This is a genomic window from Halococcus salifodinae DSM 8989, from assembly GCF_000336935.1.
Classification (GTDB): domain Archaea; phylum Halobacteriota; class Halobacteria; order Halobacteriales; family Halococcaceae; genus Halococcus; species Halococcus salifodinae.
Genome location: NZ_AOME01000070.1, coordinates 216218 through 329512 on the forward strand (window position 1 = coordinate 216218; position 113295 = coordinate 329512).

Consider the following 113295-nt stretch of genomic DNA (forward strand, 5'->3'; position numbering starts at 1 on the left):
GGTTTCGAGCACGCTTTCGAGTTCGGTTGCCGCTTGCTTGGCCTCGTCCTCGTCGGACATCGGGGACTGGACGCCGAACCGGCCCGCATCGCCTTCGGGAAAGAGAGGGTCGAGATCGTCGTCGATCCGCCGGGCGAGTTGGGTGCCGACGCCCTGGACCTCGAACGGATTTTTCGCGTAGGTCTTGAGCTGAAAAACGCCCGCCGAGGGGTGGCCGAGATACATGTCCTCGCCGATCCCCTGGTCACGATCGCCTGCGACCGCCCGCCAGCCGCCGGGGTCGGCCCCGGAATCGACCACGTCCTCCAAGATGTCCTGCCAGTCGCGAACGCGCATACCACTCCTACCGGCGTGGTGCGTATCAACCCACCGCTCGCGTTTCGGTACCGGAGTCTCGGCCACCGCGGCGGTGCGGTGACGGCGGCGGTGCTGTGGCGGTGCGGGCCTCGGTGGATCGAGGGCGAAGCCGTGAGCGCAGCGAACGGCTGAGGGCTCGGGCGGTGCTGTGCGGTTGCGGGAAGCGCCAGCAGTTGTACCGGGAGCGAACGAAGTGAGCGAGCGGGTGTTTTTGACCCAGGTTTTTGCAAGGGGGGTCGCGTGAGCGAAGCGAGCGCGATCCCCCCGCAGTAAAAAAGTGGGTTCTAGTAACTGCGGACCTTCGGCTCGTACTCCTTGTCCTCGCCTTCGAGGATGACCGGTTTGTAGTAGAGGTCTGTCGCACCGCCGTCCCACGCGAGCATCGAGTGCTTGATCCACTCCTCGTCGTTGCGGTCCTGATACCCCTCGCGCCAGTGTGCGCCCCGGAATTCGGTGCGGGCGAGCGCCGAGAGGGTGATGGCCTCGGCGAGGTCGATCAGGTTTCTGGTCTCGATGGTGTGCTGGAGATCGGTGTTGAACGTGCGCGAGGGGTCGTCGACGTAGACATCGTCGTAGGCCTCCCGCGCCGCGCGGATGTCTCGGAGGGCCTGTTTCAGGCCTTCTTCGTTCCGGAAGACGTTGACGTTCTCGGTCATCGCCTCCTGGAGATCGGCACGGATCGCGGCGTGCTGGCGACCCTCGTCTTTCTCCATCAGGTGCTCGATGCGTGCTTGCTCGGCTTCCAGCGCACGCTCGACGGTCTCGTCGACTCCGACCAGCGCTGCGCCCCCATCGGTCGCGGTCGACTCTCCGTCGTCCGACGCTCGACCGCCGTCGGCAGCGACGTCGTCGGGTGAATCGAGCGCACCGGGCGACACCGGGCTGTCGTACTCGGCGTGCTCGATGCTTGCGGAGGGGCCGGTCTCGATCTCGGCGGGCTCCATCTCCTTGCCCGCGGCGTGGCGACCCGCGCGTGCCCCGAAGATGATGAGTTCGGGGAGTGCGTTCCCGCCCAGCCGGTTCGAGCCGTGGACCGAGACGCAGGCGCACTCGCCGGCGGCGTAGAGTCCCGAAATACAGGTTTCGCCGTTCTCGGAGACCTCGATCCCGCCCATCTCGTAGTGCTGGCCCGGTTTGACCGGCATCGGCTCTTCGAGCGGGTTGACGCCCTCGAAATCCTCCGCGAGGTGGATGATGTTTTCGAGCCGGTCGGTGATGCGCTCCTCGCCGAGGTGGCGCATGTCGAGCATCACGTGATCGTCGTCGAACCCGCGGCCCTCGTTGATCTCGGTGAGTTCGGCACGGGCCACGACATCTCGCGAGGCGAGCTCCCCGTCGTTGTTCGCGTACCCACTCTCGAACATGAACCGCTCGCCCTCTTCGTTGTAGAGGATGCCACCCTCGCCACGGACGCCCTCGGTGATCAGGACCCCGGTGGAGGGCAGCGTGGTGGGGTGGAACTGGACGAACTCCATGTCTTCGAGGGGGACGCCCGCTCGGTAGGCCATCGCCTGGCCGTCGCCGGTGTTCGCGACCGCGTTGGTGGTGTGGTCGTAGACCTGGCCCGGCCCGCCGGTCGCGAGGATCACGCCGTTCCGAGCTTTGAACCCCTCGACTTCCCCAGTTTGAACGTCGTAGGCGATCGCGCCGTGGCAGTTTCGGTCCTCGGGGTCGTCGTGGTCGGTGACGGCGAGCTGGGTGACGTACCACTCGTCGTAGACCTGAATGCCTCGTTTGACGACCTGCTCGTACATCGTGTGCAGCAGGTGATGGCCCGTCTCCGCGCCGGCGTAGGTCGTCCGCGGGAACGAAAGCCCGCCGAACGGACGCTGGCTCATCCGGCCGTCGTCCTCGCGTGAGAATGCCATTCCCCAGTGTTCGAGCTGGATGACCTCGCTCGGGCTCTGTTGACAGAGGGTCTCGATCGCCGGGGCGTCCCCGAGGTAGTCCGAGCCCTTCATCGTGTCGTAGGCGTGGTCTTCCCACGAGTCGCCGTCCCGAAGCGCAGCATTGATCCCGCCTTCGGCGGCCCCGGTGTGGCTCCGCACGGGGTGGAGTTTCGAGACGAGCGCGACGTCCGCGCCCTCCTCGTGTGCCGCGATCGCCGCGCGAAGGCCGGCACCGCCCGCGCCGACCACGATGACGTCGTGTTCGTGCATCTCTTGGTCGCGGTTCGACCTACCGAGACTTGAGGCTGTTCATGCCCGGCGTAGGGTTCCGGGTTTTCGACGGACGCCTTCAGGCCGAATACGGATTTGTGTTAGTGTTCAGCCGTTGCACGCCATCGATGCTATCGAATCCATCGTCAAACGAGTAGATGTACGAAATGTCGGTTTCACGTGCGTACGCGACGAGTATCGCATCCACGAGTGAGAGATGAGCGTACCCTTCATACACGCCGAGACCTGTGGTCCAGACCTCGTTGGTCGATCGTCGGATCTCGAATCCGGTGCTCTCACGAACCATCGAGAGGGCCTCGGTCGTCTCCTCGTGAGCGAGTTCCTGCGTGAGCGCGTTCATCGTCTCCGCGAGCACGAAATCGAGCACGACGCAAACCGGGAGATCGCGAGCGTCCGCTGCTGTCACGATCGAGAGGCCCTCTCGCCGAGGAACTGGTCGCGTTGCTGAAACGTACCATAGAGCACGTTAGTATCCACGAGCGCGTGCTGGGCCACGCTACGCCTCGTCGCCGGCGTTGTACTCGCCAGCGGAATCGAGGCCTGTGCGGTCGTGATCGAGCGTTTCGCTTTCGCCGTCGAAGCCCTCGAACTCCGCGAACACGCCCGCCCGCTGCCGGACGACTTCGACCGAAAGTTCGCCGTCGCGCCACCGCCAGCGGACCCTGTCACCGTCCTCGATGTCGGCCCGATCGCGGATCGCCGCCGGGATCGACGCCTGATTGCCGGAGATCGCGCTTTCGCCGATCGTCTCAGTTGTCTCGTCTGATTCGTTCATGACTGAGCGACGGTTTGAAACCTTATAAGGCCACACTAAATCTAACACTAAGATAGGCTCCCTTCTGGTGCTGGCGAAGTACGGCGAACTGGCTGGTTGCGGTGCGGAGCGGTAGTAGCAGTTTCACTTACACCGTGGTATCATGTGACTTATACCGGCAAATGTTGTATCTATATTCGTGTCCGTAAGATGGTGTAACCGAGAGCTTGCACATCGACAAGGGGGCGGGAGGTGAGTTCGAGATGGCATCAATCAAATCACAGATGCGACGGGAAATGAAGAAACAGGAGCGGCGACAAATCCGAGAGTACAAGAAGCAACTCCGGAAGCAAGGCGTTCCATCCAAAGAACGGAGTCGCCTCGTTCGGGAGTTCAAGAAAGAGCTCCGAAAGCAACGGCGCAACGTACTCAGGAACGTCTGAGTGGCTTTCTCGTTCAGACTGAGGTAACCGTAACGACTGAAATAGTACCGGAGGGTAGGTGCCAGCAGTCCTACCGCGAGCGAACCCCGAGGGGGTGAGCGAGCGGCCGTTTTTAGTTCAGCTTTTTGCGAGGACACCGGACGAAGTATTCAAGTGGGTTACCAGAACTTCAGGTTATCCTTGACCGCTTCGCGCTTCATCTCCTGGATGTGCTCCGTGAGGGGGATGTCCTTCGGGCAGACATCGGTACACGAGAACTGGGTCTGACACCGCCAGACGCCGTGCTCCTGTTCGAGGATGTCCATCCGGTGTTGTTTCATCTCTTCTTCCTCGCGCTCGTCCATCGCGAAGCGGTAGGCCTTGTTGATCGCTGCCGGGCCGAGATACTGGTTGTCGCCCGCCGCGATGTTACACGAGGACTGACACGCGCCACACCAGATACACCGCGTGCTCATCTTGATCTTCTCGCGGTTCTCCCGACTCTGGCGCTGTTCCTCGCCATCCGGGGTGTCGCCCTGGAAGTACGGCTCAACCGCCTCCATCTGGTCGTAGAAGTGCTCCATGTCGACCACGAGGTCCTTTTCGACTTCCTGGTGGGGCAATGGCTCGACCCGCACCGGAGTGTCGAGGTCCCCGACCTGGGTCTGACATCCCAGTCGCTGTGAGCCGTTGATGAACAGGGCGTCCGAACCACAGACTGCCTGGCGACACGAGTGCCGGAAGGTGAGCGAGGAGTCGTAGTGATCGCGCGCGTACATCAGCGCGTCGAGCACCGTCATCCCCTGCTCGAAGGGGATCTGGAAGTCGTCGAACCGCGGCTCTCGCTTGGCCTCGACCTCCGGATCGTACCGGAACACCTTGAGGGTTATTCGATCCTCGTCTTCGCCCGCGGCCGCCTCGGCACGCTCCTGACGCTCGGCCTCGTCGGCGCGTTTGCGTTCGAGCCGCCGATCCTGGGCGGTCTCCTCGGTGGGTTCGGTTTCGGGCTCGGTCTCGCTTTCGGTCTCTTGTTGCGGGATTTGCGTGCTCATTGTGGGTTAGAAACTCACGTCCATGCCGGTCATCGCCAGCGCGACACGGATGCCTTGGACGACGAGGAGGACGCTCGCGGTGACGAGCACCGCCGCCACGGCTTTTTTCTGGGTGCCGCCGAGGCCCTGGTTCACGAGGGCGTTGTAGACGCCGTTGACGCCGTGGAACGTTGCGGTCACGAGGAAGAGCACCATCGTGGCGAAGTAGCCGACCTGGCTCATCCGCGCGGTCGTCCCGGCGAGGGTGATCTCGTAGGCGTGGTTCACGAAGTGCAGCAGCATGAAGTGGAAGGCGAGCACCACGATCAGGAACGCCGCGGTCACGCGCTGGGCGAACCACCGCCAGCCGCGCCGGTCGAACGAGGAGTAGCGTTCGGCCATCTAAAAGGCCCCCGTGAGGAACGTCGGAACGCTTGCGATGGCGATCGCGCCAGTGATGACGAGCGATGCGTAGAAGCTCTTGTCCTGGGATTCGAGGCCCACACCGAGATCCACGAACAGCAGCCGGATCCCGTTGAGGATGTGAAAGACCGCGACCGCGAGCAGGCCGACTTCGAGAATGCGAACGAGCAGGAGTGCTTCGAGTCCCCCGAGCGTCTGGTTGTACACCGATGCGCCCGAAATCGCCGTGCTCAGGACTGCGATGTGGGTGAACAGGTAGCCGATCAGCACCCAGCCGGTGAACTTGTGAAATATCCACGCCCACATCCCGGCCGAGAACTCCCGCCACCGACCGAAGTCCTCGACGAGACCCCGCTCGTACGACTGACTCATGTATCGGAGCGTAGGACCGATCCGGTATAGTCGTTACGTACCCGGACGCACGTGCCGTCGTCGGATCGACGCTTCTCTCTGCTGGGTGGACTGTTCGGGCCGTCAGCCGGCGCGGTTCTCCTGACTCGACTGCTCGCGCTCCAGCGCGCGCCGGGTCGAGGCGTCGAGTTCGACGAGATGACACACCGGGTTGCCTGGATACACGAGCGGGTTCTCGAGCACGCCGACCAGCAGTCCCGTGAACGGCGCTGTCACGGTTTCGCTTGCGGTCTTGAACGGATCGGTGATCGTACAGACCGATTCGCCCTCCCGGACGAGGTCGCCGCCGTCGTAGTGCATATCGACGAGTCCCCCGACGTCGGCCCGGAGCCACGTCTTTTCGGACGCGCCGTCGATGACGGTGCGCCAACCGGGCCACCGGACCGCGTCCGTCCGCCGCAGCCCGAACTCCGCGAACACACTCTCGACGCCCGCGAGCGCGCGGTCAATCAGCTCGCGCTGGAACCGGTGGGCCTCGCCCATCTCGATCGTGACCGTGGACGTCCCCCGCTCGGACGCCTCGCGTCGCAGGGTCCCTTCCGGACCAGCCCCGTCGATCACGACGTTCGAACCGAACGCCTTCGCCACCCGCTCGACGCCCTCCGTTTCGGTGTCGGCTCGGACGTGGAGCATGTTGGTCCGGCCCCGGGTCGAGGTGTGGAAATCCAGCCCGAAATCGCCCGGTTCGACGAAGTTCCCGAAGATCCGATTCGCCATCCGGCGGGCGCTGGTTCCGGTCTCGTTTCCGGGAAAGGATCGATTGAGGTCGCGGTCGTAGATCGGGAGATACCGCTGCTGGGCGAGGAAGCCAGGGACGTTCAACACCGGGAGACAGATCAACGTCCCGTGGAGATCGGTGTGATCCCACTCGTGGGCCACGGTTCTGACGACCTCGATGCCGTTGAGCTCGTCGCCGTGGGCCGCCGCAGTGAGGACCGCGGTCGGTCCCGGCTCCGCCCCGTTGACCACGGTGACCGGAATCCGGACCGGATCGCCCATGTAGGTCTCGCTGATACCGTATCTGACGTTCTGGGTTTCGCCAGGCGCGACCTTCCCGCCGTCGTACGTGAAGGCCCCCTCGTGACTCATCACCCCCGTTCGGCAAGCCGAGAATAAAACCCTCGCGTCCCCGCCGGGGATTCGCGAGTCGTTCGTCATATACAAGCGCCACAGCTTTGTCCCGAGCCATCGACCGAACGCCATGACGAACGCCGACGACCCAGTCCGGGTGGGAGTGTTGAGCCTCCACAACAGCAAGGAGACGAAGGCCATCCTGAACGCGGTCGAGGACCTCGGACACACGCCGGTGTGGCTCCGGCGGGAGAACACCGCGGTTTCGATCCGCGACAGTGAGGTCGGCGTCGAGCCCGAAGTCGACGTGGTCGCGAACCGACTCCTGCTCTCGAACACCGAGGAGCCCGCCGAGGGCTTAGGATTGGCGGCGACGTTCGAACGCATCCGCCCGATGCTCAACCGTCCGGGACCGACCCTCACCGCGATCCACAAGTTCGCGACCGCCGCACGACTCGCCGACTGGAACGTGAGAGTGCCGGACGCGCTGCTCGCGCTCTCGAACGATCGGCTAAATCGTGGCCGCGAGCAGTTCGGCGACGTCGGGGTGTACAAGACCGCGATCGGCACCCACGGCGGCGGGACGTGGAAAGTCGATCTCGACGAGCCCGTGAACCCCAAAGTCGGTAATCGTCAGGCGTTCCTTCAGGAACTCATCGAGCGCGACGCGACCGAACACCGCGACCTCCGGGTGTACGTCGTCGACGACCGGATGGTCGGCGCGATGCACCGGTACGCACCCGAGGGCGACTGGCGAACCAACGTCGCGCTCGGTGGGGCAGTCGAGAACGTCACCGACGAAATTCCCGACGAGGCCAGAGAAACCGCGCTCTACGCCGCCGACGTGATGGATCTCGATTACGTGGGCGTCGATCTCATCGAAGGAACGGATGGCTGGCACGTCCTCGAAATGAACCCGACGGCGGGATTCAAGGGGCTCTACGAGGCCACGGGGAAGAGTCCCGCACCCTACATCGCGAAGCTCGCTATCGAGCGGGTCGGCGGAGAGGTCGACGACGACCGTGTGGCGGAGATCTCGACGACGCTCGACGACTCCACACCGTCCAGTATGCCCCGTCCCGAGCGGCCCGCACCCGGCCAGACCCCGCTGATCGGCTACATCGAGGACGTGGTAGTGAGCGGCACCAGCGGCTCGCGGTCGACGCTCGCCAAATCCGACACCGGTGCGACCCGGACCAGTATCGATACCTCGCTCGCGGCCGAGATCGGTGCTGGCCCGATCAAGAGCATGACCCGCGTCAGGTCGGGAAGTTCGAAATCCGGGAAGGCACGGCCGGTCGTCGACCTCGTGGTAGGAATCGGCGGCACCCAGCACACCGTGACCGCAAGCGTCGAGGACCGGAGCCACATGAGCTACCCGCTCCTGCTGGGTCGGGACATCCTCCAACACTACCAGGTCGACGTCAGGCGGCGCGCCGACAGCGACGATGACCCAAGAGAGGAGGCGGAGCGTCTCGAAGAGTAGTGCCACCGCTCCTTCCGATGAAGCTGACGTCAGCAACTGGCGAGACTGTGTCGAAGCAATGGGATCGTCGAGGGTCGCTGCACCGCAGAAAGCGACGCAAACGCAGGAGGGGACGGACAGACGATCATCGCACCTCCCACGTCCCGACTGGGTGGTGGCGGGTCAGCCGGGATGTGTTCGTTTGATTGTCGGAGTAAAAAACCTATCGGCCGATCAGGATTCGTAGTGTGCCCAGAGGTAGCGAGTGGCGATCGATCGGTACGGTCGCCACCGTTCGGCGAGTTCGTGCATCTCCTCGCGGGTCATCTCACCGTACAGGGATTCGATTCCGCGGCGCACCGCGAGATCGCCGATCGGGAACACGTCCTCTCGGCCGAGGACGAAGATCAGATACATCCGGCCGGTCCACGCCCCGATACCACGGATTTCGGTGAGGTGGTCGATCACCGCCTCGTCGCTCTCGTCCGCGAGGCCCGCTCGGGTGAGATCGCGTTCCTGAAACGCCCGCGCCGCGTTTCTGACGTACTCGGTCTTCGCCTCGCCGAGACCGGCGTCTCGGAGGGCTTCTTCGTCGGCTTCCAGCACCGTTTCGGGGGTGACCTCCTCCAGCAGATCGAACACGCGCTCGCGTACGGCGGCCGCCGAGGCCGTCGAAATCGATTGGTTGATGATGGTGACCACGAGTCGCCGGAATTCGTTGTCGGCGGGTTCGAGTTCGAGCGGTCCGTGCTCGTCGATCAACTCGGCCATCACCGGATCCTCCCTGAGTTCGTCCATACCGATCCCTCGTCCGCGGTGCGTTTGACGATGGCGTTGTTCGTCGATCTGGGTCTGTCCCGAGCGGCGTCGGCCAACGAAACAGCGCCGGGCGCACTCGTGTGCGCCTCGCTCACCGTCGCAGTTTTCCGTTCGTCACCTCACAGCAGTCCGGCAACGACGAGCAGCGCGAGCGAGACGACGCTCGCGACGAGAAACCACGGCCGCGCCGCCGTCGCCGCGGTCGCGGCCGACGACCCGGAGGACGGATTGAGCCGACGAAATCCGACGACCAGTACGATCGCGAGGACGAGCCACAGCCCCACCATCGACAGGACGAGATGGCCACGCCCTGTCGACGTGAGCGACTCGGCGGTGTACAGCGTGCCGGCGAGGTGCCCACCCGAGAACAGCAAGAGGAGCACCGAGGCGATCGTGAGATACCCGAATCGCCGGGTGATGAGCGAGACTGCCTTCTCGCCGAGCAGCTCCCGGCGCGCTGCGGGGACCACCATCCCGGCGATCACGAGCGTACCACCGGTCCAGAGGGCAGCAAAGACGGTGTGGACGGTCATGACTGCATCGAGCACCGTCGTCATCGGTGATCGCCCGTCTCGGACTGTACTTTCGTCATATCACCGCCGGTCGCCCGACGTGACGTCGTGGCATCGGTTCCGACGGCGGTCACGGCCCGTTCTCGTGGTTCGTCCCGAGCACCTCCGTGTCTCATCGCCGGTGGGTTGGAGGCTGGCACGTAAACACCGATCGAGTAGCGACGAGCACACCCGCGACGAGGAACGGTGGGGTTAGAACCCTTTGCCGAGGAGTTCGCGCGCGATCACGTTCTTCTGGATCTCGCTCGTACCCTCGTAGATCTGGGTGATCTTGGCGTCCCGGTAGAACCGTTCGACATCGAAGTCGTCGACGTAGCCCGACCCACCGTGAATCTGGACGGCCTCGTCGGCGACGTCGACCGCGACCTTCGAGGCGAACTCCTTCGCCATCGAGGCGAGCGTGGTGAGCTGCTCGTCGGTGTTTTCGACGCTCCACGCCGACTTGTAGGTGAGCTGGCGGGCGGCCTCGGTCGTGGTGTGCATGTCGGCGAGCTTGTGCTGAATCGCCTGGAAATCGCCGATCGGCCGACCGAACTGCTCGCGCTCCTGGGCATAATCGAGTGCCCGCTCCAGTGCGCCCTTGGCGATGCCGACGCCCTGGGCGGCCACCCCAGTCCGGGTCTCGTCGAAGAACTGCATCTGCTGGAGGAAGCCCGCGCCGCGAGTACCCAGAAGGTTCTCTTCGGGGACGCGAACCCCGTCGAGGAGGAGTTCGGCGGTGTCCGATGCCCGAATCCCGAGCTTGCCGGTGATCTTCTCGGCGGTGAACCCGTCCCGATCAGCCTCGACGATGATCTGGCTGAAACCATTATAACGGCCCTCGGCGTCGGGATCGGTCTTACAGAGCACGACGAAGAAATCGCCGACCGAGCCGTTCGTAATCCACATCTTGTTGCCGTCGATCACCCACTCGTCGCCCTCCTTCTCCGCGCGGGTCGAGACCGAGGAGACGTCCGAGCCGGTGTCGGGTTCGGAGATCGCTGCGCCCATGATCGCCTCGCCGTTCGCGAGCGGCCGCAGGTACTCCTCTTTCTGCTCGTCGGTGCCGAACTCCCGGATCGCCTCGCTGCCGAACCCGGTGCTCGACACACAGAGGCCGATCCCTGGATCGACCGCGAACAGCTCCTCGATGACGAGAGCGGTTTCGAGGGTGGAGTAGCCCGCGCCGCCGTACTCGACCGGGATGCTCGCGCCGAGCATCCCCATCTCGGCGGCGGTCTCGATCAGGTCGTGGGGATACTTCTCCTCGCGGTCGTACTCACCCGCGATCGGTGCGATCTCGTTTTCGGCGAACCGTCGGACCTCGTCGCGGATCTGTCGTTGCTCCTCGGAAAGCGCATAGTCCATGATCGGTCATTACAGACTCCGGCGACAAGTAGCTTCGTACCCAGAAATAAACTCACGAGGGGTTTCTAAACTCGGCGATCGGGGCGGCGATCAGCAGCGTCGTTCCATGGCGAAGCTACGGGAGGGAAACGTTGAAACCACGCGGGCGAGACCGACTAGTGAGTCATGAACGCCGAGGACATCGAAACCATCGCGGTGCTGGGCGCGGGGAACATGGGACACGGCATCGCCGAGGTCGCGGCGCTCGCGGGCTACGAAGTCAGGCTGCGTGACATCAACGAGGAGTTGGTTGAAAGCGGCTACGACGACATCGAGTGGAGCCTCGGCAAGCTCGAAGAGCGCGACCAGCTGAGCGAGGAGGAGGCCGACGCCGCGCTCGATCGCGTGACGCCGGTGGTCGAGCTCGAAGACGCGGTCTCCGAGGTGGACTTCGTGATCGAGGTCGTCCCCGAGAAGATGGACATCAAACAGGACGTCTATCGGGAAGTCGAGGAGCACGCCCCCGACGAGGCGCTGTTCGTCACGAACACTTCCTCGCTCTCGATCACCGACCTCGCGGAGGTCACCGACCGACCCGAACGGTTCTGCGGGATGCACTTCTTCAATCCTCCTGTGAGAATGCAGCTCGTCGAGGTGATCGCCGGGGCCGAAACCGCCGACGAGACCCTCGACACCGTCGAGGCGCTCGCCGAGGGGTTCGGCAAGACACCCGTGCGCGTCCGGAAGGACAGTCCGGGGTTCATCGTCAACAGAGTTCTCGTGCCGCTGATGAACGAGGCCGCGTGGCTGGTCGAGGAGGACGTCGCCACGATCGCCGAAGTCGACAGCGCGACCAAGTTCGATATGGGCCTCCCGATGGGGAGCTTCGAACTCGCGGACCAAGTCGGGATCGACGTGGGCTATCACGTCCTCGAATACATGCACGAGACGCTGGGCGGGGCCTACGAGCCGAGTCCGCTGCTCGCCGAGAAGGTCGAGAACGACGAACTCGGCAAGAAAACCGGAACCGGATTCTACGACTACGAAGACGGTGAGGGGGCCGATATTCCGACTGATGCCGGCAGCGAGGCGATCGAATCCCGACTCCTGGCGGTGATGGCGAACGAGGTCGCGAAGCTCATCGGTGGCGACGTCGCGCCGGCAAGCGACATCGACGAGGCCGTAATGCTCGGCGCGGGTTTCCCGAGCGGGCCGGCGAAGCTCGCGGACGAACGCGGGCTCGAGGATCTCCACGCCACGCTCGACGACCTCCACGGCGAGACCGGCGCAGCGCGGTACGAACCCGCCGACTACCTCGCCGAGGCCGCCGAATCGGGCGGGTTCTACGACCGCAACGGTGACGGCGACACGGGGGAGGTCGCCTTCGAGAACATCGAGGTCAGCTACCCCGGCGAGCAGGTCGGGAGGATCGCGCTCGATCGGACCCACCGGATGAACACGATCAACCTCGACCTGCTCGACGAGCTCGGGACCGCGATCGATCAGTTAGAAGCCGACGACGACGTGCGCGCACTCCTGATCGTCGGCGCGGGCGATCAGGCCTTTTCGGCGGGCGCGGACGTCCAGTCGATGGCCGCGAGCGCTGCCCCGCTCGACGCGATCGAACTCTCGCGAAAGGGCCAGCAGACGTTCGGCAAGCTCCAAGAGTGCGACATGCCGGTCGTGGCGGGGATCGACGGCTACTGTCTCGGCGGCGGGATGGAGCTCGCGACGTGTGCCGACCTCCGGATCGCGACCGAGCGCACGGAGTTCGGTCAGCCCGAACTCGACCTCGGGCTCCTCCCGGGCTGGGGCGGCACCCAGCGCCTCCAGCAGATCGTGGGGATGGGCCGCGCGAAGGAGATCATTCTGACCGCCGAGCGCTACGAGGCGAGCGAGATGGCGGAGTTCGGGTTCGTAAACGAGGTCGTCGACGGGGACCTCGAATCCGCGGCGTTCGAGCAGGCCGCGGACCTCGCTGCCGGTCCGCCGATCGCCCAGAAGTTCACGAAACGCGCCATGCTTCGTGGCTGGGAGGACACCGACGCAGGCCTCGAAATCGAGTCCCAGGCGTTCGGTCACCTCGTCAACACCGACGACCTCATGGAGGGCGTCACGGCGTTCATGGGTGACGGCGAGCCCGAGTTCGAAGGGAAGTAGATCCGGAACGGAACGCTTAAACTCGGGTATCGGAAACGAAAGACCGTAGCTAGCTCCGTTGGTGTAGTCCGGCCAATCATGCGGGCCTTTCGAGCCCACGACCTGGGTTCAAATCCCAGACGGAGCGTTCTTCGGCCGAATTTTGCGGAGACTGTTCTATAACAGGTCCGGAAAGCGGTCGCTACTGTCGACTAGCCGACGGTCAACGCACGAGGCTCTTCGATAGAGAATGCGTCTGGAGGTCCATGATATCGCCCCTCGCGGAACGCTTATTACCGAACGGGGGTTGTGTCTATTTGCAATGGCAACAGGTACGGTCGACTTCTTCAACGACACTGGCGGCTACGGTTTCATCGACTCTGAGGACTCCGAGGAGGACGTCTTCTTCCACATGGAAGATATCGGCGGCCCGGATCTCGAAGAGGACACCGAAGTCGAATTCGACATCGAACAGGCAGACAAAGGACCCCGAGCGACCAACCTCACCCGACAGTAAGTCGGCCGGCGGTCGCACGAACGACGAAACGACTTACATCCGTTTTCACGAAGCTCACCACGGTAGTCACGACCATCCCGAACGACTGTCCGTGGCCACGAGCGTGACGATCAGAACGTCCGATTCTCGCGAACCGACATGTTCCGAAACCCTTACTTGACTGACTGGCCAGTTAGCAGCAACGAACAATGACCGACGAACTCATTCGTGCGACCTACGCCGCGCTCTGCAAACACGGCTATGCGGATCTCACGATGCAGGACATCGCGGACGAGTCGAGCAAAAGCAAGGCCGCGCTTCATTACCACTACGACACCAAGCAGGACCTCCTGCTCGCCTTTCTCGCCGCACTCTACGAGGACTTCACCGACCGACTCCGGGCTCCGGATGACGACGATCCCGCGGCGCGGCTCGTGGCGTTCATCGATAGAGCGCTGACGCCGCCGGAGCGTGACGACCAGCGCGCGTTCCAGACCGCGATCCTCGCGATCAAGGCCCAGGTCCCCTACGACGACGCGTTCGGCGAGCGGATCGCGGAGTTCGACGCGTTCGTCCACGACCAGTGCCGGGCAATCGTGACCGAGGGGATCGAGCAGGGCGTCTTCCGCGACGTCGATCCCGACCGGGTCGCGACCTTCCTCGTGACGCTGTTCAATGGCGCGCACGTCCGCTGGGTGACCGAGGGACAGTCGGCCGACGTCACCCAGGAGCTGTTCGTCGAGTACGTCCGGAGTCAGTTACTCGCTAACGGCTGGGAGGTCGCCGCCGAATGAGGATTCGGGAACGGCTCGCAAGCGTGTTCAAGTCGCGCGAGGAGTTCGATCTCACGTCCGGCGGCATCGCGAAACCCCTCTTTTACCTCTCGCTGCCGCTCGTGATCACGAACCTGCTCCAGACCGCCTACAACCTCGCTGATACGTTCTGGCTCGGCCAGTACAGCACGGACGCGCTCGCGGCGATCAGTTTCGCGTTCCCGATGGTCTTCTTTCTCATCTCGCTCGCGCTCGGGCTCTCGGTCGCCGGCAGCGTTCTCGTTGCCCAGCATACCGGCGCTGGCAACGAGGAGCGCGCCGCCTACGCCGCCTCCCAGACGGTCTCGATCGCGATCATCGGCTCGATCGTGCTGGGGCTGCTCAGCTACCCGTTCGTCGACGAGTTCGTCCGGCTGCTCGGTGCGTCGCCCGCCGTCGCGGTGCTCGTGACCGAGTACATGCGGGTCTACGCGTTGGGGCTCGTGTTCGTGTTCGGCTTCTTCATGTTCGTCTCGCTGATGAGAGGCTACGGCGACACGATCACGCCGATGCTCGTGATGGCCGGGACGGTCGTGCTCAACGTCGCGATCGATCCGATCTTGATCCTCGGCTGGGGGCCGGTCCCCGAGCTCGGCGTCGAGGGCGCGGCGATCGCGACGGTGTTCTCACGCGCGATCGCGTTCGTCGTCGGGTTCGCGATCATGGTCCGTGGCTCGCGCGGCGTGACGATCAATCTCCGCGATATGGTTCCCGATCCGGAGTTCGCCAAGACGCTCTTCCGGATCGGTATCCCGGCGTCGATCGAGGGGACCGGCCGGGCGATCTCGATCAACCTGATGCTGGTGATCATCGCGACGTTCTCGACGTCGGTGGTCGCCGCCTACGGCATCGGGACACGGGTGTTCTCGGTCGTGTTCCTGCCCGCGATCGCGCTCTCGCAGGGCGTCGAGACGATGACGGGCCAGAACGTGGGTGCTGGCAAGCCGGACCGCGCTGCACAGACCAACCGCCTCGCAGCGAAAGCGATGTTCGTCGGTCTCACCGTTCTCGGGATCGTCTCGTGGATCGCGGCCGACCCGATCGTGGCGGTGTTCACGTCCGACGCGGCAGTGATCGACATCGGCGCGCGATTCCTCCGCTACGTCGCGCCGACGTTCGGGTTCATCGGGATCATGTACGCCTACACCGGAGGCTTCCGCGGCACCGGTCAGACTACCGTCGCCGCCGCGATCTCGATCCTGATGCTCGGGGTGATCCGGGTCCCGTTCGCGTGGCTCGTCGCCGACCCGCTCGGCACGCCGGGCATCTGGCTCTCGTTTGCGATCTCGAACGTCGCCGGCGCGGCGATCGCGTACCTGTGGTTCCGCCGCGGCGGGTGGCGCTCGACCGACCTCACCGGACAGCACGGGCGGACGGGCACGCCGGACGCTCCGGACGCGGACGCCGCAGTCGACGACTGACGGGCTGCCAGCCGCGCTCGCAAAACGGAATCAGCCGTCCAGCCGGTCGTACACCGCTTCAACGCTGATCATCGGCTCCGGGTAGTCCTCGCCGAGCTGGACGCCGTACATTTCTTGTTGGACCGACGAAAGTTTCCAGGGTTCGTGACAGGCGTCGGCAGGGAGCGCGTCGAGTTCGGGCAACCAGTGTCTGATGTACGCCGCATTCGAGTCGTAGCGCTCGCCCTGGCCGAGCACGTCGAAGTAGCCGTCGCGCGAGTCGTTGCCGACGCCCGCCTGGTACGCCCAGTTCCCCCAGTTCGAGCACACGTCGTAGTCGACGAGTCGCGACTCGAAGTACGCCGCCCCTTTCCGCCAGTCGATCCCGAGCGCGTCGGCGAGGAAGCTCGCGACGTTCTGGCGGCCACGGTTCGACATGAACCCTGTCTCGTTGAGTTCGCGCATGTTGGCGTCGACGAACGGAACCCCTGTGTCGCCGGCTGCCCACCGCTCGAAGGCCGTCTCGTCGTGTCGCCACTCCTTCGTGACGTCCCGAATCCCCGTCGACGTGAAGAAATCGGCACCGTGCTTTTCGAACTGGAACGTCATGAAATCGCGCCAGAGGAGTTCGAAAACGAGCCAGTACGTCGAGTCGTTGGCAACTCGTTCGCGCTCGTACCGCTCGACGTGCTCGTGGATCAGCCTGGGCGAGAGACAGCCGACCGCGAGCCACGCCGAGAACTTCGAGGAGTAGTCAGCACCCAGGAGTCCGTTCCGGGTCTCTTTGTACTCGCGCAGGTGATCACCCTCCCAGACGTACTCCGTCAGCCGCCGGAGCCCAGCCGACTCGCCGCCGACGAACTCGATCGCCGCCCGATCGTCCGGTTCGCGTTCCTCGATCCCAAGGTCACCTGGCGTCGGGATCGTGCCCGGTTCGTCGCCAGCGCTCTCTGGAAGGACGATCGACGTGGGGGCATCGAGGGGATCGCGCACCGTCGCACCGTCCTCGACGGTCTGTCGCCACGGCGTGAACGTGTCGTCGATCCGTTCGACGCGAGTCGGGAGGTCCTCGACGTGATACAGCGTCTTGCCCCAGAAGTCACGACTATCGATTCCGTGCTCGTCGAGCCCGTCGGTCACACCGTTCTCGATGGCGCGCTCCTCGGTCGCTGGCGTCGTGTGGTAGTGGACGATGTCGGCCCCGTGTTCGGCAGCGAGTTGCGGAACGACGTTCTCGGTCTTTCCCTGTCGAACGAGGAGGTCACCGCCCGCCTGGCGCAGCGATCTTCGGAGGTCACGGACGCTATCGACGAGGAATCGCGCTCGGTAGGGGCCGGTCTTCGGGAGATCGAACATCGTCTCGTCGAACTCGCGCGGGTCGAAGCAGTACACCGGGAGCACAGTATCATACTCGTCGACGGCGCGGACGAGTGCCTCGTTGTCGTGGGTCCGGAGATCGGTCCGGAACCAGACAACGGCGGTGTCGGTCATCGCCTTCTGGTACGCGATGGAGCCACAAGACCCTCCGTCTTCAGGCGAGCCATTCGTCGGGTTTCGTGTCGTAGTCGACGTCCGTCGCCGCGATCTCCTCGACCGCCTCCCACGCCAGGTCCTCGGTGGTGAAGCTCTCGCCGTCGTAGCGGATGAGCTTCCCGCGCTCCTCGGGGTCGGGTTCGCGCTCGCGGCGCTTCGCCACTTCGAGGTCGTGTTCGTCGACCTCCTTCACGACGGTCTTCAGGTTCACGGGCCGTCCCCAGAGGTCGTAGACGCGTTCTAAGGTCTGTTTCGCCTGTTCGACGTCGAGCATCACGCCGTTGTAGTGGTGGGCGAGGAGGAGTTCGTTGCGGTTGTTGTAGTTGCCGTCGTGAACGGTGATCGTGGGTTTGCCGAAGTTGGTGAACTGGAGCAGGAGCTTCTTCTTGACGTCCTCGTAGTCGGTCGAGGTCGCCCGGAAGTCCCGGGTCGCCTGGGTGTACTCGTAGGTGAAGTAGTCGTTGTCGTCGACGAACTCCTGGGTGAGGAACTCGTCGATGAAGGTGACGTCGTTGTGGCTCTCGCGGATCTCGAACATTCGGTTCCATCCCGCCGACCGATCGATCTCGGCGAGCGCGTCGTCGACGCTCTCGTAGCGCTCCCCGTCGAACAGGTAGCGCGAGACGCGTTCGAGCTCCTCGCGACTCGTCCGCCGGACGAATCCGCGATTCCGGGGTTTCGCGAGCGAGTAGTGGCGCTCGGCCATCCCCGCCTCGGTCAACACCTTCCAGGGATAGCTCTCAACGTCGATCTCGCCTGCCCGTGCGCGTTCGAGGGCTTCGCCGTCGATCCGCGGGTCGTCGGGATCGAGCGCATCGAGTCGCTCCCGTGAAATCACGTCGACGGTCGGATCGGGCGCGAGCTGTTCTTGAACGGTCTCGAAGTCGATCACGTCGTGGAAGTTCCGCCATGTGATCCCCTCGACCCGGAGCAGACGCTCGATGACCTCGCGGCGATTCACGGAGTTCTCGATGTACTCCCAGAGTTCCTTGCCGAGCTTGTAGGGGTTGAGTCCGGGCGAGCCGAGCACGCGTGCCTGATGGTCGGCGTAGTTCAGGAACTCGTCGGCCCCCGCGAACGTCTCCTCGCCCATCATCATCGACTCCCAGTACGCCGCCCACCCCTCGTTCATCACCTTCGTCATCCGCTGGGCCGCGAAGTAGTACGCCTCGCGTCGAAGGATTTCGAGGACGTCGCGCTGCCATTCGGTCATCTCGACCGCCTTGCCCGCCTCCTCGTCGTACGCCATCCCGTGTCGCCAGAAGAAGGCGAGGAGGTCCTGTTCGGGCTCTTTCGGGATCGTGGCGGTCTCCTCGTCGTCGCGCTGGGATTCGAGCCACTCCTCGTCGAACACCTCATCGACCACGTCCGCCCCGAGATCGAGGTCGTCGAGCTGGTCGGCGATGTCGTCGAGTTCGACGGTTTCACCCTCCTCTTCGGTCGCGCTCGAAAACGCCTGGTGGCGATCGATGTTGGTGTCGAGACACTGGATCGTGTCGATCCACTTCTCGACGTCCTCGCGGTCGATCTCGGGATCGCTCATGTACTCGTCGATCGTGTCGGCGTGGCGCGCGAGCATCGTCGCGGCGTTCGGGGTCTCACCCCCCGTGAACAGCCCGAACCACTGGTTGTGTGCGAAGAAGTCGGCGTGGGCCTCGACGTGGGTGATGACCGCCTTCTGGTCGGCCAACGAGTTCGATTCCTGGAGGAAGGCGTGAGCGGGATCGTCGTTGTTGACGATTTCGAAGGCCTTCCCGCCGAGGAACTGGGTCTGTTTCTGCTGGCGGTCGTACTTCATCCCCCACCGCCAGTGGGGGTACCGCGTCTGGAACCCATCGTAGGCGATCAGCTGGTTCATCTCGTCGTGATCGACGATCCAGTAGTTCACCGGGTAGGGATCGAGCCCCAGTTTCCGGGCGAGGTTCGCGGCCTCCGTGACCGGTGCTTCGAGTTCGCGCGCGATGCGCTGGGCGGTGATGCGGTCACTCATCGTTGTCCTCCGTGTTGAGCACGCGGTAGATCGCGTCGACCACGTCGTCGGGCGAGGTGACGTACGCCACCACGACGTCGCCCGCGTCGGCGAAGCTCCGCTCTATCTCCTCGGCATGGGTCGCGTTGATCGCGTTGCCCGAGGGCTGGGTCTCGACGTACGCGTGGAGGTTCGCCGGAATCTCCTCCATCAGCGGGACGACGCGCTCTTCAGTGTCGTTGCTCGAATTTTCGGAGTCGCCCGCCGCGAACACGTACCGGTTCCAGTCGCTCCACGGGTACTCTTCCTCCAAGACCTCCTTCGCGAGTTCGTACGCCGAGGAGATTTTCGTCCCACCGCCGGAACGGATCCCGAAGAAGTCGTCGCGGTCGACCCGCCACGCGTCGGCGTCGTGGGCGATGTAGACGAACTCCGCGTGGTCGTACTTCCCGGTGAGATACCAATCGAGCGGCGTGAACGTGCGCTCGACCAGTTCGCGCTTGCCCTCGCGCATCGACCCCGAGACGTCCCGGATGTTCACGACGACGACGTTTTTCTCGTACTCCTCGATGATCTCGGGGTAGCGGTAGCGTTCGTCCTCTCGGCGGAACGGGACGTGATCGATCCCCTCTCGGCGAATCCGGGTCGCGGTGTCGGTCTGTTCGACGTTCGCCTCCATCGCCTCGATGCTTTCCCACCTCGTGCGCTCGGCCGCCGGGAGGCTCGCGTAGGCGTCGTCGATCCACGCTCGGGAGACCGGGAGGTGGTTCGCGCGCGCCCACTCGAAGACCGCCTGTGGCCCCATCCCGTCCACCCGGAGCGCCTCGCGAACGTACTCCTCGTCGAAGTCCATCGCGAGTTTGCGCTTCAGCCCCGTTTTGAACAGCCGCTCGAAGTCGAGCGTGGAGTCCGGACCTGTATTGGTGATGTCGGTGTAATCGCCCTCGACCTCCTCGGCGACCTGCTTGCCTTTGGGTTCGAGGTCGAGCCCGAGGCGCTCGTCGAGTTCTTGAGCGAACTCCTCGGGATCCATCTCGTAGTACTCGTGCTCGCCACCCTCCTCGCCCGGCTCGCCGTCCTCGTCGCCGTCGTCCGGCTGTGGCTCCCCGACCGGCTGGCCCGGCTCGGGCGTGTCGCCGTCGCCCTGGCCCACCCCGCCCTGATCGCGCTGGTCGTACTCGAACCCCGGGAGATCGACGATCTTGATCGGGATGCGGACCGAGTCCGGACGGCTCCCGCCGAGGTCGCCGTACTGAATGAACTCTGCGAGGTCCTCGCGGCGCTCCTCGCCGACTTCCCGGTAGCGTTCGAGGTCGTCCTGGAGTCCCATCTCAGCCCCTCCGCGACCACTGGTAGCTCATCTGGCTCATGACGTGCCGACTCGTCAGCTCCGCCGACGCCGCGGTGTAGCCGAACAGGTCGATCATGTTGTCGATCGTCTCCTCCTTGCAGCGGGCGGTCTCGGTCCCGCTTGGCGGGTCGTCCCACTGGCGGGGGTCGAAATCCTCGAACGTGCGGCGCACGTCGTCCCAGTCGTAGCTTCCGAGCACCGAGTCGATCACGGGGATCTCGGTGAGCGCGACGTCGCTCGCTCGGAACTCCTCGTCGCGGTTGTGCCACGCGTGGCGATTCAGCGCGGTGATGATGTTCTCCGTGCGGAACTCTCTGACCTGTCTCTTATACACATCTCNGATGTGTATAAGAGACAGGCGTAGACGTGCTCGACGTACTCCGCGACGGTGTCCTCGTCGACGCGCTTGTCTCGCATCATCGATTCGAGCACGTCGTCCTCCTGGCGGTCGAACACCTCGTTTTTCACCGTCACGACCCGGCTCTCGAACTCGCCGCGCTCGTCAGCCGAGAACACTGGTGCGTCCGCGAGCCCTTCGGCCATCGCGTCGAGCACGTCCTGGGGCAGAACGACGTTCTCCACGGCGAGATCGGGATGGTGGCGGTCGCGTTCGGCGTAGAACAGGTCCGCGAGTACGTCGCGGGTGTACGTGACCGGGATCCCGGACTCGCCGTCCGCGCCGTCCTCGAACTCGAACTCGTCGCCGTCGACGCGCTCGTCGCCGCGCTGGAGGTAGCCCTGATCGAAGAGTAGCGCCTTGTCGACGAGATCGAGTCCTGCGGGAAGGTCGTCGTCGAGCCGCGTCACGACGCTGTACAGCGCCGCCGCCGCGACCGTGTGCGGCGCGAGCTCCACCGTTTTGACCCGGTGTTCGTCGCGCACGTCGACGGTGAGCGGCTCGCGGATCTTCGTCGCCAGCTCGCTGTACGACTCGGCCTGCCAGATTTCGGTTTCGTTCGTGAGTTCGCGCCGGATCAGCTCGGCTTCGAGCGAGAGGTTGGTGAGATACCGGAACTCTCGACGGTCGAGCCGGCGCTTGAGCGCCTTCAGCGGGTCCTGATCGTTGCGTTCGGCGTGCTGGTTCAGCTGGGCTTCGAGGTCGGGGTTCGAGATGATCATCAGCTGGGTGTCGACGTCCATTCCGATCCCCTTGTCCAGCTTCACGCTCCTCTCGTCGGGCACGTTCAGTAGTTTTCGGAGGAGGTCTGCGTGCTGGGCCGCATCCTCCACGATCGTGAGGAGGCCGTTGCCCTGCGAAAGCACGCCGTCGTAGCTGAACGCCTGGGGATTCTTCCGTCCCCTTGATTCGAGTTCGCGGACCATCCCTGCCATCCACGACCCCACGAGGCGTTCCTTGGGACTTCCCGAATCCTCCGAGTGGAGTACACCGATCCCCCGACCGACATCGACGACGTAGTTCTTGACCCGGAGATGGCTCGGGTTCGTGATCGCCGAGAACCGATCCTCGACACCCTCGCGGCGGTACCGGTCTTCGAGATACTCGTACGCCTCCCGGCAGAAGGGATCGAGCCGGCTCTCGGCCACGATCGGGATCTCGTCGTCGCGGCGGTCGTTGATCGCGGCCACGATCTCCACGCGCACCTCGGGTGGGAACACCGAGAGCGGATGGGATTGGACCGGGCTCGCGTACCAGTCGTCCTCGTCGTCCTGATATTCGTCGCCGTAGGTCAGCCCCGGTCCGTCGCCCGCCCCCGCGACGTTCCACTCGACGGTGTACCGCCGGCCAGCGTCGGTCTTCGAGTATTCGCGCAGGCCGTTGATCAGACACCGCTTGAGCTCCGATTTCCCGGTCGCGGTCGGCCCCGCGAACCAGATGATCTTCTCCTCTTTTCCGCGGCGGGCCGCGATCGACCGGAGGTCGTCGACGAACCCGTTCAGGAGTTCGGTGTTGCCGAGGATCGCGTGCTCGCCGTCGTTGTGCGGGTCGTCGAAAAACCGGTAGCGCTCCTTCTCTTCGCCCTCCTCGATCACCGTTCGAGTACTCATCGACTCGATCGCGCTCACGAGGTACTTCGCGGCGTGGGCGGCGATCGCGGGTTCTTCGAGCGCTCTGTCCACGTACTCGGCGAGGCTCATCGGCTCCTCGTAGGTCGCCCGGAGCGCGCGGTCGGCGGCCGTGACGTAGTCCTTGCCCGCCGCTCCGTCCATCACGGTGGGTTCCTCGTCGGTCGGCACGGACTCGTCGTGAGTCCGGTCGTGGTCGGTCATCACTCCTCCATCTCGGCTTTGGCGACCTCCGCGCCGGCGAACTCGAGCACCTCCTTGGCTCCCCCGCGGGAGTAGCCCTGCTCGCGCAGCGCGTCGATCCACGCGCTCCGCTCGTCGTCGTCCATCTCGCCGGACGAAACCAGCGCCGAGAAGTTGATGTTGTGTTTCTTGTCCTCCCAAAGCTTCCGTTCGAGGGCGCGTCGGAGTCGGTCGTTGTCCTGGGGGCTGAACGTGTCGCCCTCGCGCGCTCGCCGCGAGACCCAGTTCGAGACCTCCTGGCGGAAGTCGTCCTTCCGGTCTTCGGGCACGTCGAGTTTTTCCTCCACGGAGCGAAGGAACGTCTCGTCGGGGCCCTGTTCGCGCCCGGTGAGCTCGTCCTCCACGGTGTCGTCGTCGATGTACGCCATCACGTGGTCCATGTACTTCTCGCCCTGGCGCTGGATCTCGTCCAAGTCATAGGCCAGTGCGTGCCGGACGTCCTCGATCGCGCGCTCTCTGTACTCCTCGCGAACGAGTTCGAGGTAGCGATAGTAGGTGTCGAAGAGGTCTTCCGCGATCGAACCGTGGTTCTCAAGGTTCGATTCGAGGTGGTTGAACGTGGTCAGCGGCGAGAGGAAGCTTCGCTCGCGGTGCATCGAGTCCATGATCGCCTCCGCGATCTCGTCGCCGATGAACCGGGGCGAGACGCCTTCCATCCCCTCGCCGATCTCGGCGGTCTCGGTCGCCTCCTCCCGCAGTTTCTTCACGTCGACGTCCTCGGCCTCGTCGATTTCTCCATTATATGCTTTCGCCTTCTGGAGGAGGTCCACGGTGCCCGAGTCGGGTTCCTCGATTCGGGTGAGCACGCCGAAGAGGCCCGCCATCTCCAAGGTATGGGGTTCGACGTTGACGTCGGGCACGTCGGCGTTCTTCAACATTTTCTGGTAGATGTTGGCCTCCTCGCCGTACTGGAGGACGTAGGGGAAATCGATTCTCTTGGTGCGGTCGTTGAACGCCTCCATCTTCTCGTCGCCCTTTTTCTCCTTGTACTCGGGCATGTTCGTCCGGCCGACGATCACCTGGTCGATGTCCATTCGGGGGTTGTTCTTCGGCTTGATCGTCATCTCCTGGGTCGCATGCAGGAAGTCATAGAGGAACTCCCGCTGAAGCTTGAGGAGTTCCTCGCCCGAGAAGATTCCCCGATTCGCGTTACAGAACGCCCCCGAATAGTCGAACGCGCGGGGATCGCTTTCCCCATAGACCGCGATCTTCGAGTAGTTGACGTCCCCCGTCAGCTCGGTCTCGTCCTGGTTTTTTTTGTCCTTCGGCTCGAACGTCTCGATCCCGCGGCGCTTGTTCTCGTCGATCACCAGTCGGACGACCTCGACGTGGTTTTCGAGCACCTGTTGGAGGTCGTCGTCGTAGTAATCGAGCAGCCGATCCATGTAGAACTCCGAGGCGGGATCGAGCGCCTGTTCGTTCCGGATGGAGTACGGTGCGTCGAGGCGGTCGTTCAACGTTTCGACCACGCGGGTCCGCTGATCGAGCGGCAAGAGGACGAGCGGGTCCTGGTTCATCGGCGACCGGACGACGTCGTCTGCGGGGTCCTGATCGGCGATCACGTCACACAGGTTGGTCCACCGAAAGGTGTACAGTCGCCCGTCCTCGCGCGTGGTGTAGTCCTCGAAGTACCGACGGACCTGGCGATCGAAATCGGATTTGCCCGATCCGACGGGACCGAGGAGCAGTTTGATCCGGCGCTCGGGACCGAGCCCGCGCGCACTGGATTTGACCTTGTTGACGAACTCGTGGATCGCCTCGTGGATCTCCCGGCCGTAGAAGGTGTTCTCACCGTCGAAAAGGGGATCCTCGCTCGCGAGGTGGTACTCGACGACGCCGTCCTCCTCGTCGTACTCGGTACCGTAGAAATCGAACATGTCCGCGACGCGCTGGTGGGCGTTGCGGGCGATCCGTGGCTCGTCGTGGACCTCGTCGAGATACCACTGGAACGGCCGGGTCGTGCGGAGGTCCGTCGGAATCGATGCCCGGTACTCCTCGCTGAGGCTTTCGAGTGTTTCGGTATCGCCTGACATTGTGTCACCTCGTCGCCCCGCTCACACGGGGACTGGCTACCGACCGCGCGTTCGCACCGGTGGGGGCCGGCGCGCGCCGTTGTCGTGCCATGTGTTCACGGGTAGCGCTCTCGTCGGGAAACGACGCGATCGACGATCGGTGTCGGGACAGCTGATCCGCGGAGCGCATCGGGGCGGTATAGCATGGTAGGGCTTCCCACCAATACTATAATATAGGAGGGGTCGGATGCGTAAAACCGTTGTCCCTACTCTCGCCAGAGATTCCATCTCGACGGACTGTCGTCCGACCACGAACGCTTTGAGGGACGGCCGCGGATGATGGTTTGTGAGCGATTTCGACGCGCTTCCGGCCGGCTGGAACGTCTGGAACGAGTCGGCCGAGCGGTGCGTGTTGGTCTACCGGCCGGACGTGTTCGACAGTCACGAGTTCCCGGCTCCGTGTCTCCCGACGATCTACCTCACCCACGGCCGGCGGTCGCGCCGTCCGGGGGCCGACCGCTCTACCACCGGCGACTCGTGGTACGTCACGCTGTATCTCGAACCCGACGTCGACCGCGACGCCGATCGGTTCGAGGACCACGAAGCGGCCGTCGCAGGAGCGATCGATCTCGCGGAGCGCTTCGCCGCCGGTGAGGTCGACTACCGAGGGCTCTATCAGGTCCCTCGCGAGGAATACTTCGAACAACTCGACGAGCTGACCGGACACGAATAGCGGTCGGTCGCGGCGATCCTCCCGAGATTCCAGCCGGAACCCAGCGTGGACGCCACTCGGCGTCGGCACCGCTCGAACGGCCGGCTCGGACACTCTCGGCTGCGGCCGTGAGGACGTCTCACTGCGGACGGCGTCTCACTCCGGCGTCACTCGGCGCGGGAGCACCTGTCCCCAGACGTGTTTGTCGAGGAGGCCGACCGTCAGCGGTTCTTCGACCTCGATACAGCACGAGAGCCGTGGATACCCGAACCGGACGGCTGCGGCGTCGTGCCAGTGGGTCGGCTCTGGGGCGGGATCGATTTCTACTGTGCACGTCGCACACAGCCCCCGACCGCCGCAGTTGGCGTACTGCGAGAGCGTGCCGTAGACCGGAAAGCCGTGTTCGAGCAGTGCATCCCGCAGGGTGTCACCCCGTTCGACGTCGATGGTCGTCTCCTCGTCCACGACGACCGTCACGGGGATTCGATCGCTCATGCGGCTCCGTATGGGGCCGTCTCACGTGACCTCATCGGTGGATCGGCGAATCGCACCTCGTGCGCGGAATCATACTGGTCCCTCCATCGAAGCCGTGTTCTTATTCGGGTTCGTGGCGTAGTTCGAGGCATGTCACAGATCACACTCGTCGGGACGCGGCTCGCGGAGGTCGGCACCGAGTTCGTCTACCAGGGCGAGGCGAGCGCGTGTGAGGGCTGTCCCTATCGCGATCAGTGTCTCAACCTGCGCGAGGGGGTGAAGTACCGCATTACCGGGGTTCGGGAGAACACTCAGACGCTCGAATGTGGTGTCCACGATACCGGTGTTCGGGCGGTCGACGTCGAACCCGCACCCATGATGGCGAACGTCTCCCCCAAGAGCGCGTACGCCGGCAGCAAGGCGAGGTTGAAAGGTCCGTGTCCGCACACCGAGTGTCCGAGCCACGAGCACTGCGAACCCGCCGGAGCCGACTTCGATGCCGAGTACCGAATCCAGGAGGTGATCGGTGATCCACCACACGACTACTGTCATCTCGACCGCGAGCTGACGCTCGTTGAGTTCGCCCCGCCCGATACCTGAACCACCCCGTGAGCGGCGGCGCCGCGCGTCGGTGCGAATCCGATGCTACCCCATCCACACGGGAAGCGAAAGCGTGTCCGGGTTCGAGGATCGTCCGGAGTGGTAGATAGCGTACGTGGGTAGCAGTCGTTTCACTCGGAGAACTGGTGAACGACCCGCTTCGAGCGAGGAACTTTGCACGGATTCGGCGGACCTGTATGGGAAACCAGGATCGATGTTCTCGGTTCGCACGATCCCGTCCAATCCACCAGCGGCGCCGATAGCTTTTTTGTCTGATGGGAACAAGTAACATGGGAATGTTGCTCACAAAGACGAATGCCGGAGGGGTCACGTTCGGTTGGTGTGCCGATGTGTAGCCGCTTGGTCTATCTCGGGTCCGAGGGCCGTGTACTGACCGCTCGATCGATGGATTGGGTGCGAGAAATCGGCTCCAATATCTGGGTGCTGCCCCGTGGCGTCGAGCGCAACAGCGAGACCGATTTCCCCTACGAGAGTTGGACGGCCGAGTACGGCAGTGTGGTCACTACCGCCTACGACGTCTGTACTACCGATGGCATGAACGAGTCGGGGCTATGGCTAATCTGCTGTGGCTGCCCGAGTCGGAGTACCCCGACTGGGACGGCGAAGCGTCCGCTCTGCCGATCTCGATGTGGGCACAGTACATGCTCGACAGTTTCGCTACCGTGGCCGAAGCCGTCGAGGCGATCCGGAATGAGGATTTCGTCATAGTAACCCAACAGGTGCCGGACGAGGATCGCTTTGCGGCGTTACATCTGTCGTTGTCGGATCCCACCGGGGACAGCGCCATCATGGAGTTCATCGATGGCGAGCTCGTCGTTCACCACGACCGCGACTACCAGGTCATGACCAACTCGCCGACGTTCGACAAGCAGCTCGCGTTGGCCGAGTACTGGGATCAGATCGGCGGCACCGTCATGCTCCCCGGAACGAACCGGCCAGCAGACCGGTTCGTGCGTGCTCGCTTTTATATCAACGCCATCCCGCAGGTCGAGGATCGCCGCACCGCGACCGCGAGCGTGTTCAGCGTGCTCCGCAACGTGTCCGTCCCCTACGGTATCGGCACCCCCGACGAGCCACACATCTCATCAACGCGATGGCGAACGGTCGCGGATCACAAAGACCGGATCTACTACTTCGAATCGGCGTTCACGCCGAACGTGTTCTGGCTGGAACTCGACGGTATCGACTTCTCGTCCAATGCCGATGCCAAGACCCTACAGCTGGGGTCACAACAGTCCAACACGTTCTCCGGCGAAGCATCCGATGACCTGGTCACCGCCGATCCGTTCACGTTCTTGCGGCCACACGATGGGGAGCCCGCCACCTCGCCGTGAACCGTCCCAACGCGTTCGTCGCGGTTCGGCGTCGGCTGACCGTCGTCTACCGGATTCCACGACCAACTACCGCTATCGTAGCTCGTCGGCGGATTTGGTCTCGGCAGTCGTTTCCTCGCCCGTGAAAACGCGGAGCGTGGCGACGCCGAGCCCGGCGGCGAACGCGAGGACGGCGGTGACGGCGATCCAGACGAAGTTTGGATGGTCGAGACCGAGGTGAAGGAGTGCGTTCATCTCGTTCGATCCGATGGACGATCCCATCATAAGGGGTGCGATAGGCGTTCATCCGCCGTCTCGATGCAGGGGCGGATGGTCACACCCGTCTCTCTGCCGGCCTCACACCCGATGAACGATCAAGCGGGTCACGACTCGGTTGCGCCCGATGGTCGCTGTTCGGGATCGGGTTGCGTCGGCTCACCGCCGAATTTGCCGGCGAGTTCGGCGGCGTAGCCGAACTCGTCTTCGTAGCCATACGGCGACATCAGCACGGGATAGAAGGGTTTCTCCGCGACGAGCGTCTCGTCGCCGGCGGCCGCGTAGGCCTCCCCGGCCGCGACGCGCTCGAAGTTGGTGACGAAGACCTCGTAGCCCGACGCCGGCCCCTTCGGGATGAGGTGTTGCAGCCGGTAGAGTGGGACGTCGCTGGCGCGTGGCTCGCCGCCGGGGAGCGCGCCGACCGCGGCGAGGAACTCCCGACAGATGGCGACGGCGTTCGTCGCGGCCTCTTCGGAGCCCTGGTAGCCACACTCGACTTCGACCACGTCGGCGTACCCCACGAGCCGTCCTTCGGTGAACGCGCCCGCGTCGATCACCGCGTCGAGTGTGAGATACGGACAGACCGACTCCGCGACGGCGAGTCCGTCGCCGCCGACGACGGCGAACGCGTCCGCATACGACTGCGTCGAGTGCATCGAGAGGACCCGACAGCCTCGGAGCTCCGCGAGGAGTCGGCTGGCGAGGCGTCGCTCGTGCGACGCGCTGTCGGGATCGCCGGGGAACACTCGGTTGAGATCGTCCTCGACGTACCGTGTTTCCCGGTCCAGCGCCTCCTCGTTCGCTACGATACACTTCACCGGGCGTTCGACGTCCGGCTGGGTGTCGATGAGGTGTTCGACCGCACGCACGCCGCACGGCTCGTCGCCATGAATCCCGCCGACAACGGCGATTTCGGGCTCGCCGTCGCCCAGCTGCTCGATTCGCATCTACGATCCCTAACGACCCCGCCTTTTTGAGTGGTCCGGTACTGGCACGGAACGTACCGTGATCACGAACCGTTCTTCTTGGAAACTGCCGCATGACTGACTGCGACGGCCGATACGCCGTGAACGCCGAGGCCGCGATCTACCGCGACGGCGAGTACCTACTCGTCGAGCGCGCGGCCGCCGAGGACCACGCCGCCGGTGCGCTCGCGCTCGTCGGCGGGACGGTCGAGGCGAGCGAGACCGGGGACGTCCTCGAAGACACGCTCCGGCGCGAGGTCCGCGAGGAGGTCGCCATCGCGATAACGGACCCGCAGTACGTCCAGAGCAACGCGTTCACGGCCGACGACGGCACGCCCTGCGTGAACGTCGTGTTTCTGTGTCGGCACGACGACGGCGAGGCACGGATCGCCGCCCCGGACGAAGTCGCCGCCGTGGAGTGGCTGTCGATCGACGCGGCGCTGGATCGGCCGGCGCTGTCGCCGTGGACCGCCGAGTTCATCGCAATGGCCGACGAGCGCCGGGCGGCACTCGGCTGGTAGCTCAGTCGAGCGCCGCCGCGTACTCGACGTCTTCCGGGCGCGCTTCGGGCGATTCGCCGTCGAGTCGGATCGTCCAACCGTGCAGCGCCGTCGGATCGTCGAGCGCGTTCGTCAGGGTGGTCCGAACGTCGAGCAGATCCACGCCGTAGAAATCCCGAGGGACGCCACGGAAGTAGTCGAGTGCGGTTCGAAAGAGCGAGCGCATCCCCGCGTCATCCTCGAAATCGTGGTGCTTGTACGCGCCCGCCGCGACCTGGACCATTCCGTGGCAGAACTTCGATTCCGTGTTCCCACGGCCGTAGTTGTACCACTCGTCCTCGAAGCAGTCGTGTGAGGCGTGATACTCGCCGGCGTTGTAGAGCCTGACGCCGTGGACGACCGCCCGGCGGAGGGTCGCGTGCTCCCACTGGCCGTCCGCCCGCCAGCCCGTCGGGTTCCCGCGAGGCGGCCCCACCGACGGATCGCGGGTGTGATCGTCCATATTCTGAGTACCGACTCCAGTCGCTTGAAGCCGACGCCCGAAGACCCAGCCATGACCGGCGTCCGCAACGCTTTAGCGCTCGGCCGGGCGAGAGGCGAGCGCGTGCGAGGGTAGCCAAGTCTGGAAACGGCGGCGGATTCAAGCTCCGCTCCTGTAGAGGTCCACGGGTTCAAATCCTGTCCCTCGCACTGCGTGCCACCTCGTGTGGTACGAAAGTGCGGGCAAGATGGAGCGTCTTGCCCTCGCAACACTACTGCCGAACTCATCCTGCCAAGCTGTGCGTCCGCGACGCGCGCAACCGGAACCGTGAAACCGCCGGCGGAACCGCCTCAGGTATGGCAGCGATAGCGGACCGTGTCGATCCCGTCCGGGGGTGGCTCACGGCGGCGGTCGCGGCGGTGATCGTCGTCGCGGGGAGCGCGGTCGCGTTCCCACGGCAGGTGTATTCGGAGTTCCTCTGGCAGTACTTCTGGGGACCGATCGATGCCGACGCGCACAACGCCGTCTGTTCGGCTCGTGTCGACGGTGTCGTCAGCCGGTTCGGCGAGGCGGACGCCTGTCAGGCCGCCGCGGCGCAGGGAGCCGTCGTCGCCGAGCCGGGGTACACGATCATCTCCGAGATCGGGTACGCGCTCACGCTCCTGTTCATGCTGATCGGCGTGCTCCTGCTCATCAAACGCCTCGGCGTCGGGACCGACCGCCGGCTGCTGTACGCCCTGTTGCCGTTCACCCTGTTCGGTGGTGCGCTCCGCGTGGTCGAGGACGCGAACGACGCCGTCCCGGCGGACGCGACTGCCGCGATCGCCTACCCCGCGAACACCCTGATCATCAGTCCGATCATCTACCTGACGGTGTTTCTCGTCACGCTCGTCGCGCTGCTTGCGGCGCTCCAGCTCTCACGCCGGGAGATCGTCGAGGAGTATTACGGTGCGCTCGCGGCCTTCGGGACGCTCGCACTCGTGGCCACCCTCGGCTATCTGACGTTCCTCGCCATCAGTACCGAGTTCGTTGGGTTCTACCCACAGATGCTCGTCCTCACGCTCGGCCTTGCAGCCCTGATCGCTGGTGGCGTCTATCTCGTCATCGAACGGGTCGAACCCGCGATCAACGCCGGGACCGGGTTCGTCGGTCTCGCCGTGCTCTGGGCTCAGGCGGTCGACGGCGTGGCGAACGTCCTCGCCTCCGACTGGTGGGACGCCATCGGGCTGCCCTTCCGGTATACCGCCAAACACCCGGTCAACGCGATCATCGTCGGCTTCACCGAGACGGTGTTTCCCGCATCGTTCATCGATGCGGTCGGCGACTCGTGGCCGTTCCTCGTCGTGAAGGTCGCGCTCGCGGTCGGCATTCTCTGGCTGTTCGACGATCAGATCATCGAGGAGAGCCCGCGCTACTCGCTGCTCCTCCTCCTCGCCGTCATCGTCGTCGGCCTCGGCCCCGGAACGCGTGACATGCTCCGGGCGACCTTTGGGATCTAGAGCCCACTTTTTACACGAAAGTGGTTCGAGACGGCTTCGGTCTCGTCATCACGAAAGGTGCTTCGCGCCTTTCGAAAACCTGGACTAAAAACACCCGCTCGTTCGCGTGGCCCGAAAATCGTTCCGTGATTTTCGGCATCACGAAACGGCGAAGCCGTTTCGGACGACTTCGCGCTCACCCGCGGTAGAGTCGCTGGCACTCTCCGCAACCGCACCGCAGACCCCGCACCGCCGAAGCCCTCGGGCGCTCGCTTGGCGGCCCTCGCTGCACTCGCGCCGCCCACCGCTCGCGCCCTCGCCCTTCATCCGCCAGGCCCGCAGCCGCCACCGCTCCGCGACCGCCACTCGGCTCAAAAATACGGGCGAAACTCGTGTCCCGTCCACACGCTCGCCCGTTCGCGTCGCTTCAGGGATACGGATGGAACTCGCGGTCGAGTCGTGGCTCGAAGCCCGATTCGCGCGGCACCAGCTCCGCACGCTCGCCGAAGTACGGTTCGTCGGTGAACAGCGGCTGGGCCTCGGGGACGAGCACGCGAACCGCCTCGAAGCCGAGTCGTTCGACGTCCGGCGGAGTGAGCCGTGCAGCGTAGGGATCGAGGCCAGCGTCAGTGACGCGCTCCGTGAGCGCTTCGAGTTCGTCGACCCCGGTGGGGAGCGGATCGGGGCCGACGCTCGCGGCCGGAACGCCGGCGTCGCTCCCGAAGAAGGCGGCTGCATCGCCTGGCGTCTCGGCGTACTCCCCGATCGCGCCCTCGGCGGCCGCTGCGGCATCAGGCCCCATCGCACGCAGCTCCATCCAGTTCTGGAGCGCCTCAGCGAGTGCCGACCGGGCGGCCGCGGCGGGATCGAGGTCCGCGGCGGAGCCGACCGCAAAGTGCGGCCATTCACCGCGCTCGACCGCGACCGCGATCACTGGAACGTCGACGTCCTGAGTCAGCAGAACCGGCTGCACGTTCAGCCCCTCCGAGCGCGCCCGCGCGGCGAGCGTCGTGAACTCCTCGTCGTCGACCGCGAGACCGAGCGGATCGAACGTCGAGTACCACGACACCATCGCGGCGTCGCGCTCGATCGCCTCGTACAGCCCCGAGCACAGCGCCGCGGCTCCCGAGCTTCCGAGTCCCAGCCCGGTGGTGATCGGTGGCCCGTGACGGCGTTCGGGCGGCGGGAACTGGACGAACTCCGCCGGCAGGTGGACCGACGCACCGCTTTGCACTTCCTCGCCCTGAACCCACGGGATCGACTCGTCGTCAGTCACCTCGGTACTTTCGGGCAAAACGAACGCGCTTGGTGAAACCGCGCTGTCGAGGTCGTTCGCGGCCGCGTGCGTGAACATCTCGTCGCGGTAGATCCCGGCGCTGTAGCGTTCGAGCGCCTCGCCGAGCGCTTTCATGAATGCTCGATCCCAGTCGCCCGCGACGCCAGCGGCCTCGCTCGCAGCGCTCGCGTCGCTGAATCCTGCGGTGTCGCCGGTCCGTGCGAGGTAGTACGGTGCAGGATACGACGCAGCTTCGCCGACCTCGTGGACGATTCCCACTCGATCGTCGAGCGCCAGTTCGGCCCGGCCGAGCGCGTCGTCGAGGGCGCGATCCTCGAAATCGCGTGCGAGCGCACGGTCTTGATCCTTCCCGGCGCTCGCACACCCGCAGTTCGGCACCGGGAGCACGCGGCGCTCGGCGTGGGGAAGTTCGATCACGCCGCCGAGCACCCGCGAGGGCTCGCCCGCGCACAGCCGGCGCACCTCGGTGCCCGCGAGCGCGCCCGCGAGCCACGCCGTCGTGGCGTCGAGCCCGGACTCGTTCGCCTCGCTTTCGCCGAGATCGTCTTCGGACGGTTCGTCGTCTGCGTTCGCTTCGACACGCCGACGGAGACACTCGTAACACGCCGTCTCGGAGCCGAATCCTGCGACGGACGCCTCGCAGACGGCCCGGCCGCCAACGCCGCCGCGCTCGATCGCGAGCCACGGAGTTTCGCTCTCGCGGGCGTGATCGTTCGCGCGCTCGAAAACGGCGGCTCCCACCTCGTCGATCACGACCCCGAGGTCGGTCGTGCCGATCGCAGCGGGCTCGATCGCTTCGACCGTGGCGTCAGCGTCGGCGAGCGCCGCTCGAACCGCGTCCGCAGCGGGCCCGTTCCCGACGATACCGACGTTCATGCCCGGTCCAGCGGCCCCTGGCGCAAAAGACTCCCTATTCTCTGGGTCGGACGCGCGCCTCCGGATGCTGATCTGCGTCCTCGACGAGATCGCCAGCCTTCCGGCCGCTCTCCACTCGCGCTTTCGCGGTCTCGCGGTCGGTCCGGCCGACCACGCTCACGACGTCGAGCAGTTCGTCCTCGGGGATGCCTCGACCCGCCCCGCCCGATTCGAGGTCGTCGAGGTAGCCATCGGTCTCCTCAAGCAGAAAGACGACGAACTCGCGGACGTCCGTCGAACCACCGAGCGCGTCGTGCCATCTCGCGGGGTACCGACTCACCCGGTCGTCTTCGGGTGCGTAGAGCGCGTCGGTTCCCTGCCACGTCTCGGTGTCGGCGAGGCGGGCGTCGACCTCGTCGAGGAACGCGTCGCGGTCGAAATCGAACGACGTCCCGTCGTCGTCGGGATCTCCGTCCCGACTGCTCGATGAGCTTCGCTCATCGGTGTCGAGACCGTCGGCATACCGGGTCACGATGTCGCGCTCGATGCCCGGGCGGTCGTGGGGATGGTGGCGTTCGATCAGCGCGACGAGCTCCTCGGTCAGCAGAGTTCGTCCCCGCTGTCGTGCCGCTGCGAAGACGTCCTCGTTCAGTTCGGCCATCGAGAGACGTACGATCGCAGCCCGAATAAGTCGCTGGATAGCGGCGACGTGGCGGGGTTCGTCCGTCTCGGCGTGACCCCGAATCGTCGATAAAACCGCGAAGGGTACCGAATCATTTTCGAGTGCGGGACGGTCGGAAGCGGCTGAATCTTGTTCCCTTCGACAGTATATTGACCCTGGGGGTGAGAGTGCGGTCATGGACTACGACCGTGTTCGGGAGGTCGATCCGTCGGTCGCCGACGCGCTCGACGGCGAACTCGACCGCCAGCGCGAGACGCTGATGATGATCGCGAGCGAGAACCACGTCAGCCAGGCAGTGATGGAGGCCCAGAGCAGCGAACTCACCAACAAGTACGCCGAGGGGTATCCCGACGAGCGCTACTACGGCGGCTGTGAGTACGCCGACGACGTCGAGCAGCTCGCCATCGACCGCGCGAAGGAGCTCTGGGGGGCCGAGTACGTCAACGTCCAGCCCCACAGCGGTTCGCAGGCCAACATGGGGGTGTACCTCGCCACCCTCGATCCCGGCGACAAGATCCTCTCGCTCGATCTGACTCACGGCGGCCACCTCTCCCACGGGCATCCGAAGAACTTCGCGGGCCAGATCTACGAGGTCGAGAACTACGAGGCCGATCCCGAGACGGGCTACATCGACTACGAGGCGCTCGCCGACCACGCCGAGGAATTCGAGCCCGACATGATCGTCTCGGGCTACTCGGCGTACCCCCGCGAAGTCGAGTGGGAGCGGATCCAAGACACCGCCGAATCGGTCGGTGCGTACCACCTCGCGGACATCGCCCACATCACGGGCCTCGTGGCTGCGGGCGTCCATCCCTCCCCCGTTGGGATCACGGACTTCGTCACCGGCTCGACGCACAAGACCATTCGCGCGGGGCGGGGCGGGATCATCATGTCGAGCGACGAGCACGCCGATGCGATCGACTCCGCGATCATCCCGGGGATGCAGGGTGGGCCGCTGATGCACAACATCGCCGGGAAGGCTGTCGGGTTCGGTGAGGCACTCGACCCCGAGTTCGACGCGTACGCCGAGCAGGTCGTCGACAACGCCGCGGCGCTCGGCGACCGCCTCGCCGAACACGGCCTCTCGATGGTCTCGGGCGGGACCGACACCCACCTCGTGCTCGTCGATCTCCGCGATTCGCACCCCGATACCACGGGCAAGGCAGTCGAGGAGGCCCTGGAGGAGGCTGGTATCGTGCTGAACGCGAACACTGTGCCAGGCGAGACGCGCTCGCCCTTTGTCGCCAGCGGCATCCGCGCCGGCACGCCCGGCCTCACCACCCGCGGGTTCGACGAAGAAGCCTGTCGGGAGGTCGCCGACTGCATCGCACGCGTCGTCGACGCTCCCGACGACGAAAGCGTTCGCGAGGAGGTCGCCGCCGATGTCGACGCGCTCACCGACCGACACCCGCTGTACGAGTGAGTCAGCATTCGGAGGACGATCCGGTAACGCGGTCGAAGCCCGATCCGGCCCCCGACGCCCTCGCTGCCGATCACGGAGACGTTCTTCGGAGCGAGAACACATTCGAGATCGACACTGAAGGACTGGAATCAGCGCGCGCTCGCGCCGAGCGGGGCTGGGGCGTTGGCGTACTCGCGGTCCACGACGGTCAGATTCTGCTCGTCCATCACGACGACCAGTGGCTCCTCCCCGGTGGGATGCTCGAACCGGGCGAGACACCGGGGGAAGGCGCGGCCCGCGAAACGCGCGAGGAAACCGGGATCGACGTACGGATCGACGGGCTCGCGGCGATCGCCGAGCAGACGTTCACCGACGGCGACGACGCGTTCGTCTTCCACTTCGCAGTGTTCGACGCGACGCCCGGGGATACGGTCCTGACGGACGATCCCGGGCTCGCTGACGAGGTGATCGACGACGTTGCATGGCACGACTCGCTTCCCGAGAACACGTTCGACCACGGCCTCTACGCTCGCCTGCTCGACGACGAACGAAACGGCTGACAGCGATCGAACAACCGCTATTACCGGCGGCTATCCGCCCGGCAGCTACACGTCGTCACGGAGACGATCGAGTCGATCGCGTGTGGTCGCAAGCGCGGTCTCGTCGTCGTCGCGGAGATACCGGCCGAGGTCCTGTGCGGTCCGAACGAGTCGTTCGGCGGTCTCGGGAGCCACGTCGCCGTCGAGCGCCGCGACGCGCTTGCGGTGCTCGGTGAGCGACCCGAAGGCCGCACTCGCAGCCTCGTCGGGATGGTCGTCGAGATACGTCCCCGCCTCCCGGCGGTACGTCGCGACGGCCTCGGCGGCCGCCAGTCCGCGAGCCACGCGGAGCGATTCCGGGACCTCGTCGGGTGGCGGGCGCTCGCCCTGATCGGCCCCGCTCAGCAGCGAGAGGAAGTACCGCTCTGCCGGATCGTCCGTCCGCATCGTGCGCGCGAGCTCCTCGGCGACGTGGCGGAGCTCGAGCGCCGCGAGATACGTCGCGTCGAGCGGCTCGAACTCGCCGGCAGCGATGAACCCGTGCTGGCGGACGAACGCTCGGCACGTCTCGGCTGCACGCTCGGCCGCCGCACGGATGTCGGCATCGTCGCTGCTGCCAGCGTCGAGGCGATCACGCGCGCCCGAGAGGTCGAGCGTCGCCGCACTCGCGGTGTGACGGGTACGCTCGCCGACGCCGACGCTCCGGCGACTCCCACAATCGGGACAGCTCACGCTCCCGGTCTCGTAGTACGACCACCGCGTCCCGCAGTCCTTGCACTCGCGTTCCCCGCGGATGCGCATATCGTTTCCTTGGTCGCCAGGGTGAAAAACGGGACTATCGCGGTGTGGTGCCCGACGGACGGCCCGCCGAACAGTGATCCGACGTCTGCACGACCACGAGGGTTTATGATGATCGGCGGGGAATTCGGAGTCGTATGTCACGGAGTACTCACGCTCCTGATCGAGAAATTCTCCGGCGATGAGGTATCGGTTCGATCTGACGGCGATCGCGTCGTCGTTTCGCTTCCCGGACGGACACACACCGTCAGCAGGGATGCGGCCGCCGCGCTCCGTGCGGAGCTTGGCGAGGCGCTGACCGAGCGCTGCGAGTACGTCCACACGGTCGGCACCCACCGCGCCGACGGAAGCTACGTCGTCTCGCGCCGTGGTGCGGACTCGTCGGGTCATCGAAAGGTGTTCGACGGGTTTGCGGAGCTCCGAGAACAGTACGCGACGCTACCGGCGACGTTCACCGCGGCGGACGTCGACATGCCCGGCGTGACCGGTGGCCGACGCCACCTGCTCGTGCGCCACGTCGTCGAACATCCTGTCTTCGACTGTACCCTCACCGCTCGCCAACCGCTCACGGCCGAAAAGCGACCGTCCGAGGGAGGAGGGTGAAACGATCAAGGAGGCTCACCAGAGGTAGCCGCCGACGAGCTGCATCAGGAGCGACTGCCCGAACACCGCCGCGGCGAGCAGCCACCGCTCGCGCTCGTCAGGGCCGATCCGCTTCACCGCGGCCGCAACCGGCAGCAGCAAGAACGGGTAGAGATACATCGCGCCGCGAGCGGTCTCGCCGGTGTGATAGACCCCCGCCGCGAGCAGCGCGGCGAACGACCCGACGGCGACCCCGACGATCAGCATGGGTTCGCGCTCGGGTGCGTTCGCGGGGAGCCACCCGGCGCGACCGAGTACGTCACGCCGGAGCGCCCGCGCGCCACGGATCGCGAGCAGGCAAAGAAAGGGTGTGAAAAAGAGCGCGATCTCGGCGACGTCCTCCAGCCGGGTGTAGACGTACCACGCCGGTTTGGCCGTGAGCAGGAATCCCCCGGGGTTTTGCTGGTTCGAGGCGAGCAGAAACGAGTCGAGGTAGTTGTAGCCGAGCGCGATGTCGACGAACAGGTAGAATCCGACGAGGCCGATCAGGATCGCCACGAACGGGACGCGCTTCTCGCGGCGGTGGATGGCGATGGCGGCCAACACGGGCACGAGAAAGACGGACAGGAACATCTGGAACGACACCACGAGCAAACACGCGAACGTTCCGAGGGTCGCGAGCCACGACTCGCGGGTGAAGAAGTACACGGCACCCAGCATGAGCGTGGCGATGATCGCGTCGAGCGAGGCGAGATAGTAGATCTGGACCGCGGGCAGGAGGACGAACAGGACGGTGACGTACCGCGCGACGTCGCGCTCGTAGTACGTCCCGACGAGACGGTAGAGGAGGACGGCGGAGGTCGGCAGCGAGACGAGCGCGATGGCGGCCGAAATGAGCGCGCGCGAGCCGAAAACCCGGTCGAGCAGCGTGAACGTGAGCACCGATCCCGGCGGGTGCGTGCGCGCGTGGACGACGTACGAAAGCTGGTTCGCCTCGTACATCTGGATGAACGCGAGCGGGTCGGTGATCCCGGGTGCCATCTGATAGTATCCCTCGCGGGTGGCGAGCGGCGCGACGAATCCGTGGTCGAACCCGTGGATGAGGTTCGAGAGGCCGAGCAGGACGACGCCGGCCACGACGATCGGTGCGATTCCGGTGTCTCGTCGGCGGCAGTACGCACCGGCCAGCACGAACACCACGACCGCGGCAGCCGTCGCCCCGATCGCCCAGCCTGGCTGGAGGCGACCCAGCCGGACGGTGAAGATGCTGATCGGCCAGTAGGTGGGCGTTGCGCCCCGAATCTTCTCGATGAGTCCGCCGTTCGTCCACCGAACGATGACGTTCAGCGCGACGACCGACGTGAGTCCGATCCACCCGATCGCGAGGATCTCGCGCCCCGAGAACAGCGATTCCGACTCATCGACACTCCCGACCATCGACCGGCGGTGCGCGCGGGGGCGGTTAATCGCTTTCGTCCCACGATTCGCGCCTACGCGTGGATTCGCTTCCGGAATCGCTCGATGGGACTGCAATTCGATACGGATGTGAGGTGCTTCGTACTCGCACGGGACAACTGAGAACCGCAGGCCACACCCTCCCCAACCGACTCCTTCGCTCGGCGGCACTCGCTACGCTCGTGCCGCTCTCGCTCAATCATCCCTCGCACGAGCGGGCGCGTCTCTGCACCGCGACGCGCCCGCCGCGCGCCGACCGCTTCCGCCAGAGGTGGTGGGTCGAGGAGTCCACGGGCAAATCAACGCTTTTGCCGGTGGCCCGCCTCGCGGTGGTATGCCGACTCCCCGACCGAGCACGTTCTCGATCGTCGCGCGCGATCCCGACCAGGATGCGGTGGGTGTCGCGGTCCAGTCGAAGTTCGTCAGCGTGGGCTCGGTGGTCCCGTTCGCGAGCGCCAACGCGGGCGCGATCGCGACCCAGAGCTTCGCGAACGTCGCCTACGGCCCCGACGGACTCGACCTGCTGCGTGAGGGCCACACCGCGAGCGAGGTCGTCGAACGACTGACCGAAGCCGACGACGACGCACCCGATCGCCAGGTGGGCGTCGTGGGCCAGGACGGCTCGATCGCGGCGTTCACCGGCGACGACTGCTTCGCGTACGCGGGCGACATCCAGGGCGAGGACTACACCGTGCAGGGCAACATCCTCGAAAACCCCGACACCCTCGAAGCGATGGCCGAGACCTACGAGACCACCGAGGGGGGTCTTCCCGAGAAACTCATCGCCGCGTTGCAGGCGGGCAACGAGGCCGGTGGCGACAAGCGCGGCGAGCAGAGCGCGGCGCTTTACGTCGTGAAACCCGAGGGCGGCTACGACGGCGGCAACGACCGCTGGATCGATGTCCGGGTCGACGACCACGAACACCCGATCGACGAACTCGAACGCGTCTTCCGGCTCTACGACGTCACGCTTCTCGAACGCGAACCGCCAGCCGAAACGCGGAATTTGGAGGGCGAAACCGCAGAGGCGGTCGCAACAGCGCTCAACGAAGCGGGGTTCGATGGTGCGACAGCCGAGGAATCGTTCGGCGAGGCCGACCGCGAGGCGCTCGAAGCGTTCCGAGGGGCGAGCAACTTCGAGAACCACTCGCTCGACCTCATCGAGGATGCACTCGCACGCGGCTGGGACGACGCAGAGGGAGCGGGCGAGACGAGGCTCGTGAACGCAGTCTGGCACGGAATCTCGCGATTGGAGCGGGCGTGATATCGGCCTGTGACAGCCAAACGATTGTCGTAGTATCCAGCGCGCAACCGACTCAGCCGCACCGATCACGACTCAAGTGAGAGCCCGCAGGCCACTCCCTCCCCAACCGATTCGCTCCGCTCGGTCTTCGACCTCGCGTCACTCATCCCTCGCACGAGTCGCACGCCAAAGGCGTGCTCACGGGTCGTGCCTCCCCGTTCGCATCCACGGCCTTCCCTTCGATCGCGCCGCGCTTCGCTCCCGCGCGCCACCGCCCCCGACAAAAAACGGATCGCTGATCAACGGAGAGGGAACCCTCGCGGCGCGGGGCGGTTGACTGCGACCGACGGGTCAAGGTTCTTGACGTGCTCGCCCGTAGCCGGGGTATGCGCTCCGAAGAGGAAATTCGCGACCAGTACGAGTTTCTCATGGAGGAGTTGGACGACGAGGAGATGAACCACGAGGGCGTCAGGCAGATGTTTACCTACTACCGCCGCGCCCTTGGGTGGGCGCTCGAAGAGGAGCACATGTGAGAACCGGCCGATAGCGTTAAGTGTGACTGACCGTTGGATATGAGTGACGCTTCGCTTGGAGGGCCGAAGCGTCAGCGGGGACCAATTCAGGGCGGCAAGCCGCCGACGCGGGCTTTTCTCCCGCGCCGGCTGCTTTCCCATGATCCACGAAACAAAGTGACGACGCTCGGAATCGATCGTCACTGACATGAGCTCTCATTTCTCGTGGCGTTGATGCTGGTGAGCGATTGATACGACCGAACCCAGTGACGGATGAAACCGCAGTAAATCGGACGTGGATCACCCATTGCTTGCGCTACCGTCGTTCCCGACGATGGACAGTTCCGATATACTTATGATAATCAAACACATACTGGCGAAACATCTCATGCACGATCTCACCGGCTTTCAGCGCGACCTGTTGTACACCATCGCGGGCCAGGACGAACCACACGGACTCGCGGTCAAGGAGGAGCTCGAAGAGTACTACGAGTCCGAGATCCACCACGGGCGGCTGTATCCGAACCTCGATACGCTGGTCGAGAAGGGACTGGTCGAGAAGGGACAGCTCGACCGGCGGACCAACTACTACGATCTCACCCGCCGCGGCCGTCGCGAGATCGACGCTCGCCGCGAGTGGGAGTCACAGTACGTCGACGCCTGAAGCAAGTATTGACCGAACCACAACGAATTAGTTAAGACCCCGGCCCGTCCGACGGCTACATGGACCGTGATACTGCGGAGCCACGCGTCCGGGGGTTCCCGGGCGAGCGGGCCAAAGAGTGGGTCGATCGCCAGCACCGCGTCGCCGCGCCGAGCACTCACGTCTACGAGTTCGTCTGGGACCCGACCGCCCCCGCGGACGGCCCCTTTTGCACCGATGTCGACGGCAACGTCCTGATGGATTTCCCCTGCCACGTCGGGGCCGCGCCGCTCGGGTACAACAACCCGAAGATCATGGAGCCGATGGCGGAGTTCGATCTCGTGGACCCGCTGAAGATCGCGGGCCACGACTTTTATGTGGGGTCGGGGCCGGCCGACGATCCCGACTTCCCGGGGCCGGCAGGGCTGATGGAACGGCTGACCGAGATCACCGGCGAGTACGACATGGATCAGGTGTTTCTCTCGAACTCCGGCGCGGAGGCGGTCGAGAACGCGATCAAGATCTGCTACGACGGCAGCGGGAGCTACGGCATCACCTTCGAGGGGGCGTTCCACGGCCGGACGCTCGGCGCGCTCTCGCTCAACCGCTCGAAGCAGGTGTACCGCCGCGACTTCCCCGAGATTTCAGGGGTCCACGACGTGCCGTTCTGCCGCGATCGGACGTGTGACGCCGACACCTGCTCGTGTGGCTTCTTCGCTGGCGATACCTCACAGCTCCGCCGAATGCTGAGCGAGGCCGCCGGCTCGGTCGCGGCAGAGGAGGTCGCCTACCTCATCATGGAGCCGATCCAGGGCGAAGGCGGGTATCACCCGCCGAGCGAGGCGTTCATGACCGAGGTCGCCGCGGTCTGTGAGGAGTACGACATCGCGCTCGTGGCCGACGAGATCCAGTCGGGGATGGGGCGCACAGGTGAATGGTGGGGCGCGGATCACTACCCCATCGAGCCCGACGTCATCACCGCAGCGAAAGGACTCCGGGTCGGGGCGACGATCTCGCGGTCGGACGTGTTCCCCGAGGAGGAAGGCCGGCTCTCCTCGACGTGGGGTGCTGGCGACATCCTCTCGTCGATGCAGGGCGCGCTCACGATCGACGCCATCCGGGAGCACGATCTCCTCGCGAACGCCACCGAACGCGGCCGCCAGTTCACCGAGCGCGTCGTCGACGCCGACCCCGAGCCGGTGATCGACGTGCGCGGGAAGGGCCTGATGCTGGCGCTCGAATTCGATACCCCGGAAGCCCGCGATGCCGCACTCGAACGCGCGTTCGAGCAAGGGTTGCTCACGCTGGCCTGTGGTCACAAGACGCTCCGGGTCCTCCCGCCGCTCGACGTCACCGAGCGCGAGATCGATCTCGGTGCGGACCTGCTGCTCGACGCGATCGAGGCGTAGCTCAGACGATATCGTTGTCTCGGAGCAGGTCCGCGAGGACGTGGACGTAGAGTACTGCGCCGGTCAGGATGCCGAGCCGCCGATCGATCAATCCTGTGAGCACGGTGAGGGGGCCAGCGATGAGGACGTGGCTCAGCAATCGGAGGTTCGCCATCCCGCCAGTTCCTTCGAACAGGTTCTTCTGATCGAAGAACACCCGTTTCGGGTTCCGGAGACAGTTCCGGGCGTGTCGCCAGTCGCCGACGCGGAGCCGTGCGAGCAGGAAATGATCGAGGTCGATCAGCACGCCGAGACCCAGGCCGTAGCCCGCGAGTGCTGCCCGCTGGCGCGAGGAGTATCGATCACCGAGCGCTGCGAGCATCCACCCGACGACCGGCAGACTGAGGAGGAAGTGTTCACCTGATTTCATTCGTTCGCCCAGTCACGCCGGAATACTACGGGTGTTTCGGTGTTTACTCGATCACTCGACGTCTCCGACATCGAACCGGGGACCGTCGTCGGTGTCCTCGATCGTGACGCCGAGTGCTTCGAGCTCGGCCCGGAGATCGTCGGCTCGGTCGTAGTTGCCTGCCGCGCGCTCGGATTCACGGACGTCGAGCACGAGTTCGACAAGTTCGTCGGCGAGGCGGACCTCGCCGTCTCCACCACCTGTACCGTCCGCACCGCTGCCGCCGAACACGAGGCCGAGCACCTCGCCGCCGAGTTCCTCGAACGCCTCGATGGCTGCTTTGAGTCCGCGATAGTCGTACACCCCGTTCGCGTCGAGGTGGGTGTTGAGAGCGGTCGCGATTTCGGCGAGCGCCGACAGCGCCTCGCGGGTGTTGAAATCGTCGTCCATCGCGGTTTCGAACCTTTCTTTGGCGTCTACGACCGTCTCCCGTAGCTCTCCATCCTCGACTTTCGCCCGTGCGTCGGGGCCGTCGATGGCTGCGACGGCGCGCTCGTGGGCGCGTTCGAGGCGCTCCCACCGGTCTACGGCCTCCTCGATGGTAGCGTCGCTGTAGGTCTGTCGTTGGCTGTACGACGCTGAGAGCAGGAAGGTCCGCACGACGTTCGCGCCGAGCTCCGCGACCGCTTCCTCGACGGTGGCGTAGTTCCCCAGGCTCGAACTCATCTTCTCGTCGTCGGTTTCGAGCAGGCGGACGTGGAGCCAGTAGCGCGCGAACCGTTCCCCAGTGGCGGCCTCGCTCTGTGCGATCTCGTTTTCGTTGTGCGGGAACGCGATGTCCTGGCCGGCGACGTGAATATCGAGGGTTTCGCCGAGGGTGGCCCTGCTCATCGCCGAGCATTCGATGTGCCACCCGGGACGACCCTCGCTCCACGGCGATTCCCACGTCTCGCCGCTCGCTTCGTCGATCGAATCGGCCTCCGCTGGCCGGTGATCGGCGAGATCTTCGGGCGGCACGGCCCCGGTCTTCCAGAGTGCGAAGTCCGCGGGGTGGCGCTTCTCGCTGCGCTCGTCGGGATCTCCCTGCTCTTCGAGCTCGTCGAGGTTCTGATTCGAGAGCTTACCGTACTCCTCGAATTCGGTGACGTCGAAGTACACTGAACCACCCGATTCGTAGGCATACCCCTTCTCGATCAGGGTCTCGACGAGATCGATGATCTCGGGGACGTGCTCGGAGACACGTGGGTAGACCTCCGCGCGCTTGAGATTGAGCGAGCGCATGTCACGGACGGTTTCGCGGATGAACGTTTGGGCGACTTCGTCCTCCGAGTCACCGCGCTCGTCGGCTCCGATCTGCGCGACGATCTTCTCGTTGACGTCGGTGAAGTTCTCGACGTGGCGGACGTCGTAGCCACGGGCGGAGAGCCAGCGGTCCATCACGTCGGCGTGGACCCACAGGCGCGCGTGACCGAGGTGTGCCGGGTCGTACACCGTGAGCCCACAGACGTAGAGCAACACCGACTCGGGATCGGCTGGCTCGAACGGCTCTTTCTCCCCGGACAGCGTGTTCGTCACGCGCAGCGTCATCACTCCCTCCTACGTGGGCCGGCGTTTCAATCCGTCGGAGTCCATACTTCTGGAACCGCAGACAGCGCGTCCTCGATGATTCGCACCGCATCGGGGCCGTCACGGCGCTCGACCGCCACGATCAATCCGTCCCCAGCGACGCCAGCCGCGGTGACATCGATATCCTCGACGGCGAGCCGATCGAGTACGGTCGCGAGCGCCCGGGCGTCGACCGTGCCGGTTGCGAGGACGCCCGTCAGCGAGCCGCCGTCGACGAGCTCGGTTCCACCGACCGCGAGCAGTGGGTCCTGCTCGTCGGCAGCACCGTTCCCGGCTTCGTCCTCACTCTCGACGCCGAGACCGCTCCGCATCGTCACTCGTGCTTCGCGGGGCGCGGTCTCGTACTCGGGGAGGTCCTCGGCGTACCGCCGGAGCGCGGCTGTGACCGCGTCGGTCTCGCCCACGTCGAGAAAGTGGGCGGCAGCGGTGTAGTTCAGGATGCCGGCACGGAGTGCGTGATGGACGAACGGAGCCCGCCGGACGGCCGCGCGGGTGTCGGCTGCGAGCGACATGTCTCAACCGAGAACGGGGGTCACGAAAAATTCGACGAACCGCGAGTCACGACTGTACTCACGAGGGATGTCGATAGCTCGCAAAAAATCGTCGAAGTACACGACTCGCCGAACCGCGAACCGCGGTGCAAATGAGAGACCGCAGGCCACACCCTCCCCAGCCGACTCCTTCGCTCGGTCTTCGACCTCGCGTCACTCATCCCTCGCGCGAGTCGCGCCTCCGGCGTCTGCTCGCGGGCGATTCGCGCCCGCTCGCACGGCCTGCGGGACCGAAGGTCCCGCACTGCTCCCGCACGCCGACCGCAACCATTCAACCCCGACAGCCGTCTCCAGACTCGTCGTTTCGACTCGCTGCTTTCCGGGAGACGAAGCCACTAAGCCCACCGCGTCCTTCGACTCAGGTAACTATGCCGGCGCTCGTCATCGCCGCCCACGGCTCGCACCTGAACCCTGGCTCGCACGACCCGGCGTTCGCCCACGCCGACACGATCCGTGCGGCCGGCGCGTTCGACGAGGTCCGCGAGGCGTTCTGGAAGGAAGAACCGTCCTTTCGCGAGGTGCTTCGCACCGTCGAGAGCGAGGAGGTGTACGTCGTCCCGCTGTTCGTGAGCGAGGGCTACTTCACCGAGCAGGTCATCCCGCGCGAGCTCCGCCTGGAGGGATGGGACGTCGCGGAGTGGGATTCGGACGGCACCGACGCCGACCACGTCACGCTCACCGCAGACGACGTCGAGAAAACCGTCCACTACTGCGGCCCCGTGGGAACCCACGAATCGATGACCGACGTGATCGTCCAGCGCGCCGAGACCGTCACCGGCGATCCCGACGTGGGCGAGGGATTTGGGATCGCCGTCGTCGGCCACGGCACGGACCGCAACGAGAACTCCGCAAAGGCGATCGAGTACCACGCCGAGCGGGTCCGCGAGACCGAGCGGTTCGACGAGGTCCAGGCGCTGTTCATGGACGAGGAGCCCGAAGTCGACGACGTGGCCGAGTACTTCGAGGCCGAGGACGTGGTAGTAGTCCCCCTCTTCGTCGCCGATGGCTATCACACCCAAGAGGACATCCCCGAGGACATGGGGCTGACCGACGACTACCGAGAGGGGTACGACGTTCCGACCGAAGTCGACGACACCCGCATCTGGTATGCCGGCGCGGTCGGGACCGAGGCGCTGTTGGCCGACGTCCTCCTCGAACGCGCGGCCGACGCGGGCGCGGACGTCGGGAACGCGCTCGATCTCGTCCGCCAGCGAACCGGTGGCACCGCCGCGGCGGGCGATTAAATGAACGACACACAGTTGAGCGCGCTCCGCGAAGCCGCCGCCGACGGCGTGTCGTGTGACGGACTCCGCGTCGAGCGGATAGGCGAGGAGTACACCTTCGCGACCCCCGAGGCGACCCACGAGGGCCTCGACGAGGAGTCGTTCGACGCGCTCGCCCAGGAAAACCCGTGGCTGGTCTCGAACTGGCATTTCTGGGCGGGTGCGAGCGAGACTCGCCGGGCGTACTGCCGGTGGATCGAGCGCGCCGACGAGTTGGGCGTGCGCGAGCGTTACGAGGCACTCGTCGAGGGGCTCTCTCGCGAGTGGGGGGAACTCCTCGTCACGGCCGGACTCGGCGAGGACGGCGAGCGCGTCTACGAGCTCCGCCACGTCGACGACGCCGACACGGAGCCCGACGCACTCGCACTCCACGACGACCCGCTCGACGCGCGTGAGATCGCCACCGCCGACGAGGACGGCCGGTATCGACCGCTGAAGACTGCTCCGACGCTCCGGCGAGGCTGGCGGTTCGCGGGCCTCGACGCTCGCGATCTCGTTCGAACTGTGGAGTTCTTCTACCCGGCGACGGTGACGAACTGGTTCCGTGAGCGCGAGGGCGATCTCGACGTGACTCACTTCCGCGAGACCGCAGACCGTCAGACCGGGATCTATCAGGTAGTCGACGAACTCGACGAAGACGGTGTCGAAAACCTCGCCGCCGCGTGCTGTGTCGACTCGCAGTGTTGCAAGCGCCGCGAGTGGGACGAGGACGAGGAAACAAAGCTCGACGTCCCACGTGGCGACGGCGCGTTCCCGTGTCGGGAGCCGTGTTCGCTCGTGATCGCCGCCGCCCGGCAGTGGGCGATCCTCGAAAACGAGGAGTCACGCACCTACGAGTTCGAGCTAACGCCGAGCGAGAAGAACCAGATCGAGGATATCCTGGGTGCGGTCGCCGACGGCCGGACTGACGAGATCCGCGAGGCAGACGTCGGAGATGGCGCGAACCGCTATCGAGCACGGTATCTCCGAGCGAAGCGGACCGACGAGGACGGGAACTTCGAGAACGTGGTCGAGCGTCAGTAGAGCAGTAGATAGCCCGCGACGACGAGCCCGCCGAGTACGGCGAGCGCGCCGACGAACATCGCGATCCCTTCGAGAAACAGGAGTCCGATCCCGATCAGAATCACGAGCGACGTCCCGCCGAGCAACGCCGGCGTGTCAAGACCCGGCGATCCTCCCACGGACGACCGCGAGGACGATCGCCGTGACGAGGACTGACGGGAGGATGATCGTCGGGAAGAGGACGATCCACGCGATCCCGATCGGCCCGACGACGATCCCGTGCTCGTCGTACTCGTCGTGCTGGACGAGCGTGTCGTGGTACTGCCGCGATTCGAGCCCTGGATCAGCGACTCGTCGATCTCAACGGTCTGTTTGCCGGCGGTGGGTTCGACCGCAACCGCGATATCGTGGGTTTCGCTGCCGTAGGCGGTGGCGACGGTGAGCGTCCCTCGGACGGGGCCGGTGTCGTGGACGCTGACCGGCACTCGGGCCGTCGCGCCGGTGCGGATGTAGTGGTTGCCCGAGGGGAGCGACGCGATCTCCGCGAACCCGTTGCCGAGCCGGAGGTGGGCGTGGGCGGCCTCGCCGTGGTTCTCGATCTCGACCACGAACGAGTCGGCGGTCTCGAAGCTATCGGGAGCTTCGATCGCGTGGAGGCGGTCGCGGTTCAGGTGGACGGCGAGCGTCTCAGGCACGGTCTACTCCCCGCATGCTCAGGCCGGCGCGTCGTCGCGCATATCTGGCGGGAGGAGGTTCGGAATTCCCTCTTCGATGGGGTACTCCTCGCCACACTCGGTGCAGACGAGCCGCCCCTCGAGCACCTCGTCGTCGTCTCGCTGGATGGGTTCGAGCTCGAGCTCCTGCTTGTCCATCGGACACCGGATGATGTCCATCAGTGACTCCTTCACCGGCGCTCACCCCTACTCATACGCGAGGCGACGATCGGCGGTGATAAAAACGTGGCGCTCGCCCCGCGGTGGCGCGGTGCGGCCGCGGTGGCGGCGCGGCTGCGGCGGGTCGTGGCGGCGGCCGCGGGAGCAGTTGCAGGGCGGCAGCGGTGCGGACCTGGCGGATGAAGGGCGAGACGCGCGAGCTCCCGTTCGCTTCGCTCACGGGAACGGAGTGAGCGCGCGGTGAGGGCTTCGGCGGTGCTGTACGGTTGCGGAAAGTGCCAGCGGTTCTACCGCGAGCGACCAGGGGAGCGAGCGGGTGTTTTCACCCATCGGAAGACTCGCTTCGCTCACGGCTCGTTCCTTGCGCCACTCGTCTTCCGAGCCTTCGTCCGCCTTCGTCTTCGCGCGGCTCCGCTGCCCGAACGGTCTGCGGGACCTCCGACCCCGCGCTACTCACGAAACCGGGTTTTGCAAGCCGAGCGGGACTGTTCCATCGTCCTGCTGGCCGTGCGAGCGGGCGCTTCGCGCCCGCGAACAGGCGGGGGTGGGCGAGCGTAGCGACGCACCCCGCAACAAAAAAGTGGGGGGCGTCTAGCGCTGATCGACCGGCACGAACGACTCGTCCTCCGAGCCGGTGTAGCGGGCGCGCGGACGGATCAGTCGGTTGTTCTCCTGATATTCGAGGACGTGGCCGAGCCAGCCACCGACCCGGCTCATCGCGAAGATCGGGGTGTACATGTCCATCGGGATCCCGAGCTGGTGGTAGACCGATCCCGAGTAGAAGTCGACGTTGGGGGCGATCCCTTTCTCGATCAGCCCCTCCTCGCGGAGGTGGTTCTCGATCGCGGTAGTTGCGTCGTACCACTTGGTCTCACCGGCGGACTCGCCGAGTTCCTCCAGTCGGCTCTGGAGGATGTCCGCACGCGGGTCCTTGACGTTGTACACGCGGTGGCCCCAGCCGGGCACCCGCCAGTCCTCGCGATTCTCGCGTGCGTCGGCGACGAACTCGACCGGGTCAGCGTCCGTCTCGTCGATCTCGTAGAGCATCTCCATCACGTCCTGGTTCGCGCCGCCGTGGAGCGGGCCCGAGAGCGCGCCCACACCACCGGTCAGCGCGCTGTAGGCGTCGGCGTACGTGCTCGCGATCACCATCGTGGTGAACGTCGAGGCGTTCAGGCCGTGGTCGGCGTGGAGCACGAGCGCCTGATCGAAGGTTTCGGCCGCGACGTCGTCGGGCTCCTCGCCGGTGAGCATGTAGAGGAAGTTCGCGGCGTAGCCCAGATCGGGATGGGGATCGACGGGCTCCTCGCCGTTGCGCAGGCGGTCGAACGCCGCGAGCACCGTGGGGACCTTCGCGGCGACGCGTCGTCCCTTTCGGAGGGTGGCCTCGCGGTCGCGTGGGTTCGCCGCCGAGTCGGGATCGCCGGCCGAGAACATCGAGACCGCCGTCCGGAGCGCGGCCATCGGCCGCTCGTCGCCCGCGAGATCGGCGAGCGTCGCGAGGATCCGGTCGTCGACCGCTCGCTCGTTCGCGAGGGCGTCCGCGAACGCGTCGAGCTCGTCGCGATCGGGGAGGTGGCCGTGCCAGAGCAGGTAGCACACCTCCTCGTAACTCGCCTCGCGAGCGAGGTCCTCGATGGCGTAGCCCCGGTACACCAGCCGCCCCGCATCGCCGTCGATGTTGCTGAGCGAGGATTCGGCCACCAGCACACCTTCGAGACCACGTTTGAGCTCATCGGACATCGCTCCAGCATACCCAACCTGCCAGTAAAAGCATTATCGTTGCGTCCCTGTTGCACGATCCGCACTCACCGGTACGTTTCGAGCGTGACACCGGAAATCGTCCCAAAATGTGAATCGCCAGCGAGGACGGGTTCGTCGCGTTCGATGGCGGTTGCGGCGATTGCGGCATCGGCCTTCCCGATACCGGGACCGTCGCCATCGTCGGTCATGCGCTCACCGAGGAGTCGCCCGGCACGCCGAGCAATGCGCGGGGTCGTATCCACCAACGGATACGAGTCCAACACCGTCTCGACGGCCCGACGTTCCTCAGAAGAGTTCGCCACCTTCCCGACACCGATGTAGAGTTCCAGCACGCTCATCGCGGGCATGACGAGCGGGACACCCTCGGCTTCGAGTTCGCGCTCCATCGAGACCGCGGCCTCCAGGTCGTCGATGACGTCCAACACGAAGCTCGTATCGACGATCATTCGAAGCGGTCGGCGACCTCGCGGACCGCCTCACGGTCTCGGTCGTCGGCGTCATCGATGGCCTCGCGCATTGCGGCCACCTCGCTCCCCTCGAACACGTCACGGAGGTCGCGCAACGAACGGCCACCGACGAGCCGCTCGACGGCCTCGCTGAACGATTCGTCGTCGCGCTTGCTCGACCGAATGCGTTCGTACACGTGATCTTGGAGTCGAATCTGTCGTGACATCCTTGTTGACAGCGTTGACGCTCGACGGTAATCAGCGTTCGGACGAGCGTCCGGGTTTTTCCTCGTAGCCATCTCCACCTGCAGGAGCGGTGAACGAAGTGAACAGAGTTGGACTCGTCGGGACCGAGCAAACGCGCAGCGTTTGCGAGGGTCGACGAGTTCACGACTGAACGAGCGAAGCGAGTGAAGAAGTGGACTCGCCGGGATTTGAACCCGGGGCCTTCCCCGTGCCAGGGGGATGATCTACCACTGATCTACGAGCCCGTACTCAGTACCATCGCCGTCGTTTTCATAAACCCATCGAACCCGACGCGCCGAGTCGAAACGGTTTAATCCGGCCCACGGGTGTGGGAGGATGGGAACAGCACGGCCGCAAATCTGACACGCCCTCGCGGGCTCCGGGATTGCGGTAGTGTTCGGTAGCGTTTCGTGCGATTCCTATCCTCACATATGGCACGAATGCATACACGACGCCGCGGGTCGTCCAGTTCGGACACGCCCGTGGCGGACGATCCGCCGGAGTGGAGCGACGTCGACACCGACGCCATCGAAGCGCGCGTCGTCGAACTGGCAGAAGAGGGCTACGGCCCGAGCCAGATCGGTCTCAAACTGCGCGACGAGGGCGTCCAGGGCACGCCGATCCCGGACGTCCAGCTCGCCACCGACAAGAAAGTGACCGAGATCTTGGACGACCACGACGCCAGTGGCGACCTTCCGGAAGATCTTCGGAACCTGCTCGAACGCGCGGTTCGGCTCCGCGAGCACATGGCCGACAACCCGGGCGACGCCCAGAACAAGCGCGCGCTCCAGAACGCCGAGGCGAAGGTCCGCCGGCTCGCCGACTACTACCGCGGCGACGAGCTCGACGAGGACTTCAAGTACACCTACGAGCACGCACGGGAACTCCTGTAGATGGCCGTCGCCGGTCGTTCCGAGGACGGATCGACTGCCGACAGCGCCGCCGCTGCGCTCCGTGAGGCCGGGTTCGTCCGGTTTCACGTCGCGCCCGACGGCGACGCGCTGGCGACTGCCGGGCTCCTCGCCCGGGCGCTCGCCGAGCGGGACACCCCGTTCCAGGCGAGCGTCGTCCGCAGCGGACGACCGGGAACGACCGACACTGCAGGCACCGACGACACGACCACCGTGTGTATCGGCGGCACGGAGCCCGCCGACGTCACGCTCGACCCGCCCGGATCGGCGAGCGAGGCAGCGTTCGAGGCTGCACGCGAACTCGGGAGCGATCCCGACCCGATCCTCGCGCTCGCCGGCGCGTTCACCCCTCCCGACGCCGCGCTCGAAGGGAGCGCCGCGTTCGAGGCCGCACGCGACCACGACCTCATCGAACAGCGGCCTGGAGTCGCGATCCCGGTCACGGACCTCGTCGATGGGCTCGCACACACGACGCTCGCCCACGCCGGGTTTTCGGGCGATCCCGATGCGGTGCGCGAGACGCTCGACGGCCGCGAAACCGCTGACACGGACGAAGAACGACGCGAGGTCGCCTCGATCGTCGCGCTCACGGCCGCCGGCGCGGAGGACGCGACATCGCGCGCCGCCGAGACGGTCGAGCACGTGCTCCGTCCGTACGCGATCACCGAACGCTCCAACGACGGGTCGGCCACAGCTCCCGAGTTCGCGACCGTCGGCGGGTACGCGGACGTGCTGCGTGCGTGTGCCCACGAACGACCAGGCACCGGGCTCGCGCTGGCGATCGGCCACGATGTCCGCAACGCGGCGCTATCGGCGTGGCGCGCACACGCGGAGCGGGCCCACGCCGCGGTTAGAACGGCGACGACGGCACGACACCGGAATCTCGTTGTCGCCCGCGTCGACACGGACGCGCCGCTTGCGACGACCGCACGGCTCTTCTGTGACTTTCGATCGCCGGAACCGGTCGTGGTGGCGGTCGGTGAAACCGAGGCCGCGGCCGCCGCGACCGACGATCGAAATCTCGGTACGCGGATGCGCGAGGCCGCAGCGGCTGCCGACGGCAACGGAGCGGGCAGCGAACGCCGCGGCCGCGCGACGTTCACCGACGACGAGGCGTTCGTCGCGGCGTTCCGGGAGGCGATGGCGTGAGCCGACGCGCCCGACTCCGGACCGAGTCGACTCACGCTGGCGTCGTCGCTGCGGCGCTCGTTCCGGACAACACGCCGGAAATGGAGACGGTCGTGGCGGACGACGCCATCGAGACCATGATCGCGCGCGAGACGACCGGTGGACTCCGGACCACGGTCGACGACTACGTGGTCAATCTCTCGGTGGCCGAACGCGTCGCGCAGGCAGCCGAGCAGCGCGCAGCCGATCGAGGAATCGACCACGAGGCGGATCGAGCGACGGAGCATCGAGCGACTGACCAACCGCGATCCACGGACGACGTGGACGACACCCAGACCACGAACGACACGAACCCATGAGCGAACGATCAGTTTCACGACAGCAACAGGAGAAACGGTGGTACACCGTGTTCGCGCCCGAGGAGTTCGATCGGGCCGAACTCGGCGAGACCCCCGCGAACGAACCGAACCAGGTGCTCGATCGCACCATCGAGACCACGCTCGGCGATCTGACCGACGACGCCGGCGCGAACAACGTCAAGCTCACGTTCCGAGTCCGGGACGTGGGCAGCGACGCGGCCTACACCGAGTTCATCAAACACGAGCTCACTCGGGACTACCTCGACAGTCTCGTGCGCCGCGGGGCCTCGAAGGTCGAGGCCTACCTCACGGTGATGACGAGCGACGAGTATCGTGTTCGGATCCAGCCGGTCGCGTTCACGACCCAGAAGGCCGACGACAGCCAGGAGCGCGCGATCCGTCGGCGGATGACCGAACTCGTCGAGGAAGCCGCCAGCGAGCGGACCTTCGAGGAGCTCGTCGACAGCGTGACCCAGGGTCGGCTGTCGAGTGCGATCTACGGCGAGGCGCGCACCATCTACCCGCTCCGGCGGGTCGAGGTCGGCAAGCTCGCGCTCGACGCCCATCCCGACGAAGTCGCCGAAGAGGAAGAGACCGCGGTCGACGTCGACGAAGAAGACGTCGAGGTCTGAATCGCGGATCTTCGTCGCTATTCGACGACGGTGAACTGCGCGACCATCCCGCCACGTTCGTGTGGAATGCAGAAATAGTTATACGTCCCGGGAACCTCGAACGTCACTTCGAACGTCTCGCCGCTGGCGATCCCGCCACCACCCCGCTGGAGCCACGCGTCACGGGCCGCCTTGGTGCTCTCGAACCCGCCGGAGGCGAAAAACGTCGCTCCGTCCGGAATTCCCGATTCGTACGCGGTCACGGTGTGAGTTCGCGAGCCGGTGTTGCGCCAGACGACCGCCTCGCCGACGCGTGGCTCGAAGTTCTCTGGCTGGAGGAACGCGCTCGAACTCATTCCGATCTCGTCGTCGCCCTCCTGACGCGACTGTCCAGTACAGCCCGCGAAAACGGCGGTGACGCCCGCAGCAGCCCCGAGAAACGCGCGTCGGTTCATACCTAATCATCACACGCCGCGCGATTTAGACCCCTCGGTAGCCGCTGGACGAGGTCGCGGGGCCAGTCGGCGCGCCGAAGATAAACCCCTAAACCGCGGGTCGGCGAGTCCGGTGGTATGCAGCCCCGTTTCGTCGCACGGCTCGGGCTCGCCGACGCCGTCACGGCGACAAACGCCGGTCTCGGCTTCCTCGCAGCGGCCGCTGCGATGGTCGATCCCGGACTCGCCGCCCGGCTGATCCTGCTGGCGGCGATCGCCGACGGCCTCGACGGCGCGATCGCCCAGCACGTCGGGAGCACGCCGGTCGGGGAGTTCCTCGACTCGCTCGCGGATGTCGCCTCGTTCGGCGTCGCGCCCGCACTGTTCGTCTTCGCCACCGCGCGCACCGCGTGGGACCTCTCGCTCGCCGAACCCTCTCCGTCGGTGACACTCACACTGCTCGTGACCGGGCTGTTCGTCGTGACGGCGGTCGTCAGGCTCGGGCTCTACACCGCCTACGATATCGGACGCGAGGCGACCGAGGGCGCACAGACCACGCTGGCGGCGACGGTGCTCGCGGTCGCCTATCTCGCCGGGGTGCGGTCGCCGGCGGTGCTCCTCGGCGCGACCCTCGCCTTCGTTGGGCTGATGGTCGCACCGTTTCGGTACCCCGACCTCCGGATTCGGGACGCGCTGGCGATGGGTGTCGTTCAGGCGCTGTCGATCCTCGCTCCGGGAGCGTTCGGTCGGCTGTTTCCCCGATTGTTGCTCGCCGCCGCACTCGCGTACCTCGCGCTCGCGCCACGGCTGTATCGCCGTGGGACTCCCGAAGGGAAACGCACTTAGTAGCTTGTGCCACAGTTTTCTCCATGAGCAACGGGGACGACGAGCCCGACGCCGACACCGGCGAGGGGTCAGCGGGGGCCACGGACCAGCCTGCGGATGGGGACGACGGGGAAGCCGAAACCGACGCCATCGAAACGAAGCACNCCCGCTCAGAGATGTGTATAAGAGACAGGGACGAGGCGGATGACGGGGACGACGACGAGGAGAGCGAACGCACCCGCGAGGAACTCGAATCACGCGTCACGGAGCTCCGCGAGGCGATCGAGTCCCAGCGCGGTCCGTACGCCGAAGACGTCGTCGAGACGGTCGAAGGCGCAAAAACGACGATCACCGAGACGCGCTGGACCGACGAGGGCGAGCGCGAGGTGGCCGAAGCGGTCGAGCGCTTCCTCGACGGCGCTGGCGACGCGCTCGACGAAACGTTCGCCGTGGAGAGCGACGGAGCTGACTCCGAGACGGAGAACGAGACCGCAACTGACGCCGGCGACGGCGAGGAAGACGCCGACGACGGGGAAGACGCCGACGAACACGCCGAACTCGTCGCAGCGCTCGACGACGTGATCGAGTCGATCGAAACGCACGACCTCGATCCCGACGAGGACGAGGAGACCGTCGCCGACCTGCTTGACGACGCCGAGGGGCTCGCCGACGACCTCGACGACGCCGAGGAGTGGGACGATCTCACGGTCCGCGAGAAACTCACCGTCGAGGGCTTCTACGACGTGCTCGAATCGGAGAACCGCAAGGACTTCCCACCGGAGTGGAACGCGATCAAGATCTACGAGAAACGTGGCGAACCCGAGCCGATCCTCCGGGGATTGGAGATGTTCGGCTCGGAGTTCATGGAGGAGCACTGCATCGAGTCGCTGAAACGTCTGGGTGCGCCGGCGGCGTTCGACGCGATGGAGCAGCGCGCCCAGAAACGCGACAAGGCCCCGATCGCGGCGCTCGGAAAGATCGGCGACGATCGCGCGCTCGACACGCTCCACGAGTACATCGAGGGCGATAGCGATCCCGGTCTCCAGAAGGTCACGCTCAAGGCGCTCGGCGAGATTGGGAGCGAGGATTCGACACAGCCGGTCGCCGATCGCCTCGTCGCCGACAACGAAACCGTGCGCTCGAACGCGGCGCGTGCCCTCGGGCTGATCGGCGACGCGCGCGCGATCGACCCGCTCGCGGACGTGATCGACGAGGACGACTCGAATTCCGTTCGCGCGAGCGCGGCGTGGGCGCTCAATCAGATCGGGACCGAAAGCGCGCTCGACGCCGCCCGCGACCACGCCGACGACCGATCGTATCTCGTCCAAAGCGAGGCCGAGAAGGCCGAACACGCGATGGCCGACGACGGCGACGCGACCGAAACCCCGGCCTGAGACGAACTCTCCTTCGACTCCGATCGGCTTGACACGAACTCTTAAATCGGAGAACGTGACCACCGGCGGGTGTGTCTCTCCGGGTGGTCGTGCTGGCGTTCGTGGCCGTCGCACTCGTCGCGTCGCCGGTCGGGTTCGCGGTAGCGACGCCTGGCGTGACTGCCGACGGAGCCCAGCCCGACGGCCCGCACGTCGCGGCAGTGTACCCGAACCCGCTCGCCGCGGAGGACGCGGGCGAGTACGTCGTGCTCACGTTCCCTGAGGCGACGAATCTCTCCGGCTGGACGCTGAGTGACGGCGAGACGAACGTCTCGCTGCCGAACGCCACGATGGAGGGCCGGATCGCGGTCACCGCCACACCGAACGCAACCACGAACCTCACGACGGCGTCGATCGTGAGCGTGAACGAGTCGGTGAGTCTCGCCAACGGTGGCGACGAGATCACGCTCCACGACGGCGAGCGTGTCGTCGACGAGATGGCGTACGAGGACGCGCCCGAGGCCGAACGCTACAACCGGACTGCCGATGGATGGGCGTGGGAGCATCTCGGTGCGACGAACTTCTCGGCGGTGCGGACGGGTCCCGCAACGACCCGGGCGTTCGTCCTGCCCGATGCGCCAGCGGTGCCGATCGACGTCCTCGAATCGGCCGAGCGCCGAATATTGCTCGCTGGGTACACCTTCAGCTCCGAGCGTGCCACAGCGGCGCTCGAACGCGCGGCCGAACGCGGCGTCGAGGTCCGCGTGCTCGTCGACGACGCGCCCGTGGGCGGGATGACGACGCGTCAGGCGAAACTCCTCGATCGTCTCACGAGCGCGGGCGTCGCGGTCGAGGTCATCGGCGGCGAGCGCGCACGGTATGACTACCATCACCCCAAATACGCCGTGATCGACGATCGCGCGCTCGTGATGACCGAGAACTGGAAACCGTCGGGAACCGGTGGTCGGTCGAGCCGCGGGTGGGGAGCGGTGGTCCGGAGCAGCGAAACTGCCGCGGAACTCGCCGAAATCTTCCGGGCGGATATCGGCTGGCGCGACACCGTTTCGTGGGGCGAATTCCGCGCGAACGAGACGTTCGAGACCGAGGCGGCGGCGAACGGGAGCTATCCGACGAGCTTCGAGCCGAAAGAAATCGAGACCCAGGGCGTGCAGCTTCTCACCGCACCCGACAACGCCGAGCGGGTGCTCGTCGATCGGATCGACCGGGCCGACGAATCGGTCGAAATCGTCCAGGCGTCGATCGGGAGCCGTCGCCAGCCGCTGCTCGAAGCAGCGATCCGTGCGGCCGAGCGCGGTGTCGACGTCCGCATCCTGCTGAGTAGCCAGTGGTACTCCGAGGAGGAGAACTCGGAACTCGCCGACTGGCTGAACCGGAAAGCAGAGGACGAGAACCTCTCACTCGACGCCAAAGTGGCCGACCCTGGCGATCGTTTCGAGAAGATCCACGCCAAGGGCGTCGTCATCGACCGCGAGGCTGCCGTCGTTGGGAGTCTCAACTGGAACAACAACTCCGCCGACGAGAACCGCGAGATCGCGGTCGTGCTCGAAGGGACGGAAGCCGGAGAGTACTACGGGAAGGTCTTCGACGCCGACTGGGAGGGTGGCGACGGCGGGTCCGGGATCGGCGACGATTCACCGCTGCCCGTCGGGATCGTCGCCGCGGTTGCGGGGATTGTGGTGCTCGCGGTCGTCGTCGCCCGCCGGATCGAGTTCGAATAGCCTCAGTAACGGCGGACGTTCGGTGGTTTCAGTCCTCGAAGCCAGCGACCGACGCGCTGCCGAGCTCCTCGTCGATCTCGGCGTCGCCCATCTTGGCTTCGAGCGCGTCGAGCACTTCTTCGCGCATTCCTTTCACGAACTTGATCGAGCCGACGACGAGGTGGCCGCCGCCGCTCACGCCGCCGCCCGTGACCTCCTCTTCGAGCTCCTCGACCATCTGTGGGATATCGAGGCGCACGCCGTCGCTCCGGAGGACGGCGAAGTCGGGGCCGTAGCCCACCGTGATGACGGGGCTGTCGGTTTCGGCGACCTTCCGATCGTGGATCGCACCCGTCGTCTTGCCCGGTGCGGGGTAGGTGAAGCGCCTGGCGTAGCGCTCGACGTCGAGCCGGTTCAACTGTGCGCCGTTGTCGAGCGATTCGGTCTCGACGTGGGGCATCGCGGCGTCGAGCTGGCGGTCGGTGTCGCGGTCGGCGCGCTCGGAGAGATGGTCGACGAGATCGCGATGGCGCTCTTCGTCGGCGGCGTCGACACCGAGCACGTCGGTCATCAGCGCGTCGCCCGAACTGTAGCGCAGCCAGTGAGCGGCGTAATCGAGTGCGTCACCGGTCGCCTGGAGGTCCGACTCGTCGTAGCCTTCCTCCTCGGCGAGCGCGAGGTAGTCGGCCATCGCGTCGGCCTCCGAGCGGTCGGTGAGGCCCGCGACCGCCGGCACGTGGCGGAGCTCGTCGGTGATCTCGGGGTGGATCATCCGCGCGACCTCGACACACAACATTCCGGTCGTCACGCCGTAGTCCTCACCACGGAGGTAGGGGTTGACGTGCTCGTCGAGCAGCCCCTCGACGGCGTCGGGATCGGGATGGTGATGATCGACGGCCACGATCGGGATGTCGTACTGGGCGAGTGCCTCGTAGGCCGGCACGTCCTCCTCGGTGCTGCCGTTGTCGAGCATCGCCACGAGCGGGAGGCGCTGGCCGTGACGGTCGCGGTCGCCGAGCGCGAAGTTGAGATCGCGCGCGACGTCCTCCATCTCGTAGAAGGGAGCCTTGCTCGGCGATCGCTTCACGAGGTGGCGCGGGGCCGAAGCGTCGCCGTGGACGTCCTCGATGAACCGCGAGAGCGCGAGCTGGACGGGGATCGACGCACACATCCCGTCGCCGTCGGCGTGATGGCGGATCCGGATCGGTCGGTTTTCGAGGACTGCGCGACGCAGCCGCGTCGCGACGCCCTCTAGGTCGTTCCATAACTTTTCGAGCGCGTCCCACTCGATCAGCGGCGTGACGTCGCGGGCTGCCGCGCGCTCGTCGAGTGCGCTGTCGAGTCGTTCACGGAGCTCGACGGCATCATCGAGACGGGCGAGTCCGTCGACCTCGACCTGGATCGCGCCCTCGCGGCGCTCCGGTGCTCCCTCGATTCGCACGAGGTCGCCGACTTCGATGTCGGGGTACGCCCGGACCCCGGCGGCCTCGAACGCCGCACAGTCGACGACGCCCGACGCGTCGCGGAGCGCGAACACCGTCGGCCCTCCCGTTTGCTCGATTCCGACGATCTCGCCGTCGAGTGTCACGCTTTCGCCGATCGTCGCTTCGAGATCGTCGGCGGCCGTGATATCGGGTTCGTACTCGACGGCGACCGTCTCGTAATCGTCGATCGTGGCTTCGTCGAAACCGAGATCGCCGTTCGGTCTGATCTCGTCGAGGCGGACGATCAGATCGTCGCCGACCGCGTACTCGCTGTCGAGGTTCGATTCGTGGACCAGCCCCGAGATGTCGTCGGCGATGTCGACGAAGACGCCGTACTCCACGACGCCGTTGACGGTCGCGTGGTAGCGTTCGCCGGCCTCGACGGCCTCGGTCGTGTGTTCGGGCGCGAGATCGTAGACGGTCGGGAGCTCGCTCGCCCCGTCGTCCGTTCGATCGTCGGATTCGGCGGGTGTAGACATTCTTGACCGGCGTTTGCCGCGGCCGGGTTTAAGAATTGGCAAATCACACTCCCCAGCCGGAACGCTTAGATGGTCGCCGGCCGGTGTTCGGACATGGGCTTTTTCGGGTCGAGCGAGGTCGTCGGGATCGCCGCCGACACCCTCGCGTTCGCCCGCTCGGCCGCCGAAGAGAGCCACCCGAACGAGTATATGGGACTGCTCCGCAGTGAGGACGCGACCGATCTCGGGCTCGACAGATCGGGGACCGTCGTGACCGACGTGCTCGTGGTACCCGCGACCGAGTCGAACCCGGTGAGCGCCACAGTGAAAACGAGCCTCGTCCCGAACGACATGCGCGCCGCGGGGTCGATCCACTCCCATCCAAACGGTGTACTCCGCCCGAGCGACGCCGATCTGGCGACGTTCGGGAAAGGAGATGTCCACATCATCCTCGGCGCGCCCTACCGCGACCACGACTGGCAGGCGTTCGACCGCGAAGGGAAACGGCGCGACCTCCCGGTGCTCGACGTCGATCTCCCCGACGACGAGGACTTTTTCGACTTCACTCAGGCCGACATCGACGAGGAGTTACGATGACCGAGGAGCGTCGTGGGGTGGAGCGAAGTGGCTCGGAGGGGAGCGAGGGAGAGCGAAGCGACGACGAGCCGAGCGACGACCGAACCCGATCGGGAGCCGACTTGCCCGAAACGAGCGACGATCCGACGACGGTCGTCGCCCAGGGAACGTTCGACATCCTCCATCCCGGTCATCTGGAGTACCTCCGCGAGGCGGCGGCGATGGGCGACGAACTCGCCGTGATCCTCGCCCGCCGGGAGAACGTCACCCACAAGGCTAAACCGGTTCTGGCGGATCGCCAGCGCCGGGAGATGGTCGCTGCGCTCGATCCGGTCGACGACGCGGTGCTCGGCGACCGCGAGGACATCTTCGTCCCGATCGAGGCGCTCGATCCCGACGTGATCGTGCTCGGTCACGACCAGCACCACGACGAGGCCGCGATCGCGGCGGCGCTCGGCGACCGCGGGATCGACTGCGACGTGAAGCGCGCAGCGGGACGCGAGCCGAACTACGAGGGAGAGCTCCTCTCGACCGGGCAGATCATCGATCGGATCCGCGAAGAGCGGGGCTGACCGAAATTCACATACCGATCCGGAAATGGAAAGTCAGGAAAGTGATTTATAGTGTCTACTCCATCGCTCCGGCCGCTATCGACGATTACGGCCGATGAGCCGACGAGGCACGAACGGGTCCGCTTCGGGGCGGGAACTCGCCGAGCCGGTGTCCGAAGACGACCACACGCGGGGACCGGACGACGCCAGCGTCACGCTCGTCCAGTACGGCGACTTCGAGTGCCCGAACTGTGGCACCGTCCATTCGATCATCGAGCGACTGCTTGATCACCTCGACGACGAGCTCCGGTACGTCTATCGCCACTTCCCGTTGACCGAGGTGCGACCCAACGCGAAACAGGCCGCCGAGGCCGCGGAGGCAGCCGGTGCGCAGGGTGCGTTCTGGCCGATGTACGACCGGCTCTACGAACACCAGGACGCACTCGCCGCCGAGGACCTCGAAGCACACGCCGACGCGCTCGACCTCGACACTGAGCGGTTCGCCCAGGAACTCGACGACAACGATCACGAGGACCGGGTTCGTGAGGACTTCGAGAGCGGGATCGAGAGCGACGTCAACAGCGCCCCGACCTTCTTCATCGACGGCGAGCGCTACGAGGGGCGCTACAGCTTCGACGCGCTGCTCGATGCGATCGTCGACGCTGGCGATCTCACCGATGTCTCGCGCGCGACGCCCGACGGCGGCGAGGCCTCCCGGGGCGACCTGCGCGAGACGCTCGACGAGTCCGAACACGGTGCGCCGGCGGCCGGCTCCGCGGTCCGAGATCGGTTCTCGGCCGACGAGATCTTCCAGCGGGTGGTGGCGACCGCCGACGAGGAGTTCGACCGGAGCTTTCGACTGCTCTTTCTGAGCGGGCTCGCGGCTGGGTTCGCGATGAGCCTCTCCTTTGTGGGGGTCGCCGCGCTGACCGCGCTGCTCGGCGGTGACGGCTCGGCGTCGGCGGCGGGCTATCTCCTCTATCCGCTGGGCTTCCTGTTCGTCGTCCTCGGGAGCTACCAGCTGTTCACCGAGAACACGCTCACGCCCGTCACGCTGGTCCTGACGCGGATCGCCTCGATCCCCGCACTCCTCCGAGTCTGGGGCGTGGTACTCGCGGCAAATGTCTTGGGAGTGGCGGCGAGCGCGTACGTCCTCGCCAACACAGGCGTGCTCTCGCCCGAAGCGGCAGCGGCCGCGAGCGAGATCGGCCACCACTTCTTCGAGCTGTCGTGGGCCGACATCTTCTGGAAGGGCGTGTTCGCGGGCGTGCTGATCGCCGGGATGGTGTGGCTGATCCACGCCGCTCGCGACACCGCGGCCCGGGTACTGATCGTCTTCGCGCTCGCCTACGCCGTGGGGGCCGCTGAGCTCGCCCACTGCATCGTGGGGTCGGCCGAAACCCTGTACGTCGTGTTCAACGGCGAGGAGTCGCTGTGGTCGTTCTTCAGTCACTTCCTCGTGCCTGCAACTCTCGGCAACACCGTCGGCGGCGTCGTGTTCGTCGCGCTCCTGAACTACAGCCAGACCCGCGACCGCCGGATTCAGAACCGGGACTGTCGCGTGCTCGAACTCGGCTGGTCGGAATGGCTCTTTGAGAATCACATCGGTCGCCCGATCACACCCTCGTTCCCGGAGAGCGAGGACGACGGTGCCGAAGCCGACTGATCGGCTTCCGCTTCCCAAGCCGTGAATCGGTTCGCGAGAGACTCGGTTCTCTTGTGGCTCCGCGTCGGTTCAGAGCAGCTCTTCGGCAGCCAGCCGGTCGACCGCCTCACGCAGCCGTTCCTGGCTGTTGGCGTACGAGAAGCGGGCGTAGCCTGGCGCGCCGAACGCGCTTCCCGGGACGGTGGCGACGTGGGCGTTCTGGATCGCGTCCTCGCACCACTGCTGATCGTCCTCGTCGACGGGCACCATCAGATAGAACGCGCCGTCGGGCACGGACACGTCAACGCCGTGCTCGGCGAGCAGATCGACCACGAGGTCGCGACGCTCCTCGAACGCTTCGGTCATCTGGGCGACCGCCTGATCGGTGTTTTCGAGCGCCTCGACGCCCGCGTGCTGGACGAAGTTGGTCGCACACGAGACCGAGTGCGAGTGGAGTTTGGCGGCCTGATCGATGAACGCTTCGGGCGCAGCGAGATAGCCGAGCCGCCAGCCCGTCATCGAGTAGGCCTTCGAGAAGCCGTTGATCGTGACCGTCCGATCGGCCATCCCCTCCAGAGTACCGAGGCTCGTCGGTTCGACGCCGTAGGTGATCTCCTTGTAGATCTCGTCGGAGATCACGGTGATATCATGCTCGACCGCAAGGTCGCGGACGCCGCGGAGTGCCGCGTCGGTGAACACGGAGCCAGTGGGGTTCGACGGCGAGTTCACCACGAGAAGCTCGGTGTCGTCCGAGACCGCCGCACCGAGGTCGTCGAGCGCGGGTTCGAGCTGGAGATCGTACGGCGTGAGGTCGACCCGCGAGAGCGAGCCGCCGGCGAGTTTCACCATCGCCTCGTAGGAGACCCACGCCGGGTCGAGCAGACAGACCTCGCTCCCCTCGTCGATCAGGGTCTGGAACGTCTCGTAGAGCGCCTGCTTGCCGCCCGGCGTGACGATGATCTCGTCGGTGGTGTAATCGAGCCCATCATCCTGGAGCTTGTCGGCGATCGCCTCCTTGAGATCGGGGATGCCGTTCGAGGACGTGTAGCCGGTGTGGCCGGCGTCCATCGCGTCCTTTCCCGCCTCCACGATGTTCTCCGGGGTCGGGAAGTCGGGCTCGCCCACGCTGAGGTCGACGACGTCGACGCCGTCGGCTTCGAGTTCGCCGGCAAGGTTGCTGATCGCGAGCGTCGCGCTCGGCTCGACGCGCTCGACGCGGGCGGCGAACTCGCTCATGCGAGCGCCTCCACCATGTCGACGGCGGTTGTAACGGCCTCTGCACCTTTGTCGGCGCGCTCGCGTGCCTCCGCACCGCTCATTCCGGGACCGACCACGCCGAAGGTCACGGGTTTGTCCCGATCGAGGCTCACGTCGGTCAGACCCTTTGCCGCCGACCGAGCGATGACCTGGTCGTGGTCGGTGTCGCCCGAGACGATCGCGCCGAGCACCGCGACCGCCGCGATCTCGTCTCGCCGTGCGAGCCGGTCGGCCGCGAGCGGCGCGTCGTACGCACCGGGGACTGGGATCGTGTCGGTGATCTCGGCCCCGCACTCCGCCGCGGCCTCGTGTGCGTGCTCTTCCATCTCCGTCGTGAGGTCGTCGTAGAACTGGGCGACGACCAGTCCGAGACTGTGCATGTGCGGCGGGTGGCGAGCGCCCCTCAAAGACCTACCGTTCGGTGCCAGCCCTGCCGAACGGCCAACCGAAACGCTCCTATGGGATGCCCGAGCGTGAATGGGACATGAGAGCGCCAGACGGCGTCGCGGCCCACCGGAGCCGTCGAGTCACGCTCGCCGTCGTCGCTATCGCCGTGCTGGGGCTGCTCGCCCGGCTCGCCTTCCTCGGCGACCGGATCGCCCACTGGGACGAGGCCCGTGTCGGGTACTGGATCCTGAACTACGCCGAGACGGGCAGCTTCATGTATCGACCGATGATCCACGGGCCCTTCCTCCATCAGGTGAACGCCCCTCTCTTCTCCCTGCTCGGCCCGAACGATTTCACGATGCGGCTCGTGGTTGCTGTCCTCGGGGCTGCGCTCCCGCTCGCCGCGCTGCTCTTCCGTGATCGCCTTCGATCGACCGAAACGATCGCGCTCGCCGTTTTCCTCGCCGCCGATCCGGTTCTGCTCTACTACTCGCGGTTCATGCGGAGCGACCTCCCGCTCGCGGTCTTCTCGCTGTTCGCGGTCGGCTTCTTCGTCCGGGCGATCGACACCCGTCGTGCGCGCTGGTTCCACGCGAGCGTGCTCTCGCTTGCGCTCGCGTTCACGACGAAGGAGAACGTCCTCATCACGCTCGTGACGTGGCTCGGCGCGCTCGTCCTGCTCGCCGACCACCGACTGTTCCTCGATCGCGGTTTCGATCGGGGCTGGCGGACGGCGCTCCGGCGGCGTGCCACGTGGATTCGTCGCACCGTCCGGCGATGGACGCCACACCTCCTCGTTGGCGCGTTCGAATTCCTCGCGATCGTCGTGTACTTTTACGCGCCACGTCGGACCGACGCGCCGGGGTTCGACGACCTCCTCACCGATCCCACGACGCTCCCGGCGGTGGTGGGCGAGGCGACGCTCGGCTCGTGGAACGCCTTCTACTCGCTATGGGTCAAGGGGGGCCACCAAGACCACTCCTATCTGCCCTACCTCGCGGACTACCTCGAAACCCTTTCCACGGGGTCAGGGGCGCTGATCGTGCTTGCGGTGGTCGGCTTCCTCGCGGATCGGTACGCCGGCGACCGGCCGCGTGATCTCGTCGCGTTCTGTTTCTACTGGGGCGCGGTCAGCGTTCTCGGTTACCCCATCGTGACCGACATCATGGCTCCGTGGGCGACGATCCACGCGATCGTTCCGCTTGCGGTGCCGGCGGCAGTCGGCGTCGGTGTCCTCTTCGCGCGCGGTCGCGCGGCGCTCGCCGATGACAACCGGGCCGCTGTCGCTGCGGTGGCGATCGCCCTCCTCCTCGTCGTCGCACAGATCGGGATCGTTGCGACCAACGACGTCTACCTCGATTCGCAGTCCGACGGGAACGAACTCGTCCAGTACGCCCAGCCCGCTGACGACTTCCACCCCGCGATCGACGACATGGCTGCCGTGAGCGCGACCAACGAGGGGACCGACGTGTTGGTGTACGGTGAGTTCCTCGTCGCCGAGCGATCGGGCGCGAGGGAGCCGGGCTGCACCAAGTGGTTCAACCTCCTCCCGATCCCGTGGTACACCGAGAGCACCGACGCGACCGTCTCGTGTGCGCGAAACGTCTCGGCGTTCGAACGGCAGACGGCGGGGAACCCACCACCGATCGTGATCGGGCTGACCACCGATCGAGCGTTCCTCGCGGACCGCCTCGACGGGTACGACGCCCGGAGCTACGTGCTGCGGACGCGGGATACCGGGAAAACCAACACGACCTTCTTCGTGGACACGAGCCGGCTGCCGGCGAACGCGACTGGCGGAACCGAAGGGAATCCTTAACCCCACGAGTCGAAAACCGAGCCACCATGCAACCGACTGCACCAGGCCCGACGCTGGGGGTGGTCGGCGGCGGCCAGCTCGGCCGGATGCTCGGTGAGGCCGCCGCGCCGCTCGGGGTCGACGTCGTCGTGAGCGATCCGACGCCCGACCCGCCGGCCGCACCCGTCGTCCGCGACACACTCCACGGCGATTTCGACGATCCGGATGCCGTTGCCGCACTCGCAGAGCGCGCCGACGTCCTGACCTACGAGATCGAACTCGCCGATCCTGACCTGCTCGAACGAGTGAGCGAGGAGTTCGGCACACCTGTGCATCCCGCTCCCGACACGCTCCGGACGATCCAAGACAAACTCGTCCAGAAGCGTCGATTGGAAGATGCCGGCGTTCCCGTCCCGCCGTTCCGGGCGGTCGAGAACGTTGCCGAGCTTCACGACGCGCTCGACGACCTCGGCTATCCCGCGATGTTGAAGGCACGCCGCGGCGGCTACGACGGCCGCGGGAACGTCCCGATCGAATCGCCGGGCGGCGTCGAAACCGCGTTCGAGGCGATCGACGGCGACGCGATGGTCGAGGCCTTCGTTCCCTTCGATCGGGAGCTTTCGGTCATCGGCGTTCGCGGTGCGGACGACCGACGGGCGTTCACGCCCGGCGAGAACGTCCACGAAGAGGAGATCTTGCGCGAGACGATCGTCCCGGCGCGCGTTTCCGACGACGTCCGCGAGCGCGCGAAAGCGATCGCGCGGGACGTGCTCGACCTGATGGATGGCCGGGGCGTGTTCGGGATCGAATTATTTGAATCGAATGGCGAGATCTCGGTCAACGAGATCGCCCCACGGCCGCACAACTCCGGCCACTGGACCATCGAGGGTGCGCTGACCTCCCAGTTCGAACAGCACGTCCGCGCGGTGCTCGGCTGGCCGCTCGGCGCGACCGATCGCCGTGGCCGGACAGTGATGACCAATCTCCTCGGTGATGTCGAGGAACCGGAGCCTGCCGAACTCGTGGGTATCGACGACGTGCTCGCCGAACCGGGCGCGAACCTTCACTGGTACGGCAAACACGAGGCGCGGCCGCTCCGGAAGCTCGGCCACGTCACGCTCTCTGGTGGAGAGGAGACCGACACGAACGACCTGCTCGCACGCGCCCGCGAACTCCGCGACGGCTGTACCTTCGATCCATGACTGAGACACCGGAGACGACCGCAACCGAGACGACTGCCGCCACCGAACTCGACGATCTCGTCGCTTCGCTTGAACGCGAGGCCGACCGTGACCGTCCCGCCGAGACCACCCCGGACGTAGGGATCGTGATGGGGTCGGACTCGGATCTCGACACGATGTACGGCGCGTACGAGGCGCTCTTCGAGCTCGGCTTCGCCGAAGTCACGGATGTCGACGACCCGCCCGAAAACCGATTCACGTTCGAGAGCTACGTGGTCTCGGCCCACCGGACACCCGGACTGATGTACACCTACGCCGAGACCGCCCGCGACCGGGGGCTTGACGTCATCATCGCGGGCGCAGGCGGGAAGTCGGCCGATCTCCCGAACATGGTCGCCTCGATCGCGTACCCGATTCCGGTGATCGGTGTCCCGGTCCAAGAGAAGTCGGTCGACTCGGTCATCGGGATGCCGACCGGCGCGCCGATCGTCGCGGTCGACGCGGGCAAGTCGTTCAACGCCGGACTGTCGGCGGTCCAGACCCTCGCGCGCGAGCACGACGAACTGGAAGACCGACTGATCGACTACCACGAGGACCTCACGGCCGACGTCGCGCGCGTCTCGCGTGATCTCCACGATCGAGGTGTCGAGGCGTTTCGGGAGGACGAATGAGCCGAGTCGATGGGTTGGGCCGTGGAGCGCCAGCGTCCGGTACCGGACTACCGGGTGGGAAGAATCAACCCTTATGTGAGTGCGCTCCAAAGCCCGAACACGAGCCAGAAATCACATGAATCCGTGGATAGCTATCGGCGCGCTGGCGGTCGTCGGGGTCGCCGTCCCGCTGACGATGATCGTCGTATCGAGCCTGCTGCGACCCAGCGTGCCCGAGCAGGGGAAATCCGCCGTGTACGAGAGCGGCGAGGTTCCGACGGGCAACACCCGCATCCGGTTCAACATCCAGTACTACATGGTCGCGCTGCTGTTCGTGATCTTCGACATCGAGACCGTCCTGATCTTCCCGTGGACGGTCATCTACCGCGACGCCGTCGCGAACCCGGAGATCGGGTTGGTGCCGGCGCTCGTCCCCATGCTGGTGTTCATCGGTATCCTCGTCGTCGGCCTCGCGTGGGCGTGGCGTAACGGCGCGGTACAGTGGATTCGGAACGAACAGTCGAGCGGCACCCGAGCACGATAATGAGCAGCGACACACTCACGAACGCGGAGGCGGACGCACAGACCACCCAGGAGTCCCGGATGGGTGAGGGCGCTGACAACCGATTCAACTCCAAACTCCGGGAGGCGTTCGGCTCCTCGCCGTTCGTCCTCACGAAGTTCGATTCGTTCATGAACTGGGTCCGGAGCTCCTCGATGTTCATGCTCCAGTTCGGGATCGCGTGCTGTAGCATCGAGATGATGCACACCTACGCGGTGAAACACGACCTCGACCGCTTCGGTGCGGGCGTGCCGCGCGCCTCGCCCCGGCAGGCCGACGTGATCATCGTTCCCGGAACGATCGTCTCGAAGTTCGGCCCGCGGATGAAGCGGGTGTACGACCAGATGCCCGAGCCGAAGTTCGTGGTCTCGATGGGGTCGTGTACCATCTCTGGAGGTCCGTTCCAGCAGGGATACAACGTCGTGAAGGGCGCAGAAGAGATCATCCCGGTCGACATCCACGTTCCGGGGTGTCCACCCCGGCCCGAGGCGCTGGTCTACGGCGTCGCCAAGCTCCAGGAGCGTATCGGCGAGGGCGAGACTGCCCCCGTGACCGTGAAACCCTACGAGCTCGAAGAGTTCGGCGACCTCGAACGCGACGAGCTGGTCACCAAGCTCGCCGACGACATCGACGAGGACACGCTCGTGATGCGGTACAACTGGAACGATTCGCCATGAGCCTTGAACGACCACGCGACAGGACCCAAGCGGTTGGCGTCACCGACGACGGCCTCGACTACGACGCGCTTGCCGACCTGCTCGGTGACACCGTCATCGACCGAGAGACCCACCGCAACGCCGAGGCGTTCGTGGTGCGCCCGGACGAGGTTCAGGACGCGCTGTTCGCGCTGCGCGACGAGGCGGGGTTCGACCACTGTTCGAACGTCACCGCCCAGGAGTACGAGGACCGCTTCGAGTCGATCTACCACCTGAAGAAGTACGAAGACCCCACTCAGGAGGTCTCGGTCGTCGTGCCGACCTCCCGGGAGAACCCCGTGAGCCAGAGCGCGGAACCGGTCTACCGGACGGCGGACTGGCACGAGCGCGAGGCGTACGACCTCGTGGGAATCGAGTACGACGACCACCCTGACCTCCGGCGGATCTTGCTGCCCGAGACGTGGCAGGGCCACCCGATGGGGCTCGACTACAATCAGGAAAAGCCCCAGGTCGTCACCCTCGAATCACACGCCAACCCGATCGCCGACGACCACAGGGAGGACGGTTCGGACACGATGTTCCTCAACATCGGGCCCCACCACCCTGCGACCCACGGCGTGCTCCACGTCGAGACGGTGCTCTCCGGCGAGCAGGTCGTCCACGTCGATCCCGACATCGGCTACCTCCACCGGTGTGAGGAGCAGATGGCCCAGAACGGGAAATACCGCCACGAAATCATGCCCTACCCCGATCGGTGGGACTACGTCTCGGCGGGTATCCTGAACGAGTGGGCGTACGCCCGGACTGCCGAGGACCTCGCGGGCCTCGACGTCCCTGAATACGCTCAGGTCATCCGGACGATGTCGGCGGAGTTCTGCCGGATCGCGGCTCATATGCTCGCGCTCGGTACGTTCGCGCTCGATGTCTACGGCGAGTTCACCGCGACGTTCATGTACACGTTCCGGGACCGCGAGGTCGTCGAGGACATTCTCGAAGACCTCACGGGCCAGCGCCTGATGTTCAACTACATGCGGCTCGGTGGGGTGGCGTGGGATCTGCCCGAACCGCGCGAGGACTTCTTCGAGAAGATCCGGGACTTCCTCGACGGCCTCCCCGAGAAGCTCGACGAGTACCACGACCTGATCACCTCGAACGAGATCTTCCAGCTCCGGTGTGTCGACACGGGCGTGCTCGACGCCGAAACCGCCAAACAGTACGGAACGACGGGACCGGTCGCCCGCGCCTCNGGTGTGTCGACACGGGCGTGCTCGACGCCGAAACCGCCAAACAGTACGGAACGACGGGACCGGTCGCCCGCGCCTCGGGCGTCGACTACGACCTCCGACGCGACGATCCCTACGGCTACTACGACGAGCTCGACTGGGACGTCGTGACTGCCGAGGAGGGCGACAACTACGCTCGCGTGCTCTGTCGGATGCAGGAGGTCGAGCAGTCCGCACGGATCATCGAGCAGTGTGTCGACCTGCTCGAAGACTGGCCCGAGGACGATCGCGAGATCCAGTCGAACGTTCCCCGGACCCTTCGGCCGGACGAGGATGCCGAAATCTACCGGGCGGTCGAGGGCGCGAAGGGCGAGCTCGGGATCTACATCCGGAGCGATGGCACCGACAAGCCCGCGCGGTTCAAGATCCGAAGCCCGTGTTTCTCGAATCTTCAGGTCCTCCCCGAGATGGCCGAGGGCGAGTACATCCCCGACCTGATCGCCTCCCTCGCGAGTCTCGACATCGTGCTCGGTGAGGTCGATAGATGAGCCCGAGTGAGGTCCTGTTTCAGGCGGCGAACGCCTCGAACGCCACCAACGCAACGAACGGCACCGCTGGGGCGAACGCGACGAACGCGACCGGCGCAGCCAACGCCACGAACGCCTCTGCGGGCGGCGCGGTCGGGGGTGGATCGACGTTTCCGGAGACGCTGAGCCAGCTCCTCGGATTCGGTGCGAACCCCGATCCGGGGCTCCAGTTCGTCTTCGGGTTGATCGGCGCGTCGTTGATCGCGGTGATCTTCCTCACGTTCGCGGCGGTCGGAGGGATCTGGGGCAAGCGAAAGATCACGGCGGCCTTTACCGACCGGATCGCGGTCAACCGGGTCGGCCCGTTCGGCCTGCTGATCATCGTGGCCGACGCCGTCCGGCTCCTCTCGAAGGAGGTCATCATCCCCGACAGCGCCGATCGGCCAGCGTTCGACATCGCACCGTTCCTCGTGCCGTTCTCGGCGCTGCTTGGCTTCGCGGTGATCCCGCTGGGAACCGGCCTCCAGCTCGCCGACCCCGAGACCGGGTTCGTGTTCGTGTTCGCCGCGTCGTCGATCGCGTCGCTCGGCCTGTTGATGTCGGGCTACGCATCGAACAACAAGTACTCGTTCCTCGGCGGGCTGCGCGCGCTCGCCCAGAACATCGCCTACGAGATCCCGCTCATCGTGACTGCGGCCTCGGTCGTCGTCTTTGCCGGAACGCTCCGAATGAGTGAGATCGTCGCGATGCAGAGCGAGGCGCTCATCACGATCGCTGGCGTCTCGATCCCATCGTGGTTCGCGTTCGTCAACCCGTTCGCGTTCGTGCTGTTCCTGATCGCGAACCTCGCGGAGGTCGGACGGAACCCGTTCGACACGCCCGAAGCGCCCGGCGAACTCGTCGCAGGGTACATGACCGAGTACTCCGGTGCGTACTTCGTGCTGCTCTACCTCGGTGAGTTCCTCCACATCTTCCTTGGCGGCGCGATCATCGCGACGCTCTTCTTGGGCGGTCCGGCCGGGCCGGTGCTCCCGGGAATCGTCTGGATGCTGCTCAAGATCCTCGCGGTCTACCTGTTCACCCAGTGGGCGCGGTCGGCGATCCCACGGGTCCGGATCGATCAGCTCATCGAGATCGGCTGGAAGGGGCTGCTCGTGATGAGTTTCGCCAACCTCGTGCTCACGGCGATCATCGTGGGCTTCATCGCCTGATCGCTCTCACAACCATCCACCACACACCCACCAACCCATGATCGGAATCCTCAAATCGATGGCAACGACGATGAAACACGCGCTCGACGGCTCGACCTTTACTGTCGAGTACCCCGATGTCGCACCCGAGGTCAGCCCCCGTTTCCGGGGCGTCCACAAGTTCAGCCAGGAGCGCTGCATCTGGTGTCGCCAGTGTGAGAACGTCTGTCCGAACGACACGATCCAGATCGTGATGGACGAACAACGGAATGGCGAGCAGTACAACCTCCACATCGGCCAGTGCATCTACTGCCGGCTGTGTGAGGAGGTTTGCCCTGTGGACGCCATCCTCCTGACCCAGAACTTCGAGTTCACTGGCGACACCAAGGACGACCTCGCGTACAACAAAGAACAGCTGAAGAACGTCCCGTGGTACAAGGACATCGACCCGCTTGAGTCCAGAGAGCCCGATCGCGGTGCGTGGATCGGGGAGGGCGAAGGCGAAGTCGACTATCAGTAAACGTACGGCGAGCGTAGCGAGCCGTTTCACCGCCCGAGCGTAGCGAGGGCGCTTTTTCATCCACGTTTTTGTCGTGAGTGGTTTCGAAGCGAGCGAATGCGAGCGAGAAATCCCGAACGAGAAAAAGGTGGGGTCGCGAGGACATCGACCCGCTTGAGTCCAGAGAGCCCGATCGCGGTGCGTGGATCGGGGAAGGCGAAGGCGAAGTCGACTATCAGTAACTTCTCGGATTTTCACTCGCTAGTCGACGGGTAACGACCCGAGAACCCTCGTCTCGGTCTTTCGGTCTTCTGGTCGATCGACCGAGCACCGCTGGCGAGTCTTCGACAGCCAGGGCGGCGATTCAGTCGAACGATCGATTCGGTCAGTCGACGAAACCGACCGCAATTCTGGCATAGTTTTTTGGTGCAAATGGACGATCGACCTGTATGGATCACAGAGCAGATGGACGGGCGAACACCAGCGGCGGACGCTCACGGCGAGGGTTCATGAGCGATGCGGCGCTCGCGGGTGCTGGAGCACTCGCGCTTTCGGCCACCAGCGGCGTGGCAGCGGGCAATGACGGCAGCAGCGACGCCGATTCGTCGCCGAGCGACGTGGAGGTGTTGAACTACGCGCTGGCGCTGGAACACCTCGAAGCGGCGTACTACAACGACTTCCTCGCGGAGTACACCGAAAGCGAGGTCGAGCGCTCGGCGGTGGCGGAGTACTTCGCGCGGCCGACGCTTCAATACTCGACGTACCAGCAGATTCAGGACGTGCGGGACCACGAGGAGGCTCACGTCGAGGCGCTGACTGGGACGATCGAGGACCTTGGAGGAACGCCGGTCGAACCTGCCGACTACGAGTTCTCGTACGATTCCATCGCGGAGTTCGTGGCGATCGCCGATCGGCTCGAAGCCGTCGGGGTGTCGGCGTACGCGGGCGCAGCACCGCTGATCGACAGCGNTTCCATCGCGGAGTTCGTGGCGATCGCCGATCGGCTCGAAGCCGTCGGGGTGTCGGCGTACGCGGGCGCAGCACCGCTGATCGACAGCGAGGAGGTGCTGAAGGCTGCCCTCAGCATCCACTCGGTGGAGGCCGAACACCAGACGTACTTCCAGCTGCTCCACCTCCAGCGCCCCTCGCCCGACGCGTTCAACGAGGCGCGCTCGATGGAGCAGGTGCTCCCGATCGCGAAGCAGTTCGTCGCCGGCGCTGACGGNCCTCCAGCGCCCCTCGCCCGACGCGTTCAACGAGGCGCGCTCGATGGAGCAGGTGCTCCCGATCGCGAAGCAGTTCGTCGCCGGCGCTGACGGTGGAGATGCTGTCGGCAACGGGCTCGTGACCGCCGAAAGCGACGAGAGCGTTCCGGCGACCGTCGAGCGGATCAAAGGGCGAATCAGGGAGAACGGGCTGACCCTCGTGACGACCCTCGACCACGCCGTGAACGCCGCTTCGGTCGGGATGGAGCTTCGACCGACGACGCTGCTGGTCTTCGGCAACCCGAACGCCGGCACGCCGCTGATGCAGGCGAGTCAAACCACCGCTATCGATCTGCCTCAGAAGATGCTGGTCTACGAGGACGAAGACCGTAGGACGAACGTGGTCTACAACAGTCCGGCGTATCTCGCGGCACGACACGACATCACCGGCCAGGACGAACGCCTCGACACGATCGACAGCGTGCTCGAAGCGCTCGCCGGTGGTGACGTGAACCGATCGAAGGCGGACCCGAGCGCACTCCTCGACGGCGGCAACGGGGTCGTGACCGCTGCGGGCGGCGAGAGCGTGGATGCGACCGCCGATCGCATCCAGAGCACACTCCAATCGGCCGACGGAATCTCGATCGTGGCGACCGTCGACCACGCCGCGAACGCTGACTCGGTCGGGATGGAGCTCCGGCCGACCACGGCCGTCCTGTTCGGCAATCCGAAACTCGGCACGCCGCTGATGCAGGCGAGCCAAACGGCGGGGATCGACCTGCCACAGAAGCTGCTCGTCTACGAGGACGACAGCGGGGCGGTCAGGGTGGGATACAACGATCCGCAGTACGTCGCCGAGCGTCATGGAATCACCGGCCAGAACGAGCGCCTGGCGACGATCGAGAACGCGCTCCGATCGATCGCTATTGGACAGTAGCGCCAGCGGCTCCGTCGATCGAAGGGCGAGCGAAACGATCGCGGATGGCGGAACCGGTGTCGGCGCGACGCCGCCGCTGCCAACGCGGGCGAGCGCTCGCGCGGGTCTCGAAACCTTCAAACACCATCCCACACGAGTGAAGCCAATGGCAGCCTTACCGTACGAGGCGATTGCGTTCGCGCTGTTCGCACTCGTCACCGTGGCGAGCAGTCTCGGGGTGGTCCTCGTGGAGGACGTGTGGCACTCCGCGCTGCTGCTCGGGGTGTCGCTGTTGAGCGTCGCCGTCCACTACGTGATGCTCAACGCGGAGTTCCTCGCGGCGATGCAGATCCTCGTCTACGTCGGCGGGGTGCTCATCCTGATCACCTTCGCCGTGATGCTCACCCGAACCGATGATCCGAAGGAGGCGGTCTCGTGACGACTCGCCCCGAACTGAAGACCGATGGGAACTTTCTGCCCGGGCTGATCGCGGTCGCGCTGTTCGGCGTGCTCGCGGCTGTCTTTCTGACGGCCTCGTTCCCGGACCCGGCCGGCTTCGCCGGCGACGGGTCGATCACCGCCTCGATCGGCTACGCGATGTTCAACCTCCCCGGCGGCGTCCACCCGAGCGAGGGCTTTCTCGTCGCGTTCATCGTCATCGCGGTCGTCCTCGACGCCGCACTCGATGCGTCGGTGATGCTCGCGAAGACCGAGGAAGACGGCCGGATCGGCGGCGCGCTCCGATTCGGATCGAACGGCACCGACGACGCCCGAGCTGACGACAGTTCCGCCCGCACCGACGGCGGTCGTGATCGGACCCGCAGCGAGGAGGGACGCTGATGGTCCCCGCTCAGTACTATCTCGTGCTCTCGGCCGCGATGTTCTGCATCGGGCTGTTCGGCATCTTGACGCGGCGGAACGCGTTGGTGTTCCTGATGAGCGTCGAGATCATGCTCACCGCCGGCAACATCAACTTCGTCGCGTTCTCGCTTCAGTACGGGAACCTCACCGGACAGGTGTTCAGCCTGTTCACGATCGCGCTCGCCGCGGCGGAAGTCGCGGTCGGTATCGGTATCATCCTCGTCCTCTACCGCAACTTCCGCGGCGTGGACGTAACGAAAGCGACGACTATGAGGTGGTAAGATGGTGGCATTCGACTACGCACCCGCGATTGCACTCCTGCCCTTTGCATCGTTCGTGATTGCACTCTTTGGCGGCCGATTCCTGCCGAAGAAGGGCGCGTTCGCGGGTATTCTCGCGACGGCCGGCTCGCTCGTGCTCTCGATCTGGATGGCGCTCACTGTCGCCGGCGGCAACACGTACAACCAGGAACTATACACGTTCGTCGCCGCCGGGGAGATCGAACTCCATCTCGGGGTGCTGATCGATCCGCTCGCGGCGCTCATGCTGATCATCGTCTCGCTGGTCGCCCTCCTCGTTCACGTGTTCAGTCTCGGCTACATGAACGACGAGGGCGAGCCGGGACTGCCCCGGTACTACGCCGGGCTCGGCCTCTTCACGGCGAGCATGCTCGGGTTCGTGATCGCCGACAACCTGTTCATGGCGTTCATGTTCTTCGAGATGGTCGGTCTGTGCTCGTGGCTGCTGATCGGTCACTGGTACCGCGACGACGCCCCGCCGAGCGCGGCGAAGAAGGCGTTTCTGGTGACTCGCTTCGGGGACTACTTCTTCCTCGTCGGCGTCGTCGGGATCCTCGCGACGTTCAGTACCGCGAACTTCGCCGGTGAGGAGAGCTTCCCTGGGCTGGCCGAGGCGGTACTCGGCGGGGGGAGTGCGGGCGCGGTCTCGACCTTCGGGTTCGCCCCCGAAACGTGGTTCACGATCCTTGGTCTCCTCGTCCTCGGTGGCGTGATCGGGAAGTCGGCGCAGTTCCCGCTCCACACCTGGCTCCCCGACGCGATGGAGGGCCCGACGCCTGTTTCGGCACTGATCCACGCCGCGACGATGGTCGCCGCCGGTGTGTATCTCGTCGCCCGGATGTACGGCTTCTACGCCCTGCTGCCCACCGTGCTCGCGATCATCGCGTTCATCGGCGGGTTCACCGCCCTCTTTGCGGCGACGATGGCGGTCGTCAAGCGTGAGATCAAGCAGGTGCTCGCGTACTCGACCATCTCACAGTACGGGTACATGATGCTCGCACTCGGTGCCGGTGGGTACGTCGCCGCGACCTTCCACCTGATGACCCACGCCTTCTTCAAGGCGCTGCTGTTCCTCGGTGCCGGCTCGGTCATCATCGCGATGCACCACAACGAGAACATGTGGAAGATGGGTGGGCTGAAGGATCGGATGCCCGTGACGTACTACACCTTCCTCGCGGGCTCGCTCGCGCTCGCCGGAATCTTCCCGTTCGCGGGCTTCTGGTCGAAAGACGAGGTGCTCTACGAGGCGCTGATCCACGGGCTCGGATCGAGCCCGCTCTTGCTCGGTGCGTACGCCATGGGGCTGCTCGCGGTGCCGATCACCGCCTTCTACACCTTCCGGATGGTGCTGCTCACCTTCCACGGCGAACCACGCAGTGAGACGGCTAGAAATCCACACGGAGTCGGCTGGAACGTCAAAGCTCCCCTCGTCGTGCTCGGGGTGCTGGCGGTCGTCGCCGGCTTCATCAACATGCTGCCAGTACAGAAAGTTCTCGGGATCGAGGGGATCGACTTCCTCCACCAGTGGCTCGACGGCGGGTTCGAGGGGCTGACTGCCCACCACTACGGTGACCTCACTGGCTACACGAGCGGCTACATCGGCAGCGAGTCCATAACTGTGCTGCTCGGCGTGGTCGTCTCGCTCGGGCTGGCGCTCGCCGGCGCGGGTCTGGCCTACACCCTCTACCGCGGCCCCGATCCCGACCACCACACCGATCGACTCGGTAACGCGAAGACGGTTCTCATGAGCAACTACTACCAAGACGAGTATCAGGTCTGGCTGGCCGACGCGACCGCGCGGGTCGCCCGCGCGGCCGACACGTTCGACCAGGGTATCATCGACGGCACCGTCAACGGCGTGTCGAGCGTGAGCCTGTTTTCGGGCAGCCGGATCAAACGGATTCAAACTGGGATCGTGACGAACTACGCTGCGCTTCTCTCGCTCGGGCTGGTCGCGCTGCTGGTGATCTTCGGCCTGATCGGGGGGTGGTTCTGAATGCTGATCGAGATCCTGCTCGCGCTCTGTCTGCTCGGCGCGCTGGTCGTGTTCGTCCTCCCGGACGACTACGCACCTGTCGGCGCGCTGGTCGCGAGCCTCTTCCCACTGGTGACGAGTTTCCTGATGTGGTTCGGGTTCGACGGCTCGGGCAACGCCTTCCTCGAAGGTGGCACGCTGGCGTACGAGACGATGGCCCAGTGGATTTCGGTGGGTCCGTACGCGATCAACTGGCACGTCGGTGTCGACGGGATCAGCATGCCGCTCGTCGTCATGACGACCGTGCTGACGACGCTCGCGATCCTGACGGCGTGGACGCCGATCGACGAGCGCCGTTCGCAGTTCTACGGCCTCGTTCTGTTCCTCGAAACCGGCCTGCTCGGCGTGTTCGTCGCGCTCGACTTCTTTGCGTGGCTCGTCTTCTGGGAGATCGTGCTGATCCCGATGTACATGCTGATCGGGGTCTGGGGCGGCCCTCGCCGGAAGTACGCCGCGATCAAGTTCTTCGTCTACACCAACGTCGCGACGCTCGTGATGTTCCTCGGCTTCGCCGCGCTGGTGTTCGGGCTCGGCGATGCGGTCACGAGCCTCGACATGCCCGCGATCGCCCAGGCGCTCCGGGCTGGCGAGCTCGGCTCGCTCGGCGGCGTCGGACCGGACACGCTCAAACTGATCGCGTTCGTCGCGATGTTCGCCGGCTTCGCGGTCAAAGTGCCGATCGTGCCGGTCCACACGTGGCTGCCCGACGCTCACGTCGAGGCCCCGACGCCTGCATCGGTGTTGCTGGCGGGCGTCCTCCTGAAGATGGGGACCTATGCGCTGCTCCGATTCAACTTCACGATGCTGCCCGATACGGCCTCACAGCTCGCGCCCTACATCGCGATCCTCGCGGTGGTGAGCGTGATCTACGGCGCGATGCTCGCACTCGCCCAGCAGGACCTCAAACGGATCGTGGCGTACTCGTCGATCTCGTCGATGGGGTTCGTCATTCTAGGTCTCGTGGCGTACACCGAGTTCGGTCTGGGCGGGGCGACCTTCCAGATGCTCTCGCACGGCCTGATCTCCGGGCTGCTGTTCGCGTGTGTCGGCGTGATCTACAACACGACCCACAGCCGGATGGTGGGCGACATGGCGGGGCTCGCCGACCGGATGCCGGTCACCACCGCCATGTTCGTCGCGGGCTGTTTCGCCTACATGGGGCTGCCGTTCATGGCGGGCTTCATGGGCGAGTACTTCATCTTCCAGGGCTCGTTCGCCGCCGACTTCGCGGGCTCGATGGTGTTCACCGCGATCGCGATGTTCGGCATCGTGATCGTGGCGGGCTACCTGCTGTACGCGATGCAGCGCACGCTGTTCGGTGAGTTCCGACTCGACACCGACTACACGATCGGCCGGGCTGCCTTCCACGACGTGGTGCCCCTCGCGGTGCTCGTGATCTGTATCATCGGACTCGGCACCGCGCCCGACGTGTTCTTCGGGATGATCCAGGACGCGGTCGGTCCACTGCTGGGGGGTGGTGCCTGAATGGCACCCCTGACCGCGCTCGCGCCGACGCTGCTGCTCGCTCTGACCGCGCTCGCGCTGTTCGTCATCGACAGTATCGCCCCGCACTCGAAGAACCGTACGCTGTTCTCGGGAACCGCGACGGTCGGCTCGCTGGCCGCGCTCGTCGCCGCCGGCGCGCTGCTGGTCACCGGGACGGGAACCAACGGTGGCGTCCAGTTCTACGGCGGTCAACTCGTCGTCGACGGGATGAGTCTCTTCTTCACGATCATCTTCACGAGCGTCGCGACGCTCGTGACGGTCGCGAGCTACGACTATCTCGCGGGCGAGACCGAGCAGGCTGATTACTACACGCTCGTGATGCTCGCCGCGACCGGGATGACGCTGCTCGCCTCCGCGGGGAGCCTCGCGGTCGCGTTCGTGAGCCTCGAACTCGTCTCGCTGCCGACGTACGCTCTCGTTGCCTTCCTGAAGGACAACCGTGGCAGCGTCGAAGCAGGACTGAAGTACTTCCTGATCGGCGCGCTCTCGTCGGCGATCTTCGCCTACGGGATCAGCCTCGTCTACGCCGCCACGGGAAGTCTGCTGTTCAGCGACGTCGCCGAGGCTGCTGCTGAAACCGATCTCACGGGCGTGCTCGGGATCGGCGTGCTGATGGTGCTCGGCGGGTTCGCGTTCAAGACCGCGAGCGTCCCGTTCCACTTCTGGGCACCGGAAGCGTACGAGGGTGCGCCGGCTCCGGTTTCGGCGTTCCTCTCCTCGGCCTCGAAGGCCGCCGGGTTCGTGGTGGCGTTCCGGGTCTTCACGGTGGCGTTCGGGCTCGACATCACCTCCAGTGTGGACTGGGTGCTCGCCTTCCAGATCCTCGCCGTCGTGACGATGACGCTCGGCAACTTCGCGGCCGCGACCCAGGACAACGTGAAGCGGATGTTGGCGTACTCGTCGATCGGTCAGGCGGGCTACGTCCTGATCGGGCTGGCGGCGCTCGGCGGCGGGAACAACCCGTCGGTGCTCGGGATGAGCATGGTCCACCTGTTCGTCTACGGGTTCATGAACACCGGTGCCTTCCTGTTCGTCGCGCTGGTCGAACACTGGGGCTCCGTGGGCAGGACGTTCGAGGACTACAACGGCCTCGGGCGTGAAGCACCGATCGCGTGCGTCGCGATGACGGTGTTCATGTTCAGCCTCGCGGGAATCCCGCTCGGCGGTGGGTTCCTCTCGAAGTACCTGCTGTTCTACGAAGCGGTCGGTGCGGGATTCTGGTGGCTCGCCGCCGTCGGCGTCGTCAACAGCGTGCTGTCGCTGTACTACTACAGCCGGGTCGTGAAGGCGATGTGGCTCAACGATCCGTCCAGCGATCTTTCCCTCGGTAGCTATCCGATCGGGCTGTACACCGCGGTGGTCGCCGCCGGTCTGGTGACGGTGCTCCTGATCCCTGCGTTCGGGCTCGTCACCGATCCGGCCATCGACGCTGCCGCCGCGCTGTTCTCCTGACGTTCTGTCATCGAGTTTTTCAGCGACGGACGAAACGTCATTTTCGCGATTCACTGATTGAGAGTCGTCAGTTCGATAGCGACTGCTATCGATGCTCGTCCGCAGAGCGTGCAGTCGATCCGTATTGGCGATGAGCGCTCGAACAGCCATCCTGAGTGGCGGTGCTGTGCGGTAGCGGTGGCTGTGCGGAAGCTGTGTGGTGGCGATGCAGAAGCTGTGTGGTGGCGGTGCGGAGGCGGAAGGAAGCCACGCGGCCGCGTTTATCGCGGCCGCACGGGGAGGGAGGGGGCTTGAGCGCGTGCCGAGCGTCCGCGAGCGATAGCGAGCGGACGAAACGGGCGAACGGCGCAGCCATGAGCCAGGCTACGCGCCCGGCGCGCGCAATCGCGGTGCTGTGCTGCCTGGTGGTGCTGAAAAATCTCCGAGTTTCGCATGCCAAAAACGCCGCTCTGCGGCGTTTTTGAGCAACATGAAAAGGGCGAGGCGCGCCGCCAAGGCGCGCCGTCGTTCCGCTTCGTCTGCTCGCGGGCCGAAGGCCCGCTCGCATGGTCCGAGGGACCGGAGGTCCCTCGCTACTCCACGACGAGCCTCACGCTCGCTTTGCTCGCGTGAGACGCCGAGGGCTTTCAGGGGAACGTACCGCCCTCTTCGTGGGCGTCGAGGATGCGTCGGATGGCGACGACGTAGGCTGCCATCCGGAACGTCGGCAGATCGCGGTTCTCGAACGTTGCGACGAGCCCGTCGAAGGCGTTCACGATCACCGTTTCGAGCTCGTCGTTGACGCGTTCCTCGGACCAGTAGAACCGCCGGCGGTTCTGGACCCACTCGAAATAGGAGACCGTGACACCGCCGGCGTTGGCGAGCACGTCGGGGAGGACGTAGACGTCACGGTCGGCCAGGACCTCGTCGGCCTCGGGGGTCAGCGGCCCGTTCGCAGCCTCGACGATCACGTCGGCGGCGACGTCTGCCGCAATGTCGGCATCGATGGCGTTTTCGAGCGCTGCGGGAATCAGGAGATCGACGTCGAGGGTGAGAAGCTCTCGGTTCGAGAGTTCCTCGTCGGCGTCGGCGTACTCGGCGACGCTACCGGTCTCGTTTTTGTGGTCCTTGACCGCTGCGGCGTCGAGCCCCTCGTCGTTGTACACTGCACCGCTCGAATCCGAGACCGCGACGACGGTCGCACCGCGCTCGTCGAGGAGGCGGGCGGCGATCGCGCCGGCGTTGCCGTAGCCCTGCACGGCGACCGTCGCGTCCGCGACATCGGTGCCCAGATAGTCGAACGCCTCGCGCGCGGTGAGCATCACCGATCGACCTGTGGCCTCGACGCGGCCCTCGCTGCCGCCCGACGCGATCGCCTTGCCGGTGACGGTGCCCGGTGCAGTCGTGTTTTCGAGGGTCTCGTAGGTGTCCTTGATCCAGTTCATCTCGCGCTGGCCGGTGTTGACGTCGGGTGCGGGGATGTCCCGATCCGGTCCGATCAGCGGTCGGAGCTCGGTCGCGAACGAACGGGTGATGCGTTCGAGCTCCGCTGTGGAGTACTCTTTCGGATCGATAATGATACCGCCCTTCCCACCGCCGTAGGGAATGTCGACCACCGCGCACTTGTACGCCATCCAGCCCGAGAGTGCCTTGACCTCGTCGCGGGAGACGTTCGGGTGATAGCGGATGCCCCCCTTGTAGGGACCGCGGTCGCCGTTGAACTGCGACCGGAAGGCTTTGAACGTCGCCAGCGATCCGTCGTCGTCCTCGATCGAGAGGGTGGTTTCGAGCACGCGCTCGGGGTGTTTGAGCCGTTCGAGCTGATCGTCGGACACGTCGAGGTGGGCTGCGGCGTCGTCGACCTGTTCTTGGAGACTCTCGAACGGGTTCACCTGCTCGGACATGGTCCCATGTCGCCGAGCCGCCTGTTAAGCGTGTCGAGATACATATCGAACGTGCAATATTGATATGTGTAAGGTTGTCAACGATCGGTGGCGTCCGCCCGTTCGATCACCCGTTCGGCCTGGGTGATCAACGGTGCGTCGATCATCTCACCGTCGACCCGGAAGACGCCTCGACCGTCGGCGTCGGCTTCGGCTCGCGCGTCGAGCACGTGCTCGGCCCACTCGACACGCTCCGGATTCGGGGTGTAGGCGTCGTTGATCGGCCCCACCTGCGCTGGATGGATCGCCATCTTGCCGTCGTAGCCGAGGTCGACGGCGAACTCGGTTGCGGTCCGGAGTCCTTCCTCGTTTTCGATATCGGTGAACACCGTATCGATGGCGTCGACGCCGGCCGCGCTCGACGCGAGGACGGCGTGTTCGCGGGCGTAGAGCACTTCCGTCCCTTCGCCAGTTCGGCTCGCGCCGATGTCGGCCGCGAGATCCTCCGCGCCGAAACACACCGCGGTGGTGGGCTCGGCGTCGGCAATCGCCTCGGCGTGGAGGATTCCACGGGCGGTCTCGACTAATGCGAACACGGGGAGATCTCGACCGCGCTCGGTGGCCTCCTCGGCGAGCGCGCGAACGTCCTCGCGCGTTTCGGCTTTCGGTAGCATGAGTGCATCGAGACGGTGCTCGTCGGGTGTGTCGTCGAGGAGGACGTCGAGATCGGCGGTCGGATCGGTGGCACTGACCCGAACACAGACCTCACAGTCGGGATCGAACCCGGACGCCAGCACGTCGGCGACCGCCGCGCGGGCCTCGGATTTCCGGGCGGGTGCGACCGCGTCTTCGAGGTCGAACACCACGACGTCCGCGCCGGTTTCGGGAGCCTTTCGGCACATCTCGGGTCGATCGCCGGGCGAGAACAGCACGCTTCTGCGAGCCATACGGAGGCTGGGGCGGCAGGGGGTTTCAACGATGTGTCCGACGCACCGTCGACGGCGGCGGCGCTGTGGCGGCGGCCCACCGGTGGCTTTTCGGGCCGAGCGTGCGAGCGGATCCGTATGGTCGGACGCTACTACGAGGACTACGACGAAGGCGAAACCATCGAGCACGACAAACGCCGGACGGTGAGCGAGGCCGATAACCAACAGTTCTGTGATATGACGATGAACCAGCAGCCGCTCCACCTCGACACCGAGTTCGCCGGGGAGAGCCAGTTCGGCGAGCGCCTCGTCAACGGGCTCTACACGATGAGTCTCGCGGTCGGCCTCACGATCCCCGACACGAGCGACGGCACCATCGTCGCCAACCTCTCGTACGACGACGTCGAACACCCGGCCCCGGTTTTCCACGGCGACACCATCCGTGCGCATTCGACCGTCGTCGAGAAACGCGAGACCAGCGACGGCGAGCGCGGCGTCGTCACGATGCATGTCGAGGCGTTCAACCAGGACGACGACCTCGTCTGCGAGTTCGATCGAACCACGCTCTCGCTGAAACGCGAACACGTCGAGTGATCGGCCGATTCGACCCGTCGATCGATCTCCCCGGACTCCACTGGACTCCCGGAAACGAGCCACGGGCCAGCAGCGCGGATGGGTGTCACCAAAAGGGATTTATTACGATAGCGTGTGGAAGACAGCAACCTCCAACAGCAGGATGGCAGCGTGATGGAATCTCGACTGCTGGGGATCCGGACACGTCGATCGTCCATCGTCGCTGGGAGGAAAAAATCGAACAATGACACGAACGAACGAACGACACCGAAGTTTGCTTCTCGCCGGCCTGATCGTCGTGGCGGCCGCCGTCGGTACCGTCGGCGCGGTCGGGACGGTCGGCGCACAGGACGCCGGCAACGAGACCGACGAGAACGCGAGCGAGGAGGACTTCTACAGCCCCTCGGCTGACGATCCGCTGAACGCCCGATTCAGGGACTGTTGTGCGAACACCGTCGACTCGACCGACGGCGACGTGCTCAACCTCAACATCGTCTACGGGCCGGCACAGGAGTCCTACGACGTCGAAGTCTCCGCCTCGAACCTCAGCGACGAGCAGGTCGACGCGATCACGTACGGCAACGACACGGACCTCTCGCCCGCTGACCTCGAACGGACCGACATCATCGGCATGGACTTCACTGACGTCCCGGCCGGCGAGTACGAGTTCACCGTGACCGTCGTCGGTGAGGACGCCGAGACCACCGTCCCACTCGAAGTCACCGGCGAGTCGGCGACCGAAGATACGTCGAACCAATCGGCACCCGACGAAACGACGACTGCCGAGGAAACCACGGCAGCGAACGACACGTCGGCCAACGAAACCGAGGCGAGCAACGCGACGACGATGGCCAACGAAACGACGACTGACACCCCGACCAACGGGACGACGACCGACGCGACGACCAACGAGACTGGAAACGAGACCGAGATGGGTGTCGAGAACGGAACGATGACGAACGGGACGAGCGCGAACGTGTCGGTGATGGCGGAGTCAGACTCGGCGAACGCGAGCGCGAACCACACGGTGTCGGCGGTCGTGACGGGCGAGAACGCGACCGGGAACCTGACGGAGGTCACGGTGAACTACGGCGAGGCGAACGTGAGCTTCGGGCTGGTGTTGAACTCGCTGTACTCGGTGAACGTGAGCGGTGAGGACATCACGGCGAACGCGACCGCAGCGACCTATGGGCCGGACGGCCAGAACCTGACGATCGGGTTCGACGAGACGATGGAGGTCAGCGAGGGCGACGAGCTCACGATGACCTACGGCGGCGTGACGAACCCCACCGAGATGGGTAACTACACGGTCGGTGTCGCGGTCAACAACGGCTCGTTCGCGAACACCACCCTCGACGTCGGCGAGGCCAACGAGTCGATGATGACCACCACCGGTGGCACCGAAACCACCGAGAACGGTACCNACACCACCCTCGACGTCGGCGAGGCCAACGAGTCGATGATGACCACCACCGGTGGCACCGAAACCACCGAGAACGGTACCGAGACGAACGAAACGACCGGAACGATGGGGACGACTGAGGCCGAGATGGGGGCCACTGTGAACGAGACACAAGCGACCCAGGGTGAAGCAACGACTGCCGACAACGACGACACCGCTGCTGACGATGAGACCGCTGCGAACGGAACGAACGGCAGCGGTGGCGCGGAGACGACGGCAGCAGGTGGGCCCGGCTTCACGCTGGTCGCCGGTGTGGTGGCGCTGCTCGCGGCCGCACTCGTGGCTGCACGCCGCGACTGATCGTCGACCGATTCGCGATGGGTTTTCCTTGACTTTCCGTTTCTCGTGGCTGTACCGTCGGACGAACGTCCGGCTATCCGATGAATGAACGGCCACCGATACCGGTTGCCGATCGTTCGTCTCGTGGGCTGGTACATAATACCAAAAGGATTTTACGAGGTCGGTGTATCTCAGTCATCGAAGTCACTCATGGGTGGTGGCGGCCTCTATCGCCGGCGATCGTTTCGGGCGATCCGGCTCGGAACGTCCATCGCTTCCATGACACGATAATATACGAAACATGACACGAACGCATGATACACGTCGGAGCCTGTTCCTCGCCGGGCTGGTAGTGCTGGCAGCCGCAGTCGGCACTGTCGCCGCGGTCGGAACGGTCGGCGCACAAGACGCTGGCAACGAGACTGGAAACGAGACGACGATGGCGAACGAGACCATGGCCAACGAAACCATGGCCAACGAAACCATGGCGAACGAGACGATGACGAACGGAACGAGCGAGAACGTCTCGATCATGGCGGAGCCGAACTCGGCGAACGCGAGCGCGAACCACACGGTGTCGGCGGTCGTGACGGGCGAGAACGCGACCGGGAACCTGACGGAGGTCACGGTGAACTACGGCGAGGCGAACGTGAGCTTCGGGCTGGTGTTGAACTCGCTGTACTCGGTGAACGCGAGCGGTGAGGACATCACGGCGAACGCGACCGCAGCGACGTACGGCCCGGACGGCCAGAACCTGACGATCGGGTTCGACGAGACGATGGAGGTCAGCGAGGGCGACGAGCTCACGATGACCTACGGTGGCGTGACGAACCCCACCGAGATGGGTAACTACACGGTCGGTGTCGCGGTCAACAACGGCACGTTCGCGAACACCACCCTCGACGTCGGCGAGGCCAACGAGTCGATGATGACCACCACCGGTGGCACCGAAACCACCGAGAACGGTACCNCGTTCGCGAACACCACCCTCGACGTCGGCGAGGCCAACGAGTCGATGATGACCACCACCGGTGGCACCGAAACCACCGAGAACGGTACCGAGATGACTGAATCCACCGAGGATGGTACCGAAATGACTGAAGCCACTGAGGGTGGAGCTGAAACCACTGAGAGTGGGGCCGAAACCACTGAAAGTGGCGGTGAGAACGAGACCGACGCAAACGCCAGCGGTGGCGAAGAGACGACTAGCGGCAACGGTCCGGGCTTCACACTGGTCGCCGGTGTGGTGGCGCTGCTCGCGGCCGCACTCGTGGCCGCACGCCGCGACTGAACCCGCTCGACGCATCGTTCAACGACTTTTTTGCGGCTTTTCGGGATGGCGTTCGGATGGACTGAGTGCCACGGCGACGGATCTCACCCCACGCCGTAACGAACACGAGCGTAGCGCCGGCTACTGGATCACTGGCATATTGCTGTCTCGGAGTACTGCAGTGTGGTTGGTGTCGAGCCGGTCGGTCTGCTTACACGCCGTCGTGTGCGGTGAAGATCTCGTCGTGGAGCCGATCGGCGACGATATCCAGCAGCGATTCGAGGTTTGCCGTATCGGCACGGTTGTACGACACCAGCGTCGAGAGCGCCTGCTCGTCGCCACGTTCGTACTGGTGCCACAGTCGGACCGCGTCCCGACCCGAGAGCTCCGGCTGATCGCGATCGATCCCGACCGTGCGCTCGATGTTCTTTAGGCCGCCTGTGAGGTCAAGCTGCCGACATGGGTACATGAGATCGATATGTGGACGATCGATGTCGAGATCGAACGACTGTTCCAGGAACGGGACGTCGAAGCGCTTGCCGTTGAACGTCACGAGGAGGCTGGCGTCGGCGAGCTGTTCTTCGACCGCTGTCCGGGTGAGATCCTCTCCGCGAACCAGCGTCGTCGTCTCGCCGGCACGGTGAAAGCTCACGGTCGTCACGTCGCTGTGACGTGCGTCGAGTCCCGTGGTCTCGATGTCGAAAAAACAGGTCGCGTCGCGGAAGTTCTCGTAGAGCCGCCACCGGCTGGCCGAGGGAAACGCTTCGTCGAAGAAGGCCGCGTCGCCCGCGTCGAGGCGGTCACGTGCGGTCGCGATGAACTCGTGGATGCGGCGCTCGGTCGTCGTGCCGACGGTCGAGCCGTCGAACGCGTCCCAGTGGGTGACGCCGTCGTTCCAGAGCCGGCGTTCGGTCGCCTCGCCCACGCCATGGACGGGAATGAAGCTGTTCTCGATGCGCACACTCTTCGATGGAACGGTGTCGACCTAAACGCTTCTCTCGACGCTCGCGAGAAGCCACTTCCCGTCTTCGATGGGTGCGGTTAGAGGACGGTGCCGTGTTTCTTGTCGGGCAGCGATTTCTCGACGTCCTCGTAGAACGCGAAGCGTGCGGCGAGCTCCTCGCGGAGGTCGCTCGGCGGCACGATCTCGTCGATCACCACCTCGTTCGCCATCCGGTGGATGTCGATGTCCTCGCGGTACTCCTCGCGGAGTTCGGCCTCGCGCTCGGCGCGCTCGTCGTCGTCCTCGATGTCGTCGAGCCGGTTGCGGTAGACCGCGTTGATCGCTGCCTCGGGACCCATGATGGCGATCTCGCCCGACGGAAGGCCGAGCGTCGCCTCGGGATCGTAGGCCGGCCCACTCATCGCGTAGATCCCCGCGCCGTAGGCCTTCCGGAGGACGACACACTGCTTCGGGACCGTCGCCGACGACGTGGCGTAGATCATCTTCTTGCCCTGTTCGAGGATGCCGTCCTTCTCGACCTGCGAGCCCGCCATGAACCCCGGCGTGTCACAGAGATACAGTAGCGGAACGTTGTAGGCGTCACAGGTCCAGACGAACTCCGCGGCCTTCTCGGCCGCGTCGGGGAAGATCGCGCCCGCGCGGTGGGCGGGCTGGTTCGCGACCACGCCGACGGGCCGGCCGTCGATCCGACAGAACGCGGTGACGATCTCCGGGCCGTACTGCTCACGGAGTTCGAGCACCGAGCCCTGATCGGCGACGCGATCGATCACGTCGTGGACGTCGTACCCCTTGTTCGGTCGTTCGGGAATCACCGAATCGATCCCGTCGGGCGATCGTGCGGGCGGAGCACTGTCGGAGTGGGGTGGTTTTTCGTCCGAGTTGTCCGGCAGGTAGGTGATGAGTTGGGCGACGAGCTCGCGGGCGTGCTCTTCGTCCTCGGCGACGAGGTCGGCGCTGCCCGACTCTGCGGCGTGGACCTGCGCGCCGCCGAGATCCTCCATGCTGATCTCCTCGCCGGTCACCATCTCGACCATTCGGGGGGAGGCGATCGCCATCGCGGACATCCCCTCGACCATCACCGTGAAATCCGCAAAGACGGGCGTGTAGGCTGCACCGGCGATACAGGGGCCGTAGAGCACACAGATCTGTGGGACGCGCCCCGAGAGCATCGAGTGGTTGTAGTAGTATTTCCCGATCCCCTCGCGGTTGGCGAAGAACCCGGTCTGCTGGTCGATCCGCCCTCCGGAGGAGTCCATCAGATAGAGGACTGGCTTGCCGGTCTTGAGCGCGCGCTGTTGCATCCGGAGGAACTTCTCGACGCCCTTTCCGGCCATCGAGCCCGCCTTGACGGTGAAGTCGTTCGCCATCGCGTGGATGTCCCGGCCCTCGAACTCTGCCGCGCCGGTCAGGAGGCCGTCCCCCGGTAGCCTCGTGTTCGGGTCCGATTCCTCGACTTCGGGACTGTCGGGATGCCAGTCGTCGAAACCCGCGAACCGGCCGTCCTCGAAGCTGAATCCGCCGTCGCCGAACCAGAGGTCGAGCCGGTCGCGGACGAACAGTTTGCCCTGGTCGTCGAGACGCTCCTTGTACTTCTCGGGACCGCCGAGTTCGATGTCCGCGATCTCCTCGCGCAGGCGTTCCTCGCGTTCGGTCGGGCCGTGATCCGACGCCCCACCCGACCCACCAGAGTCGCGTGGTTCGGATGACTCGGACTCGGGTGGCTCAACGTTCGCCGTGGATTCTTCGGCGTCACCGACGTAGACCGTGACGCTCTCGCCGACGTGTTCTGCCAGCGCACTGCCGACGACACGTGCCTCCTCGTCGCTCGCGTCCCCACCGATGCGGATGTCCATGTTCTTCGATGCGCAAGAATTGCGGAAAGGGTTTTCCATGCTGGCCCGCGCCAGGCGGATGCGAAACCGTTGCTACCCGAAACGCCTCACCCCGAGACCGCTTCCGCGAGCGCGACCGTCTCGTCGGTCGTCTCCTCGCTCACGACTGCGTGGGTGATGTCACCTTCCGTCCAGACGACGACTGTCCGTCCTTCGAGCGTGGCCGCGGTGGCGTCGTCGCCGTTCACCGAGACGGCAGTCCCGTTCAGTTCGTCGTAGGGGAGGCTCTCGGCGTCGGTCGTGAGGAGCGTGGCGTTCGACGCCCCGTCGACGTACTGCTGGGCGACGGTCGTCCCGCCGCCGGCGTTGGTGACGGCGGCCCCCTCGAACGCGAACGCGTCGGCATTGAGCGTCGGCAGGTCGCGGTCGGTCGCGTCCTGTGCCGCCTCGAATTCATCATAGGTCGTCGATCCGACCGCGCTATCGCGGGCCGCGGGCGGCGCGAACGTGCTCTCGTCGATACTGACGTTGAACCGCTGGTCGTCGTAGCGCACGACGGTCGCGTTCGTGCCGTCGCTCACGCGCTGTTTGAGTACCCGGTCATCCTCGGTCGCGACCCAGACCGTCCCGGTGGCGTCGACACTCTCGTTTTCGTGCTCGATTTCGACGACGTAGGCCTCGGTCCCGTCGACTGTCTCGGTCCCAGTCTGGGTCGCAGTGAAGTTCGTTTCGGACCAGTTCGCGGGCATCGATCGCTTCGCGTCCGTCCACTCCGTCGTCAGCGACTCGCAGTCGACCGCGGAGACGTTCTCACGGATCGCCGAGACGTTCGCCTGCACCGCCGAGGCGTTCACGTCGTCCGGAAGAGCGGACCGATTCGGCGGCTCTGCCTCGCCCGCCTTGCTCTGGACGGCTTCACAGACCTCGCTTGCGTCCCACGACGACGCGTTCTCGACGTTCCACGCGCGCTGGACGCCGACCGCGGGAGCGGAGACCCACGCGACGCTGTCGTTCGTTCCGGCGGTCATCGTTGTGCCGTTGTACGTCGCGCTCATGCGTGCGCCCTCCTCGGCGAGCGCGTACTCGACGGTTGCCGAGCGTTCGTCGGTCGCGTTCGAGACGGTGACATCGGCGCTGCCGGTCAGGGTTTCCGCGCTCCGATACTGGTCGTGGGCGTTCTCCAGAACCGTCTCCCCGGACGGTCCGTCGGTGGTCGACTGGGCGAACGCCACGCCGCCGACGGCCCCCACCACGAGCACCAGCGCGAGGGCGATGGCGGGCGAGACGCGCCCGCGGTTCCCGCGACTGTCCTCTTGGTCAGCCATTGAAACACGTTGGAACTTGGCGGGTAAATACTCACCGTCGGTTGTCCCGATGGATCGTCGTGAAAGAATCCCGCACCGCCGCGGCGGCGCGAACCCCGACAATCTTCATGGTTCTGAGTCCCGTAGCGACTCCCAGTGAGCCAGCCTGCCTCCACGACGACATCGGCCGAGGACACAGCCGTGGTTCGCCTCGCGGACGTCCGGAAGACCTACGATCTCGGCGGCACCGTCGAGGCGCTCGCCGGCGTCTCGCTGACGCTCGACGAGGGATCGTACACCGCCGTGATGGGACCGAGCGGGTCGGGCAAGAGCACCCTTTTGAATCTCGTGGGTGCGCTCGACACGCCCGACGAGGGCAGTGTCGAGGTCGCGGGCCACGACATCGATACCGATTCCGAGGACGACCGTGCCGCGATCCGTGGGACCGAGATCGGGTTCGTCTTTCAAACCTTTAACCTGATGCCACGATCGAACGCCGTCGAGAACGTCACGCTTCCGCTCGTGTTCGACGACTGGTCGCGCGATCGGCGGCGCGAGCGCGCACAGGAAGTACTGAAACGGGTCGGGCTCGGCGACCGACTCGACCACCGTCCGACCGAGCTTTCGGGGGGACAGCGCCAGCGGGTCGCGATCGCGCGCGCACTCGCGCCCGATCCTTCGGTCGTGCTCGCCGACGAACCCACGGGCAACATCGACACCGAGACCGGCAGCGAGATCATGGCGCTGCTCGGCGAGGTACACGCCCGCGGGAACACCGTCCTGCTCGTGACCCACGAGCGCCGGATCGCCGAGCACGCCGATCGGATCGTCCATATCCGCGACGGCGTGATCGAATCCATCGAGTCACTCGATGGCACCGATGAACGCGATCCCACCGATCGACACGGCAGCGACGGCGTCGATGGTTTCGAGGCCGAGTCCAGCGGGCGCGGCGACGAGTCGGCGCGCGATCGATCCGAGGAACGCGAGTCGGCAGACGGTTCGGCTGGGCGGGGCGAGTGACGATGGATTTCAGGGAAACCCTGCGGATCGCGAGCCGATCCATCCGGTCGCACAAGCTCCGCTCGGTGCTGACCGTGATCGGTGTCGTGATCGGGATCGCGTCGGTGGTCACGTTCGCCACGTTCGGGGCGAGCGTTGAGGCCGACATCGTCGGCGACATCGGGAGCACGTCCGCGAGCAACGTCTACGTTCTGCCGACGCCGGGCGGCGAGGACGATGGCGGCGGTGGCCCCGGCCCGGGGATCGGGGGACTCGCCCAGCCGGTGTTTACGGACAATGACGTCACGCAGTTGCGCGAGATCGACGGCGTCCGCCAGACGCTGCCACGGGGCAACGTCCGGGTGAACTCGCTCAGCTACGCGAACGACACCGTCTCGCGGAATCAGATCACCGCGACCACGCCCGCTTCCTTCCCGGCGGACGCCATCGTCGAGGGCCGGGCGTTCGAATCGGGCGAGCAGGAGGTGGTCGTGAGTGAGGCCGCCACCCAGGCCTTCGAGACGAACCTCTCGGTCGGTGACAGTCTCTCGATCACCCGCGCGAACGGCGAGCAGGCCAGTGTCGCGGTCGTCGGGATCGCAAACCGGACGGCCGGCCAGTTCTCCTTTGCCTCCTTCGGTGGCCAGCCCCGATTTTACGTCCCGATCGAGCCGTTCTACCAGCGGACGGTCGAGAGCCCCTCACTCGGGGTGAACCAGCGCGCTTACCCACAGGTGACGGTCGTCGCGGAGCCGGCACGGATCAACACGGTCAAGAACGACGTTCAAGCATTCCTCGGGGACTCGGACGCCGCGGAGCTGAAGCCCGAGTCGGTCGAGCTGTCGGCTCAGACCAGCGGTGACTTCGTCGAGGACATCCAGGAGATCATCAATCAGGTCACGCGCTTCGTCACGGGGATCGCGGTGATCGCGCTCATCGTGGGGGCGATCGGGATCGCGAACATCATGCTGGTGAGCGTCACCGAACGCACCCGCGAGATCGGGATCATGAAGGCCGTCGGCGCGCGCAACCGCGACGTGATGGGGCTGTTCCTCGCCGAGGCCACAGTTTTGGGCGGGGCCGGAGCGATCGTCGGTCTTCCATTGGGTCTCGCGGTGGCCTACGGCGCGACGGCGTACGCCGAGGTGGCGTTCACACCGGCGTACGTCTGGTTCGCCATCGCGGTCGGCGTCGGCGTGCTGGTCGGCGTCGTCGCCGGCCTCTACCCGGCGTGGCGCGCGGCCCGCGTCGATCCCATCGACGCACTCCGGTATGAATAGAAGCAGATCAATTCACAGTTCCTGTTCCTCGAATTGGGTTCGAATATGATGGTTGGATCACCTCATTTTATGCTGATTTCTGGAGCGGAATACAGCTTTGATTCGATCAGTTCACAGTCTAAATCGTAGCGACGAAGTACCCTTTCTACGAGGTCGGAAAACCAATCTGGCGCAATAGGAGAGATAACAACTCTTTCAATCAACGTGTCCTTGTCGACATCTACATAAAATCCAGATCCTAAGTCTTCATCATCGTCTTCTTCAGAAAAGTACGAAGCTCTGAATTCATTTTCGTGTTCAAAGCTTTCACGTTTGTGATATATTGCTGGCAAATTACCTTGAGGTATCATATCTTCATCGTAGTCAATGTAATCTACTCTGCCAAGCACGAACTCTCGCTGGGATGGTTCCAAGGCTTGGTGTAATCTATCTACGGTCGTTCGAACTGCAACTCCTTCCCGTGCGTCCACATATTGTTCCCAGAGAGCTGCAGACTGGTGTTCGTTGACATTCCAACAATTCACGTAAGCACCTGTCACCGAAATGTTTCGCCAACCACGCGCGTTTTCGAAAATTTCAGAGCGGTTTCGCGCGATACCTCAAAATTATCGACTAAATCCTCTATTTCGGACTCTAAGTTAGCTTCTGGAGTCGTACCTTCGTACGGATCATTGAATTTATTGACGTTATTGAACCATATTTTATCACGCTCTAGAATGGACAGTAACTGTGTAAAATTCAGGTAGCGCCAGATAAACGCATCAGATGATGGCTTTGGTGGGGACCAAACATCATTTTCAGTCTCTCCAATATTCAACACGTACTCAATTATGCCTTTTAATTCCTCATCTTCTAAATCTGTATCAACTATTGGAAAAACCAGACCGTCCGTTGCATCGTAGGCAAATTGTCGTTCCCCTTCCTCTTCATGAATCTCTATCTTTGACATTGCTTGTGGTTATCGTTTGCAACATTGTATATGTGCGGCTTTTCATTGAATCAAGAGACTGCCGAATTATTGAAGTGTCGGTATAGCAGTATTTCCCTCAATATAGTCTCGTGGCGATCAATCCACCTCAGTGACTATTTCTCTTTCGTCCTGCTGGAGTCGCTTTCGAACCGCACGGACGCCGGTCACGAGAACGGCGACGGCACCGATGACTGCAGTACCGATCGCCAGCACCCACGGCCCTCGTGGTTCCCACGCATCATCGTCATCGGCATCCGAACGATCGGCCATCTCACTCGTCGCCGCCGATCGCCGCCTCCAGGCGATCGATCAGGTCAGCGTCGCCGAGGTGGACCGGGACCCGATCGTGGAGGTCGTCGGGCTCGACGTCGAGTAGCGAGCGCTCGCCGTCCGAGGACTTCCCGTCAGCCGACTCCACAATGTACGCCATCGGGTTGCCCTCGAACTGGAGCCGGAGTTTTCCTTCGGGCGCGGAGTCGAGCGCCGGATAGGCGAACACGCCGCCGTAGGTCATCACCTGGTTCACATCGCCGATCATCGCACCGCCGTAGCGGAGCTTCAGCGAGGCGTCCGACTCGACCTCGCGCGCGTACTCGGTGAACTCCCCGGTCCAGTCGGGCACTCGCCCGCCGAACCCGTACACCGTCGGATCGTCCGGCAGGACGACGTCCTCGCGAGCGGTGTGTCGTTCGCCGTCGTCTACCACGTACTCCGTCACACTTCCGTCGACGGCAGCCACCATCGTCGTGATCGGGCCGAGGAGGACGTAGGCGGCGGCGACGAGGTCGCGACCGCTTGCGGGGAGCGGAGCGTCGTACACCGCGACGATCGTTCCCATTGCGTTGTTCGGTTTGAGATTCGAGGAACCGTCGAGTGGATCGACCGCGACCGACAGTTCACCGCCACCGCTACTGCCGTCCGCCGCTTCGTCGTCGCTCTCGACGACCGCCTCGCGTTCCTCGCTCGCGTAGCTGTCGACGCCGTCGATCGCGAGCAGTCGTTCTTCGAGGAGCTGGTCGGCGTGAACGTCCGCCGCGAGCTGGTCTTCGCCGCTGGGGTTCTCGCCCTCGACGTACTCGCGCCGGCCGACGAGCCCCTCGCGGATCTCGGGGGCCGTCCCGGCGACGGTGTCGAGGATCGCCCCGATCGTCGATGCGTGACTCATTGGCTCAGTCGAGCGCGGCGTCGACTGACGCCTCCTCGAAGATGACTGCTTCGAGTGCGTCGAGGAGCTCGGTCGGGTTCTCGCGCTGCCAGATGTTCCGGCCGACTGCGAGCCCCGCACCACCGGCGTCGATCACGGCCTTCACGTTCTTGAGGAACGCCTCGTCGGAGACTTTCGACCCGCCGGACATGATGACGCTGGTGCCGTTGGGTCCGCCCGCGGCCCGAACGGCGTGTTCCATCGCGTCGCGGCTGCCGGGGTATTTGACCTTCGCGACGTCGGCCCCGAGTTCGAGCGCCTGGCGCGCGGCGTAGGCGATGGTCCCTGGATCGGTGTCGTCCTTGAGTCCCTGGCCGCGGGGGTACGACCACATCACGGAGGGGAGATCGTACTCGCGGGCGGCCTCGTGGGCGTCGCGGAACTCCTCGGCCATCTCGATCTCGTGGTTCGATCCCCCGTAGAGGGTGAATCCGATCGCGTCCGCGCCCAGCTCGGCGGCGTACTCGACCGAGCAGTTGACCGCCGAATCGGGCTCGCCCATCCAGAGGTTCGAAGTGCCGTTCAGCTTCGCCAGCAGGGCGACGTCATCCTCGTAGGAGGGGTAGTACCCCTCCGCGATCCCCTTCTGGACCGCGATCGAGGTGACCGCGTCGTGGGTCGCGACGTCGAAGACGGTCTGGGGGTCCATCCGCTCTTCGAGCCCTTCGAAGTCGGTCGGGCCGTGTTCGAGACCGTGATCGTAGGCGAGGATCAGGATCTTGCCGTCGCGCGCGATCGCCGAGTCGTCGAGTGCGAGCATACGTGAACCACCCGCGATGGCGACTAATAGTTTGTGTGAAAGACCGGGACACCCGTCGATGTGTCTCGTGGGTTGCGGTCGGGCAGTGGCGCGCGGGAGCACGCCGTTTATTGGCGCGCAATTCTCGTGCGGAGGTCTGCGCGAGCGGTGGGCGGCGCGAGTCGAGCGAGACGGCGAGCCGTCTCGCTGACCGTGCGAACGGGCCATGCGCGGCGCTACGCGCCGCGATTCGAGGCGGCTCCGTCGCCTCGCGCCGCCCGCGAGCAGAGCACGACCCGTGAGCGAAACGAGTGCAGGCTCGTCAGAGCGAAGCTCTGACGGTGGATGACTGAGTGAACGACCAGCGGGAGTGTGCGAAGGAGTCGGCTGGGGAGGAGTGTGGCTGCGGTCTCTCATTTGCATCGTGGTCGTCGTCGTCGAAACGATACCGTCACCAAATCTACGACGGATTTGCACATTCTCCCAACAAACAGTATCATCCTCATCCAGTAGTGGGAACGAGATGGTGGTTCGGCGAAAGTCCCTCGTCACACGGGGCTCGGTGGGGGTAACTGCTCGTCATCACCACCAACCGACCGTAACACAGCGGGGAACAAAAACTCCCTGTCGTGCGGCTCGGCTCGGGTCGGGTGGTTCGAACGAGTGCTGCTACGCGAACACCTGGCCGAACAACGCGCTCTGGCCACGGTGGAGCCGTTCTAAGAACGCTGACTTGCTGATGTCGAGTTCCGCCGCTACCTCCGCGGCGGTCGCCCCGCGCGGCACGGCGAAGTAGTCCATCCCGACGGCGGTTCGAAGTGCCTCCTCCTGGCGCGGCGTGAGGTCCCACTGCTGGACCACCGTGCTCTCCTCATCCGCACCCAGCGGGTAGGTGCGTTCGAGCGTGACGCCGACGGTCTCGCCGGCCGTGTCGAGCACCCCGCGGAGCACCTCTTGCCCCACCACCGCACCGGTGAGCGTCGCGCTGCCGTCGCGATACCGGAGTGATTCGACCATGAACCCCGCGCTCACGAGGTCGTGGACCACGCAGAGGTGTTTCGAGAGACACCGTCCGTTCCGCCGGCCGTCGACCGACGAGACGTGGAGATATCGGATCCGGTCGTCGGCGTCGAGTGTCGTCACGAACTCCGTGGAGTCGGGTGCGGTGAACCGGAGAAGTGCGTAGCCGTCGGCCCGGAGCTGGGGCGGCCGCGCGTCGACGGTCACGCCCGCTGTGCGCGTCGCATCGGCCAGCGGACAGTCGTCGTCCTTGACCTGGAATTCGACCACGAGGCACTCGTCGATCATGGGGACGGTACCGTGCAGACCAATATAAACCCCGTTCATGAACGGGTCAAGGTCTATCCGGTCCCGCCTACAAGATGGTGACAGAACGATGGATCTCGACACCGTAAAGGAACGCGCTGGACCGCGGGAGTTCAGCCCGAAAGACGACATGCCCGAGGAGTACCGCAAGGCCGCGACCCGGATGATCCAGTTCCACGCGAACTCCGAGATCATGGGGGCGTACCTCGAACGGCCGTTCATCCGGGAGGCTCCGAGTCTGGAGCGCAAACTCGCGTACTCGGCGAAGGTCCAGGACGAGCTCGGCCACGGCCAGCTCCTCTATCGGGCCGCCGAATCGCTCGGGATCAAAAGTAGGGATCAGATGCTCGACGAGCTCGCCAACGGCGAGGGGAAGTTCCTGAACTGCTTCCACTATCCGATGGACTCGTGGGTCGAAGTGCCGATGATCGCCTTCTTCGTCGACGGAGCCGCGATGCGCCGCCAGGCCACCCTCCGGCGGTCGAGCTGGGAGCCCTATGCCCACGCGATGGACAAGGTCTGCTTCGAGGAGGGGTTCCACATCAAACACGGCGAGAGCATCCTCGCCGAACTCGCGAGCGGCTCACAAAAAGAGCAGGAGATGGTCCAAGACGCCTTCGAGACGTGGTGGCCCCGTATCATCCAGTTCTTCGGGCCGACCGACGACAAATCGACCCACCACGACTTCGCCGCCGAGGTCGGGCTGAAGCAGATGACGAACGACGGGCTCCGCCAGGCGTTCCTGAACTCCTACGTCCCGAAGGCGAAGGAGTACGGCCTCGAGATCCCCGACACGCCCACGATCGAGCACGACGAGGACTCGAACACCTACGAGATCGCCGAGGACGAACTCGACTGGGACGAGTTCTTCACGGTCTCGAAAAACGAGTACGAGGGTGGCAAGCAGCAGATCAACGCCCGCAAAGAGGCCCAGGACGCCGTGGCGTGGGTCCGTGAGAGCCTCGACGAGTACGAGACCGCCACCGGCGGCCACGCGCCGCAGGCGGCCGACTGATCATGATCTGGGAAGTCTTTCGCCAGGAGAAGCAGGGCGAGTACCACACCCACTGCGGGAACGTCCACGCGCCCGATCGCGACATGGCGTTGATGTTCGCCCAGATCCAGCACGCCAGACGCAAGCCGACCCATAGCCTCTGGGTCGCCCCCTCTGATGAAATCAGCGAGGTCGACGAGAGCGAGGCGGCGTTCGGTGGGGCGACCAACAAAGCCTACCGGTGGGCGACGAGCTACAACATCGAGCCGGTCGCCGAGGAGGTCGCCGACTCCGAGAGCGAACAGGCCGAAGCCGAGCGTGTCCGAGGTGAGAACTGATGGCCGCTACCGCCGATCTCTCGGCCCCCGGAGAGCTCTCGGACCGTGAGCGCGAGGCGATCGAGGCGCTGCTCTACCGGCTCGCCGACGACGAGTTCGTGATCGCGGACCGGTACACCGACTGGCAGGTCCACGCACCCACGATCGAGTCCGACATCGCGATCGCGAACATCGCCCAGGACGAGCTGGGTCACGCGCGGCTCTGGTACGACCTGCTGGAGGATTTCGGCTATACGGAGCCCGACCTGATCTGGGAGCGCGATCCCGACACCTTCCGGCACAGCACGCTCTGTGAGCTCCCGTTCGCCGAGGGTGACTGGGCCGACGCGATCGTTCGGTCATACCTCTACGACGAGGCCGAGCACCTTCGATTGGAAGCGCTCGAAGACTCGTCCTCGCCCCGCATCCGCGATCGCATTGGAAAAGTCACGAGCGAGGAGGACTACCACCGCGAGCACGCCGAAAACTGGCTCCGCCGGCTCGCGGGCGGCGACGAGGGTCGCGAGCGTGTTCAGGATGCCGTCGATCGGCTGTTTCCGCACGCGCTGTCGCTTTTCGAACCCGTCGGTGAAATCGAGGACGACATCGACGATCTCGGGCTCCGGACTCGAACCCTCGAAGACATGCGGGCGGAGTGGATCGAGACCGTCACCGACACGCTGACCGGGATCGGGATCGATGTCGAGCGCCCCCGCGTCAAGGACGGCCGCGTCGCCGAGGAGGACCTGCCTGAGCACGTTGGCCGCGACGGCGACCACACCGAGCACTGGCGCACGCACTTCGACGAGATCACCAACACGTACCGCGAACTCGATCGCCACGACGCCACCCGGTTGATGGAGGACCCCGACGATGAGTAGCGAGATCGACGCCGTCCCCGATCCGGACGCCGAGTACTGTGCGTACACCGACTACACCGACGGCGAGGAGATCGAAGGACTACCCGCAACCGGTGAAGGCACGGAGGGCACCGAGCGCGACGTGTGGGATGCGCTCTACGACGTCCAAGACCCCGAGATGCCGATCAGTATCGTCGATCTCGGGCTGATCTACGGCGTCGCCGTCGACGAAGGCCGTGCCGCGATCGACATGACGCTGACCTACACCGGGTGTCCCGCCCGCGACATGCTCCGCGACGAGATTCGTGAGGCCGTCGCCAGCGTGTCGGGGATCGAATCGGTGGACCTCCGGCTGGTCTGGAGTCCCGAATGGTCGATCGAGATGGTGACCGACCAGGGCGAGGAGGACCTTCGCGAGTTCGGACTGAGTATCTGACCATGCCATCCAGAAACCTCGATCCGAGCGTCGATACGACCGGCAAGCACGATCACGCCGAGTGCCCGTACTGCGGATCGACCGAGACGGAGCGCGAGCACCCGAAAGGGCCGTCGCTCTGTCGCTCGATGCACTACTGTCACGACTGCGAGCAGCCGTTCGAGAAGTTCGAATAACCGCCACCCGTCGCGGCTCGACGGCGACACGCTGCATTCGTCCGTTCCATACCCGTCGATACGCCTCTGGGTGTCGATCCTCCAAGATTTCTTCCGATTCGACCACCGGTCGTCTCAGCTCACCGTCAGTATCGCCACAGACCAGATGTACTGAATAATGTTATAATACTCTACCCACCTATGCTGAGCACTTCCGACACTATATGAGATCAATTTTCGTCACCAATACTCGATCGATTCGATGCTAATCGGACTGTAGCGGCCACTTGAACGAAATATAGGAGAATAAGCGACGATTACCGACCCATACCTGGTGTAGAAAACAGAGAAGCAGGTATTACAGTATTTGGGGGAATTTACAGATAAGTTCGCATAGAACGAGGAGTATGGTCAGGTATAGAATAAAAGTAGCGAAATATACTATGTTATTCGATATATGACTCGATACAGAAACGAAAATTAGTGTGCAATCTATTCTGATCTATTACTTCTCAAAGCGCGACCCGTTCGAGCTTGTAACAACCGTAGTGCTGTTCTAGAAACGCCATCGTCGGGATCGGTTGATCCGAGCTATTCGGATAACGCGGATCTACGGGAGCACCCTGAGCATCGGAAACGCCGATCCAGCGTTCGCCTCCACGACTGCGCCGTGAGCTTGGTCGGACATGATGTCGATCGTCCTCTCTTGTCACCTCCTGAAACATCTCGCACGTTGTTCGAAAACGTACACAGTTTAGATCGCCATAAAATTCGAAAACGCCTAATCTCGGCGCGATAAGGATAAAGATCGCAATTGCGATCCAACGACGGCCCACGAACACTGTCCAAGCTATTCGAACGTTCTGATCCACGATCCATTGGTTGGCGGAACGCCTCTGTTGGGATCGTCGCTGCTGGCAGTACGATTACCGGCCGATTTCGACCTCGCTATTCGAGAGAAGTTCGGACGAACCCCGTCGTTCGGCGTCCTTCACCTCGGATGGCCGTTGTGGCGGCGCTACCCGCTCTGGACGTTCACCGGGTAGCCACGAACGATTCGAGACAGGCTGTGTCACACGTGGCGAACTCCTCGAAGGTCGATGTCGTGCTGGCGTCGGTCCGGAACAGTAGCCGCTTGTGGCGGCTCCCGGTCTCGATCTCGTCGCCGCAGCTCGCACATGTGGCCGGACACCCCACGAAGACCACCCGTGTCGAGACCTGCTCGACGCGTGGATGACTCGTGGAGAGTCGGCTTTCTGGCGCTGCTGCCATCGATACCAACTTCGTTCTCCGGTCGCTTAAAACGTGCTGTTCGTGCCGTTCGCTATCGGATCGTGGAGAATCTCGAAAATTGCCTTCACCGCGTGTTCGGCACGCTGCGCCGCGATCGCCTCAGAACTCGACGGTTTCGAGGATGCCGTCCTGAATCCGCACCGCTTGAGGCAGATAGTAGTCTTCGAGCGCGTGGAGTGGCATCGGCGCGTCGAGGCCTGCAATCCGCTTTATCGGGGCCTTTTGGTACATGAGCGCCTCTTCCTGAATCGTCGTAGCGATCTCCGCACCGACGCCCGCAGTTTTCGGTGCCTCGTGGACCACCGCCGCACGACCGGTCTTCTCGAACGACGCCACGACGGTCCCGACGTCGAGCGGCGACAGCGTCCGAAGATCGACCACCTCGCAGTCCACGCCGTGCTCGTCGGCGAGGTTGTCGGCGGCGATCAGCGTCGGGCGGGTCATCGCGCCCCACGTGTACACCGAGATATCGGATCCCTCGCGGCGGACCGAAGCCTCGCCCAGCGACACCTCGTAGGAGTTCTGGGGAACGTCCTCGCGGAACGCGCGGTAGATGAGCTTGGGTTCGAGGAACACGACGGGATCGGGGTCCCGGATCGCCGCGGTCAGCAGTCCCTTGGCGTCGGCGGGCGTGCTCGGAATCACTACTTTGAGGCCCGGTTCGTGAACGAAGAAGGCCTCCTTCGACTCGGAGTGGTGTTCGGGCGCGCGGATCCCGCCGCCGTAGGGCGCGCGGACCACCATCGGGCAGGTGTACTGGCCGTGGCTCCGGCTCCGAAGTCGCGCTGCGTGACTCACGAGCTGGTCGAATGCGGGGTACATGAATCCCATGAACTGCATCTCCGCGACCGGCCGCAGCCCCGAGAGCGCGAGCCCGATCGCCGAGCCCACGATCCCCGATTCGGCGAGCGGCGTGTCGACCACGCGCCCGCCGCCGAACTCCTCCATGAGCCCCTCGGTCGCGCGGAACACCCCTCCATTTTTGCCGACGTCCTCGCCGAGCACCATCACTCGGTCGTCGCGCTCCATCTCGGTGTGGAGCCCCTCTCGAACCCCCTCAACGAGTGTCAGGCGCTCGGTCGGCGATCCCGCCTCCGTGGCCGCCGCCGAACTCATCCCAACACCTCCGCGAACGCGTCGTCGCCGTACTTCTCACGGAGCGCGTTCAGCTCGTCGAGCTGTTCTTGGAGCCGATCGGGCGTCTCCTCGTAGACGTGCTCGACCATCCGCTCGGGGGACGTCTCGGCTCTCTCGGCAGTCTCGATCGCCGCGCTGACCTCGTCCTCGACCCGGGCCTCGATCACGGCCTCGCGCTCCGCGTCGAGGACGTCGGTCTGATAGAGGTAGGTTTCGAGGCGATCGAGCGGGTCGCGGTCGCGCCACGTCTCGCTCTCGGTCTCGTCGCGGTAGACCGAGGGATCGTCGGAGGTGGTATGGGCACCGTAGCGGTACTGGACCGACTCGATGAGCGTCGGTCGGCGCTCGTCGTCGGTGGGGGCCTTCGCCTTCTTGATCGCCGCGCGGGTGACCGCGTACACCGCGAGCGGGTCCATCCCGTCGACCCGGACGCCCTCGACGCCGTACGCGTGGGCCTTCTCCGCGATGGTCCCGCTCGCGGTCTGGCGCTCGCGGGGCATGGAGATCGCCCACTGGTTGTTGTTGCAGACGAACACCGCGGGCACGTCGAACACGCCCGCGAAGTTGAGCCCCTCGTGGAAGTCACCCTCGCTGGTCGCGCCGTCGCCGAGGTGACACAGGACGGCCGTGTCGTCGTTGCCCTGAAGGAGCTGTCCCCACGCCATCCCCATCGCCTGGGGGACCTGAGTCGCGATCGGGATGTACTCCGGCATGAGGTTGACGTCCTCCGGCACGGAGTACCCCTCACGGTAGCCTCGGAGCGTTTTCAGTAGCGTCGCGAGATCGGCTCCGTGGACGTACTTCGCGGCGTGGTCCCGATACGTGGGGAACAGCCAGTCCTCGTCGTCGAGCGCGTGACTGGTGGCGACCTGGGATCCCTCCTGACCGGTCATCGGTGCGTAGGTCGCGATCCGCCCCTGGCGCTGGAAGCTCACCGCCCGCTGATCGAAGTGGCGCGCGAGCTTGATGTCCGCGTACATCTCGAGGAGTTCCGCCTCGGACAGCGCCGGCGGCTCGGCGCTCGACAGGAGGTGGCCGTCGTCGTCGAGGACGCGAATGGGCTCGTCGCCTGACTGGGCGGCTCCGATGCTGTGCTGGTAGTCGGCGTCGTCTTGGGTGCTCATTGGTGGTCTGGTTCGGTCGGCTGGCTGTTGGCTGCTCGTTCGGTGCGACATCGGTGAGGACGGTCGAGTGGGCCAGACGTCGTCATCGACGCTCGCTCGAACGGTGGACCGTCACGGTGAGCCCGATCCATCCGGCTGCGACCGGCGAACGAACGCCGCGTCGCGGTCACGATGTACCGGGATGGCGCGTGTTCGGAGATCCGCCAGCATAACTGTAAATTTCCCAATCGCGCTAAGGGCGGCGCTAGAGCGCCACGATGGCTGGATAGCAGCGCGAATCGATGGTTCGCTGGCGGAAACCATACACTCCAATCGTGGGGGATAGAACATAATAGTTTCGTGACTCCAGTTCACACGGAGATACCACCCGGAAATCGCGGAGTTTCTCCGCCGATACCGTCCCACTCTGGCGATAATTTCGAATAGCACGACACGCGAACGACGACTGCTGTTGTGGTGGCGGTGGTAGTGTCACTGGCTATCGACTGTTACGTGTGCCGGAAAACAGCGCTCCTGCTCGTCCGTTTTCCGGCGCAAGATTTTATTCCGTTCCTGCCAGTAAGATCATCATGGAAATAACAGTTCTCGGCACGGGGAGTCCGGTCCCGACACTCGAACGCGCAGGAACGAGCATCGCGATCGAGATCGACGACGAGACGCTGTTGGTCGACTGCGGGCCCGGCACCACCCACCGGTGTATCGAGCACGGCGTCCATCCGGCCGCAATCGAGACGCTGTTTTTCACTCATCAGCACATGGACCACAACGCCGACTTCTTCCACTTCGTCATCGCGAGCTGGTCGCTCGGCCGCGAGTCGCTCACCGTATACGGCCCACCGGGAACCGATCGGCTGCTCGCGGCGCTCACCGACGTCTATCGGGAGGACATCGCCTATCGGAAGCGGTTCTACGACAACACCGGTATCGAGGACATCGAGTGGATCGAGACCGACGACGATCTCGTCGTCGAGGGCGAGGACTGGCGCGCGAGCGCGCTCCGGGTGGACCACTCGATCGAGACCTACGCGTACCGGTTCGACACCGACGCGGGATCGTTCGTGTTCTCGGCCGACACGACGCCCATCTCGTCGCTTTCGGAGTTCGCAGCTGGTGCGGACGTCCTCTTACAAGATGCCTGTGTCGCCCGCGAGACGACGCCACCACGAGATCAGCAGGGCCTCGTCTGGGAGCGGCTTACCGAGCCGATGTCGGATGCGCAGGCCGACCGTCTCTCGCGGACCCACTGCTCGCCCGCCGAGGCCGGCGAAATCGCGGCCGAAGCCGGCGTCGAAACGCTCGTCCTGACCCATCTGCTCCCCTACCGGGACACGGACGCGATGGTCGAGGAGGCGGCATCGGCCTTCGGGGGCGAGATCGTCGTCGCCGAGGACGGAATGACGCTCTCAGTGTAGGTTCACGCCGATCGGGACGGTCACGTGCGGATCGACAGTGAGTCGACGAAAGCCAGTTTTCTCAGCCCACGAGCCCGAGCTGGGCACTCGCGCCGAGCAGCCCGAAGACGATCACGAGCAGTGTGGCGACGGCGTAGTACGCTTTCGCCCCAGAGCCGGGCTGGAACTGGGCGGGGAGGTGCTCACGAACGATGTAGTAGTTGGCGATGTAGTAGAAAAACTGGAAGACCGAGACCATGATCGCCGCCCCCACGACGAGCGTGACCGGTAGCGAGCCGATGACGAGCAGGGGAACGAAGCTGATCACGGCCATCAGAACGACGAGCGTCTTGCGGACCCGCTCGGTGTCCATCTCGCGTTCGAGCACTAGGGGCAGGATGTCGCTCGCGACTCGGGGTGCGCCATCGAGAAGGGTGATGACCGTCGAGTAGAGCGCGGCGAACGCGCCGATGATCATCGCCCAGTAGGCCCACGGCCCGAACGATGCCTCCAGAATGGAGCCGAGCGCGATGGCGAGGTTCTGGTCGGTCGGCGGGTTCGGGTAGAGCACGTTCGCCCCGAGCAGGATCATCGCGACGATGAGGACGAACGTGAACGCGTACGCGAGGTTGAAATCGCGGCGACCAGTCTTGATCCACGCCGCGATGTAGTCGTGGAAGCGCTCGTCGTGGGGATCGAGGTCCCGCTCGCGGAGTGCGCGTGCGCCCTGCTCTTTCGCCATCGACCAGCTCGCGAGGTTGATCGTGGTGCCGAGGCCGGTCGGCGCGAACCCCGCCATCGAGGCGAACAGCCCGAGGAACACCGCCGACCGGAGCTCGGGCACGGCGAATGCGGTCTCGGCGATCACCTCGGCCGAGGGCGGCGCGACGAAGATGCCGAGCACTAACAGGACGCCGAGCAACACGACGAACAGTTTGAGAACCGTTTCGAGCAGGCTGTACCGCGAGGAGACGACGAGGACGGTCGCGACAACGAGGAGGAGAGCGTACGCCGGAAGCCGCCCGAGGCCGGGGACGACCGCCGAGAGGAAACTGGCCGCCGCGACCCCGACCGAGCCGGCAATGATCGTCTGGGGAACGACGACGATGAGCAGCGTCACCCACTGCGCCCAGTGATTTGGTCCCGGTAAGTCGCCGTACCCCTCGACGGGGTTGCGTCCGACGCCGTAGTTGTACCTGACGCCGAGCTCCCAGCCGCCGTATTTCACGAGGAACACCGCCGCCGCGATCCAGATGGCGAAAACGCCGTAGAGCCCGCTGAGCGTCGGTGCGAGCACGATATGGCTCGATCCGATCGCGGTCAGCGCCCACAGCAACGAGGGCCCGAAGTGGTTCCGGAAGAACCCGCCCCAGCTCTCGGCGGGGTAGTTCAGCTCCTCGCCGACTCGTTCCTCCTCCGTCGTCGCGTCATCGATGCTTGTTGCCATACGCCAGCCGACCGAGCGCCACCACAAGTATCTACTGATCACGACGGCGAAACCACGCTGTGAGGACCGTCCATTCTGCGAGAACGTTCGGGTCGGCCGCCGCGTTCCCGAAGCGACCGACAGAACGAAGTTCCCCGGATCGAAACGCAGGTGTATTGCCACACACGAACCCGATTTCGGTCTTGACACCGAGAACACGATCCGCCACCGGCCCTCTCTCCGCCCGTCGTGTGCGGCCAACCAGTTCACCACACAACCATGACGAAAGTTAGCACGGAGATCGTTCGAACTCTGGAACGTCTCGACGTTGAGTACCTGTTCGGCTATCCCGGTGGGCGGGCCATCGAACTCCTCGAAGCACTCGCCGGATCGGACATCGAGGTCGTCAGGCCTCGCGACGAGCGCGAGGCGAGCGTGATGGCCGAGATGTACGGCCGATTCCATCGGAAACCTGGTGTTCTCACCGGCCAGGGGCCGTGGATCGGCTCCATCGGTGCGATCGGCCAGATGGAAGCCAGGCTCGGCTCGTCGCCGATGGTGGCCATTACCGAGGCCTCAGAGCGCGGCGACTACTCGACGCTCGCGCCCTACCAGCAGGCCCGCGGCGACTATGGAGGGTTCGCGCTCCCGAAGATCCTCGACGGCATCACCAAGGAGTGGTGGTTCCCGCGGACGGCGAACGAGACCCTCCGATCCACGCAGCTCGCGTTCAAACACGCCACCGCCGGCCGGCCGGGCCCGACAGCGGTGATTCTCGACGGCGACGCCGTCACCGCCGAAGTCTCCGAGAACGATGACCCGCCCACGCTCTGGTCGCCCGAAGAACAGACGAAAAACTGGGAATCGAGCCCCACAGCGACCGACGTCGAACGCGCGGCCGACCATCTCGCGAACGCCGACCGCCCAGTCATCATCGCGGGCAACGGCGTTCACGCCGCGGGGGCCTACGACGAACTCGAAGCGGTCGCCGAGACCTACGACGCCGTGGTGACGACCTCGTATCTCGGCAAATCGACCATCGCCGAAACCCACGACCTCGCGGCGGGCGTCATCGGCTCCTTTGGCCACGAGGGCGCGAATCAGGCGGTGAGCGAGGCCGACACGCTGCTCGTGGCCGGCTGCCGGCTGAACCCGATGGACACCAATTGGCAGGCAGCATCGTTCATCCGTCCCGACGAGCAGACCATCCTCCACGCCGATATCGACACCCGGAACGCGGGCTGGGTCTACCCTGCCGACGTCGGGCTGATCGGCGACGCGAAGCACAGTCTGAACGCGCTCGGAGAGGCCGCCGCGGCGTTCGCGCCAGGCAACGACTGGGCGCGCGACCGGGCCAGCGACGCCCGCGAGTCGTTCCGGGTCCCCGAATGCGAATCGGACGACGAGCCGATCCTGCCCCAGCGCGCGGTCGCGGCGATCGACGGGATCGTGGACGAGGATACCCTCGTGACCGCGGACTCGGGCAACAACCGGTTTTGGTTGCTCAACTACCTCCAAACGCCCGCCCGGCGGACCTACTTCGGCAGCGGCGGCGTCGGCGGAATGGGGTGGGCCGGCCCCGCAGCGGTCTCGGCGGCGATCACCACCGACAGGGACGTGGTCTCGGTCGCGGGCGACGGCGGCTTCACGATGACGATGACCTGCGTCGAGACCGCGGTCGAGTACGGCGTCGCGCCGACGTTCGTGGTGCTCAACGACACCAGTTTGGGGATGGTGCGCCAGATGGACGACGAGATTCCTGGCGTCGACTTCCACGACACCGACTTCGTTCAGGTCGCCGAGGGGTTCGGGGCCGAGGGACTCCGCGTCCGCTCGCCCGATGACCTCGCGGATCGGCTCAAGGAGGCAAAGGCGGCCGACGTGCCCACCGTGGTCGATGTCCGGATCGACCGCGACGAGGAGATGGTCGACGCGCTCCAGTCGTCCTTTTACGAAGAGGTCGGCGGGCTCCACGAGTAGCCGAGGGCCTCACCCGCTTCACCGGAACAGCACAACCTTTTTGCCGATTTCCGCCGATTCCCGAATCGATGGCAACCAACGAAACCGTCCTCGTGACTGGTGGCACCGGGTTCATCGGCTCCTACGTCGCGAAGGACCTCATCGACGCCGGCCACGACGTGGTCGCGTACGACCTCTCGACCGACGATCGAATTCTCTCGAAGCTCGGCGTTGCGGACGACGTCACGATCCGGCGCGGTGACGTGAGCGAGGCGACGGACGTCGTGAACGCGGTCGCCGAGACCGGTGCGACCCACATCGTCCATCTCGCGGCGCTGTTGACGAACACCGCCGAGTCGAACCCCCGCGCCGCCCTCGACGTCAACGTCCAGGGGACGAGCAACGTCTTCGAGGCGGCGCGCACTCTCGACGATCAGATCGAGCGCGTCGCGTGGGCGTCTTCGGCGGCGATCTACGCCCCGCCGCACAACTACGACGACGGCGGCGACTGGTGGGTCACCGAGGACGATCTCGTCTATCCCGATACGCTCTACGGCGCGACGAAGGGGTACAACGAACACCAGGCGCGCGTCTACAACGAGGAGTACGGCGTCGACCACGTCGCCATCCGGCCGACCGTCGCATACGGTCCCTACCGCGAGACCGGCGGGTCGGCCTTTCTCGCGAACATCATCGAGAAACCCGCGCTCGGTGACTCCTTCTCCGTGGAGTACGGCGACCAGGAGATCGACTGGCAGCACGTCGAGGACATCGCCCAGGCGTTCCGCCTCGCGGCGTTCACTTCCGAAGACGACCTCTCCCAGCGGATCTACAACGTCCGCGGCGAACTCGCATCCATCCAGGAAGCCGCCGACACCGTTCGGGGGATCGTCCCCGACGCCGACCTCGAAGTGAGCGGCGAGGGCGAGCTGCCGTGGACCCAACGCCTCGACATGACCGCGTTCCAGGAGGACACGGGCTACGAGGTACAGTACGACCTCGAAGCCGGCTTCCGGAAGTACATCGACGTGCTCCGCGAGGAGAACGGACTCGACCCGCTCTGATCGCGTTCGGTTCGTTTCACAGCAAACAGACTAAAACCTCAGTCGGTCGTCTGGCTGTACTCGTCGACCCACTCGTTCAGGGTGATCCCCATCGCGGACTGGGTGATGGCGTTCGACGACGCCGAGTTGGCGCTTTTGAGGAGTTCGGCCTCCAGCGTGCGTTTCGGTACTTCCCCAAGGAAGTGGGGGATCGCGCGCTGCACAGTAAGGGGAACGCCGACCTCGTGGGCGAGCGCGTAGCCCGAGAGCGAGTGTGGGATCTCCTCGGAGGCGTAGCGTTCACGGTCGGTCCCCGAGAGGCGTTCGGCGTCGACGTGATCGACGTACTCGTAGCACTTCCCGACGTCGTGGAGCAGGCAGGCCGCGACGAGGACGTCGACATCGGGATCGGCGTCGTGGAACTCGCGCTGGACCCGTGCCGATTCGAGCGCGATCTTCGTCACACCGCGGACGTGCTCGACGTTCGTGATCTCGTGGATGTTCCACGCGTACGGGATGTCTTCGATGTCCTGCCAGCCGCCACGGTCGAGCCCGAGCGTCCACGCCTCGACGACCGCTTCCCTGAGGTCGGCGCTCTCGATCCGATCGAGTTCGGGGTAGGCCTCCCGGACCTGGTTCTCGTAGTCCGGTGTCCCCATCTCAGTACCCCTCGACGTCCTCGGTCTCGTTCTTCCAGACTTTCTCCTCGCCGATGAAGCGGGGGCGGCGTTCGACGTCGAGGAAGTTGTTGACGTCCTCACGGGCCTCCGCAGCCACCTCTCGAGTCGGATCGTAATCCCGGCTGCCCTCGCTGCCGAGGGCCTCGTGGAGATCGTCGAGCGTCTCGAAGTACAGCTCCGCGACCCCGTCGAACTCGGCGTTTTCGGGGTCGGTGGGGTACACAGTTTGATAGCGGACGACACCCTCGATGTCCTTCGCGAGCGGGGAGTGATTGCCCTCCCAGTACTCGCGGAACTCCTCGTGACTCATTCCTTCCTGTCGAACGAGAAACGCCGAGTGCTTGTAGAGCCCGTCGGTCTCGCCGTCCACTTCGTCCTTCCAGACCTTCTCTTCGCCGATGAATCGGGGGCGGCGTTCGACGTCGAGGAAGTTGTTGACGTCCTCACGGGCCTCCGCAGCCACCTCCCGAGTCGGATCGTAATCCCGACTGCCTTCGCTGCCGAGCGCCTCGTGGAGATCGTCGAGTGTCTCGAAGTACAGCTCCGCGAGTCCATCGAATTCGGCGTTTTCGGGGTCGTTTGGATAGACGGTCTGATAACGGACGACACCCTCGATGTCCTTCGCGAGCGGAGAATGGTTTCCCTCCCAGTACTCGCGAAACTCCTCGTGACTCATCCCCTCCTGCCGGACCAGCAACGCGACGTGCTTGAACATCTCATCCGGGCGTTCGGCGGCTCGTGTGATAAAATCACCGGGGTCGGTCGAATCCTGGAGCGGCCGACCGTTCAGTCGTCCGGCTCGATCCGCTCGGCTTTGCCGAGGTGGTGGGATTTATGTACGATCTGGCGAACCATCCAGACGAACGATGTACGAACGAAGCTTCATGGAGGGAACGCGGGGAACTCAAGCTGTGGACTGGGAGGAGCGCATCGACGTCAAGCGCATGCGCGAGGAGCGCTACGAGAAGGCCCTGGAACGACTCCAGGACTCGGAGCTCGGCTCGATGCTCCTGGTCTCGGACCCCAACATCCGGTACGTCACCGGACTCGCGATGACTGGCGGAAGCGGGGCGGACCACTACACGCTGCTCACCGAGAACGGTGACGTGGTCCACTGGGACACCGCGGATCACGCCTCGAACCAGCGATTCAACTGCCCGTGGCTCGACGACATCCGGTACGCTGCCCCTGGTCTCGGGAACGTCCCGCGCGCGTCGGGCCGCGACTCCGCGCGCGGCTTCCTGACCCAGAAGATGGCGAGTCTCGTCGAGGAGGCGATGGCGGAGTACGGCGTCGCCAAGGAACCGATGGGGCTCGACGTCGGGAGCACAGGACTAGTCGACGCCTTCGAGTCGGACGGCGTCGACGTTCGGACGAAGGAGTGCGTCGACCTGATGCACGACGCACGAAAGATCAAGACCAAAGACGAGATCGAGTGTCTCCGAATGGTCGCGGCGATCTGCGAGGCGGGGTTCCAGAAGATCACCGAATCCGCCCGGCCAGGCAAGCGCGAATCCGAGGTCTGGGGCGACGCGGTGGGCGAACTCTGGCGACACGGCGCGATGGCCCAGGGCGGGTACGTCACCAGCGGGCCGAACACGTGGCCGAAACACCAAGCGAACACCACCGACCGGATGATGCGACCGGGCGACATCGTCTACGCCGACTTCTACAACATCGGCTATCTGGGGTATCGGTCCTGCTACTACCGCACGTTCTCGATGGGTGAACCCACGCAGGCCCAGCAAGACGCCTACGAGACCGCCCGCGACAACCTCTACGACGTCCTCGAACGCATCGAGCCAGGCGCGACCACCGACGAGATCGCGCAGGGGTTCCCGGACATGGAAGGCGAGCACGCCGACTGGTACGACGCCGACGAGCACTGGCAGATGACGACGAATCACTGGGCGCACGGCCTCGGCCTTCAGCTCTACGAGGTCCCGCTGATCTGGCGGGGGCT

110 protein-coding genes, 3 tRNA genes and 5 pseudogenes (2 of these 118 only partly in view) are annotated in these 113295 nt (G+C 65.2%); 63 read left to right on the forward strand and 55 right to left on the reverse strand.

The annotated features are described in order from the left end of the window. From C450_RS13710 to C450_RS13725, 4 genes are all read right to left on the reverse strand, one after another. Positions 1-336, reverse strand: partial view of a hypothetical protein gene (locus C450_RS13710; RefSeq protein WP_005044442.1) — the 5' portion only. It extends 213 nt beyond the left edge of the window; the window shows 336 of its 549 coding nt (coding positions 1-336); it begins with the start codon at positions 334-336; its stop codon lies off the left edge, out of view. Between the two features lie 305 nt (positions 337-641). After that, positions 642-2516 (reverse strand): FAD-binding protein, encoded by a 1875-nt coding sequence (locus C450_RS13715; protein WP_005044444.1) that lies wholly within the window; start codon positions 2514-2516, stop codon positions 642-644. Between the two features lie 79 nt (positions 2517-2595). Then, positions 2596-2943, reverse strand: coding sequence for a type II toxin-antitoxin system VapC family toxin (locus C450_RS13720; RefSeq protein ID WP_005044446.1), 348 nt, complete (start codon positions 2941-2943; stop codon positions 2596-2598). A 90-nt stretch (positions 2944-3033) separates the two neighbouring features. Next, positions 3034-3312 carry an AbrB/MazE/SpoVT family DNA-binding domain-containing protein gene (locus tag C450_RS13725; protein WP_005044447.1) on the reverse strand — a complete coding sequence of 93 codons (279 nt, stop codon included), beginning with the start codon at positions 3310-3312 and terminating at the stop codon, positions 3034-3036. Positions 3313-3554: 242 nt separating this feature from the next. Between C450_RS13725 and C450_RS13730 the strand changes: the two genes are divergently transcribed. After that, positions 3555-3734: a hypothetical protein gene (locus C450_RS13730; protein ID WP_152424507.1), complete on the forward strand. Its 180-nt coding sequence runs from the start codon at positions 3555-3557 to the stop codon at positions 3732-3734. Between the two features lie 158 nt (positions 3735-3892). On the opposite strand, the gene C450_RS13735 is transcribed toward C450_RS13730, so the two are convergent. From C450_RS13735 to C450_RS13750, 4 genes are all read right to left on the reverse strand, one after another. Continuing rightward, positions 3893-4765, reverse strand: a complete 873-nt coding sequence (locus C450_RS13735; RefSeq protein WP_005044452.1) for a succinate dehydrogenase/fumarate reductase iron-sulfur subunit — start codon at positions 4763-4765, stop codon at positions 3893-3895. Between the two features lie 6 nt (positions 4766-4771). Next, entirely contained in the window at positions 4772-5146 is a 375-nt protein-coding gene (locus C450_RS13740; protein ID WP_005044453.1) for a succinate dehydrogenase hydrophobic membrane anchor subunit, read from the reverse strand. Further along, positions 5147-5539 carry a succinate dehydrogenase, cytochrome b556 subunit gene (sdhC, locus tag C450_RS13745; RefSeq protein WP_005044455.1) on the reverse strand — a complete coding sequence of 131 codons (393 nt, stop codon included), beginning with the start codon at positions 5537-5539 and terminating at the stop codon, positions 5147-5149. A gap of 102 nt (positions 5540-5641) precedes the next feature. Beyond that, positions 5642-6667, reverse strand: a complete 1026-nt coding sequence (locus C450_RS13750; RefSeq protein ID WP_005044457.1) for a succinylglutamate desuccinylase/aspartoacylase family protein — start codon at positions 6665-6667, stop codon at positions 5642-5644. 112 nt (positions 6668-6779) lie between these two features. Here C450_RS13750 and C450_RS13755 point away from each other — a divergent pair, with 112 nt between their 5' ends. After that, entirely contained in the window at positions 6780-8135 is a 1356-nt protein-coding gene (locus tag C450_RS13755) for a putative ATP-dependent zinc protease (RefSeq protein WP_005044458.1), read from the forward strand. Between the two features lie 213 nt (positions 8136-8348). On the opposite strand, the gene C450_RS13760 is transcribed toward C450_RS13755, so the two are convergent. The 3 genes from C450_RS13760 to C450_RS13770 form a co-directional block, all read right to left on the reverse strand. Then, entirely contained in the window at positions 8349-8912 is a 564-nt protein-coding gene (locus tag C450_RS13760) for a DNA-3-methyladenine glycosylase family protein (protein WP_005044460.1), read from the reverse strand. Positions 8913-9052: 140 nt separating this feature from the next. Continuing rightward, on the reverse strand, positions 9053-9490 hold the full coding sequence (locus C450_RS13765; RefSeq protein ID WP_005044462.1) for a CopD family protein: 438 nt from the start codon (positions 9488-9490) through the stop codon (positions 9053-9055). Between the two features lie 207 nt (positions 9491-9697). Then, positions 9698-10852 carry an acyl-CoA dehydrogenase family protein gene (locus C450_RS13770; RefSeq protein ID WP_005044464.1) on the reverse strand — a complete coding sequence of 385 codons (1155 nt, stop codon included), beginning with the start codon at positions 10850-10852 and terminating at the stop codon, positions 9698-9700. Positions 10853-11017: 165 nt separating this feature from the next. Between C450_RS13770 and C450_RS13775 the strand changes: the two genes are divergently transcribed. The 5 genes from C450_RS13775 (at position 11018) to C450_RS13795 (ending at position 15699) form a co-directional block, all read left to right on the forward strand. Continuing rightward, on the forward strand, positions 11018-12991 hold the full coding sequence (locus C450_RS13775) for a 3-hydroxyacyl-CoA dehydrogenase/enoyl-CoA hydratase family protein (RefSeq protein ID WP_005044466.1): 1974 nt from the start codon (positions 11018-11020) through the stop codon (positions 12989-12991). Positions 12992-13043: 52 nt separating this feature from the next. Continuing rightward, a tRNA-Glu gene (locus C450_RS13780) sits at positions 13044-13118 on the forward strand. A 174-nt stretch (positions 13119-13292) separates the two neighbouring features. Next, positions 13293-13487 carry a cold-shock protein gene (locus C450_RS13785; RefSeq protein WP_005044468.1) on the forward strand — a complete coding sequence of 65 codons (195 nt, stop codon included), beginning with the start codon at positions 13293-13295 and terminating at the stop codon, positions 13485-13487. A gap of 188 nt (positions 13488-13675) precedes the next feature. Further along, on the forward strand, positions 13676-14260 hold the full coding sequence (locus C450_RS13790; RefSeq protein WP_005044469.1) for a TetR/AcrR family transcriptional regulator: 585 nt from the start codon (positions 13676-13678) through the stop codon (positions 14258-14260). Beyond that, the gene (locus C450_RS13795) at positions 14257-15699 is read left to right on the forward strand and encodes an MATE family efflux transporter (RefSeq protein ID WP_005044470.1); all 1443 of its coding nucleotides are present in this window, start codon (positions 14257-14259) and stop codon (positions 15697-15699) included. Before C450_RS13790 ends, C450_RS13795 begins: the two co-directional genes overlap by 4 nt. Before the next feature lie 30 nt (positions 15700-15729). Here the strand turns inward: C450_RS13795 and C450_RS13800 are convergent, their stop codons facing one another. The 5 genes and pseudogenes from C450_RS13800 to C450_RS13820 all read right to left on the reverse strand — a co-directional run bounded on the left by C450_RS13800 (position 15730) and on the right by C450_RS13820 (position 24832). Next, a complete protein-coding gene (locus C450_RS13800) occupies positions 15730-17169 on the reverse strand; it encodes a DASH family cryptochrome (RefSeq protein WP_005044471.1) in 1440 nt (479 codons plus the stop codon). Between the two features lie 40 nt (positions 17170-17209). Continuing rightward, a complete protein-coding gene (locus tag C450_RS13805) occupies positions 17210-19201 on the reverse strand; it encodes a SpoVR family protein (protein WP_005044472.1) in 1992 nt (663 codons plus the stop codon). Further along, a complete protein-coding gene (locus C450_RS13810; protein WP_005044474.1) occupies positions 19194-20510 on the reverse strand; it encodes a YeaH/YhbH family protein in 1317 nt (438 codons plus the stop codon). Before C450_RS13810 ends, C450_RS13805 begins: the two co-directional genes overlap by 8 nt. Position 20511: 1 nt before the next feature. Further along, a pseudogene (locus C450_RS13815) lies at positions 20512-22700 on the reverse strand (PrkA family serine protein kinase). 59 nt (positions 22701-22759) lie between these two features. Continuing rightward, positions 22760-24832: a PrkA family serine protein kinase gene (locus C450_RS13820; RefSeq protein ID WP_005044475.1), complete on the reverse strand. Its 2073-nt coding sequence runs from the start codon at positions 24830-24832 to the stop codon at positions 22760-22762. A gap of 325 nt (positions 24833-25157) precedes the next feature. On the opposite strand from C450_RS13820, the gene C450_RS13825 reads away from it, so the two are divergent. Next, positions 25158-25544: a DUF5820 family protein gene (locus C450_RS13825; protein ID WP_005044476.1), complete on the forward strand. Its 387-nt coding sequence runs from the start codon at positions 25158-25160 to the stop codon at positions 25542-25544. Between the two features lie 135 nt (positions 25545-25679). On the opposite strand, the gene C450_RS13830 is transcribed toward C450_RS13825, so the two are convergent. Then, positions 25680-26018 carry a 2Fe-2S iron-sulfur cluster binding domain-containing protein gene (locus C450_RS13830; RefSeq protein WP_005044477.1) on the reverse strand — a complete coding sequence of 113 codons (339 nt, stop codon included), beginning with the start codon at positions 26016-26018 and terminating at the stop codon, positions 25680-25682. Between the two features lie 129 nt (positions 26019-26147). Between C450_RS13830 and C450_RS13835 the strand changes: the two genes are divergently transcribed. Further along, complete coding sequence (locus C450_RS13835; protein ID WP_005044478.1) at positions 26148-26597, forward strand: UPF0179 family protein; 450 nt, start codon at positions 26148-26150, stop codon at positions 26595-26597. A 348-nt stretch (positions 26598-26945) separates the two neighbouring features. Then, positions 26946-27952 (forward strand): annotated as a pseudogene (locus tag C450_RS13840) (linear amide C-N hydrolase). A 72-nt stretch (positions 27953-28024) separates the two neighbouring features. Here the strand turns inward: C450_RS13840 and C450_RS22450 are convergent. Next, positions 28025-28186: a hypothetical protein gene (locus C450_RS22450; protein WP_169317823.1), complete on the reverse strand. Its 162-nt coding sequence runs from the start codon at positions 28184-28186 to the stop codon at positions 28025-28027. A gap of 128 nt (positions 28187-28314) precedes the next feature. After that, positions 28315-29154, reverse strand: a complete 840-nt coding sequence (locus C450_RS13850; RefSeq protein ID WP_005044480.1) for a succinylglutamate desuccinylase/aspartoacylase domain-containing protein — start codon at positions 29152-29154, stop codon at positions 28315-28317. 92 nt (positions 29155-29246) lie between these two features. Between C450_RS13850 and C450_RS13855 the strand changes: the two genes are divergently transcribed. Next, complete coding sequence (locus tag C450_RS13855) at positions 29247-29693, forward strand: NUDIX hydrolase (RefSeq protein ID WP_005044481.1); 447 nt, start codon at positions 29247-29249, stop codon at positions 29691-29693. A gap of 1 nt (position 29694) precedes the next feature. On the opposite strand, the gene C450_RS13860 is transcribed toward C450_RS13855, so the two are convergent. Next, the gene (locus C450_RS13860) at positions 29695-30174 is read right to left on the reverse strand and encodes a DUF309 domain-containing protein (RefSeq protein ID WP_005044482.1); all 480 of its coding nucleotides are present in this window, start codon (positions 30172-30174) and stop codon (positions 29695-29697) included. A gap of 104 nt (positions 30175-30278) precedes the next feature. Between C450_RS13860 and C450_RS13865 the strand changes: the two genes are divergently transcribed. Beyond that, positions 30279-30362: transfer RNA gene (locus C450_RS13865), tRNA-Leu, on the forward strand. Between the two features lie 147 nt (positions 30363-30509). Further along, a complete protein-coding gene (locus C450_RS13870) occupies positions 30510-31652 on the forward strand; it encodes a DUF63 family protein (protein ID WP_005044483.1) in 1143 nt (380 codons plus the stop codon). A gap of 138 nt (positions 31653-31790) precedes the next feature. Here the strand turns inward: C450_RS13870 and C450_RS21710 are convergent, their stop codons facing one another. Genes C450_RS21710 through C450_RS13880 form a run of 3 tightly spaced genes read right to left on the reverse strand, consistent with a single transcriptional unit; the run spans position 31791 to position 34444 of the window. Continuing rightward, positions 31791-32006: a hypothetical protein gene (locus C450_RS21710; protein WP_152424508.1), complete on the reverse strand. Its 216-nt coding sequence runs from the start codon at positions 32004-32006 to the stop codon at positions 31791-31793. 52 nt (positions 32007-32058) lie between these two features. Then, complete coding sequence (locus tag C450_RS13875) at positions 32059-33804, reverse strand: YcaO-like family protein (protein WP_005044484.1); 1746 nt, start codon at positions 33802-33804, stop codon at positions 32059-32061. A 34-nt stretch (positions 33805-33838) separates the two neighbouring features. Continuing rightward, positions 33839-34444: a hypothetical protein gene (locus tag C450_RS13880; protein WP_005044486.1), complete on the reverse strand. Its 606-nt coding sequence runs from the start codon at positions 34442-34444 to the stop codon at positions 33839-33841. 196 nt (positions 34445-34640) lie between these two features. On the opposite strand from C450_RS13880, the gene glyA reads away from it, so the two are divergent. Beyond that, entirely contained in the window at positions 34641-35888 is a 1248-nt protein-coding gene (gene glyA / locus C450_RS13885; protein ID WP_005044487.1) for a serine hydroxymethyltransferase, read from the forward strand. Beyond that, positions 35885-36427, forward strand: a complete 543-nt coding sequence (locus tag C450_RS13890) for an NUDIX hydrolase (protein WP_005044488.1) — start codon at positions 35885-35887, stop codon at positions 36425-36427. The genes glyA and C450_RS13890 overlap by 4 nt, the downstream gene beginning before the upstream one ends. Before the next feature lie 45 nt (positions 36428-36472). Here C450_RS13890 and C450_RS13895 read toward each other — a convergent pair whose 3' ends face one another. After that, positions 36473-37207 carry a DUF7117 family protein gene (locus tag C450_RS13895; RefSeq protein WP_005044489.1) on the reverse strand — a complete coding sequence of 245 codons (735 nt, stop codon included), beginning with the start codon at positions 37205-37207 and terminating at the stop codon, positions 36473-36475. 108 nt (positions 37208-37315) lie between these two features. Between C450_RS13895 and C450_RS13900 the strand changes: the two genes are divergently transcribed. Next, positions 37316-37807: a DUF7528 family protein gene (locus C450_RS13900; RefSeq protein ID WP_206536859.1), complete on the forward strand. Its 492-nt coding sequence runs from the start codon at positions 37316-37318 to the stop codon at positions 37805-37807. A gap of 15 nt (positions 37808-37822) precedes the next feature. Here C450_RS13900 and C450_RS13905 read toward each other — a convergent pair whose 3' ends face one another. Continuing rightward, positions 37823-39223: a hypothetical protein gene (locus tag C450_RS13905; RefSeq protein ID WP_005044491.1), complete on the reverse strand. Its 1401-nt coding sequence runs from the start codon at positions 39221-39223 to the stop codon at positions 37823-37825. A gap of 352 nt (positions 39224-39575) precedes the next feature. Between C450_RS13905 and C450_RS13910 the strand changes: the two genes are divergently transcribed. The 4 genes from C450_RS13910 to C450_RS13920 all read left to right on the forward strand — a co-directional run bounded on the left by C450_RS13910 (position 39576) and on the right by C450_RS13920 (position 43048). Beyond that, the gene (locus tag C450_RS13910; RefSeq protein WP_005044492.1) at positions 39576-40505 is read left to right on the forward strand and encodes a DUF1028 domain-containing protein; all 930 of its coding nucleotides are present in this window, start codon (positions 39576-39578) and stop codon (positions 40503-40505) included. A 365-nt stretch (positions 40506-40870) separates the two neighbouring features. Next, the gene (locus tag C450_RS22455) at positions 40871-41017 is read left to right on the forward strand and encodes a hypothetical protein (protein ID WP_005044493.1); all 147 of its coding nucleotides are present in this window, start codon (positions 40871-40873) and stop codon (positions 41015-41017) included. Positions 41018-41384: 367 nt separating this feature from the next. Beyond that, positions 41385-41660 carry a PadR family transcriptional regulator gene (locus tag C450_RS13915; RefSeq protein WP_005044495.1) on the forward strand — a complete coding sequence of 92 codons (276 nt, stop codon included), beginning with the start codon at positions 41385-41387 and terminating at the stop codon, positions 41658-41660. A 59-nt stretch (positions 41661-41719) separates the two neighbouring features. Beyond that, entirely contained in the window at positions 41720-43048 is a 1329-nt protein-coding gene (locus C450_RS13920) for a class-III pyridoxal-phosphate-dependent aminotransferase (protein WP_005044496.1), read from the forward strand. A 1-nt stretch (position 43049) separates the two neighbouring features. Here C450_RS13920 and C450_RS13925 read toward each other — a convergent pair whose 3' ends face one another. The 3 genes from C450_RS13925 to C450_RS13935 are packed head-to-tail and all read right to left on the reverse strand — an operon-like array spanning position 43050 to position 45574. Next, positions 43050-43457, reverse strand: coding sequence for a hypothetical protein (locus tag C450_RS13925; RefSeq protein WP_005044497.1), 408 nt, complete (start codon positions 43455-43457; stop codon positions 43050-43052). 51 nt (positions 43458-43508) lie between these two features. After that, complete coding sequence (gene cysS / locus C450_RS13930; RefSeq protein ID WP_005044498.1) at positions 43509-45023, reverse strand: cysteine--tRNA ligase; 1515 nt, start codon at positions 45021-45023, stop codon at positions 43509-43511. 26 nt (positions 45024-45049) lie between these two features. After that, the gene (locus C450_RS13935) at positions 45050-45574 is read right to left on the reverse strand and encodes a DUF7523 family protein (RefSeq protein WP_005044499.1); all 525 of its coding nucleotides are present in this window, start codon (positions 45572-45574) and stop codon (positions 45050-45052) included. A 407-nt stretch (positions 45575-45981) separates the two neighbouring features. Here C450_RS13935 and C450_RS13940 point away from each other — a divergent pair, with 407 nt between their 5' ends. Continuing rightward, positions 45982-46857, forward strand: coding sequence for a CbiX/SirB N-terminal domain-containing protein (locus C450_RS13940; RefSeq protein ID WP_005044500.1), 876 nt, complete (start codon positions 45982-45984; stop codon positions 46855-46857). After that, a complete protein-coding gene (locus tag C450_RS13945; RefSeq protein ID WP_005044501.1) occupies positions 46858-47919 on the forward strand; it encodes a DR2241 family protein in 1062 nt (353 codons plus the stop codon). It abuts the gene before it with no gap. Here the strand turns inward: C450_RS13945 and C450_RS13950 are convergent. The 6 genes from C450_RS13950 to C450_RS13975 all read right to left on the reverse strand — a co-directional run bounded on the left by C450_RS13950 (position 47913) and on the right by C450_RS13975 (position 51492). Further along, positions 47913-48593 (reverse strand): DUF7524 family protein, encoded by a 681-nt coding sequence (locus C450_RS13950; protein ID WP_005044503.1) that lies wholly within the window; start codon positions 48591-48593, stop codon positions 47913-47915. The two genes, C450_RS13945 and C450_RS13950, sit on opposite strands and share 7 nt — an antisense overlap. Before the next feature lie 18 nt (positions 48594-48611). Then, on the reverse strand, positions 48612-48806 hold the full coding sequence (locus C450_RS13955; RefSeq protein WP_193790519.1) for a methytransferase partner Trm112: 195 nt from the start codon (positions 48804-48806) through the stop codon (positions 48612-48614). A 576-nt stretch (positions 48807-49382) separates the two neighbouring features. Beyond that, entirely contained in the window at positions 49383-50534 is a 1152-nt protein-coding gene (gene citZ, locus C450_RS13960; protein ID WP_005044506.1) for a citrate synthase, read from the reverse strand. A 65-nt stretch (positions 50535-50599) separates the two neighbouring features. Beyond that, positions 50600-51001, reverse strand: coding sequence for a PIN domain-containing protein (locus tag C450_RS13965; protein ID WP_005044507.1), 402 nt, complete (start codon positions 50999-51001; stop codon positions 50600-50602). Next, the gene (locus tag C450_RS13970) at positions 50998-51228 is read right to left on the reverse strand and encodes an antitoxin VapB family protein (protein ID WP_005044508.1); all 231 of its coding nucleotides are present in this window, start codon (positions 51226-51228) and stop codon (positions 50998-51000) included. The genes C450_RS13965 and C450_RS13970 overlap by 4 nt, the downstream gene beginning before the upstream one ends. Positions 51229-51420: 192 nt before the next feature. Further along, positions 51421-51492 (reverse strand) — tRNA-Ala (locus tag C450_RS13975). Between the two features lie 186 nt (positions 51493-51678). Here C450_RS13975 and C450_RS13980 point away from each other — a divergent pair. From C450_RS13980 to C450_RS13995, 4 genes are read left to right on the forward strand one after another with little or no spacing between them, the layout of a single operon-like run. Continuing rightward, on the forward strand, positions 51679-52140 hold the full coding sequence (locus C450_RS13980) for a 30S ribosomal protein S15 (RefSeq protein ID WP_005044509.1): 462 nt from the start codon (positions 51679-51681) through the stop codon (positions 52138-52140). Next, complete coding sequence (locus C450_RS13985; RefSeq protein ID WP_005044510.1) at positions 52141-53307, forward strand: hypothetical protein; 1167 nt, start codon at positions 52141-52143, stop codon at positions 53305-53307. Continuing rightward, entirely contained in the window at positions 53304-53645 is a 342-nt protein-coding gene (locus C450_RS23365; protein ID WP_005044511.1) for a KEOPS complex subunit Pcc1, read from the forward strand. Before C450_RS13985 ends, C450_RS23365 begins: the two co-directional genes overlap by 4 nt. After that, positions 53642-54277, forward strand: a complete 636-nt coding sequence (locus C450_RS13995) for a 30S ribosomal protein S3ae (protein WP_005044512.1) — start codon at positions 53642-53644, stop codon at positions 54275-54277. Before C450_RS23365 ends, C450_RS13995 begins: the two co-directional genes overlap by 4 nt. 17 nt (positions 54278-54294) lie before the next feature. On the opposite strand, the gene C450_RS14000 is transcribed toward C450_RS13995, so the two are convergent. Beyond that, entirely contained in the window at positions 54295-54711 is a 417-nt protein-coding gene (locus tag C450_RS14000; RefSeq protein WP_005044513.1) for a plastocyanin/azurin family copper-binding protein, read from the reverse strand. Positions 54712-54828: 117 nt separating this feature from the next. Between C450_RS14000 and C450_RS14005 the strand changes: the two genes are divergently transcribed. The 3 genes from C450_RS14005 (at position 54829) to C450_RS14015 (ending at position 58627) form a co-directional block, all read left to right on the forward strand. Further along, the gene (locus C450_RS14005) at positions 54829-55536 is read left to right on the forward strand and encodes a protein sorting system archaetidylserine synthase (RefSeq protein ID WP_005044514.1); all 708 of its coding nucleotides are present in this window, start codon (positions 54829-54831) and stop codon (positions 55534-55536) included. A gap of 23 nt (positions 55537-55559) precedes the next feature. After that, on the forward strand, positions 55560-56909 hold the full coding sequence (locus C450_RS14010; RefSeq protein ID WP_005044515.1) for a HEAT repeat domain-containing protein: 1350 nt from the start codon (positions 55560-55562) through the stop codon (positions 56907-56909). A 71-nt stretch (positions 56910-56980) separates the two neighbouring features. Beyond that, positions 56981-58627 carry a phospholipase D-like domain-containing protein gene (locus C450_RS14015; RefSeq protein WP_005044516.1) on the forward strand — a complete coding sequence of 549 codons (1647 nt, stop codon included), beginning with the start codon at positions 56981-56983 and terminating at the stop codon, positions 58625-58627. A 28-nt stretch (positions 58628-58655) separates the two neighbouring features. On the opposite strand, the gene C450_RS14020 is transcribed toward C450_RS14015, so the two are convergent. Then, the gene (locus C450_RS14020) at positions 58656-60569 is read right to left on the reverse strand and encodes a DHH family phosphoesterase (RefSeq protein ID WP_005044517.1); all 1914 of its coding nucleotides are present in this window, start codon (positions 60567-60569) and stop codon (positions 58656-58658) included. 93 nt (positions 60570-60662) lie between these two features. Here C450_RS14020 and C450_RS14025 point away from each other — a divergent pair, with 93 nt between their 5' ends. The 3 genes from C450_RS14025 (at position 60663) to C450_RS14035 (ending at position 63341) form a co-directional block, all read left to right on the forward strand. Further along, entirely contained in the window at positions 60663-61145 is a 483-nt protein-coding gene (locus tag C450_RS14025; protein WP_049910249.1) for a Mov34/MPN/PAD-1 family protein, read from the forward strand. Further along, positions 61142-61696, forward strand: coding sequence for an adenylyltransferase/cytidyltransferase family protein (locus C450_RS14030; RefSeq protein WP_005044519.1), 555 nt, complete (start codon positions 61142-61144; stop codon positions 61694-61696). The genes C450_RS14025 and C450_RS14030 overlap by 4 nt, the downstream gene beginning before the upstream one ends. Positions 61697-61790: 94 nt before the next feature. Then, the gene (locus C450_RS14035) at positions 61791-63341 is read left to right on the forward strand and encodes a formate/nitrite transporter family protein (RefSeq protein ID WP_005044522.1); all 1551 of its coding nucleotides are present in this window, start codon (positions 61791-61793) and stop codon (positions 63339-63341) included. Positions 63342-63410: 69 nt separating this feature from the next. On the opposite strand, the gene C450_RS14040 is transcribed toward C450_RS14035, so the two are convergent. Together C450_RS14040 and ribH are read right to left on the reverse strand one after the other, a co-directional pair. Next, positions 63411-64556 carry a pyridoxal phosphate-dependent aminotransferase gene (locus C450_RS14040; RefSeq protein ID WP_005044523.1) on the reverse strand — a complete coding sequence of 382 codons (1146 nt, stop codon included), beginning with the start codon at positions 64554-64556 and terminating at the stop codon, positions 63411-63413. Further along, the gene (gene ribH, locus C450_RS14045; protein WP_005044524.1) at positions 64553-64957 is read right to left on the reverse strand and encodes a 6,7-dimethyl-8-ribityllumazine synthase; all 405 of its coding nucleotides are present in this window, start codon (positions 64955-64957) and stop codon (positions 64553-64555) included. The genes C450_RS14040 and ribH overlap by 4 nt, the downstream gene beginning before the upstream one ends. A gap of 104 nt (positions 64958-65061) precedes the next feature. On the opposite strand from ribH, the gene C450_RS14050 reads away from it, so the two are divergent. The 17 genes and pseudogenes from C450_RS14050 (at position 65062) to C450_RS14125 (ending at position 81524) form a co-directional block, all read left to right on the forward strand. Beyond that, positions 65062-66783, forward strand: a complete 1722-nt coding sequence (locus C450_RS14050) for a flippase activity-associated protein Agl23 (protein WP_049910255.1) — start codon at positions 65062-65064, stop codon at positions 66781-66783. 26 nt (positions 66784-66809) lie between these two features. Next, entirely contained in the window at positions 66810-67964 is a 1155-nt protein-coding gene (locus C450_RS14055; protein WP_005044526.1) for a 5-(carboxyamino)imidazole ribonucleotide synthase, read from the forward strand. Beyond that, positions 67961-68614: a 5-(carboxyamino)imidazole ribonucleotide mutase gene (purE, locus tag C450_RS14060; protein ID WP_005044527.1), complete on the forward strand. Its 654-nt coding sequence runs from the start codon at positions 67961-67963 to the stop codon at positions 68612-68614. The genes C450_RS14055 and purE overlap by 4 nt, the downstream gene beginning before the upstream one ends. A gap of 115 nt (positions 68615-68729) precedes the next feature. Next, the gene (locus C450_RS14065; protein WP_005044528.1) at positions 68730-69137 is read left to right on the forward strand and encodes an NADH-quinone oxidoreductase subunit A; all 408 of its coding nucleotides are present in this window, start codon (positions 68730-68732) and stop codon (positions 69135-69137) included. Next, positions 69137-69832, forward strand: a complete 696-nt coding sequence (locus C450_RS14070; RefSeq protein ID WP_005044529.1) for an NADH-quinone oxidoreductase subunit B — start codon at positions 69137-69139, stop codon at positions 69830-69832. Before C450_RS14065 ends, C450_RS14070 begins: the two co-directional genes overlap by 1 nt. After that, positions 69829-71582: pseudogene (locus tag C450_RS14075) on the forward strand (NADH-quinone oxidoreductase subunit D-related protein). The gene C450_RS14070 and the pseudogene C450_RS14075 overlap by 4 nt, the downstream one beginning before the upstream one ends. Then, on the forward strand, positions 71579-72772 hold the full coding sequence (locus C450_RS14080; protein ID WP_005044530.1) for a complex I subunit 1/NuoH family protein: 1194 nt from the start codon (positions 71579-71581) through the stop codon (positions 72770-72772). Before C450_RS14075 ends, C450_RS14080 begins: the two are co-directional and overlap by 4 nt. A 37-nt stretch (positions 72773-72809) precedes the next feature. Further along, on the forward strand, positions 72810-73271 hold the full coding sequence (locus C450_RS14085; protein ID WP_005044531.1) for a NuoI/complex I 23 kDa subunit family protein: 462 nt from the start codon (positions 72810-72812) through the stop codon (positions 73269-73271). 137 nt (positions 73272-73408) lie between these two features. Next, positions 73409-73492: pseudogene (locus tag C450_RS21715) on the forward strand (NuoI/complex I 23 kDa subunit family protein); the annotation flags it as partial. 207 nt (positions 73493-73699) lie between these two features. Then, positions 73700-74473: pseudogene (locus C450_RS14090) on the forward strand (ferritin-like domain-containing protein); the annotation flags it as partial. 46 nt (positions 74474-74519) lie between these two features. After that, the gene (locus C450_RS14095; protein WP_005044533.1) at positions 74520-75392 is read left to right on the forward strand and encodes a DUF302 domain-containing protein; all 873 of its coding nucleotides are present in this window, start codon (positions 74520-74522) and stop codon (positions 75390-75392) included. 145 nt (positions 75393-75537) lie between these two features. Continuing rightward, entirely contained in the window at positions 75538-75810 is a 273-nt protein-coding gene (locus C450_RS14100; protein WP_006077166.1) for an NADH-quinone oxidoreductase subunit J, read from the forward strand. Continuing rightward, positions 75807-76211, forward strand: a complete 405-nt coding sequence (locus C450_RS14105; protein WP_005044535.1) for an NADH-quinone oxidoreductase subunit J — start codon at positions 75807-75809, stop codon at positions 76209-76211. Before C450_RS14100 ends, C450_RS14105 begins: the two co-directional genes overlap by 4 nt. Further along, a complete protein-coding gene (gene nuoK, locus C450_RS14110) occupies positions 76211-76513 on the forward strand; it encodes an NADH-quinone oxidoreductase subunit NuoK (RefSeq protein ID WP_005044536.1) in 303 nt (100 codons plus the stop codon). Before C450_RS14105 ends, nuoK begins: the two co-directional genes overlap by 1 nt. Before the next feature lies 1 nt (position 76514). Continuing rightward, entirely contained in the window at positions 76515-78527 is a 2013-nt protein-coding gene (gene nuoL, locus C450_RS14115; protein ID WP_005044537.1) for an NADH-quinone oxidoreductase subunit L, read from the forward strand. Continuing rightward, a complete protein-coding gene (locus C450_RS14120) occupies positions 78528-80051 on the forward strand; it encodes a complex I subunit 4 family protein (RefSeq protein ID WP_005044538.1) in 1524 nt (507 codons plus the stop codon). Then, positions 80052-81524 carry an NADH-quinone oxidoreductase subunit N gene (locus C450_RS14125; RefSeq protein WP_005044539.1) on the forward strand — a complete coding sequence of 491 codons (1473 nt, stop codon included), beginning with the start codon at positions 80052-80054 and terminating at the stop codon, positions 81522-81524. Between the two features lie 626 nt (positions 81525-82150). Here the strand turns inward: C450_RS14125 and C450_RS14130 are convergent. Together C450_RS14130 and C450_RS14135 are read right to left on the reverse strand one after the other, a co-directional pair. Continuing rightward, positions 82151-83407, reverse strand: coding sequence for a Glu/Leu/Phe/Val family dehydrogenase (locus C450_RS14130; protein ID WP_005044541.1), 1257 nt, complete (start codon positions 83405-83407; stop codon positions 82151-82153). A gap of 77 nt (positions 83408-83484) precedes the next feature. Then, complete coding sequence (locus tag C450_RS14135) at positions 83485-84333, reverse strand: HpcH/HpaI aldolase/citrate lyase family protein (protein WP_049910229.1); 849 nt, start codon at positions 84331-84333, stop codon at positions 83485-83487. A gap of 117 nt (positions 84334-84450) precedes the next feature. Here C450_RS14135 and C450_RS14140 point away from each other — a divergent pair, with 117 nt between their 5' ends. The 3 genes from C450_RS14140 to C450_RS23725 all read left to right on the forward strand — a co-directional run bounded on the left by C450_RS14140 (position 84451) and on the right by C450_RS23725 (position 87917). Continuing rightward, a complete protein-coding gene (locus C450_RS14140; protein WP_005044544.1) occupies positions 84451-84906 on the forward strand; it encodes a MaoC family dehydratase in 456 nt (151 codons plus the stop codon). A gap of 1528 nt (positions 84907-86434) precedes the next feature. After that, positions 86435-86647, forward strand: coding sequence for a PGF-CTERM sorting domain-containing protein (locus tag C450_RS23720; RefSeq protein WP_449271553.1), 213 nt, complete (start codon positions 86435-86437; stop codon positions 86645-86647). Positions 86648-87719: 1072 nt separating this feature from the next. Beyond that, positions 87720-87917, forward strand: a complete 198-nt coding sequence (locus tag C450_RS23725) for a PGF-CTERM sorting domain-containing protein (protein ID WP_449271554.1) — start codon at positions 87720-87722, stop codon at positions 87915-87917. Between the two features lie 190 nt (positions 87918-88107). On the opposite strand, the gene C450_RS14155 is transcribed toward C450_RS23725, so the two are convergent. The 3 genes from C450_RS14155 to C450_RS14165 all read right to left on the reverse strand — a co-directional run bounded on the left by C450_RS14155 (position 88108) and on the right by C450_RS14165 (position 92017). After that, the gene (locus C450_RS14155) at positions 88108-88857 is read right to left on the reverse strand and encodes a ribonuclease H-like domain-containing protein (protein ID WP_005044547.1); all 750 of its coding nucleotides are present in this window, start codon (positions 88855-88857) and stop codon (positions 88108-88110) included. A gap of 80 nt (positions 88858-88937) precedes the next feature. Then, the gene (locus C450_RS14160) at positions 88938-90713 is read right to left on the reverse strand and encodes an acyl-CoA carboxylase subunit beta (protein WP_005044548.1); all 1776 of its coding nucleotides are present in this window, start codon (positions 90711-90713) and stop codon (positions 88938-88940) included. Positions 90714-90799: 86 nt separating this feature from the next. Next, positions 90800-92017: a LolA family protein gene (locus C450_RS14165; RefSeq protein ID WP_005044550.1), complete on the reverse strand. Its 1218-nt coding sequence runs from the start codon at positions 92015-92017 to the stop codon at positions 90800-90802. Positions 92018-92152: 135 nt separating this feature from the next. Between C450_RS14165 and C450_RS14170 the strand changes: the two genes are divergently transcribed. Further along, complete coding sequence (locus C450_RS14170; RefSeq protein WP_049910230.1) at positions 92153-93019, forward strand: ABC transporter ATP-binding protein; 867 nt, start codon at positions 92153-92155, stop codon at positions 93017-93019. A 2-nt stretch (positions 93020-93021) separates the two neighbouring features. Further along, a complete protein-coding gene (locus C450_RS14175; RefSeq protein ID WP_049910231.1) occupies positions 93022-94278 on the forward strand; it encodes an ABC transporter permease in 1257 nt (418 codons plus the stop codon). Positions 94279-94340: 62 nt separating this feature from the next. Here the strand turns inward: C450_RS14175 and C450_RS21720 are convergent, their stop codons facing one another. The 6 genes from C450_RS21720 to C450_RS14195 form a co-directional block, all read right to left on the reverse strand. Next, positions 94341-94817, reverse strand: a complete 477-nt coding sequence (locus C450_RS21720) for a hypothetical protein (RefSeq protein ID WP_152424509.1) — start codon at positions 94815-94817, stop codon at positions 94341-94343. Continuing rightward, on the reverse strand, positions 94814-95227 hold the full coding sequence (locus tag C450_RS14180; protein WP_005044553.1) for a hypothetical protein: 414 nt from the start codon (positions 95225-95227) through the stop codon (positions 94814-94816). The genes C450_RS21720 and C450_RS14180 overlap by 4 nt, the downstream gene beginning before the upstream one ends. Positions 95228-95344: 117 nt before the next feature. After that, entirely contained in the window at positions 95345-95518 is a 174-nt protein-coding gene (locus C450_RS22150; protein ID WP_005044554.1) for a hypothetical protein, read from the reverse strand. A 1-nt stretch (position 95519) separates the two neighbouring features. Beyond that, positions 95520-96413 (reverse strand): class 1 fructose-bisphosphatase, encoded by an 894-nt coding sequence (locus C450_RS14185; protein WP_005044555.1) that lies wholly within the window; start codon positions 96411-96413, stop codon positions 95520-95522. A gap of 4 nt (positions 96414-96417) precedes the next feature. Further along, a complete protein-coding gene (locus C450_RS14190) occupies positions 96418-97212 on the reverse strand; it encodes a class I fructose-bisphosphate aldolase (protein WP_005044557.1) in 795 nt (264 codons plus the stop codon). Positions 97213-97860: 648 nt separating this feature from the next. Further along, positions 97861-98499, reverse strand: coding sequence for a helix-turn-helix domain-containing protein (locus tag C450_RS14195; RefSeq protein WP_005044558.1), 639 nt, complete (start codon positions 98497-98499; stop codon positions 97861-97863). Between the two features lie 88 nt (positions 98500-98587). Between C450_RS14195 and paaA the strand changes: the two genes are divergently transcribed. The 5 genes from paaA to paaE are packed head-to-tail and all read left to right on the forward strand — an operon-like array spanning position 98588 to position 101300. Then, positions 98588-99532 (forward strand): 1,2-phenylacetyl-CoA epoxidase subunit PaaA, encoded by a 945-nt coding sequence (paaA, locus tag C450_RS14200; RefSeq protein WP_005044559.1) that lies wholly within the window; start codon positions 98588-98590, stop codon positions 99530-99532. 2 nt (positions 99533-99534) lie between these two features. Then, positions 99535-99849: a 1,2-phenylacetyl-CoA epoxidase subunit PaaB gene (gene paaB / locus C450_RS14205; protein ID WP_005044560.1), complete on the forward strand. Its 315-nt coding sequence runs from the start codon at positions 99535-99537 to the stop codon at positions 99847-99849. Further along, a complete protein-coding gene (paaC, locus tag C450_RS14210) occupies positions 99849-100709 on the forward strand; it encodes a 1,2-phenylacetyl-CoA epoxidase subunit PaaC (RefSeq protein ID WP_005044561.1) in 861 nt (286 codons plus the stop codon). Before paaB ends, paaC begins: the two co-directional genes overlap by 1 nt. Continuing rightward, entirely contained in the window at positions 100702-101124 is a 423-nt protein-coding gene (gene paaD / locus C450_RS14215) for a 1,2-phenylacetyl-CoA epoxidase subunit PaaD (RefSeq protein WP_005044562.1), read from the forward strand. Before paaC ends, paaD begins: the two co-directional genes overlap by 8 nt. A gap of 2 nt (positions 101125-101126) precedes the next feature. After that, positions 101127-101300, forward strand: coding sequence for a 1,2-phenylacetyl-CoA epoxidase subunit PaaE (gene paaE, locus C450_RS22460; RefSeq protein WP_005044563.1), 174 nt, complete (start codon positions 101127-101129; stop codon positions 101298-101300). Positions 101301-102314: 1014 nt separating this feature from the next. Here paaE and C450_RS14220 read toward each other — a convergent pair. The 3 genes from C450_RS14220 to pdhA form a co-directional block, all read right to left on the reverse strand. Further along, positions 102315-102551 carry a hypothetical protein gene (locus C450_RS14220; protein WP_005044564.1) on the reverse strand — a complete coding sequence of 79 codons (237 nt, stop codon included), beginning with the start codon at positions 102549-102551 and terminating at the stop codon, positions 102315-102317. Between the two features lie 120 nt (positions 102552-102671). Beyond that, positions 102672-103688 carry an alpha-ketoacid dehydrogenase subunit beta gene (locus C450_RS14225; protein ID WP_005044565.1) on the reverse strand — a complete coding sequence of 339 codons (1017 nt, stop codon included), beginning with the start codon at positions 103686-103688 and terminating at the stop codon, positions 102672-102674. Continuing rightward, positions 103685-104833, reverse strand: coding sequence for a pyruvate dehydrogenase (acetyl-transferring) E1 component subunit alpha (gene pdhA / locus C450_RS14230; RefSeq protein ID WP_005044566.1), 1149 nt, complete (start codon positions 104831-104833; stop codon positions 103685-103687). The genes C450_RS14225 and pdhA overlap by 4 nt, the downstream gene beginning before the upstream one ends. A 569-nt stretch (positions 104834-105402) precedes the next feature. Here pdhA and C450_RS14235 point away from each other — a divergent pair. Further along, on the forward strand, positions 105403-106245 hold the full coding sequence (locus C450_RS14235; RefSeq protein WP_005044567.1) for an MBL fold metallo-hydrolase: 843 nt from the start codon (positions 105403-105405) through the stop codon (positions 106243-106245). A gap of 61 nt (positions 106246-106306) precedes the next feature. On the opposite strand, the gene C450_RS14240 is transcribed toward C450_RS14235, so the two are convergent. Next, complete coding sequence (locus tag C450_RS14240; protein WP_005044569.1) at positions 106307-107671, reverse strand: Nramp family divalent metal transporter; 1365 nt, start codon at positions 107669-107671, stop codon at positions 106307-106309. Positions 107672-107929: 258 nt separating this feature from the next. Between C450_RS14240 and C450_RS14245 the strand changes: the two genes are divergently transcribed. Together C450_RS14245 and C450_RS14250 are read left to right on the forward strand one after the other, a co-directional pair. Beyond that, the gene (locus C450_RS14245; protein WP_005044570.1) at positions 107930-109630 is read left to right on the forward strand and encodes a thiamine pyrophosphate-binding protein; all 1701 of its coding nucleotides are present in this window, start codon (positions 107930-107932) and stop codon (positions 109628-109630) included. Between the two features lie 68 nt (positions 109631-109698). Beyond that, positions 109699-110673: an NAD-dependent epimerase/dehydratase family protein gene (locus C450_RS14250; RefSeq protein WP_005044572.1), complete on the forward strand. Its 975-nt coding sequence runs from the start codon at positions 109699-109701 to the stop codon at positions 110671-110673. Between the two features lie 38 nt (positions 110674-110711). Here the strand turns inward: C450_RS14250 and C450_RS14255 are convergent, their stop codons facing one another. After that, on the reverse strand, positions 110712-111311 hold the full coding sequence (locus C450_RS14255) for an HD domain-containing protein (RefSeq protein WP_005044573.1): 600 nt from the start codon (positions 111309-111311) through the stop codon (positions 110712-110714). A 1-nt stretch (position 111312) separates the two neighbouring features. Beyond that, entirely contained in the window at positions 111313-112047 is a 735-nt protein-coding gene (locus C450_RS14260) for an EthD domain-containing protein (protein WP_005044574.1), read from the reverse strand. Between the two features lie 151 nt (positions 112048-112198). Between C450_RS14260 and C450_RS14265 the strand changes: the two genes are divergently transcribed. After that, on the forward strand, positions 112199-113295 hold the 5' portion of the coding sequence (locus C450_RS14265; RefSeq protein WP_005044575.1) for a M24 family metallopeptidase. It continues 172 nt past the right edge of the window; 1097 of the gene's 1269 nt are visible here — the first part of the coding sequence; the start codon lies at positions 112199-112201; its stop codon lies beyond the right edge, outside the window.

Bases quoted from the DNA above. Each gene is read 5' to 3' on its own strand.
- C450_RS13715 (WP_005044444.1), bottom strand. From the start codon at position 2,516: ATGCACGAACACGACGTCATCGTGGTCGGCGCGGGCGGTGCCGGCCTT.
- C450_RS13725 (WP_005044447.1), bottom strand. From the start codon at position 3,312: ATGAACGAATCAGACGAGACAACTGAGACGATCGGCGAAAGCGCGATC.
- C450_RS13730 (WP_152424507.1), top strand. From the start codon at position 3,555: ATGGCATCAATCAAATCACAGATGCGACGGGAAATGAAGAAACAGGAG.
- C450_RS13735 (WP_005044452.1), bottom strand. From the start codon at position 4,765: ATGAGCACGCAAATCCCGCAACAAGAGACCGAAAGCGAGACCGAGCCC.
- C450_RS13740 (WP_005044453.1), bottom strand. From the start codon at position 5,146: ATGGCCGAACGCTACTCCTCGTTCGACCGGCGCGGCTGGCGGTGGTTC.
- sdhC (WP_005044455.1), bottom strand. From the start codon at position 5,539: ATGAGTCAGTCGTACGAGCGGGGTCTCGTCGAGGACTTCGGTCGGTGG.
- C450_RS13750 (WP_005044457.1), bottom strand. From the start codon at position 6,667: ATGAGTCACGAGGGGGCCTTCACGTACGACGGCGGGAAGGTCGCGCCT.
- C450_RS13755 (WP_005044458.1), top strand. From the start codon at position 6,780: ATGACGAACGCCGACGACCCAGTCCGGGTGGGAGTGTTGAGCCTCCAC.
- C450_RS13760 (WP_005044460.1), bottom strand. From the start codon at position 8,912: ATGGACGAACTCAGGGAGGATCCGGTGATGGCCGAGTTGATCGACGAG.
- C450_RS13765 (WP_005044462.1), bottom strand. From the start codon at position 9,490: ATGACGACGGTGCTCGATGCAGTCATGACCGTCCACACCGTCTTTGCT.
- C450_RS13770 (WP_005044464.1), bottom strand. From the start codon at position 10,852: ATGGACTATGCGCTTTCCGAGGAGCAACGACAGATCCGCGACGAGGTC.
- C450_RS13775 (WP_005044466.1), top strand. From the start codon at position 11,018: ATGAACGCCGAGGACATCGAAACCATCGCGGTGCTGGGCGCGGGGAAC.
- C450_RS13785 (WP_005044468.1), top strand. From the start codon at position 13,293: ATGGCAACAGGTACGGTCGACTTCTTCAACGACACTGGCGGCTACGGT.
- C450_RS13790 (WP_005044469.1), top strand. From the start codon at position 13,676: ATGACCGACGAACTCATTCGTGCGACCTACGCCGCGCTCTGCAAACAC.
- C450_RS13795 (WP_005044470.1), top strand. From the start codon at position 14,257: ATGAGGATTCGGGAACGGCTCGCAAGCGTGTTCAAGTCGCGCGAGGAG.
- C450_RS13800 (WP_005044471.1), bottom strand. From the start codon at position 17,169: ATGACCGACACCGCCGTTGTCTGGTTCCGGACCGATCTCCGGACCCAC.
- C450_RS13805 (WP_005044472.1), bottom strand. From the start codon at position 19,201: ATGAGTGACCGCATCACCGCCCAGCGCATCGCGCGCGAACTCGAAGCA.
- C450_RS13810 (WP_005044474.1), bottom strand. From the start codon at position 20,510: ATGGGACTCCAGGACGACCTCGAACGCTACCGGGAAGTCGGCGAGGAG.
- C450_RS13820 (WP_005044475.1), bottom strand. From the start codon at position 24,832: ATGTCAGGCGATACCGAAACACTCGAAAGCCTCAGCGAGGAGTACCGG.
- C450_RS13830 (WP_005044477.1), bottom strand. From the start codon at position 26,018: ATGAGCGATCGAATCCCCGTGACGGTCGTCGTGGACGAGGAGACGACC.
- C450_RS13835 (WP_005044478.1), top strand. From the start codon at position 26,148: ATGTCACAGATCACACTCGTCGGGACGCGGCTCGCGGAGGTCGGCACC.
- C450_RS22450 (WP_169317823.1), bottom strand. From the start codon at position 28,186: ATGAACGCACTCCTTCACCTCGGTCTCGACCATCCAAACTTCGTCTGG.
- C450_RS13850 (WP_005044480.1), bottom strand. From the start codon at position 29,154: ATGCGAATCGAGCAGCTGGGCGACGGCGAGCCCGAAATCGCCGTTGTC.
- C450_RS13855 (WP_005044481.1), top strand. From the start codon at position 29,247: ATGACTGACTGCGACGGCCGATACGCCGTGAACGCCGAGGCCGCGATC.
- C450_RS13860 (WP_005044482.1), bottom strand. From the start codon at position 30,174: ATGGACGATCACACCCGCGATCCGTCGGTGGGGCCGCCTCGCGGGAAC.
- C450_RS13870 (WP_005044483.1), top strand. From the start codon at position 30,510: ATGGCAGCGATAGCGGACCGTGTCGATCCCGTCCGGGGGTGGCTCACG.
- C450_RS13875 (WP_005044484.1), bottom strand. From the start codon at position 33,804: ATGAACGTCGGTATCGTCGGGAACGGGCCCGCTGCGGACGCGGTTCGA.
- C450_RS13880 (WP_005044486.1), bottom strand. From the start codon at position 34,444: ATGGCCGAACTGAACGAGGACGTCTTCGCAGCGGCACGACAGCGGGGA.
- glyA (WP_005044487.1), top strand. From the start codon at position 34,641: ATGGACTACGACCGTGTTCGGGAGGTCGATCCGTCGGTCGCCGACGCG.
- C450_RS13895 (WP_005044489.1), bottom strand. From the start codon at position 37,207: ATGCGCATCCGCGGGGAACGCGAGTGCAAGGACTGCGGGACGCGGTGG.
- C450_RS13900 (WP_206536859.1), top strand. From the start codon at position 37,316: ATGATCGGCGGGGAATTCGGAGTCGTATGTCACGGAGTACTCACGCTC.
- C450_RS13905 (WP_005044491.1), bottom strand. From the start codon at position 39,223: ATGGTCGGGAGTGTCGATGAGTCGGAATCGCTGTTCTCGGGGCGCGAG.
- C450_RS13910 (WP_005044492.1), top strand. From the start codon at position 39,576: ATGCCGACTCCCCGACCGAGCACGTTCTCGATCGTCGCGCGCGATCCC.
- C450_RS22455 (WP_005044493.1), top strand. From the start codon at position 40,871: ATGCGCTCCGAAGAGGAAATTCGCGACCAGTACGAGTTTCTCATGGAG.
- C450_RS13915 (WP_005044495.1), top strand. From the start codon at position 41,385: ATGCACGATCTCACCGGCTTTCAGCGCGACCTGTTGTACACCATCGCG.
- C450_RS13920 (WP_005044496.1), top strand. From the start codon at position 41,720: ATGGACCGTGATACTGCGGAGCCACGCGTCCGGGGGTTCCCGGGCGAG.
- C450_RS13925 (WP_005044497.1), bottom strand. From the start codon at position 43,457: ATGAAATCAGGTGAACACTTCCTCCTCAGTCTGCCGGTCGTCGGGTGG.
- cysS (WP_005044498.1), bottom strand. From the start codon at position 45,023: ATGACGCTGCGCGTGACGAACACGCTGTCCGGGGAGAAAGAGCCGTTC.
- C450_RS13935 (WP_005044499.1), bottom strand. From the start codon at position 45,574: ATGTCGCTCGCAGCCGACACCCGCGCGGCCGTCCGGCGGGCTCCGTTC.
- C450_RS13940 (WP_005044500.1), top strand. From the start codon at position 45,982: ATGCCGGCGCTCGTCATCGCCGCCCACGGCTCGCACCTGAACCCTGGC.
- C450_RS13945 (WP_005044501.1), top strand. From the start codon at position 46,858: ATGAACGACACACAGTTGAGCGCGCTCCGCGAAGCCGCCGCCGACGGC.
- citZ (WP_005044506.1), bottom strand. From the start codon at position 50,534: ATGTCCGATGAGCTCAAACGTGGTCTCGAAGGTGTGCTGGTGGCCGAA.
- C450_RS13965 (WP_005044507.1), bottom strand. From the start codon at position 51,001: ATGATCGTCGATACGAGCTTCGTGTTGGACGTCATCGACGACCTGGAG.
- C450_RS13970 (WP_005044508.1), bottom strand. From the start codon at position 51,228: ATGTCACGACAGATTCGACTCCAAGATCACGTGTACGAACGCATTCGG.
- C450_RS13980 (WP_005044509.1), top strand. From the start codon at position 51,679: ATGGCACGAATGCATACACGACGCCGCGGGTCGTCCAGTTCGGACACG.
- C450_RS13985 (WP_005044510.1), top strand. From the start codon at position 52,141: ATGGCCGTCGCCGGTCGTTCCGAGGACGGATCGACTGCCGACAGCGCC.
- C450_RS13995 (WP_005044512.1), top strand. From the start codon at position 53,642: ATGAGCGAACGATCAGTTTCACGACAGCAACAGGAGAAACGGTGGTAC.
- C450_RS14000 (WP_005044513.1), bottom strand. From the start codon at position 54,711: ATGAACCGACGCGCGTTTCTCGGGGCTGCTGCGGGCGTCACCGCCGTT.
- C450_RS14005 (WP_005044514.1), top strand. From the start codon at position 54,829: ATGCAGCCCCGTTTCGTCGCACGGCTCGGGCTCGCCGACGCCGTCACG.
- C450_RS14020 (WP_005044517.1), bottom strand. From the start codon at position 60,569: ATGTCTACACCCGCCGAATCCGACGATCGAACGGACGACGGGGCGAGC.
- C450_RS14025 (WP_049910249.1), top strand. From the start codon at position 60,663: ATGGGCTTTTTCGGGTCGAGCGAGGTCGTCGGGATCGCCGCCGACACC.
- C450_RS14030 (WP_005044519.1), top strand. From the start codon at position 61,142: ATGACCGAGGAGCGTCGTGGGGTGGAGCGAAGTGGCTCGGAGGGGAGC.
- C450_RS14035 (WP_005044522.1), top strand. From the start codon at position 61,791: ATGAGCCGACGAGGCACGAACGGGTCCGCTTCGGGGCGGGAACTCGCC.
- C450_RS14040 (WP_005044523.1), bottom strand. From the start codon at position 64,556: ATGAGCGAGTTCGCCGCCCGCGTCGAGCGCGTCGAGCCGAGCGCGACG.
- ribH (WP_005044524.1), bottom strand. From the start codon at position 64,957: ATGCACAGTCTCGGACTGGTCGTCGCCCAGTTCTACGACGACCTCACG.
- C450_RS14050 (WP_049910255.1), top strand. From the start codon at position 65,062: ATGAGAGCGCCAGACGGCGTCGCGGCCCACCGGAGCCGTCGAGTCACG.
- C450_RS14055 (WP_005044526.1), top strand. From the start codon at position 66,810: ATGCAACCGACTGCACCAGGCCCGACGCTGGGGGTGGTCGGCGGCGGC.
- purE (WP_005044527.1), top strand. From the start codon at position 67,961: ATGACTGAGACACCGGAGACGACCGCAACCGAGACGACTGCCGCCACC.
- C450_RS14065 (WP_005044528.1), top strand. From the start codon at position 68,730: ATGAATCCGTGGATAGCTATCGGCGCGCTGGCGGTCGTCGGGGTCGCC.
- C450_RS14070 (WP_005044529.1), top strand. From the start codon at position 69,137: ATGAGCAGCGACACACTCACGAACGCGGAGGCGGACGCACAGACCACC.
- C450_RS14080 (WP_005044530.1), top strand. From the start codon at position 71,579: ATGAGCCCGAGTGAGGTCCTGTTTCAGGCGGCGAACGCCTCGAACGCC.
- C450_RS14085 (WP_005044531.1), top strand. From the start codon at position 72,810: ATGATCGGAATCCTCAAATCGATGGCAACGACGATGAAACACGCGCTC.
- C450_RS14095 (WP_005044533.1), top strand. From the start codon at position 74,520: ATGGAGCAGGTGCTCCCGATCGCGAAGCAGTTCGTCGCCGGCGCTGAC.
- C450_RS14100 (WP_006077166.1), top strand. From the start codon at position 75,538: ATGGCAGCCTTACCGTACGAGGCGATTGCGTTCGCGCTGTTCGCACTC.
- nuoK (WP_005044536.1), top strand. From the start codon at position 76,211: ATGGTCCCCGCTCAGTACTATCTCGTGCTCTCGGCCGCGATGTTCTGC.
- nuoL (WP_005044537.1), top strand. From the start codon at position 76,515: ATGGTGGCATTCGACTACGCACCCGCGATTGCACTCCTGCCCTTTGCA.
- C450_RS14120 (WP_005044538.1), top strand. From the start codon at position 78,528: ATGCTGATCGAGATCCTGCTCGCGCTCTGTCTGCTCGGCGCGCTGGTC.
- C450_RS14125 (WP_005044539.1), top strand. From the start codon at position 80,052: ATGGCACCCCTGACCGCGCTCGCGCCGACGCTGCTGCTCGCTCTGACC.
- C450_RS14130 (WP_005044541.1), bottom strand. From the start codon at position 83,407: ATGTCCGAGCAGGTGAACCCGTTCGAGAGTCTCCAAGAACAGGTCGAC.
- C450_RS14135 (WP_049910229.1), bottom strand. From the start codon at position 84,333: ATGGCTCGCAGAAGCGTGCTGTTCTCGCCCGGCGATCGACCCGAGATG.
- C450_RS14140 (WP_005044544.1), top strand. From the start codon at position 84,451: ATGGTCGGACGCTACTACGAGGACTACGACGAAGGCGAAACCATCGAG.
- C450_RS23720 (WP_449271553.1), top strand. From the start codon at position 86,435: ATGGGGGCCACTGTGAACGAGACACAAGCGACCCAGGGTGAAGCAACG.
- C450_RS23725 (WP_449271554.1), top strand. From the start codon at position 87,720: ATGACTGAAGCCACTGAGGGTGGAGCTGAAACCACTGAGAGTGGGGCC.
- C450_RS14160 (WP_005044548.1), bottom strand. From the start codon at position 90,713: ATGGACATCCGCATCGGTGGGGACGCGAGCGACGAGGAGGCACGTGTC.
- C450_RS14165 (WP_005044550.1), bottom strand. From the start codon at position 92,017: ATGGCTGACCAAGAGGACAGTCGCGGGAACCGCGGGCGCGTCTCGCCC.
- C450_RS14175 (WP_049910231.1), top strand. From the start codon at position 93,022: ATGGATTTCAGGGAAACCCTGCGGATCGCGAGCCGATCCATCCGGTCG.
- C450_RS14180 (WP_005044553.1), bottom strand. From the start codon at position 95,227: ATGTCAAAGATAGAGATTCATGAAGAGGAAGGGGAACGACAATTTGCC.
- C450_RS22150 (WP_005044554.1), bottom strand. From the start codon at position 95,518: ATGGCCGATCGTTCGGATGCCGATGACGATGATGCGTGGGAACCACGA.
- C450_RS14185 (WP_005044555.1), bottom strand. From the start codon at position 96,413: ATGAGTCACGCATCGACGATCGGGGCGATCCTCGACACCGTCGCCGGG.
- C450_RS14190 (WP_005044557.1), bottom strand. From the start codon at position 97,212: ATGCTCGCACTCGACGACTCGGCGATCGCGCGCGACGGCAAGATCCTG.
- C450_RS14195 (WP_005044558.1), bottom strand. From the start codon at position 98,499: ATGATCGACGAGTGCCTCGTGGTCGAATTCCAGGTCAAGGACGACGAC.
- paaA (WP_005044559.1), top strand. From the start codon at position 98,588: ATGGATCTCGACACCGTAAAGGAACGCGCTGGACCGCGGGAGTTCAGC.
- paaB (WP_005044560.1), top strand. From the start codon at position 99,535: ATGATCTGGGAAGTCTTTCGCCAGGAGAAGCAGGGCGAGTACCACACC.
- paaC (WP_005044561.1), top strand. From the start codon at position 99,849: ATGGCCGCTACCGCCGATCTCTCGGCCCCCGGAGAGCTCTCGGACCGT.
- paaD (WP_005044562.1), top strand. From the start codon at position 100,702: ATGAGTAGCGAGATCGACGCCGTCCCCGATCCGGACGCCGAGTACTGT.
- paaE (WP_005044563.1), top strand. From the start codon at position 101,127: ATGCCATCCAGAAACCTCGATCCGAGCGTCGATACGACCGGCAAGCAC.
- C450_RS14220 (WP_005044564.1), bottom strand. From the start codon at position 102,551: ATGGCAGCAGCGCCAGAAAGCCGACTCTCCACGAGTCATCCACGCGTC.
- C450_RS14225 (WP_005044565.1), bottom strand. From the start codon at position 103,688: ATGAGTTCGGCGGCGGCCACGGAGGCGGGATCGCCGACCGAGCGCCTG.
- pdhA (WP_005044566.1), bottom strand. From the start codon at position 104,833: ATGAGCACCCAAGACGACGCCGACTACCAGCACAGCATCGGAGCCGCC.
- C450_RS14235 (WP_005044567.1), top strand. From the start codon at position 105,403: ATGGAAATAACAGTTCTCGGCACGGGGAGTCCGGTCCCGACACTCGAA.
- C450_RS14240 (WP_005044569.1), bottom strand. From the start codon at position 107,671: ATGGCAACAAGCATCGATGACGCGACGACGGAGGAGGAACGAGTCGGC.
- C450_RS14245 (WP_005044570.1), top strand. From the start codon at position 107,930: ATGACGAAAGTTAGCACGGAGATCGTTCGAACTCTGGAACGTCTCGAC.
- C450_RS14250 (WP_005044572.1), top strand. From the start codon at position 109,699: ATGGCAACCAACGAAACCGTCCTCGTGACTGGTGGCACCGGGTTCATC.
- C450_RS14255 (WP_005044573.1), bottom strand. From the start codon at position 111,311: ATGGGGACACCGGACTACGAGAACCAGGTCCGGGAGGCCTACCCCGAA.
- C450_RS14260 (WP_005044574.1), bottom strand. From the start codon at position 112,047: ATGTTCAAGCACGTCGCGTTGCTGGTCCGGCAGGAGGGGATGAGTCAC.